General features: G+C 40.2%; 73 protein-coding genes, 2 tRNA genes and 3 riboswitches (1 of these 78 cut by a window edge). Of the genes, 41 read left to right on the top strand and 34 right to left on the bottom strand.

Annotated elements, in window-relative coordinates:
- Positions 1 to 255: 255 nt before the first annotated feature.
- Positions 256 to 329 (bottom strand) — tRNA-Pro (locus BM015_RS15185).
- 90 nt (positions 330 to 419) lie between these two features.
- Here BM015_RS15185 and BM015_RS15180 point away from each other — a divergent pair.
- From BM015_RS15180 to BM015_RS15160, 5 genes are all read left to right on the top strand, one after another.
- Entirely contained in the window at positions 420 to 1,679 is a 1,260-nt protein-coding gene (locus tag BM015_RS15180) for a dihydroorotase (RefSeq protein WP_090660280.1), read from the top strand.
- Between the two features lie 10 nt (positions 1,680 to 1,689).
- Complete coding sequence (locus tag BM015_RS15175) at positions 1,690 to 2,211, top strand: DUF4199 domain-containing protein (protein ID WP_090660277.1); 522 nt, start codon at positions 1,690 to 1,692, stop codon at positions 2,209 to 2,211.
- A 4-nt stretch (positions 2,212 to 2,215) separates the two neighbouring features.
- On the top strand, positions 2,216 to 3,160 hold the full coding sequence (locus tag BM015_RS15170; RefSeq protein WP_090660274.1) for a glycosyltransferase family 2 protein: 945 nt from the start codon (positions 2,216 to 2,218) through the stop codon (positions 3,158 to 3,160).
- Complete coding sequence (locus tag BM015_RS15165) at positions 3,160 to 4,293, top strand: glycosyltransferase family 4 protein (RefSeq protein WP_090660271.1); 1,134 nt, start codon at positions 3,160 to 3,162, stop codon at positions 4,291 to 4,293. The genes BM015_RS15170 and BM015_RS15165 overlap by 1 nt, the downstream gene beginning before the upstream one ends.
- Before the next feature lie 150 nt (positions 4,294 to 4,443).
- Positions 4,444 to 7,365: an FAD-binding and (Fe-S)-binding domain-containing protein gene (locus BM015_RS15160; protein WP_090660268.1), complete on the top strand. Its 2,922-nt coding sequence runs from the start codon at positions 4,444 to 4,446 to the stop codon at positions 7,363 to 7,365.
- 19 nt (positions 7,366 to 7,384) lie between these two features.
- Here BM015_RS15160 and BM015_RS15155 read toward each other — a convergent pair whose 3' ends face one another.
- From BM015_RS15155 to BM015_RS15135, 5 genes are all read right to left on the bottom strand, one after another.
- Entirely contained in the window at positions 7,385 to 7,966 is a 582-nt protein-coding gene (locus BM015_RS15155; RefSeq protein ID WP_177191923.1) for an exosortase/archaeosortase family protein, read from the bottom strand.
- 117 nt (positions 7,967 to 8,083) lie between these two features.
- Positions 8,084 to 10,165, bottom strand: coding sequence for a TonB-dependent receptor (locus BM015_RS15150; RefSeq protein WP_090660262.1), 2,082 nt, complete (start codon positions 10,163 to 10,165; stop codon positions 8,084 to 8,086).
- A 248-nt stretch (positions 10,166 to 10,413) separates the two neighbouring features.
- Positions 10,414 to 11,154 (bottom strand): ABC transporter ATP-binding protein, encoded by a 741-nt coding sequence (locus BM015_RS15145; protein WP_177191922.1) that lies wholly within the window; start codon positions 11,152 to 11,154, stop codon positions 10,414 to 10,416.
- Positions 11,144 to 11,971, bottom strand: a complete 828-nt coding sequence (locus BM015_RS15140) for an ABC transporter permease (RefSeq protein WP_090660315.1) — start codon at positions 11,969 to 11,971, stop codon at positions 11,144 to 11,146. Before BM015_RS15140 ends, BM015_RS15145 begins: the two co-directional genes overlap by 11 nt.
- A 158-nt stretch (positions 11,972 to 12,129) precedes the next feature.
- Complete coding sequence (locus tag BM015_RS15135) at positions 12,130 to 12,681, bottom strand: hypothetical protein (protein WP_090660255.1); 552 nt, start codon at positions 12,679 to 12,681, stop codon at positions 12,130 to 12,132.
- A gap of 377 nt (positions 12,682 to 13,058) precedes the next feature.
- Here BM015_RS15135 and BM015_RS15130 point away from each other — a divergent pair, with 377 nt between their 5' ends.
- The 3 genes from BM015_RS15130 to BM015_RS15120 all read left to right on the top strand — a co-directional run bounded on the left by BM015_RS15130 (position 13,059) and on the right by BM015_RS15120 (position 18,123).
- Positions 13,059 to 16,121: an efflux RND transporter permease subunit gene (locus BM015_RS15130; RefSeq protein ID WP_090660253.1), complete on the top strand. Its 3,063-nt coding sequence runs from the start codon at positions 13,059 to 13,061 to the stop codon at positions 16,119 to 16,121.
- Between the two features lie 53 nt (positions 16,122 to 16,174).
- A complete protein-coding gene (locus BM015_RS15125; RefSeq protein ID WP_090660250.1) occupies positions 16,175 to 17,005 on the top strand; it encodes an amidohydrolase family protein in 831 nt (276 codons plus the stop codon).
- A 77-nt stretch (positions 17,006 to 17,082) separates the two neighbouring features.
- Complete coding sequence (locus tag BM015_RS15120; protein WP_143075882.1) at positions 17,083 to 18,123, top strand: NAD(P)-dependent alcohol dehydrogenase; 1,041 nt, start codon at positions 17,083 to 17,085, stop codon at positions 18,121 to 18,123.
- A 148-nt stretch (positions 18,124 to 18,271) separates the two neighbouring features.
- Here the strand turns inward: BM015_RS15120 and cphA are convergent, their stop codons facing one another.
- Positions 18,272 to 20,893 carry a cyanophycin synthetase gene (gene cphA / locus BM015_RS15115; RefSeq protein ID WP_090660313.1) on the bottom strand — a complete coding sequence of 874 codons (2,622 nt, stop codon included), beginning with the start codon at positions 20,891 to 20,893 and terminating at the stop codon, positions 18,272 to 18,274.
- A 342-nt stretch (positions 20,894 to 21,235) separates the two neighbouring features.
- Positions 21,236 to 21,298, top strand: a riboswitch (Fluoride riboswitch).
- Positions 21,299 to 21,316: 18 nt separating this feature from the next.
- On the opposite strand from cphA, the gene crcB reads away from it, so the two are divergent.
- Both crcB and BM015_RS15105 read left to right on the top strand, forming a co-directional pair.
- Entirely contained in the window at positions 21,317 to 21,697 is a 381-nt protein-coding gene (gene crcB, locus BM015_RS15110; RefSeq protein ID WP_090660244.1) for a fluoride efflux transporter CrcB, read from the top strand.
- Between the two features lie 2 nt (positions 21,698 to 21,699).
- On the top strand, positions 21,700 to 22,065 hold the full coding sequence (locus tag BM015_RS15105) for a DUF190 domain-containing protein (protein ID WP_090660241.1): 366 nt from the start codon (positions 21,700 to 21,702) through the stop codon (positions 22,063 to 22,065).
- 1 nt (position 22,066) lies between these two features.
- Here BM015_RS15105 and BM015_RS15100 read toward each other — a convergent pair whose 3' ends face one another.
- From BM015_RS15100 to BM015_RS15070, 7 genes are all read right to left on the bottom strand, one after another.
- Complete coding sequence (locus BM015_RS15100) at positions 22,067 to 23,659, bottom strand: peptide chain release factor 3 (RefSeq protein ID WP_090660238.1); 1,593 nt, start codon at positions 23,657 to 23,659, stop codon at positions 22,067 to 22,069.
- A gap of 94 nt (positions 23,660 to 23,753) precedes the next feature.
- Positions 23,754 to 24,953, bottom strand: a complete 1,200-nt coding sequence (locus tag BM015_RS15095; protein ID WP_090660234.1) for an NAD(P)/FAD-dependent oxidoreductase — start codon at positions 24,951 to 24,953, stop codon at positions 23,754 to 23,756.
- Positions 24,954 to 25,283: 330 nt separating this feature from the next.
- Positions 25,284 to 26,363, bottom strand: a complete 1,080-nt coding sequence (tsaD, locus tag BM015_RS15090; RefSeq protein ID WP_245751447.1) for a tRNA (adenosine(37)-N6)-threonylcarbamoyltransferase complex transferase subunit TsaD — start codon at positions 26,361 to 26,363, stop codon at positions 25,284 to 25,286.
- A gap of 57 nt (positions 26,364 to 26,420) precedes the next feature.
- Positions 26,421 to 28,796, bottom strand: a complete 2,376-nt coding sequence (locus BM015_RS15085; RefSeq protein WP_090660231.1) for an LTA synthase family protein — start codon at positions 28,794 to 28,796, stop codon at positions 26,421 to 26,423.
- A gap of 195 nt (positions 28,797 to 28,991) precedes the next feature.
- A complete protein-coding gene (locus BM015_RS15080; protein WP_090660228.1) occupies positions 28,992 to 29,219 on the bottom strand; it encodes a helix-turn-helix domain-containing protein in 228 nt (75 codons plus the stop codon).
- Between the two features lie 97 nt (positions 29,220 to 29,316).
- Positions 29,317 to 29,556, bottom strand: coding sequence for a hypothetical protein (locus BM015_RS15075; protein WP_090660225.1), 240 nt, complete (start codon positions 29,554 to 29,556; stop codon positions 29,317 to 29,319).
- A gap of 210 nt (positions 29,557 to 29,766) precedes the next feature.
- Positions 29,767 to 30,636 (bottom strand): SDR family oxidoreductase, encoded by an 870-nt coding sequence (locus tag BM015_RS15070; protein ID WP_090660222.1) that lies wholly within the window; start codon positions 30,634 to 30,636, stop codon positions 29,767 to 29,769.
- A gap of 526 nt (positions 30,637 to 31,162) precedes the next feature.
- Between BM015_RS15070 and BM015_RS15065 the strand changes: the two genes are divergently transcribed.
- The 10 genes from BM015_RS15065 to BM015_RS15025 all read left to right on the top strand — a co-directional run bounded on the left by BM015_RS15065 (position 31,163) and on the right by BM015_RS15025 (position 44,164).
- The gene (locus BM015_RS15065) at positions 31,163 to 31,927 is read left to right on the top strand and encodes a helix-turn-helix domain-containing protein (protein ID WP_090660219.1); all 765 of its coding nucleotides are present in this window, start codon (positions 31,163 to 31,165) and stop codon (positions 31,925 to 31,927) included.
- Between the two features lie 76 nt (positions 31,928 to 32,003).
- On the top strand, positions 32,004 to 32,396 hold the full coding sequence (locus BM015_RS15060; protein WP_090660215.1) for a DUF1398 domain-containing protein: 393 nt from the start codon (positions 32,004 to 32,006) through the stop codon (positions 32,394 to 32,396).
- A 58-nt stretch (positions 32,397 to 32,454) separates the two neighbouring features.
- Positions 32,455 to 32,604, top strand: coding sequence for a hypothetical protein (locus BM015_RS21615; protein ID WP_177191921.1), 150 nt, complete (start codon positions 32,455 to 32,457; stop codon positions 32,602 to 32,604).
- 214 nt (positions 32,605 to 32,818) lie between these two features.
- On the top strand, positions 32,819 to 33,397 hold the full coding sequence (locus BM015_RS15055; RefSeq protein ID WP_090660212.1) for a Crp/Fnr family transcriptional regulator: 579 nt from the start codon (positions 32,819 to 32,821) through the stop codon (positions 33,395 to 33,397).
- A gap of 73 nt (positions 33,398 to 33,470) precedes the next feature.
- Positions 33,471 to 33,863, top strand: a complete 393-nt coding sequence (locus tag BM015_RS15050) for a DUF4267 domain-containing protein (protein ID WP_090660209.1) — start codon at positions 33,471 to 33,473, stop codon at positions 33,861 to 33,863.
- Positions 33,860 to 34,399, top strand: coding sequence for a cupin domain-containing protein (locus tag BM015_RS15045; RefSeq protein ID WP_090660206.1), 540 nt, complete (start codon positions 33,860 to 33,862; stop codon positions 34,397 to 34,399). The genes BM015_RS15050 and BM015_RS15045 overlap by 4 nt, the downstream gene beginning before the upstream one ends.
- A 593-nt stretch (positions 34,400 to 34,992) precedes the next feature.
- Positions 34,993 to 38,034, top strand: a complete 3,042-nt coding sequence (locus tag BM015_RS15040) for a SusC/RagA family TonB-linked outer membrane protein (protein ID WP_177191920.1) — start codon at positions 34,993 to 34,995, stop codon at positions 38,032 to 38,034.
- Positions 38,035 to 38,098: 64 nt separating this feature from the next.
- On the top strand, positions 38,099 to 39,832 hold the full coding sequence (locus BM015_RS15035) for a RagB/SusD family nutrient uptake outer membrane protein (RefSeq protein WP_090660200.1): 1,734 nt from the start codon (positions 38,099 to 38,101) through the stop codon (positions 39,830 to 39,832).
- A 23-nt stretch (positions 39,833 to 39,855) separates the two neighbouring features.
- A complete protein-coding gene (locus BM015_RS15030) occupies positions 39,856 to 41,817 on the top strand; it encodes a heparinase II/III domain-containing protein (protein WP_090660197.1) in 1,962 nt (653 codons plus the stop codon).
- Between the two features lie 46 nt (positions 41,818 to 41,863).
- Positions 41,864 to 44,164 carry a DUF2264 domain-containing protein gene (locus BM015_RS15025; RefSeq protein ID WP_090660194.1) on the top strand — a complete coding sequence of 767 codons (2,301 nt, stop codon included), beginning with the start codon at positions 41,864 to 41,866 and terminating at the stop codon, positions 44,162 to 44,164.
- A 284-nt stretch (positions 44,165 to 44,448) separates the two neighbouring features.
- Here the strand turns inward: BM015_RS15025 and tnpA are convergent, their stop codons facing one another.
- On the bottom strand, positions 44,449 to 44,910 hold the full coding sequence (gene tnpA / locus BM015_RS15020; protein WP_090660191.1) for an IS200/IS605 family transposase: 462 nt from the start codon (positions 44,908 to 44,910) through the stop codon (positions 44,449 to 44,451).
- 388 nt (positions 44,911 to 45,298) lie between these two features.
- Positions 45,299 to 46,174 carry an AraC family transcriptional regulator gene (locus BM015_RS15015; protein WP_090660188.1) on the bottom strand — a complete coding sequence of 292 codons (876 nt, stop codon included), beginning with the start codon at positions 46,172 to 46,174 and terminating at the stop codon, positions 45,299 to 45,301.
- A 446-nt stretch (positions 46,175 to 46,620) separates the two neighbouring features.
- On the opposite strand from BM015_RS15015, the gene BM015_RS15010 reads away from it, so the two are divergent.
- The 7 genes from BM015_RS15010 to BM015_RS14980 all read left to right on the top strand — a co-directional run bounded on the left by BM015_RS15010 (position 46,621) and on the right by BM015_RS14980 (position 55,149).
- Positions 46,621 to 47,391: an HpcH/HpaI aldolase family protein gene (locus BM015_RS15010; protein WP_090660186.1), complete on the top strand. Its 771-nt coding sequence runs from the start codon at positions 46,621 to 46,623 to the stop codon at positions 47,389 to 47,391.
- Positions 47,392 to 47,421: 30 nt separating this feature from the next.
- Positions 47,422 to 48,291, top strand: coding sequence for an NAD(P)-dependent oxidoreductase (locus BM015_RS15005; protein ID WP_245751446.1), 870 nt, complete (start codon positions 47,422 to 47,424; stop codon positions 48,289 to 48,291).
- Positions 48,292 to 48,306: 15 nt separating this feature from the next.
- Positions 48,307 to 49,305 carry a hydroxyacid dehydrogenase gene (locus BM015_RS15000; RefSeq protein ID WP_090660180.1) on the top strand — a complete coding sequence of 333 codons (999 nt, stop codon included), beginning with the start codon at positions 48,307 to 48,309 and terminating at the stop codon, positions 49,303 to 49,305.
- Entirely contained in the window at positions 49,283 to 50,617 is a 1,335-nt protein-coding gene (locus BM015_RS14995) for an FAD-dependent oxidoreductase (protein ID WP_090660177.1), read from the top strand. The genes BM015_RS15000 and BM015_RS14995 overlap by 23 nt, the downstream gene beginning before the upstream one ends.
- Positions 50,618 to 50,689: 72 nt before the next feature.
- The gene (ilvD, locus tag BM015_RS14990) at positions 50,690 to 52,366 is read left to right on the top strand and encodes a dihydroxy-acid dehydratase (protein WP_218148506.1); all 1,677 of its coding nucleotides are present in this window, start codon (positions 50,690 to 50,692) and stop codon (positions 52,364 to 52,366) included.
- Between the two features lie 216 nt (positions 52,367 to 52,582).
- Positions 52,583 to 53,701, top strand: a complete 1,119-nt coding sequence (locus BM015_RS14985) for a sulfatase-like hydrolase/transferase (RefSeq protein ID WP_090660173.1) — start codon at positions 52,583 to 52,585, stop codon at positions 53,699 to 53,701.
- Positions 53,702 to 53,835: 134 nt separating this feature from the next.
- Entirely contained in the window at positions 53,836 to 55,149 is a 1,314-nt protein-coding gene (locus tag BM015_RS14980; RefSeq protein ID WP_090660170.1) for an MFS transporter, read from the top strand.
- A 42-nt stretch (positions 55,150 to 55,191) separates the two neighbouring features.
- Here BM015_RS14980 and BM015_RS14975 read toward each other — a convergent pair whose 3' ends face one another.
- From BM015_RS14975 to BM015_RS14940, 8 genes are all read right to left on the bottom strand, one after another.
- Positions 55,192 to 55,920, bottom strand: coding sequence for a copper homeostasis protein CutC (locus BM015_RS14975; protein WP_090660167.1), 729 nt, complete (start codon positions 55,918 to 55,920; stop codon positions 55,192 to 55,194).
- Between the two features lie 5 nt (positions 55,921 to 55,925).
- Positions 55,926 to 56,951: a glycosylasparaginase gene (locus BM015_RS14970; protein WP_090660164.1), complete on the bottom strand. Its 1,026-nt coding sequence runs from the start codon at positions 56,949 to 56,951 to the stop codon at positions 55,926 to 55,928.
- Between the two features lie 35 nt (positions 56,952 to 56,986).
- On the bottom strand, positions 56,987 to 58,342 hold the full coding sequence (locus BM015_RS14965) for a sugar porter family MFS transporter (protein ID WP_090660161.1): 1,356 nt from the start codon (positions 58,340 to 58,342) through the stop codon (positions 56,987 to 56,989).
- A 17-nt stretch (positions 58,343 to 58,359) separates the two neighbouring features.
- Positions 58,360 to 58,755: a phosphomannose isomerase type II C-terminal cupin domain gene (locus BM015_RS14960; protein ID WP_090660158.1), complete on the bottom strand. Its 396-nt coding sequence runs from the start codon at positions 58,753 to 58,755 to the stop codon at positions 58,360 to 58,362.
- A 343-nt stretch (positions 58,756 to 59,098) separates the two neighbouring features.
- On the bottom strand, positions 59,099 to 60,862 hold the full coding sequence (locus BM015_RS14955; RefSeq protein ID WP_090660155.1) for a class I mannose-6-phosphate isomerase: 1,764 nt from the start codon (positions 60,860 to 60,862) through the stop codon (positions 59,099 to 59,101).
- A gap of 220 nt (positions 60,863 to 61,082) precedes the next feature.
- Positions 61,083 to 62,042 (bottom strand): ROK family protein, encoded by a 960-nt coding sequence (locus BM015_RS14950; RefSeq protein ID WP_090660152.1) that lies wholly within the window; start codon positions 62,040 to 62,042, stop codon positions 61,083 to 61,085.
- Positions 62,043 to 62,060: 18 nt separating this feature from the next.
- Positions 62,061 to 62,618 carry a glucose-6-phosphate isomerase family protein gene (locus BM015_RS14945; RefSeq protein ID WP_090660149.1) on the bottom strand — a complete coding sequence of 186 codons (558 nt, stop codon included), beginning with the start codon at positions 62,616 to 62,618 and terminating at the stop codon, positions 62,061 to 62,063.
- A 13-nt stretch (positions 62,619 to 62,631) separates the two neighbouring features.
- On the bottom strand, positions 62,632 to 63,648 hold the full coding sequence (locus BM015_RS14940; RefSeq protein ID WP_090660146.1) for a GntR family transcriptional regulator: 1,017 nt from the start codon (positions 63,646 to 63,648) through the stop codon (positions 62,632 to 62,634).
- 564 nt (positions 63,649 to 64,212) lie between these two features.
- On the opposite strand from BM015_RS14940, the gene BM015_RS14935 reads away from it, so the two are divergent.
- From BM015_RS14935 to BM015_RS14920, 4 genes are all read left to right on the top strand, one after another.
- Entirely contained in the window at positions 64,213 to 65,646 is a 1,434-nt protein-coding gene (locus BM015_RS14935; protein ID WP_090660143.1) for a Gfo/Idh/MocA family protein, read from the top strand.
- A 251-nt stretch (positions 65,647 to 65,897) separates the two neighbouring features.
- Positions 65,898 to 66,281 carry a hypothetical protein gene (locus BM015_RS14930; RefSeq protein ID WP_090660140.1) on the top strand — a complete coding sequence of 128 codons (384 nt, stop codon included), beginning with the start codon at positions 65,898 to 65,900 and terminating at the stop codon, positions 66,279 to 66,281.
- Between the two features lie 15 nt (positions 66,282 to 66,296).
- Complete coding sequence (locus tag BM015_RS14925) at positions 66,297 to 66,944, top strand: sigma-70 family RNA polymerase sigma factor (RefSeq protein WP_090660136.1); 648 nt, start codon at positions 66,297 to 66,299, stop codon at positions 66,942 to 66,944.
- 317 nt (positions 66,945 to 67,261) lie between these two features.
- Positions 67,262 to 69,694: a glycoside hydrolase family 95 protein gene (locus BM015_RS14920; RefSeq protein ID WP_090660133.1), complete on the top strand. Its 2,433-nt coding sequence runs from the start codon at positions 67,262 to 67,264 to the stop codon at positions 69,692 to 69,694.
- Between the two features lie 65 nt (positions 69,695 to 69,759).
- Here the strand turns inward: BM015_RS14920 and BM015_RS14915 are convergent, their stop codons facing one another.
- From BM015_RS14915 to ruvC, 3 genes are all read right to left on the bottom strand, one after another.
- Positions 69,760 to 71,481 carry a ribonucleoside-diphosphate reductase subunit alpha gene (locus tag BM015_RS14915; RefSeq protein WP_090660130.1) on the bottom strand — a complete coding sequence of 574 codons (1,722 nt, stop codon included), beginning with the start codon at positions 71,479 to 71,481 and terminating at the stop codon, positions 69,760 to 69,762.
- Between the two features lie 47 nt (positions 71,482 to 71,528).
- Positions 71,529 to 72,503: a ribonucleotide-diphosphate reductase subunit beta gene (locus BM015_RS14910; RefSeq protein ID WP_090660127.1), complete on the bottom strand. Its 975-nt coding sequence runs from the start codon at positions 72,501 to 72,503 to the stop codon at positions 71,529 to 71,531.
- A 278-nt stretch (positions 72,504 to 72,781) separates the two neighbouring features.
- A riboswitch (cobalamin riboswitch) is annotated at positions 72,782 to 72,978 on the bottom strand.
- A 280-nt stretch (positions 72,979 to 73,258) separates the two neighbouring features.
- Positions 73,259 to 73,828, bottom strand: a complete 570-nt coding sequence (gene ruvC, locus BM015_RS14905) for a crossover junction endodeoxyribonuclease RuvC (protein ID WP_090660124.1) — start codon at positions 73,826 to 73,828, stop codon at positions 73,259 to 73,261.
- Positions 73,829 to 73,866: 38 nt separating this feature from the next.
- On the opposite strand from ruvC, the gene BM015_RS14900 reads away from it, so the two are divergent.
- Together BM015_RS14900 and BM015_RS14895 are read left to right on the top strand one after the other, a co-directional pair.
- Entirely contained in the window at positions 73,867 to 74,895 is a 1,029-nt protein-coding gene (locus tag BM015_RS14900; RefSeq protein WP_143075881.1) for a lysylphosphatidylglycerol synthase transmembrane domain-containing protein, read from the top strand.
- Positions 74,892 to 75,689 carry a DUF3108 domain-containing protein gene (locus BM015_RS14895; RefSeq protein WP_245751445.1) on the top strand — a complete coding sequence of 266 codons (798 nt, stop codon included), beginning with the start codon at positions 74,892 to 74,894 and terminating at the stop codon, positions 75,687 to 75,689. The genes BM015_RS14900 and BM015_RS14895 overlap by 4 nt, the downstream gene beginning before the upstream one ends.
- A gap of 57 nt (positions 75,690 to 75,746) precedes the next feature.
- Here the strand turns inward: BM015_RS14895 and BM015_RS14890 are convergent, their stop codons facing one another.
- From BM015_RS14890 to BM015_RS14875, 3 genes are all read right to left on the bottom strand, one after another.
- Positions 75,747 to 76,739, bottom strand: coding sequence for an aspartate-semialdehyde dehydrogenase (locus tag BM015_RS14890; protein WP_090660118.1), 993 nt, complete (start codon positions 76,737 to 76,739; stop codon positions 75,747 to 75,749).
- Positions 76,740 to 77,245: 506 nt separating this feature from the next.
- Complete coding sequence (locus tag BM015_RS14880; RefSeq protein ID WP_218148505.1) at positions 77,246 to 79,273, bottom strand: M13 family metallopeptidase; 2,028 nt, start codon at positions 79,271 to 79,273, stop codon at positions 77,246 to 77,248.
- 75 nt (positions 79,274 to 79,348) lie between these two features.
- A complete protein-coding gene (locus BM015_RS14875; protein WP_090660109.1) occupies positions 79,349 to 80,050 on the bottom strand; it encodes a 16S rRNA (uracil(1498)-N(3))-methyltransferase in 702 nt (233 codons plus the stop codon).
- A gap of 235 nt (positions 80,051 to 80,285) precedes the next feature.
- On the opposite strand from BM015_RS14875, the gene BM015_RS14870 reads away from it, so the two are divergent.
- A complete protein-coding gene (locus tag BM015_RS14870; protein WP_090660106.1) occupies positions 80,286 to 83,342 on the top strand; it encodes a ligand-binding sensor domain-containing protein in 3,057 nt (1,018 codons plus the stop codon).
- Between the two features lie 11 nt (positions 83,343 to 83,353).
- Here the strand turns inward: BM015_RS14870 and BM015_RS14865 are convergent, their stop codons facing one another.
- Entirely contained in the window at positions 83,354 to 85,708 is a 2,355-nt protein-coding gene (locus BM015_RS14865) for a TonB-dependent receptor (RefSeq protein WP_090660103.1), read from the bottom strand.
- 60 nt (positions 85,709 to 85,768) lie between these two features.
- Positions 85,769 to 85,866, bottom strand: a riboswitch (TPP riboswitch).
- A gap of 109 nt (positions 85,867 to 85,975) precedes the next feature.
- On the opposite strand from BM015_RS14865, the gene BM015_RS14860 reads away from it, so the two are divergent.
- The 3 genes from BM015_RS14860 to BM015_RS14850 all read left to right on the top strand — a co-directional run bounded on the left by BM015_RS14860 (position 85,976) and on the right by BM015_RS14850 (position 87,295).
- Positions 85,976 to 86,806 (top strand): head GIN domain-containing protein, encoded by an 831-nt coding sequence (locus tag BM015_RS14860; protein WP_090660100.1) that lies wholly within the window; start codon positions 85,976 to 85,978, stop codon positions 86,804 to 86,806.
- An 89-nt stretch (positions 86,807 to 86,895) separates the two neighbouring features.
- Positions 86,896 to 86,967, top strand: a tRNA-Met gene (locus BM015_RS14855).
- 70 nt (positions 86,968 to 87,037) lie between these two features.
- A complete protein-coding gene (locus tag BM015_RS14850) occupies positions 87,038 to 87,295 on the top strand; it encodes a GIY-YIG nuclease family protein (RefSeq protein WP_090660097.1) in 258 nt (85 codons plus the stop codon).
- A 169-nt stretch (positions 87,296 to 87,464) separates the two neighbouring features.
- Here the strand turns inward: BM015_RS14850 and BM015_RS14845 are convergent, their stop codons facing one another.
- Entirely contained in the window at positions 87,465 to 88,217 is a 753-nt protein-coding gene (locus tag BM015_RS14845; protein ID WP_090660094.1) for an SDR family oxidoreductase, read from the bottom strand.
- Between the two features lie 1,517 nt (positions 88,218 to 89,734).
- Here BM015_RS14845 and BM015_RS14835 point away from each other — a divergent pair.
- Positions 89,735 to 91,969: a DUF7133 domain-containing protein gene (locus BM015_RS14835; RefSeq protein ID WP_090660089.1), complete on the top strand. Its 2,235-nt coding sequence runs from the start codon at positions 89,735 to 89,737 to the stop codon at positions 91,967 to 91,969.
- Positions 91,970 to 92,120: 151 nt separating this feature from the next.
- Here BM015_RS14835 and BM015_RS14830 read toward each other — a convergent pair whose 3' ends face one another.
- On the bottom strand, positions 92,121 to 92,558 hold the full coding sequence (locus tag BM015_RS14830) for a VOC family protein (RefSeq protein ID WP_090660086.1): 438 nt from the start codon (positions 92,556 to 92,558) through the stop codon (positions 92,121 to 92,123).
- Positions 92,559 to 92,796: 238 nt separating this feature from the next.
- Positions 92,797 to 93,498, bottom strand: coding sequence for a hypothetical protein (locus BM015_RS14825; protein WP_090660083.1), 702 nt, complete (start codon positions 93,496 to 93,498; stop codon positions 92,797 to 92,799).
- Positions 93,499 to 93,874: 376 nt separating this feature from the next.
- Between BM015_RS14825 and BM015_RS14820 the strand changes: the two genes are divergently transcribed.
- The 3 genes from BM015_RS14820 to BM015_RS14810 form a co-directional block, all read left to right on the top strand.
- Entirely contained in the window at positions 93,875 to 94,432 is a 558-nt protein-coding gene (locus BM015_RS14820; protein WP_143075880.1) for a hypothetical protein, read from the top strand.
- Positions 94,433 to 94,556: 124 nt separating this feature from the next.
- Complete coding sequence (locus BM015_RS14815; protein WP_177191919.1) at positions 94,557 to 95,510, top strand: hypothetical protein; 954 nt, start codon at positions 94,557 to 94,559, stop codon at positions 95,508 to 95,510.
- 20 nt (positions 95,511 to 95,530) lie between these two features.
- Positions 95,531 to 96,992 carry the 5' portion of a vanadium-dependent haloperoxidase gene (locus tag BM015_RS14810; protein ID WP_090660077.1) on the top strand. It continues 86 nt past the right edge of the window, so the window shows 1,462 of its 1,548 coding nt (coding positions 1-1,462); it begins with the start codon at positions 95,531 to 95,533; its stop codon lies off the right edge, out of view.

Raw genomic sequence — 96,992 nt, 5'->3', positions numbered from 1 at the left:
CTGTAACTTTCAAAGGGTTTTTAATAAAACTGGTAATGTTTATTCTTGGGTTTACTCTTGATAAGCTTACCTGATTAACTAGCAACTTGAATTAACTAACACCTGTACTTTACCTGCGATACTTCACTGCTTTCCAGGTCATTGCTTGTCTCAAAAATATCTTGATGTATTTTGAAATAACTTAACAGAATGAAAAATAAAAATGCCTGCAATTATTTATTACAGGCATTTTTGAAAGTTTTGCTATCCAAAAAGTCGGGTGGACTGGATTCGAACCAGCGACCCCTTGCACCCCATGCAAATACGCTACCGGACTGCGCCACCACCCGAAACCTTTTTTGTTTGCACTTAAAAGGGCTGCAAATGTAAAGGGCTTTTAATTAAAATCAGGTTATATTTGCCAAATTTTGCCGAATTACATGAATATTATACTGCAGCAGGTTTCGATTGCAGATTCAAACTCTCCTTATAACGGAAATAAGAAAGATATTTTAATTACAGATGGCATTATTACTAAAATTGATGATGCTATAACAGATGAATCTGCCCAGGTTTTTACATCAGGAAATACATTTGCTTCTCCCGGTTGGATAGATATTTTTTCGCATGCCTGCGATCCGGGTTATGAATACCGTGAAACAATAGATTCGCTTGCAATAGCGGCAGCAGCAGGCGGGTTTACGCAGGTGTTCACATTGCCCGATACAAGCCCTGTTGTTGATAACAAAGCGCAGGTGGAATATGTAAAGCAAAAGTCGGCCAATACTAAAATTAATGTGCACCCGCTGGGTGCGGTATCCAAAAAAAGGGAAGGCGCAGCGCTTGCCGAAATGTACGATATGAAGCAGAGCGGCGCAGTTGCATTTACAGATGGCCTTTACCCTGTTCAAAATGCCGGCCTGTTTTTAAAGGCGCTCCAATATGTAAAAACGTTCGATGGCGTCATCATACAACTGCCGCAGGATAAATCCATCAATGCTTCGGGTTTAATGAATGAGGGAATTGTATCGACCCGCATGGGTTTGCAGGGCATTCCTGCCATCGCGGAAGAACTATTGATTGCAAGGGATATTGAACTGCTTCGTTACACACAATCTACATTGCATATAACGGGAATTACTACAAAAAAATCAGTTGAATTAATTAAAGCAGCTAAGGCAGAAGGTTTAAATATAAGTTGCTCTGTTACACCTTATCACTTGTTTTTCTGTGATGAAGATTTGAAAAATTATGATACCAACCTTAAGGTGAACCCGCCGTTGCGCAGCAAAGGCGATATGATAGCCTTACGCGAAGCTGTATTGAATGGCGATATTGATTGCATTGCTTCGCATCACCTGCCGCAGGATTGGGATAACAAAGCCTGTGAATTTGAATATGCAAAACCCGGTATGATTGGTTTGCAAACAGCATATAGTGTTGTGCAAACAGCTTTGCCGGAGTTATCTGCAGAAAAAATTGCTGCTTTATTTTCTGCAAATGCGGGCAAGATATTTCAGTTGCCTGCAATTATAAAAGAAGGTGAAAAAGCATCGCTTACGCTGTTTAATAGAAACGAATTTGTGTTTACAAAAGAAAAAAATAAAAGCAAGTCGTTTAATTCACCATTTTTTAATGTTGCATTAAAGGGCACTGTGGTTGGTGTGGTCTCGAAAGGAATATTAACTTTAAACAATTAATAAAATTAATATGGAAAATAAAGTAACAACACCACAGGTAAAGGGCCTGATTATATCATTAATATTAATTGTGTATGGCCTCATCATATATTTTGTAGATGGTATGAAGCATCCTGAGCTTTCTTATGTGCAGTATGCGCTTTTTTTAGCCGGGATTATATGGGCCTGTGTCACTTATTCAAACCAGTTAAATGCCAATGTTACTTTTGGAAATTTATTCGCGCATGGGTTTAAAACCACGGCAGTTATTACCGTAATAGTATTGCTTTATACCATACTTGCTTTTAAGGTTTTATTCCCCGAGATGATTGATAAGAGTATTGAAATGACAAGGCAGAAAATGGAAGCGGATGGTAAGGCTTCGGATAGCCAGATAGACCAGGCAATTAGTATGATGAGGGAGCATTATGTGTTATTTGCAGTAGTTGGAGTTATTGTAGGTTTCGCAATCATAGGCGCCATCAGTTCATTAATTGGCGCGGCTATTGCTAAGAAAAAGCCGCAGGACCCCTTCGGTAATCAACCAATTTAATTAAATGGATCTTTCGATAGTTATTCCTTTATATAATGAAGATGAATCGCTGCCCGAATTGTGCGATTGGATTGTGCGTGTGGTAACCGCCAATAATTTTTCTTATGAAATTATTATGGTGGATGATGGCAGCACAGACGATAGCTGGTGCATCATTGAAAAGTTAAGTGCCGGCAATCCAAATATTAAAGGCATAAAATTTCAGCGCAACTATGGCAAATCTGCAGCATTGAATGAAGGCTTTAAAGCAGCGCAGGGCAGTGTGGTTATTACAATGGATGCTGATATGCAGGATTCTCCCGATGAAATCCCGGAGCTTTATCGCATGATAACAGAAGATAAGCTTGATATGGTAAGCGGCTGGAAAAAAGTACGGTATGATAATAAGCTTACCAAAAATTTTCCGTCAAAGATATTTAATGCTATGGCGAGAAGCATATCTGGCATTAAGCTGCACGACTTTAACTGTGGCCTTAAAGCCTATCGTAAAAAAGTGGTGAAGAGTATTGAAATTTATGGCGAAATGCACCGCAATATTCCTGTGCTTGCAAAATGGTCGGGCTTTAGAAAGATCGGTGAAAAAGTGGTGGAGCACAGGCCCAGGAAATATGGCGTTACCAAATTTGGATGGGACAGGTTTATCAACGGCTTTCTTGATCTTGCCACATTAACTTTTGTTGGCCGTTTTAGTAAAAGGCCCATGCATTTTTTTGGGCTATATGGCACCTTCTTTTTTATTATCGGTTTTTTCAGCAGCCTTTACCTCATCATTGCCAAAATTGTTGATGCGAATTATGGCATTACCAATAAACCGCTTTTCTATATTGCATTGGTTGTTATGATCATCGGTATGCAACTGTTTCTTACCGGCTTTATTGCAGAGCTTGTGGTGCGCAATGCTGCAGACAGGAACAATTACCTTATTGAAAAGAAAGCAGGGTTAAATTAATGCAATCTGTTGTTATCATAGGCCCGGCTTACCCGTTGCGCGGCGGCGGGCTTGCATCCTTCAACGAAAGGCTGGCAAGGGAATTTCAATACCAGCATGATAACGTAACCATTTATACGTTTTCTTTACAATATCCTTCTTTTCTTTTTCCCGGCACTTCGCAATATTCAAATGAGCCGGCGCCAGCAGATTTGAATATTAAAGTATGCATCAATTCAATCAACCCCTTTAACTGGATTAAGATTGGCAACGAACTAAAAAAATTAAAGCCCGATATAATTGTTGTGCGTTACTGGCTGCCATTTATGGGGCCATGCCTGGGAACTATTTTGCGCATTGCAAAAAAGAACCGTCATACCAAAATCATTTGTATTGCCGATAATATTTTACCGCATGAAAAAAGAGTGGGCGATAAGCAGTTCACATCTTATTTTATAAAACCGGTTGATGCATTTATTACAATGAGCGATAAAGTGATGAATGACTTACGGTTATTTACTGATAAGCCTGCATTAAAACTCGTGCATCCTTTGTATGATAATTTTGGTGATAAAGTTGACAAAGCTGAAGCGCGGAAGCATTTGAATTTAAATGCTGATGACCGGATTATTTTATTCTTTGGTTTTATCCGGGAATATAAAGGCCTTGATATTTTATTAAAAGCGATGGCATTGCTGAAGCAACAAATTCCCAATTCCCAATTCCACATTCCTAAACTCCTCGTTGCCGGTGAGTTTTACAAAGACCGGAAATTATACGATGATATTATTGAACAAAACAATCTTCAATCGCTGGTCATTTTAAGAACAAGTTTTATAGCCGACAGTGAAGTAAAATATTATTTAAGCGCTGCCGATTTTGTAATTCAGCCATACAGAAATGCTACGCAAAGCGGTGTTACGCCTTTAGCCTATCACTTTGAAAAACCAATGCTCGTTACCAATGTGGGCGGCCTGCCTGCGCTTGTGCCTGATGAAAAAGTTGGTTTAATAGCAGAGCCCAATCCTGAAAGCATTGCGCAAAAAATCAAACAGCTTTATGTGTTTGGTGAAGAACATTTTTTGCAGTATTTAAAAGAAGAAAAAAAGAAATACAGTTGGGCAAACCTGGTGGAAGCTATTAAACAGCTTTGAGTTTATTTGTTCTTTATAAGTTTACAGGTTCACAAGTTCCAGGCGTTCACGAATTCAGATGATTCAAATCTCAAGCGAGAATTATACAACCCGTAAACTCTTAAACTTTATAAACTAAATTTGCCTCCCTGTTAAAGGAGTACCAAGCAAATGAAAGAGCAATTGCAACAGTTAGCCCAAAGTCTGGATGGTGAATTTTATACAGATAAAACAATGCGCATTTTATACGCTACCGATGCATCGGCGTACCGTGAAATGCCACTGGCTGTTGCTATTCCCAAAACAAAAGAAGATATAAAAAAACTGATTGCCTTTGCCCGCGATAATAAAACTTCCTTAATTCCAAGAACAGCAGGCACATCGCTTGCCGGGCAGGTTGTGGGCAATGGGATTATTGTGGATGTATCAAGAAATTTTACAAAAATCCTTGAATTAAATACAGAAGAAAAATGGGTGCGCGTAGAGCCTGGCGTTATTCGGGATGAGCTTAACATGTTTTTAAAACCACATGGTTTTTTATTCGGGCCTGAAACTTCAACTGCCAACCGCGCCATGATGGGCGGCATGGTGGGCAATAATTCCTGCGGCTCTAATTCTGTTGTTTACAGGAGCACACGCGAACATTTGCTGGAAGTGAAAGCTTTTTTAAGCGATGGCAGCGAAGCTGAGTTTAAAGCATTAAATATTGATGCATTTCATGCGAAATGTGAAGGCGAAACGCTTGAAGCAAACATCTATAAAAACATCCGCAGTTTATTAAGCAATTATGAAAACCAGCAGGAGATAAGAAACGAATTTCCCAAGAAAAGTATTGAAAGAAGAAATACCGGTTATGCAGTTGATGTGTTATTGGACATGGCGCCTTTTACGGCGGGTGAGCCTGATTTTAATTTCTGCAAACTCATTGCAGGCTCTGAAGGAACGCTTGCATTCATCACCGAAATAAAACTGAATATCGTTCCACTGCCGCCAAAAGAAACAGGCCTTTTATGTGTGCATTTTAATAACATTGATGAATCGCTGCGGGCAAATCTTATCGCTTTACAATATCATCCCACTGCAAGCGAATTAATAGATCATTTTATTTTAGAATGCACGAAAGATAATATTGAGCAAAGAAAGAACCGTTTTTTTGTGCAGGGTGACCCGGGCGCTATTCTTGTAATTGAATTTAAAAAAGATACAAGAGCGGAAATTGAAGCCATTGCAAAACAGGTGGAAGCCGATATGCGTGCAGCCAACCTCGGTTATCATTTCCCTTTATTGTTTGGCGACGATACAAAAAAGATATGGACCCTGCGTAAGGCAGGGCTTGGTTTATTAAGCAATCTTCCCGGCGATGATAAAGCGGTGCCCGTTATTGAAGACACCGCGGTTGATGTGAATGACCTGCCTGCTTTTATTGAAGAGTTCAATATTATTCTAAAGAAATATGGCCTGTATTCTGTGCATTATGCGCATGCAGGCAGCGGCGAAATTCATTTACGTCCAATCATTAATTTAAAGACAGCAGAAGGCAACCAGTTGTTCAGGACGATTGCTGAAGAAATAGCAACGCTTGTAAAAAAATATCATGGGTCATTAAGTGGAGAACATGGTGATGGAAGATTGCGTGGTGAATTTATAAAACAAATGGTGGGCGAAAAAAATTACCAGTTATTGAGGCAGATAAAACAAGCCTGGGACCCACAAAATATTTTCAACCCGAACAAGATTGTTGATACGCCTTCCATGAATACGATGCTGCGTTATACGCCGGGCCAGCAAACGCCAACGTTTAAAACGCTGTTTCGTTTTTACAACCAGGATGTATTGCAGCATGCAGAACAATGCAATGGCAGCGGCGATTGCCGTAAAACACATTTATCTGGCGGCACCATGTGCCCTTCATTCATGGCAACGCGCAATGAAAAAGATACAACAAGGGCAAGGGCCAATATCCTTCGCGAATTTTTAACCCATTCAGATAAGATCAACCGCTTTGATCATAAAGAAATTTATGAAGTGATGGATTTGTGCCTGAGCTGTAAAGGCTGCAAATCTGAATGCCCTTCAAACGTTGATGTAGCGAAGCTGAAAGCTGAATTCATGCAGCATTATTATGATGCGAATGGCGTTCCTTTCAGGAGCAGGCTCATTGCCAACTTCACTAAATCTGCAAAGCTTGGTGCTTTAATGCCCGGCCTTTACAATTTTGCAGTAAAGAATAAAGCCATCAGCAGTGTTATAAAAAAAATATCCGGCTTTGCCTTGAAGCGTTCTTTGCCCACTGTTTATAAAACAACATTGCGGAACTGGTACAATAAGCGGTCAACGGGCAACAGTCAACAGTCAACAGTCAATGGTCAGGTGTATTTTTTCTGCGATGAATTCACTAATTATAACGACACTGAAATTGGTATAAAAGCTATTCTCCTGCTTGAAAAATTAGGTTATGAAGTAATCATGCCGGAGCATGATGAAAGCGGCAGGACCTGGCTTTCAAAAGGGTTGATACGCGATGCAAAAAAGATCATCAATAAAAATATTGCAACGCTTCATCCTTTAATAACAGAAGATAAACCGCTGGTTGGCGTTGAGCCTTCGGCCATACTTACTTTTCGTGATGAATATGTTGACCTTGCTGATGATGATTTGTTTGAAATAGCAAAAGAGCTATCAAAAAAAGTGTTTACAGTAGAAGAATTTATTGCAAGGGAAATTGATAAAGGCAACATCACCGCACAACAATTTAAAACCGAAAAAAGAAGTATAAAACTGCATGGCCATTGCCAACAGAAAGCATTGTCATCAGTGGCGCCAACTGTAAAGATTTTATCATTGCCGGAAAATTATTCGGTGACAACCATACCTTCCGGTTGCTGCGGCATGGCTGGTTCTTTTGGATATGAAAAAGAACATTATGATCTCTCAATGAAAATAGGCGAGTTGGTATTATTTCCCACGGTGCGCAACAAAACAGGAGATACCATTATTGCTGCGCCGGGCACAAGTTGCCGCCACCAGATTAAAGATGGCACAAAGGTTATAGCCAAACACCCGGTGGAAATATTGTACGAAGCGCTAGCATAAATCGCGAAGCATTCAGTTGTTATTGCTTGTAAGATTGCGCTTTATAATTCCGTATAAAAATATACATGAACGCTACTATAACGGCGTAGGTTAAAATATTAAAACTGGTATGCGCATCAAACTGCAAAGGATAGCGCCAGTGATTGTGCAGGCTTATTACAATTGTAATTACCCTCAATATATTTACTATGCAAATGAGGATGATGCCTGCCAGTATCCATCTCAATTTATACCGGGCAGAAGCCTTGTGCGCTGTTATAAACGCCGCCCATAAACTCATTGCCCCTACCCCAAGGCAACCCCAGGCAATATTTACGCCGCCGCCACCTTCCATAATAATATTAGCCGGATTTTTCTGATAAACCGCATAGCCTGCCAGCTTAAGTAGTAACATGGAAGTTTTGGCTATGAGAATAGTAAGCCATTCAGGAACATTGGCGTATTTGTCCAGGAAAGAAGAATAGAGCTTACCGCCCGGTGATGTTATGCCCACATATAGATAAAACCCCTGCAGCAATATCACATACAGCAGCACAAACAGCAGGATATTAAACCCGGTTTTTTTATTGGAAAACAATGCAGTTTTAGTGATGGTTTGCACTTGCAGTTATTGCTTTATGAAAACAAAAATAACTATTAAAGTGCGATAGTTTTATTTACACCGGGCAAACGCATTTGGTTAAAATGCGTTTGCCCGGTGGTAACAGTTTTTATTAACCTAAAAATTGTAAGTAAGGTGCATGATAAAATTCCTTCCCTGGCGGGGCAGCTTTATTACATCAAGGTGCTCATAATAATACTTATTGAAAATGTTATTGCATGTCAATCCTATAATGATTTGCTGTTCCTTAACAGCAATGGTTTTAGTTGCACCGGCATTCATAATAAAATAACCCGGGGTATGTGTTTCACCATAAAAATTGCTTGTATTATGCTGTGCAGCAGCGCCTGCCCCTGCTGCAAAAAACCGCCAGTTATGCGTGTTATAGGTTATTGTGTTTGTAGTTTTTAAAGGTGCTATAAGCGGCAGGTAATTTTCATTCTTATCTTTTCCTGTTTGCCAGGTAGTATTACTGTTGAATGAAAGTTGGGAAGCAATATTCCAGCCAAGCAGCAAAGAAGCGCCGGCAATATATGCCGATGAAATATTGCCATACTGCTTTACGCCATTGGCATTCATTGTTTGCGGCATAAGGCCAGGCTGAACAAAACCGGCAATATAATTATGGAAAAAATAGCCAAAGCCTTTCAGCGTTGCCTTAAAATTGTTGATGCTGTAAAAAACATTCAGTTCACTGTTAAATGATGCTTCTTTTTTAGTGGCGGGATTTCCCACATAGTCATATCCATCAACATTATTAAACAAATAAAGTGCATACGATTCTTTAAGTGTAGGGGCACGCATGCCCCTTGCCAGCTTTACATCAAAACCAAGCGGGGATGCAGGATGATAGCCCAACTGAAGAAAAGCATTATACAACCAGTTTGTTTTGTTTGGGTCATCCATGTAAACATCCATAAGCATCATTTTTCCTTCGGAAGAATAAATGGAAGAACGGTTGTATTCCAGCCGCATGCCTGCGGTAAATTGCCAGGAATTACCGAGGTTAATTTCATCTGAAATATCCAACCCGGCAACGGTCCGCTGTGCGTCGGGAATCGTTAGCATTGGCATGGCATTATCGCTGCCTGCACCCATCATCATCGTTGCATGCCAGCGGTTAATATAGGTTTCTGCCTTTGCACGTATTTTTTGCGAAGCGGAAGCCTTCCAGTACAACTGTGTAAATGCGCCACTGGTTTTTGAACGCCCCGGCATATCCATACGTGTCATCATCATTACTTCATCTTCAGAACGGTTAAAATTATTCATATCATGATGCACATCATTGTAATAAATTTTTGTTTGCCAGGAAGAGAGCCGTTTATCCGCGTTAGTGTATTCGTGTGTAATGCTGCCCACGTTAGCTCTGTCAAAATCCACATCCATCGGAAGTGCAGGGTAGCCGATGTTGCTGCCTTCATCACGCAGGTAATCCGCACGAAGCGATTGATGTGCGCTTAACTGGTACAAGGCATCTGCATGTAAGTTCCATTTCTGGTATTGGGAGAAATTAACCCTTCCTTTTTCATCCACAGAAAAACCATTTTCTTCCATCCATTCACCATACTTGCTGATGTTTTCATCTTTGTTGCCGCCAGGCGTGTAATTACCGGCTTTGCGATAAATGCCATCCACTAAAAATGCAAAGTGTTTGCCGCTGTATTGCAGGTTGCCGAGTAACTGGCGTGCTGCTGCATTGGTTTCAAAACCGGTACCGGCAGTGCCGCTCCATTTATGGGGCACATTTATTGTTGCCTGCCGCAAATTAAAATTCATGCCGCCGCCAATGGTAGTGCCGCCAGCTTCTAAACCGGGGCCGGAACTTACCTGCACACTTTGCATGTTATTCGGTTCTATATAACAGGTTGCTGGGTCCATGCGGTTAGTGCATGCGCCAAATATGCGCATGCAGTTAATGGTAACATTTATTTGCCCGTCGCTCATGCCGCGCAATACAGGCTCCTGTGCAAAATTGCCACGGCTTATAAGGCTGATGCCGGAAATATTATCAAGCAGCCGTTCCGTTCTTGCCTGGCCGTCGTAACGCTGCCCGTTAAAATTGATATTGCTTTTTGTACTGTTTACAATAACTGTTTGAAGAAAGCCTGTTTGAACGCTATCTTCTTTCTCTGTGTTCTGTGCGGTTAAACTTATTGGTAATAAAAATATAGCAGCAGTGATTATTTTTTTGTACATAAATAGTATTGATTTAAACAACAGCAAGTGCTTTACCTGTTAAACAAATACATGTTGTTTACTAAATAAAAGAATGATGGATTTCAATAGCCAATCCTGTTAGTCATGAAAGCTTTTTGCAATAACATCTGCGTGAATAAGATTGCATAGCAACTCTGTAAATGCCTGTGAATAACAGGCAAGCCGGTTTTATTAAGGTATATAATTGCGCTGCAATGAGGTTTACCTCACAGCCGCTATGAATATGTTTACACAACAATCTCCCTTAATATGCCCAGTTCTTCAAGAATTTCTTTCATTGCCTTAACCACTTCACCATCTGTTAAACCCCTTGGCTTTGACGCTGTAATTTCCAGCTCTTTCAATATAGTTGCAGGCCTTTTGGATAATACCAGCACGCGGTCGGCAAGTTGTGCAGCTTCTTCAATATCGTGGGTAACAAAAATTACAGTACGCGGCCTTTTTTCAAGCAGGCGCACCAGTTCATACCGCATGCGAAGCCTTGTTTGATAATCCAGCGCGGAAAAAGGTTCATCCATCAGCAAAATATCAGAGTTGCCGGCAAGCGCCCTTGCCAGTTCCACACGCTGGCGCATACCTCCTGATAATTCATGCGGATAGTGATTTTTAAAATCTTCCAGGTGAATGAGTTCAAAAAGCGATTGCAGTTCTTCTTCACGCTGCTGTGCATCGCTCACGGAACGCAACCCCATGCTTATATTTTGCGAAACGGTAAGCCAGGGAAAGAGGCCGTCTTTCTGATATACCGTTCGTATAACGCCTTCCCTGTGTATAGCCCCTGAACCTGGTTGTATGTGGCCGGAGAGTAAATTTAATATTGTTGTTTTGCCGCAGCCCGATGGCCCCACTATCACCGCAAACTCCCCGGAATTTACGGAGAGGCTAAGGTTTTGAAGCACGGGCATTGTTCCAAAGCTTAAAGAAACATCCTGCAGTGTAAGCCTGCTATTTTGTATTTTATCTTTCATATCCCCAGCGTACATTTGGTAATTTTGAAAATTGTAATAAAAAGCGGTCGATGCCCATTCCCAGCAGGCCAATAACCACCATGTAACATGCTGCCGAATCGAGCCTTAACCCGTTTCTCGCTTCCCATATTCCATAGCCTAAACCATCCTGGCAGCCCACCATTTCAGCGGCAACAATCACCACCCAGGCAATGCCATAACTCACCCGAAGCGCTGTGATAACCTGCGGCAGCACTGCCGGAAAAGTTACTTTGGTAAGCAATTCAACACCTTTATAATTATAGTCTTTCGCAACCCTGAAATAAATAGCGGGAATGGTAGCAACGGCCGACATAGTGGCAAGCGCCAGCGGGAAAAAAGTGGCCATGAAAATAAGGAACACAGCAGGCTTATCGCCTATATGAAACCAAAGTATGGCGAATGGTATCCATGCAAGCGGTGAAAGAAAACGGAAAAAATTAAGCATGGGCAAAAAAGCCTGCCTTCCTGTTAAATGCTGCCCCAGCCACAGGCCTGCGGGAATACCCAGCACGGCAGAAATAACAAAGCCAACTGCCACTCTCCACAATGAGGCAACAATATCGTTTAACAAACTGCCCGATTTAAAATCTTCTACAAAACTGCTTGCTACAGCGCCGGGCCCGGGCATGGCATAAGATGGAAAAACATTAAAGCGAACAAGAAAATACCAGGTAAACAAAGCGCCAAGAAAAACAGAAAAAGGCAATAAAAACATGCGCCAGCGGCTGGTCTTGTAAGCACCGGAAGGCCTGTTTTGTACGGGGGCAGGTAATTTCCGGGAATTGAATAATGTCATTGAAATTTATTTCTTCGTAACAAATGTTGAATAATATTAAGCCTGGAGCATCAAACGCTGCAAACTTTTCATTCAAATAATAATATGGGTGTTGAAATAGTTAACCGGCTAAATAATAGCATAATGATTTTACCGTGCATATAAACTGCATAGTATGGTTATATTATTTCAGGAGGTTTTTCAGGCGATGCAATATAAAAGGAACAGAGTATATCATCGCTTTTGGTTGCATATGGATGAGACAGGCCGGAAACACATGCAGACAAATCGTAACCGGTTTTATAATTGTATTCAAAAAAGAAAAGCTTTAACAGCGAGATCATGGCCTGCTGATGGGAAGAAGATGTTTGCGCATCGCCGGCAATTTTTGCATATACATTTTTGGCATCAGACAATTTGCTTTTTTCATTGTTGGCAATGCATTGCAAAATCAAAGTATCATTACACAGCTTGCGTTTTACATAATTATAAAAAACACCGTTGATCTTTATGGTGCCATCACACCGCTCAAACTCACTCTTGTCGTTAGTGTAAGGCATATTAAGCGGTATTTTAATCGTTACAAGGTCGGCATCGTTATATTGATTGCTGTCTAATTTTTGCACAAGGGTTTTGTCGGCCTTCTGTTCCAGGTAACTTAATACAAGCCGGTAACCTGCCAGCGTAAATAAGTGGATAGATAAAAGCAATATGGCAACAAAATTTCTCAATAACAGCTATTTATGGCATAAAGATAAGGGTATTGCCTGTTGCATTCAAATCAAGGGTAAGCATAAGCATTGTAAACCAGGAAAGATGAAGCGCCTGCAGCATAACTTCAGTTTACGATTTCGTCTCAACATTTTCAGCTTTCATATCAATTAATATTCTGTAAACATTCTTTTTTGAGAATATTAAAACTGCATAAATAGATTTGCTGTTTATAACGAAACCATTTGCACTTTTTCGTAGTTCTTGCTTAAACATTTTTCATTGATTTTGTAGTTTGCCGTTGAATAAACAACAGCGTTTTATCATCAATACTGCAAGCTCTGCAGAAAGTGCAAAAGTGTAAACGGCCTTTGGTTACACACAATTATTGTAATTAATGAATATCTCCGAACTTTCGCTTAAGCGCCCGGTGCTTGCCACGGTAATGAATATTATGATTATTGTGTTTGGCGTAACCGGTTTTACTTTTCTTGCTGTACGCGATTATCCTGCTATTGACCCGGCCGTTGTAAACGTAAGAACTTCTTACACCGGCGCCAATGCAGATATTATTGAAAGCCAGATCACAGAACCACTGGAGAAGCAGATCAATGGCATACCTGGCATCCGCACCCTTACTTCGTCCAGCACTTTGGGCAACAGTAATATTACGGTTGAATTTAACCTGGGTGTTGACCTGGAAGCTGCGGCAAGCGATGTGCGCGATAAGGTAAGCCAGGCTGCACGAAGCTTACCCCAGGATGTTGATGCGCCGCCGGTTGTTTCAAAAGCTGATGCCAATGCCGATTTTATTTTAATCCTGGCCATTCAAAGCCCCACCAAAAGTTTGCTGGAACTGAGCGATTATGGTGAAAACGTTTTGCAGCAACAGTTTCAAACCATAAACGGCGTAAGCTCTGTGGGCCTGTTCGGGCAAAAACGTTATGCCATGCGGCTTTGGCTTAACCCGGATAAAATGAGCACTTACAATGTTTCTTTCACCGACTTGCGCAATGCACTTAATTCGGAAAATATTGACCTGCCGCCGGGCAAAATTTATGGCAGTAGTACAGAGCTTACTATCCGTACCATGGGACGGCTTACTACGGAAGATGAGTTTAAGAACCTGATCATTCGCGAAGACAGCACCGGCATTGTTCGCGTGAGTGATTTTGCTGAAGTGGAATTAGGCGCCGAGGATTATGAACAAAGCTGGAAGTATAATGGCGTGAATGCAGTGGGCCTGTATGTAATTCCTCAGCCCGGCGCCAACAACATAGCCATTGCCGATGAATTTTATAAACGACTTGACGCCATTCAGAAATCAAATAAAAGCGATATACAAATAAAGGTGCTGATTGATAATACTGTAAACATTCGCAATTCATTGTCTGAAGTAAAGGAAACCCTTATCATTGCCTTTATACTGGTGGTGCTCGTAATATTCATCTTCTTCCGCAACTGGCTTATTGCCATCCGGCCACTAATAGATATTCCCATTTCGCTCATTTCTACCTTCTTTATCATGTACATTTCAGGGTTTACCATAAATGTGCTTACACTGTTGGGCATTGTGCTGGCCACAGGTTTGGTGGTGGATGATGGTATAGTGGTAACGGAAAATATTTTCAGGAAACTGGAAAGCGGCTTACCAATACGCAAAGCTGCATTGGAGGGCAGCAGGGAAATTTTCTTTGCGGTATTATCAACCTCAATAACATTGGCAATCGTGTTTTTGCCGGTAATTTTCCTGGAAGGGTTTATAGGAAGATTGTTCCGCGAATTTGGTGTTACGCTGGCCTGCGCTGTTTTAATATCAGCGTTTGTTTCGTTAACCATAACGCCTGTTTTGAATGTTTATCTCACAGGAAAGAAAGCAGGGCATGGCAGGTTTTATGAACGTACGGAACCTTTCTTCAAAGGCATGGAAAACGGTTATAAAAAGCTGCTTGAGCGCTTTATGAAAATACGCTGGGTTGCTTTTGTAATTGTGGCAGTTTGTTTTGGCCTTATATTGATATTTATGAACAGCCTGCAAAGCGAGATAGCCCCGCTTGAAGATAAAAGCTCGGTTCGCCTTAGCGTTTCGGCTCCCGAAGGCACCAGCTTTACTTACATGCAGAAAATTACAGATGAGATAGCTGATTATTTATATGATTCTGTTCCGGAACGGGAGTTTGTTTTTGCCAGAACGCCCACCGGCTCTACCAACGAGTCGCGGCCACGTATCGGCCTTATTCCACCGCAGGAAAGAACAAGATCGCAGAGTGAAATAGCCAACGACCTGCAGCGTAAATTATCAAAGTTTAATGATGCAAGGATTTTTACCACAGAAGAACAAACCATTGCCGTAGGTTCCGGTTCACGCGGCGGTTTGCCTGTGCAGTTTGTATTGCAGAATATGGATTTTGAAAAGCTGAAGGAAGTGATTCCCAAATTTTTGGATGAAGCAAGACGGGACCCCACATTTTCAAATGTTGATGTAAACCTCAAATTCAACCGTCCTGAAATACAGCTTTCTGTTGACAGGATGAAAGCAAAAGACCTTGGCCTTTCCACAGAAGATATTGTAGCAGCCATACAGGCGGCGTTTAGCGGAGGAAGGCTGGCTTATTTTATTATGGGCAGCGATCAGTACCAGGTAATTGCCCAGGTAGAACATGCCAACCGCACAGAACCTGCCGATATTTCGCGTTTATATGTGCGCAATGCAAGCGGGCAAAGCATTCCATTGAGTGCAGTGGTGCATCTTGTTGAAAGCAGCAGCCCTACCACATTGTATCACTTTAACCGTTATAAAGCAGCTACTATTTCAGCTTCGCTTGCAGAAGGAAAAACCATTGGCGATGGCATTAAAGCCATGCAGGCAATTGCCAATAGAACGCTGGATGAAAGCTTTCAAACGGCATTAAGCGGGCCGTCAAGGGATTATTCGGAAAGCTCTTCCAACATTGGGTTTGCTTTTACGCTTGCATTACTGCTTATCTATTTGGTGCTGGCTGCACAATTTGAAAGTTTTCTTGATCCGTTTACTATCATGTTTACAGTGCCGCTGGCTTTAGCCGGTGCTTTATTAAGCTTGTGGATATTCGGGCAAACATTAAATATATTTTCGGAGATTGGTATGATCATGCTGATAGGGTTGGTAACGAAAAACGGGATTTTAATTGTTGAATTCTCTAATCAGAAACGGGAGCAGGGCATGGGTAAGTATGAAGCTGTAATAGAAGCGTCCACACAGCGTTTGCGCCCCATATTAATGACGAGCCTTGCCACATCGCTTGGCGCTTTGCCTATTGCCATGAGCCTGGGCGCTGCGGCAACGAGCCGCATCCCGCTCGGTATTGTGGTGGTAGGCGGTATTTTATTTTCGCTGATATTAACGTTGTTTGTAATTCCGGCCATGTATTCATATATATCCGGCAAACATAAAGCGCATAAAACGGTTATAAGCGAGTAGCGAAGCTTTAGGAAAGCTATAAACTTTCCTAAAGTTTATTTAATAAAACAACCATGAAATTAATCGACGCCCATCAACATTTCTGGACATATAATACAAAGGATTTTGATTGGATAACGGATGATATGGCAGTTATACGGCAAAATTTTTTACCGGCTGATCTTGAAACTGTTTATAAAGAAAATAATGTTGAAGGCTGTGTAACGGTGCAGGTTAATCAATCTGAAAAAGAGAATGAAATTTTTTTAAAGTATGCAAACGAAAACAATTTTATAAAAGGTACAGTGGCATGGACTGACCTGATGGCTGGTGATATTGAAGAAAGGCTCGCTTACTGGCATCAGCATAAAAAACTTAAAGGCTTCAGGCATATTTTGCAGGGCGAAAAAGACAGGGCGCTTATGCTGAAACCCGCATTTAAAAACGGTATCAGCAAACTGCAGCAATTCAATTTTACTTACGACGTTCTGATCTTTCCGGATCAATTGCAATATGCCCTTGAGCTTGTGCAATCATTCCCTTCTCAAAAATTTGTAATAGACCATCTTGCCAAACCTTATATTAAAAAAGGAGAGATTGAACAATGGCAAAAAGATGTGGAAGCATTCAAGCAACATGAAAATGTTTATTGTAAAATATCCGGCATGGTAACGGAAGCTGACCGGACAAGCTTTTCAAATGAAACATTCAATCCCTATCTTGATGTGGCGACATCAACATTCGGAACTAAAAGATTAATGTATGGTTCCGACTGGCCCGTTTGCCTGGTTGCTGCTTCTTATAAAAAAGTCTTGCAAATTGCAACCGAATATTTTGCTTCATTTTCAGCAGATGAAAAAAATAATATCTTTTATAACAATGCAGTTGAATTTTATAACCTTTGAAGCTGCATAACAGCAAACCGGATGATATTTAAGCCGGTATTTAGTAAACTATTCATACTCGTAAACAAATATTAATTATGGCAACAAAAGCTTATGCAGCGCAAAGCGCAACAGCGCCACTGGCGCCCTGGAGTTTAGACAGGAGAGACACCACCCCGCACGATGTTCAGATAGATATTTTATACTGCGGCGTTTGCCACAGCGATTTACATACCGTTCGCAACGAATGGGGCGGCACTGTTTATCCTGCAGTGCCCGGCCATGAAATTGTTGGCCGCGTTACAAAAGTTGGCGATCATGTAAAAAAGTTTAAGGTAGGTGATCTTGCCGCTGTGGGTTGTTTGGTTGACAGCTGCCGCGAATGTGCCAATTGTAAAGAAGGCCTTGAACAATATTGTTTAAATGGTTCTACGGGCACCTACAATGCTAAAGACAAACACAGCGGCGGCGTTACTTATGGCGGTTACAGCAAACAGATTGTAGTGGATGAAGATTTTGTGCTTATCATTAAAGATAACCAGCCGCTGGAAGCCGTGGCGCCATTGCTTTGCGCAGGCATTACCACTTATTCTCCTTTGCGCCACTGGAAGGTAGGCGAGGGGCAGAAAGTTGGCATTCTCGGCCTTGGCGGGCTTGGGCACATGGGTGTAAAACTGGCCGCATCTTTTGGTGCAGAAGTAACCATGCTCAGCCATTCGCCATCAAAAGAAGCGGATGCAAAAAAGCTTGGCGCACATAATTTTGTACTTACCAAAGATGAAAGCCAGGTGAGAAAAATGGCCGGCTATTTTGATTTCATTCTCGATACAGTTTCCGCCGAACATGATTATAATATGTATCTCGGCATGTTAAAAACAAGCGGCACCATGGTTTGTGTGGGCGCACCTCCAACGCCTGCTAAAATTCCGGCATTCAATCTTATTATGGGCAGGAAAAGCATTGGCGGTTCATTGATTGGCGGTCTTCCCGAAACACAGGAAATGCTGGATTACTGCGCTTCGAAGAATATAGTGTCTGATGTGGAAGTGATCGATATAAAATATATCAACGAAGCGTATGAGCGTATGCTGAAGGGTGATGTGAAATACAGGTTTGTTATTGATATGGCAACATTATAGAGAACGCTGTATCAAAAAAGTAATTTCATAAAATTCATTAAGTATATAAGCCACAGATGCACAGATTTTACTTGTGTATCCATGGCTTTTTTTATAATAATTTAATCTGAAAAAACTTTCGAAACAAATAACTCAAATAATTTAAAAGTTATTCTGCATCTTCTTTCGCTTTTAAATTTTTAATAAAATCAAGCGCTTCAGATACCACATCGCACATGATGGTGATTAATGAACCAGGTTTTGCATTGTTATAAGCATGCAAAATGGCATCCTGTTCATTATAAATTATCTCGAAAGGAATTTCTTTTGTTTTCGCTTCATTGATGCCTTCAACCAATAAATTCACAATTTCTTCCGCCGTGCGGCCGCGTAAATTTTTATCGCAGCGGATAATGATCTCATCAAAATATTTTGCGGATAATCTTCCCAATTCGCGAATATCTTCATCCCTTCTGTCGCCTGTTCCGCTTATAATGCCAACCTTTGGCGAGCCATCCATCTTGCTCACAAAATTACCAAGCAACTCAAGCCCGGCAGGGTTATGTGCAAAATCAGCAAGAAACTTGCATTTCTTAAATTCAAACATATTCAGCCTGCCTGGCGTTAATGCAGGCGAAGGCACAAACGTGGTTAAGCCTGTGCGTATATCTTCAATAGAAATATCCCTGAACATATAAGCTGCCAGCACAGCAGGCAATGTGTTCATGATATTATGAATGGCTTTGCCATCAAAGGTTATGGGAATATCATTCACTTTCAATACGCGTATTTTCCAGGTGCCTTTTAAGATGGTGATATAACCATTTTCATATACGGCGCCAAAACCGCCTTCCCCACAATGCTTTTTTATACGCGGGTTATTTTCATCCATGCTGAAAAAAGCAATATTACAATCAAGGCTGTCTTTCATTTTATACACCAGGTCATCATCTGCATTCAATATGGCAAAGCCGCCTTTCCTTACAGTTTCGGGAACAACGCTTTTTACACGAGCCATTTGCTCGAGTGTGTTAATGCCCGCAAGCCCCATGTGATCTGCCGTAACATTGGTAACAATAGCAACATCGCATTTATCAAAGGCCAAACCCGATTTTAATAAACCGCCCCTGGCACTTTCCAGCACAGCAAAATCAACTGTAGGATCGCTTAATACAAACCTTGCACTTAGAGGGCCGGTACAATCGCCCTTCATCATTAACTGGTTTTGAATATAAACGCCATCGCTTGTTGTGTAACCAACTTTTTTGCCCGCAGCTTTGCAAATATGTGCGGTTAACCTTGTGGTAGTGGTTTTACCATTCGTTCCGGTGATGGCTATAATTGGAATGCGGCCTGTGGCTCCTTTGGGAAACAGCATATCAATAACAGGTTCTGCTGCATTTCTTGCAATACCTTCTGATGGCTCAACATGCATGCGGAAGCCCGGCGCTGCATTCACTTCAAGAATAGCGCCGCCATTTTCCGTAACAGGTCTTTTAAGATCGGGCGCCATTATATCAATGCCGCAAATATCAAGGCCGATAATGCGGGCAATACGTTCAGCCATAAAAATATTGACTGGATGCACTTCATCTGTAACATCGGTTGATGTGCCGCCTGTTGAAAGATTAGCTGTTGGTTTTAATAACACCAGCTCATTTTTTGACGGGATTGTTTCTAATGTATAACCTTTTTCATCCAGCATTTTTTGCGTGAACTGATCGATAGTTATTTGTGTTAAAACTTTTTCATGGCCATAACCGCGGCGTGGGTCTTTATTGGTTTCATCTATCAGCCATTGAATGTTATGCTCGCCATCGCCCACAACACTTGCAGGCGTTCTTAATGCAGCGCATATAAATTTATAATTGATGACCAGCACGCGAAAATCAAAGCCGGTAATAAACTTTTCAATAATAACGCTGCGGCTGTATTGTTTGGCTGCTTCAAATGCTTTCAGCGCTTGTTCATACGTTGTGATGTTAGTGGTATTGCCTTTGCCATGATTACCATCAATCGGCTTTATTACCAGCGGATAACCATACCGTTCAACCGCATCTTTTAAACCTTCTTCAGTACGTATCACCGTGCCTTTTGGTACGGGTATTTGTGCAGCATCAAGCAAGGCCTTAGTTTCTTCTTTATCGCCTGCAATATCAACTGCAATGGTTGATGTGGTGCTTGCAATGGTTGCCCTTATGCGTTTTTGATGTACGCCATAACCTAACTGCACAAGGCTTTGTTTATTCAACCGTATAAAAGGAATGCCGCGTTTTACAGCCTCATCAACAATACTGCCTGTTGAAGGGCCCAGCCTTGTATCTTCCCTTATTTCACGCAGCCGTTGAATGTCTTCTTCAAGGTTATACGGCTGTGCATCAATCAATGCTGCTGCAATGCGTACTGCAGCCCTGGCCGTATACACGCCTGCATCTTCTTCCATATAATCAAACACAACAAAGTATTCGCCTTCCTTGCCCGTGCCCCGGGTACGGCCAAAGCCGCAATCCATGCCCGCCAGCGTTTGCAGTTCCAGGGCAATATGTTCAATCACGTGGCCCATCCACGTACCATCTTTTACACGGCTGAAAAAACCGCCGGGTTTATTCTCACTGCAACGGTGTTCATACAGGCTTGGCATAAGTGTTTGCAACCGCTCCAGGAAGCCATCGATCGTATTGGTTGGGCGCTGCTCCATTTCTTCCAGGTCAAGCGTCATCTGAATGAGTTTTGGACGGCGTATGCTCCAGTAGTTCGGGCCTCTTAAAATTTTTATTTCACGTATTTTCATTCGTATAGGTTTGATTTTTTTAATTATTTTATGCAACCTCGCTATATACATTTTCTTTGGTGCGAAAAATTATTATGCCCGGTTTCATTCATATATTTTAAATGTTTTTCGATTACCAGATGCAAAGCCGTTTCATGTTTTGATGGTGTAATAAAAGGCATTTCATAAGCTTCGCTTATTTTTTATTTATGTGTAATCAGCAGTTGTATTTCTATAAAGCACGGTTGCGTCGCACACTGCAGCAGTTGATAATTTAATCAGCAGCCTTACGGTTTAACCTGTTTGCAATATAACTTATTATACAACTAAAAGTTTTAACGCGTTTCTTATATTCAGCCATATATTTGCACCGGCGATGGGGTTCGCCATTAACCGCCGTAAAAAGCTGATGACTCCTGTTCGTAGTTTAATAATTTTGTTACTATGTTCAGGAATTTATTATTTATAGGAATAGGCGGTTTTATAGGCGGCATCTGCAGGTATTTACTTCAGCAATATGTGCAGCATAATTATCCTTCTTCTATTCCGCTTGGCACATTAATCGTAAATATTATTGGTTGTTTTGTTATCGGCCTTGTGTATGCTTTATCCGATAAAGGCAACCTGCTTTCACCGGAAATGCGGCTCTTTCTTGCCACTGGTATTTGCGGCGGGTTTACAACATTTTCTTCCTTTGCTTACGAAAACGTAAGCATGGCACTTGATGGCGAATTCCTTTATGCTTTACTGTATGTTTCACTTAGTGTGATCATTGGGTTTGGCGCCGTTCATGCCGGTATTTTATTCATTAAATTAATATCCTGATTATGGAACCGGGGCACGATTCAAAACTGCTGCGCCTGTTTATTGGCGAAGCAGATAAGTTTGGCCATCAGCCATTGTATGAAGCCATTTTATTTGAAGCAAAAAAGCAGCAGGTTGCGGGCTGCACTGTTTTGCGTGGTATTATGTCGTTTGGCGCATCTTCATTTGTGCACACGGCCAAGCTTATTGATATATCGCAGAACCTTCCCATTGTTATAGAAATAATAGATGCTGAAGATAAAATAAATGTATTTGCAGAAACAGCAGGCCGCATGCTGGAGGAAACAGGTTGCGGCGGTTTAATGACAATTGAAAAAGCCAGTGTGCTTTATTATAAACCACGCTCACAAAAAGAGAAGGATAAATAATTTATGCTGATTTATGTATCTCGCTTGTAAAGTGAAATACAATATCAGGGTTGTTTGTAATTTCTGTGTTTAAAAACCATTCGCTTTGTGCGAGATAAACAGGGTTGCCATCTTTATCTTCCGCGCTGTTTTGCTGTTTAAAACGAAGGAACTCATCTAACTTTTTCTGGTTATTGCTGGTAAGCCAGCAGGCTTTATAAAACGGCAAAACCCTGAACTCGCAGGCAGCGCCGTATTCATTCAATAAGCGGTATTGAATAACCTCAAACTGAAGTTCACCCACACAACCAATAATTTTTTTATTGCCGCCAAACTGCGTAAACAATTGCGCCACGCCTTCATCCGTTAACTGCGTTATGCCTTTTTCAAGCTGCTTGGTTTTCATCGGGTCTTTATTCACCAGTTCTTTAAAAATCTCCGGTGAAAAAGAAGGAATGCCGGTGAAATAAAAATCTTCCCCTTCAGTAAGCGTATCGCCTATTTTGAAATTGCCGGTATCAAACAAACCAATTACATCGCCGGGATAAGCGTCTTCAATAATATCCTTGCTGCGTGCCATAAAAGAGTAGGGGTTGCTGAAACGGAAATCTTTATCCAGCCGCACATGGTGATAATATTTGTTGCGTTCAAACTTGCCGCTGCACACACGCAGGAAAGCAATCCTGTCCCTGTGCCTTGGGTCGAGGTTAGCATGAATTTTAAAAACAAAACCACTCAGCTTCGGTTCTTCCACTTTTACTACGCGCTTACTCGTTTCGCGGTCTAATGGTTCAGGCGCAATTTTTATAAAGGTGTCAAGCAATTCCTTTACGCCAAAATTATTGATGGCGCTGCCAAAGAAAACCGGCGCCACGCTGCCTGATAAATAATCTTCCGTATTCAGCTTGCCATATACGCCATCTATCAGTTCTACATCTTCACGCAGTATGTTAGCATCATTGTTGCCAACTTTATCGTTCAGAAAATCATCATTTAAATCTTCAATTACAATACTATCATCTTCGGTGGCTTTTGTATTGGCAGTAAACAGCACCAGGCTTTTTGCATCAAGATTATATACGCCTTTGAAATCTTTACCGCTGTTGATGGGCCAGGTCATTGGGTGCAACTGTATCTTCAGTTCCTTTTCAATCTCTTCCAGCAGGTCAAAACGGTTTTTGCCATCGCGGTCCATCTTATTAATAAAAACAATTACCGGCGTATTGCGCATGCGGCAAACTTCCATCAGTCTGCGGGTTTGTTCTTCCACGCCATTCACACTGTCAATCACCAGCACAACGCTGTCAACAGCGGTGAGGGTGCGATAGGTATCTTCTGCAAAATCTTTGTGGCCGGGCGTATCTAAAAGGTTGATGAGAAAGTTCCTGTATTCAAACGTCATTACACTGGTAGCCACCGAAATGCCGCGCTGTCTTTCAATCTCCATAAAATCACTCGTGGCGTGCTTTTTAATTTTATTGCTTTTAACTGCGCCCGCTGTTTGAATAGCGCCGCCAAACAACAAAAACTTTTCGGTCAATGTGGTTTTACCGGCATCGGGGTGCGATATAATAGCAAATGTTCTCCTGCGGCTTATTTCTTTCTCGTTGCTCATGTAATGTAATTACCGCTGATAGCTGATAGCTCAACGGGGCGCAAATGTAGTATTTTGTTGCAGAGCGAAAAAGATGGCTGTTTATGTTTAACAGTTAGCGGTTAAATGAAAATAGTTTTGCATCAGCGTTTGACTGGCCGCAAACCAGGTCACGGATAATTTCCGCAGCAACCACACTAAAAGTAATGCCATTGCCACCAAAACCAAGCGCATAATAAACATTTGGAGTTTTTTTATAAGCGCCGATGTAAGGCAGCGAATCTTTTGTTTTGCCAAAAGTGCCGCTCCAGCAAAACTCTTTTTTAAGCCGGATATGCGGAAAAACCTTGCTGAAATCTTTCTCCAGTTGTTTCGATTTCCTGTTTAATAAACTTTGTCTTGTAAAGGCGTTGCTGAAACGTTCGTCGCGGCCACCAACCAGTATGCGGTTGTCGCTTGTAAGCCGCATATATAAATACGGGTCATCTGTGTTCCACATAACGGTATCTTCTCTCCAGTATCTTTTTTCTTCAGGGTTTTGTTCCGATATAAGCGCGTATGTGCAATAAAAATCAACAATGCCTTTAGAAATAAAATTCACTACTTCATAACCTGTTGCATTTACAATATTGGCTGCTTTTATTATTCTTCCTTCAGCAGTTTGCAGCATGGTATTTTTTTTATACTGAATTCTTTTTATAAAAGTCCTGTCGTAAACCTGCAAACCTTTTTTCATGCTATGCTGAAGCAACGCATGCGTTAATGCATATGCATTTGTTGTACCGGCCTGCGCAGAAAGAATAGCATATTCGGCCTTTAACCCATATTCTTTTTCAAGTTGATCCTTGTTTAATAATTCAACATCAAAACCTGCATTTTTCCTGGCATTAAATTCATCCTGTACAAATTTTTTTTGAGAACGATGGGTTGAAAAGAACAGGCTCTTCTTTCTTTCATATTCCTTAAATTCAATCGCATCCATAATCTCAGACAGCGTATCAATAGATTGATGGCATAAAGCGTAAGCCCGTTCTGCCGTAGCCACACCAACTTTTTCCTTCAATAAATGAAGCGGCTCATCTAATTCGTATTGCAGCAAAGCCGTGCTGGCGCAGGTGCTGCCAAGCCCGATAGTTCGGCCATCAACCAACACACATTGTATGCCTGCTTCAGTGAGGTAATAAGCCGCCAGTGCACCCGATATGCCGCCGCCTATAATAACAGTATTGGTTTCAATATTCTCACAAAGTTTTGGATAACTGTAAGGTAAGCCATCATGTATAAGCCAGAAAGGATAACCACCGGTTAGTTGCATGCAAAAAATTTATAAATACGTTTCTATATTGTTTAGTTAAGAAATACTCAATATTCAGCAACACAATATTCAATTGTAAACCTTAACCTAAACCCTCTCCAAAGGAGAGGAGCTTTTACAAATACTGCTTAACTAAACGATATTGATCAGTTATTGAATATTTCAAGAATAAAGGCCTTAATTAAATGACATTAATGCGCTTTTATTATTGCAAATTTTTTACCAGATAAATGAGGAGAGGACGTTAGTGAAGTCTTTTAGCCACGATGCACAGATAGGGTGCTACAAAGCACATCAATTAATAATAATCTGTGCATCTGTGGCAGTTATCTACCATTCAGCCCTTGCTGTTGGGCTTATGCTCAGTTCGGCAAAATCGCCGGCGAGATATTTATAATAAGCTGTAATGGCAATCATGGCGGCATTATCGGTACAATATTCAAAGGCGGGAATAAAAGTTTGCCAGTTATATTTTACACCATATTCTTTCAAGGCGTTTCGCAAACCACTGTTCGCACTAACGCCGCCCGCAATGCAAACCTGCTTAATACCTGTTTGTTCTGTTGCTTTCTTCAGCTTCTTCATTAAAATATGAATAATGGTATATTGAATGGAAGCGCAGAGATCGTAAAGGTTTTCTTCAATAAAAGCGGGATTATTTTTTACTTCTTTTTGCAGTGAATAAAGTACTGAGGTTTTTAACCCGCTGAACGAAAAGTTTAAACCCGGTATTTGCGGCTCTGCAAATTTGAAGGCTTTGGCGTTTCCCTGTTTGGCATATTTATCAATCAATGGCCCGCCGGGATAAGGAAGGCCGAGCATTTTGGCTGATTTATCAAAAGCTTCACCGGCAGCATCATCAATGGTTTCGCCAATTATTTCAAGCTGCAAAGGTGAATGTGCCAGCACAATCTGCGTGTGGCCGCCGCTAACGGTTAAACATAAAAAAGGGAATGAAGGCCTGAGCTCCGCAATAAGATTAGCCAATACATGCGCCTGCATGTGGTGCACCGCTATTAAGGGCTTGTTTAAGGCCAGCGATAAAGATTTTGCAAACTGTGCACCCACCAGCAAACTGCCAATCAATCCCGGCGCCTGTGTAAACGCAATGGCATCTATTTCGTGAGTGGTGAGCGATGAATGGTGAGTGGCTGAAGCTGTTTTTAAAGCTGCATCAACAACCGGAACAATGTTTTGTATATGCGCCCTGCTGGCAAGCTCCGGCACAACACCGCCATATTGTTCATGCACAGCCTGGCTGGCAATAATGTTGGATAAAATCTTTCCGTCAACACAAACGGATGCCGATGTTTCATCGCAGGAAGATTCGATGGCGAGGATCACTGTTTTGTCTTCCCCGGATGAATCATTGCTGATAATTTTTTCTTCAGAAATATTGTTGTTGCTCACCGAGCAAAAATAAGCCAATGATGGTTTAAGGTGGAAGGTTTGATTGGCTTTTCAATTTTATTGAGCATACTGTTTTTGTACGTACTGTACCCAACCTGTTAATATTTCGCGTTCTTTTCTTACTACTTCAGGATAGCGGTCAGAAACATTAAACAATTCTTTCGGGTCGGTTGCCAGGTTGTATAATTCATTCGCTTTCGTATCGGCATTATAAATATATTTCCAATGCTCATTTCTTGTTCCTAAAATTAAATCTGTATAAGGGCTAATGAAAAATGTACGTCCGTCTTTAGCTGTATCAAACAAACTTTTGCCCTGCCACTCTTTTGGTTTTTGCAGCCCGAGCAAATGCGCTATGGTAACATCAATATCAATAAGGCCATGAATATCATCATCATACTGCCCTTTAAAAAGAACGGGGTTAAAAAGCACACAGGGAATATGTACATTTTCTTCATAAATACGGGACGCATGAAGCGTTTGGTTATGTGTATTAAAAGCTTCACCATGATCGGAAACAAAAATGACTAAGGTGCTCTTAAGCTGATTTCGTTCTTTTAATCCTGTCATCAGCTCACCAAACACTTTATCTGTATGATGCAGTGCATTCAGATAACGGTTCAGGTTGTCATGCTCTTTAGTATAAGAAGTGATGGTATCAGTATAATAAGGATAATGCGTTTGATTGGTCCATAACATGCTAAACTTTTTTTTCGGCTTTGTTGTATCAGCCCATTTAAAATAATTTTCTATTAAGCATTCGTCATCAACACCATCAATATCACTGTGCGTTATTGTAAATTTTTTATTGCAGGGCATCGTATTAACATCCCCCGTAAAAGAAAAGCCCTGGCTTTTTGCATACACTTCCATATCAGCATAATGCAGGTCGGAAGAAAAAAATAAAGAAGTTGCCCATCCATTATGCTCTAAAAGTTTTGGTAAGCCGACAGGAGGCAATTGGATTTTTTCTGAAACGGCAGATTTATAGCTAACCATAGGATAAATACCGGAGACAAGTGTAAGCATAGAATTGGGCGTGCTTGGTATTTGCGCATACATATTGGTATAAACCGCAGATATGCTGCTCCATTTTTTTAGGTTGGGCGTGCAGTGAAAAGCAGAATCATAAAGGCTGATGTATTGCTTGGGGGTAGATTCGGAAACAAATAAAATGATATTATCTATGAGGTTGCTGTCAGCGGGTGCTGATGTATAAAAATTATTATGATAGTTAATTATATACTGCGCTGTTTCATCAGAAACTTTTGTTTTTAAAATTTGTGCTTCTGCACTTGGTTCAAAAACAGATAAAACAAAAGCCGTTACAGGGTTTTGTATTGTTGCAGCTTTAAAATAATTGGTTTTGTATTGATAAAAACTAACTAAAAAGAAAATAAGCAGCATCACCATTAAAGAAAGCGCTGCTCTTTTACTTCGCACTATATTTTTTATAGCAATTGATGCAGCTATACCGGTAAGAAGATAGCCGGCCAATAATAAAAAAATATTGCTTAAGAAAGCGCCGGTAAGTGTTTCACTAACGCCTGTGCGGGCATCATTCCCTCTTAAAAAATCTGAATAGTAAAGCCACCTGTAATTAAACGGCGTGCCCAATTGCTTTACCACCTCAATATTGAGCAGTGAACTTAAAACTGTAATTATTGCCGTTAAAAAGAAGGCTATAAGCAAAACATTTTTTACTATAATTTTTTGCCTGAAGATATAAAGCAATGGAAAAAACAAAATTCCAATAACAAGTAACCAAAACACATCCTGGAAAACAGACCCTGCAATAACAGGCAAGCTTTTATGATACAGGCCCGCAATTTCTGCACGTGCAAAAAAAATATAAATAAAAGCACTGCTTAAAAATCCGGCAACAAGAAGCAACGCGTTCAGCTTGCGGTTTTTTTTAAATAAAAAAAATACAGCTAAAAATAAAAGAAGCGATATAATTAAAAATAATGTGCCTGATGAAAGAATAGTAAACTTTGGATACTCAATATATAATTTTGAATCGTTTAACTCAATTGTTTTGTTCTCTGTAAAATTGCTTGTATAATCACTTTTAAGATTGGTATCCCACCCGGTTATTTTTTTTCCTTTATTATCTTTTGGCGCCCAAAAAAAATAATCTATCCGGCTGTTATAAGGAAGGGTAATGGAAGCAGAAAAAGAATTTTCCTGCTTAATTAATTTGGTGTAGGCAAACTTATCCTGTAAATGCGTATTTTTTGGCCAGAACTTTTTTGCCGGCGTTCTCCAGTAATCAACAGCCCATACCATATATACTTCATTACACTGCGCTGTTTTATAAACAAACTTTTGGCTAATCAATCTTTTATCCCCGTTATTTTGGGCGGATGCATTGATTAAAAAAGTTGCGGTAAAAATCAGTAGCAAATAAAACCTGGCAGAAGAAAGAAACATAATGTTTTGATATACTTTCAGATGAGATAACAGCGCATGCCAAAGCTAAATTAATGTTTTATGTGAATAGGAAGCGGAAGGCGCAGGCTGTTTGCCGGTAGAATTTTGAGTGCCTGGCATCGTTTGTTATATAAAAGGGTGCATTGGCATGCCGGCAGTGGCCCAGCCATTTTTCTGCGGGTTATTATTGCAGTTTTAAACAGAAGATAAGCCGTCTTCTTTAAAAAGCTCTTCTATCGAAATTTCTAATGCATCACAAATCTTAAACAAAGTGAGAATGGTAGGATTGCCTTGCCCCGATTCAAGCCTTGACATATTTGCTTTTTCAATTTCGCACATCAATGCCAGTTCGTTTTGAGATATATTCTTTTTTGTACGGATTTCTTTAATTCTTGCACCCAATTTACTAAGTCTGTGTGGCATAGTTTAAAATCAATTATCTTAAAGATAGGCTTAAGGTTAGCCCTCATACATTGCAATACTCGTTTCACTGTATGATTCCTCTTATTCAAATGAAGAATTATTCGGTTAATTTACTGCCGCTTTCTATTGAACCTGCAGATAAATTATTGCTGTTGCCCATACCGTCTTTATTTAACAAAACCTGTAGCTGGTCTTTTAGCGTACGGATGGATAAACGTTTTTCCTTTAACTCATTAAATCCTGCACGATGTTTCATCGCATTGGTATAACTCTCTTCTTCCTGTGCAATTTGTGCTTGTATATCCCGTATTTGTTTTTGCGATAGCGCATCATCCATGAGCAGTAATTAACAGATACAACAGTGATTTTTTAGTTACAGCAACACTTACATTAAGCTGGTTGTAACAGGCATTTAGGCAAAAAAAAGATATTCTTTATAAATCCAGTTAGTATAAAAGCCAACGCGGAAAGTTTTTTGCACGCCTGCAAAGCAAACCTGTAACATATCGTTCCTTAACAGGAGAGGAGGCTGAATATAAATACCCTGTTAATGATGCAGGCTTTCATTGTTAAGTTCTTCAAAATAGGCTTTCAAAGTAAAGGTTCCATATTTAGGTGCAACCAGGTCCATTGATAAAACGGTCATAAAGAACTCAACCGGGCCATAAAACCTGCTGTTTGTAAAAGTTCTCAACAGGAATAAAATTGTTTTTCTAACCCAGTTTGGAATGTATGTGATCTTCACTTTTTTACCGGTTGCCAAAAATGCAGTTTCAGCAATTTGTTTATAGGTAAACACCTGTGGCCCGCCTGCACTAATTGCTGCATCGCCTGCATCTATTGCATTTATGCAAACTTCAGCAAGGTCGCTTCCGTGAATGGGATTCATTTTATTTTCACCATTACCAAATAACATCACCCTTCCTTTCTTTGCCATTTGATAAAGCTCATTCATATCCGAGAAATAGCCTGTAGGGCGAACAATACAATAATCCAATCCTGCATTTTTAAGCGCTGCCACAAACCGTTCTTTTGCCTGGCAAATTTTAAGGTGCGTTAATTTATCGCCGTTGAGAATAGAAACGTAAATAAACTTTTTAACGCAGTTTCGTTTGGCTTCTTCCAGTAAATTAAGGTTTGCCTGGTAATCCACATCCATATAGGTTAACCCGTCTTTTTGCCGCGTTATACCAACTGTTGAAATAACAACATCTATGTCTTTACAGCATTTTGCAATAGATGCCGGATTGGTGATTTCAGCTTTTACAATCTCCAATTTGTTGTTTGCAATAACGGGCTTAGGCAGTTTATTTTCATTTCTTACCACCACCCTTGTTTCAAAACCTTTCTCCAAAAGCTGGTTAAGAATGAAGCTTCCCAAATATCCTGTTGCGCCTGCTAATAGTATTTTATTCATGGCCTTTGTAATTAATATGTGCAGCAGGCGGGCTTAAGATTTTGAAGGAAGTATTGATATTGTGTGTAGGCTTCCTGTTTTCAGAAAGGGTTGAAGGTAGAACTTTTTAAACTTATGCTAAATGAATGATTGTTTGTGCTGCAGTTTCCAAAACCTCACAGGTTTTATACTTTGCTAAATATGTCGCCGGTTAGAATTATTGTTGCTGGAATTTATTATGTCAAGCCACGCTTTTAGCAACGTCTTTATTGGCGGTTCGTGCTTGCACAGAGCCTTTTTAATTGCGGAGTTGGCGGTGGGTTGTTTCGTTTGGGTATGCTGCGTTGAAATTGATGAGTCTCTATAAATTTCAGGATGTAAAATGTAATGTTTATTTTCAATTATATTCAATTTGTCAATAAAAAGTTTTGCCCTGCTTATGGCTTGGCGATGAACTGGTATTTTTACATCATGAGTATATTTGATGAAGCAAGGGTTTTTTTACCAGCCTCCGGCGGTGGTAATTTAGCGTAACACTAACATCAAAATGAGTTTTTATAAAATCACGCCAACAGAAGAGTTAAAGCCTTATGTAAATCACTTTGCCATCTCTGAAAGTCTTCAACAACACACATACAAAGTTTTCCCTTCAACAAAACTTGTCATCGGTTTTCAATACAAAGGATTTTTAAATTCTGTTGAAAACAATTTGCAAAATACTTTGGCAACAGCAGGCATTACCGGCATACAAAACAGTTTCAAAACTTTTGAAAACACTGTTGTTACAGGCACTGTTCTTGTGTACTTCACAGAAACCGGTTTTACTTATTTTTCCAGTTTACCAGCACATGAATTATTTAATCAGAGTGTTTCGCTTGACAACATCTTTGAAAAAAATAAAATTGAAGAAACGGAGTATAAATTATCATTGGCTGCATCGCATACAGGCAAAATAAAAATTATTGAACAATTTTTATTGTCGCAGCTAAAGGAGAGAAAAGAAGACAAACTAATAGTTGAAGCTGTTAAACTTATTTATCAATCAAATGGCTTAATTAAAATAAAAGAATTAACACAAAAGCTGTTTATCAGCCAAAGCCCATTCGAAAAAAGATTTCGCAGTCTTGTTGGAACCACTCCTAAAAAATTTGCTTCTATCGTTCGTTTCAATGCCGTTATAGGTGATCTGAAAAAAGCCAGGTCGCTTACCGATTTATGTTTTGAACATAACTTTTTTGACCAGGCACATTTCATAAAAGATTTTAAACAATACACCGGCGACACACCGGAGAATTTTAAACGGCTTTTGTAATAAACGATTTTTTACAATCACAGGCTTTACCATTGTTCGAGTTTTGCAGCATTAATTACAATTAAAAAATTAAATAATGTTTACAATTGAACAAATTAAAGCGGCACATTCTAAAGTTAGAACCGGTATAGATTTTCCATCGTATGTGAAGGAAATGAAATCTTTAGGCGTTTTATTTTACGAGCATTTTGTTTCAGACGGGCACATTCAATATCATGGTTCAAACAACTTTATCCTTTCGGCTGATGCAAAATGGGCGCCGGTAGAAGTTGCAGAAAGAGGTAATAAAGAAAACCTTAAACATAGCTTATTAATTCATCAGCAGGGACAGACTGATTATCTCACTTTTTGCAGGCAGTCTGCAGAAGCGGGTGTTGAAAAATGGATAGTTGACATGCAGCGTATGACCTGTACTTATTATGATAAGCCTGGTAATGAAATGTTAGTAGAAGATATTCCAACTGTTTAAACAAATTTTTACGCTGGCTTCTGCTTTAAATTGGGTTATTGCTTTAGTTTGAATATTTATGCGCAATAAACCATCGGTTGCAGTAGATATCCTTCTTGTGCCGGAAGCAGCGGTAGAAACGCCGGCCATTTCGCAGGATGTGTTTCTCACCAACCTGTATGAGCAAATGGATGAACACCTGGATGATTCTGCCTTTGGCGTATTGTAAATACGTGTTTCTTTTGTTTTGAAATTATGATAGTGAATGCGGTCGCCATCCGGTATCCATAAATTACCGGAAGTATCTTTAGTAAAGAAGGCGATATTTTTATCAACTTTGATGATAAATTTGAGCTTTGGTTCTTTGCTTCAGCGTTTGTGATAAAAATACGTCCGGGCGCCAGGCCTGGAACTGCTAATACGATTTTAGAGCGCCACGGCAGATGATAAACAGCTTACTTTACAGCATAAGAAATCTAATAACGCTAAGCCCGGCAGAAGCAAACATCGTTGCATCTTTATTTAAAGAAAAGACTTACAAAAAAGGAGACTTCTTTTTAACAGAAGGACAAATTTGTAAACAAGTTGGTTTCATTGCAAAGGGATTAATGCGCTACTATATTAATCACGATGGCGAAGAAAAAACATACGCCTTTTCACAGGAAAATAATTATGTATGTAATTATGAAAGTTTTCTTCCTCAAAGCCCATCTTCAAAAATCATTCAGGCTTTAGAAGACTGTGATGTTTTAGTTATTTCGCATGATGACCTGCAACTTTTTTATACTTCTGTTAGTGAAGGAGAAAGGTTTGGAAGGATTGTAATCGGGGCCGTATTTATACAATTGTTAGAAGACCTTAGTTCATTTTATACAGATACTCCTGAACTTCGCTATGAGAAATTTATAAAAAAACATCCCGACCTGCAGCAAAGAATTTCTCAATATCATATTGCATCGTATGTGGGCGTGAAACCTCAATCACTTAGCCGCATCCGCAAAAGAATTTCCAGTCAATTTTGATTTATTAACCCAGGTGCATCAATATTGAATATTACCAAAGGAATTTTGTGTCTGATTTTAAAAACATATTATTATGACAACAAAAATTTCTTATGCAGTAGCTTTTATAACGGGCGTGGGATTAATTTTTTTGGGGACACGCTTTCTTTTGTCGCCTGGTATAGCTGAAGCCGGATATGGCATACATTTTAATGAACAGGGCGACTATTCTTTTCACTATATGAAAGGTATCAGGGATACGCTCTCCGGGCTGCTAATGTGCCTTTTTGTTTTGATGAATGAGAGGCGGGCTTTGGGGGTAGTATTATTAACCGGAACAATTGTTCCCGTCACCGACATGCTTATTGTTTTAAGCAAAAGTTACAACAGTGTTCTGCAGGCTGTGCCACATATCATTGCTATCATCATTTGCTTTGTATTCGGGATAATTCTATTGACTACAAAACCTTCAAAAATTATTTTATGAAAACACAAGGATACGTTAAGCTGATTAATTCGGCAGGCACAAATAAAAACAGTGTTTTAGAGATGAATATTCTTCCGGGCGAAAAAACGCCATGGCATTATCACACGCTGTTTTCAGAAACATTTGAGATTTTAAAAGGTGCATTGGAAGTAGGGAAAGGTAAAAATATCTACCATTTAAAGCAGGGAGATATTGTAACCATACAGCCAAATGAAAAACATTATTACCATAATATTTCTAAAGAGGAATGTATTATAAAAGCAACACTGAATCCTGGCAATAAAAACTTTGAAAATTCAATTTTGATTTTAAAAGGAATTGCAATAGATGGCCTGGCAAATGCTGCAGGAACTCCCAAAAAACTTTCAGACTTAGCCTTGTTTATTTACTTGAACAACTCAAATATGGTTGGATTCCAAAAAATAGCTGAGCCAATATTTAATTGGGTTGCCAAATCAGCTATTAAAAACGGGCACTTAAACGAATTATTGCAGCGATATGCAACCATAAATGAAGCTGTACTAACAACGGCCTAACTAACGCTATGTCAAACATAAAACAGCAGATCTGCTAAACAGGGTGAAAGGCTAGTTGTTTTCATGATTGCCCGCTTCAATGGTTAAGTGATGATGATGCCTTTATAAACCCGCTGTTTTTACCGGTCACAGCACGTGCATTCAACGATAAGGCCCGGCCCCGCTAAATCATGCCCGGTAAATAAGATGTGCTATGAAGAAGATATTCAGGCAAATATTTTACTCTATTTAGCAAATTTTGGCGTTGACCCGATTTTTTACTCATAATACTTTTGGATTGTCAACTGATAGTCTTTGCGAAGAAATGTTATTGAATTGATAAAGGCCTGTGATTAAAATATTAGAGGCGTAATATGTTCTTCCAAGCCTGGGTTGTGCTTATATAAAAATAATAAAAAAGATTGCTATGCTTTGCTTGCATTAAACAAGATGATATAAAAGGATAAACGATTATACATTCCGTTTTTTCAGGGGCATTTAAAAATTTAATAAACGTAAACTATAAAAGGGCTATGATTCGAAACCAGCTTTCAAAAAAACTACTGCTTTTTGTATGCGGATTTTGCCTGTGTATTGTTTCTATCGCGCAAACTGTGAATGGAAAAGTAACAGACGAAAATAATGCACCGCTGGAAGGTGTTTCCGTACAGGTTGTAAATAAACCAGGTGGCGTTACTACCAATACCAATGGCGAATTTGCCATTAATGCTGAAAAAGGCGCCAGCCTGCAATTTTCTTATGTGGGGTATGCAACCATAACCAAAGCGGTAACAGGAAATTATATTACCGTGCAAATGGCGGCCAGTGCAGATAACGGCCTGTCTGATGTGATAGTAGTGGGTTATGGTACGCAAAAAAAGGTGAACCTCTCCGGCGCTGTTTCTGTTATCAGTAAAAAAGAACTGGAGAACAGGCCTGTAAACAATGCTGTACAGGCTTTGCAGGGGCTTTCCCCGGGCCTGATTGTAAGCCGCACCAGCGGGCAGCCCGGTGCTGAAGGATGGAACATTAATATACGCGGTTACTCTTCATTAAATGGTACCAACAACCCTTTATTGATTGTAGATGGCGTAGAGTATTCTAACCTTACATTAATTAATCCAAACGATATAGAATCTATATCTGTTTTAAAAGATGCCTCTGCGGCTGCCATCTACGGTGCAAAAGCCTCTAACGGTGTTTTACTGATTACTACAAAAGCCGGTAAATCCGGTAAGGTAACGGTGAATTATACCGGCATGTATCAAATTAAAAAAACATTGAGCCTGCCGCAAACAGTGCCTTACCATATCAGCGCGGCGCTGCAAAATATCGCCAACATTAATAACGGTGGTGCACCATCCTACACAGATGCACAGATAGCTATGTTTGCTGATCCTTCGGTAACATTGGTTCCTGATGACCCCACTAACGTTTTTTATTATAAAGAAATGGATTATGTGGGCATGACCATCAACAAAAGCTTTGGCTCTTCACAACATAATGTAAACGTTACCGGTGGTAATGAAAATACAAAGTATTACATAGGCCTTGGCTATAATGATAATAACGGTATGTTTAAAGTTGGCCCCGATGATAACAAACGTACCAATGCAAGAATTAATTTAACTACAAGGTTCAATAAAGTATTAAGCCTTGATGCCCGGCTATCTTATATCCAGAACAGGATAGAAGCAGCGGCAGGAACATTGGAAGGTGATTATGGATTGCTCTATAATATCTACAATTTAAGGCCGATATATCCGGTTTTTGTTCCCGGAAGCAACGATGAAAAATATGTGTCTATCTCCGGCAATAATACGTATGCCACTATGAAAGACGGTGGTTATAACAACACTACGCAAAACGTTTTGGATGGTGTGTTTACCTTAAAAGCTGAGCACCTGGTAAAGGGCCTTGTGTTAAGCACAAATTATAGCCCACACTTAGAGCAGGATAACCAGGACTTGTTTTATAAAACCGTGCCGCTTCACAATTTTGATAAAGCATCGGCTTCGTTTATACAGAATGCATGGTTAAACACTTCCAATTCTTTGCGTAAATACCGCACATCTCAAAACTGGTACACATTTAATGCACTGGCAGATTATACGCTTGCCGTGCAGGACCATCATTTTCATGTGCTGGGCGGCTTTCAATACCAGCAGTTTAATTACGATCTTACCAATGCTTATCAAAGCAATTTAACCAACAATAATCTTCCCACGCTTAATTATACCACCAATTCCAACTTGCCCGTAACGGCAGTAAGAGACGATTTGCAGTCGAATGCATGGCAATCTTTTTTTGGAAGGTTTAATTACGATTATAAAGGCAAATACTTTGTGGAAGCAACCCTTAGAAACGATGCCAGCTCACGTTTGGCGCCCGGCCATCGCAGCCAAACCTTTCCTGCCTTTTCTGCTGCATGGCGCATATCGCAGGAAAACTGGTTTAATAATTCAGGCTTCTTCAGCGAGCTTAAGTTAAGAGGTTCATGGGGCAAATTAGGCAATGCACAGTTAGGCAAATTGTATGAGAATAACTACTTGTCAATTGCCACTTTAAATACAGGAGTTTATCCTTTCAACAATACGGCGGCTACCTATATTTACCAGGGTGCATTGCCCTCAGAAGGCCTCGGCTGGGAAACCGTTACCACTTCAGATATTGGCCTTGATTTCGGTCTGTTTAAAGGCAAACTTTCCGGCAGCTTCGATTATTACAAACGTGTAAACGATAACATGCTCATCCCTGTAAACCTGCCAGCTGTGTTAGGCGTTACACCAAGTACAACCAATGCGGCTGCCATGGAAACAAAGGGCTGGGATTTTGATATAAGCTGGAAAGACAGGATAGGCAATGTGTCTTATTATGTTGGTTTTAACCTGAGTGATAATCAGAATAAGATCACCAAATACCTTGGCAACGTTGTGTATGCAGAAGGTATTAATACAGCTATTCCGGGTATGCCCATCAATTCTATTTATGGTTACAAATCACTCGGCTATTTTCAGAACGAAGAAGAAGTTGAAAAAGGCGCAAAACAATTCGGCACCACTAACCAGGGACCTGGCGATATTAAATATTTAGATGTAAATGGCGATGGTGTAATCAACGGTGGCACCGGCACTCCGGATGATCATGGTGATATGGTTTACCTTGGCAATACTTCACCGCGATACAATTACGGCATTAACCTTGGCGCACAATGGAAGGGTTTTGACCTCTCTGTTTTCCTGCAGGGCACAGGTAAAAGAAGCTACATCATTTATCCAACGCAGGCTATTCCTTATGTACAAAGCTGGCGCTATCCTTTGGATAATTACGTAAACAATTACTGGACGGAAGACAACCGCAACGCCAACTTTCCAAGGCCAATTGCAGGCGGTGGCACCAATACGCATATTAACAGCGCCTTTGTGCAAAACGGTTCTTATATAAGATTGAAAAATTTGCAGGTTGGCTATTCACTTCCATCAAGTGTAATAAGCAAAATAAAAGCACAGAATATAAGGGTATTCTTCAGCGGACAGGATATATTAACACATACCAAAGCATGGTATAAATACTTCGATCCTGAAAGCCCGAGTTATGCATCTTATGTATATCCTTATTTCGCTGTGTATGCGTTTGGCCTGAATGTTACTTTTTAAAGTAATCAACTTAAAAAGACATTTAAAGAATTATTAAACCGATTCATTTAAAAATATAAATCAAATGATACGAAAATATTGCTTCAGGGTTGTTTTGTGGATGTTGCCCGCTGGTGTGCTTACGCTTGCCGGTTGCATGAAAAACCTTGACTTGTCACCGGAATCTCAACTCGCTGATAACAATTTCTGGCAAACAACTTCCGACCTGAGCCAGGCATGTAATTATCTGTACACATTTTTAAACGGCTTAAGCAGTGATGATCCTTCAGGCCTGCCAACACCGTTGCAGGATAATTATTCTGACAAAACTTTTGGCGACCGGTCCGTTGGTTTTGGCGACGGCTCAAGTGTTGCACCTGCCACATCAAACGAATGGACAAATTATTATAAAGCTATCCGCGCTGCCAATAATATACTGGAGAAATCTGTAACTGTTACAGGCGATGCGGCAGTCATTAACCGCTATCTCGGCGAAGCACGTTTCTTCAGGGGTATGGCTTATTTTGAATTGGTTAAACGCTTTGGCGATGTGCCTTATATCAACCACACATTAACAGCAAGCGACAGCATGTTGTATGCGGCGCGTACTGCAAGGCAAACAGTTATTGACAGTATTTATGCTGATCTTGATTTTGCCGCTGCTAACTGCCCGCAGCCGGATGCAATGCCAGCCACACAATATGGCCGCATTACACGCTCTGCTGCATTGGCCTATAAATCAAGGGTTGCATTGTTTGAAGGCACATGGGATAAAACACGCGGCATAGGTACTGCGCAAAGCAATTTGCAAATTGCGGTTGATGCAAGCAATACAGTTATTACCGAAGGTAAACATGCTTTGTACACAGCCCAGGGTGCTGAAAGTTATTATTACGAATTTCAGTATGATGGCGGCGCAAATGGCAATCCTGTTCAAAACGTGCCGGCCTCGCAAACAAATTATACATATACAAGCAATAGAGAAAATATTATAGTAAGGGTGTATGGCCAAAACCAGGCAAATAATATTGCATCCCACAGCTTTGGAAGAAGCTATCTCGACCAGGCTCATATTGCCCCAACCCGTGTACTCATGGATATGTATTTATATAAAGACGGGTTGCCGCAGGGCGTGTCTGCTTACGATTCATCTGCGGATCAAACAAGCTCATTAACCGAATTCAGAAACCGCGACCCGAGAATGGAAATGTCTGTTTACAACAATACAATGATCACGCCTTCAATAGGTGGTTTAATTCCCTATACGGCAGGTATTAATTACCGTTATAGAAAATACTGGATTGTGAGCGACTGGAATGCCAACGTAAGTTTTGTAAACTTTAATGTATTGCGTTATGCTGAAGTATTATTGAATTATGCTGAAGCGAAATTTGAATTGAATGGCGCCATCAGCGATGCAGATTTGGATATTACCATTAATGTCCTGCGCAATCGTGCAACAGGCAACGATGTAAGTAAACTGCCTCTGCTAACCAATGCTTTTGTAAGTGCGCATAACTTGAATATGGAAACAGAAATAAGAAGGGAAAGAACCATTGAACTTGCGTTTGAAGGACAGGCGTATTGGGATATGCTTCGTTGGAAAACAGCAGAAACAGCATTGCCAAAAACAATACTCGGGAGAAAATATTTTGCTGATGAAAATCCTTCCGGCACCACGCCAAATCTTTTTAACGGTTATGTAGTATTGGAAGATGCATCATTCCGTACATTCAACCCTTCAAGAGATTATTTGTGGGGTTTGCCAACGAAAGAGTTAGCCTTAAGTTCAAACCTTACGCAAAATCCAAATTGGTAATATATAGAGGAAGAAATTAAATAATGCTACAAAAGAATTGTGTTGTTCGCTGGTTTTATATTTTGCTTTTCATGCTTGTGTTTTGCGGCAAAGTATTTACGCAGCAAACAAATGCAAGGGATTATCTTATAACTGCACTCAATGCTTCTGGCTGGCAACCCAACACAGAAGCATTGAGTGCATGGAAAGCAAAACAAAAAGAAAGTTGTCTTCAAAAAATTAAAGCATTACCAGATTCTGTAAAGCAATATTTAATTAAGCATGCTGATGAAGCATTGTCTTTCAACTGGCCGGCTTTGCCCGCCAGTTCTTTTCTTGAATACAGGGATAACGGCAACCGCATAAGATATGAAAAGAAACAAACGGAACGCCGCAATTATTTGAATGCACTGGCAATTGCTGAAATTATATCAGGCGATAAAAAATATATGCCGCAACTGTTAAACGGTTTGTGGGCAACGCTTGAAGAAAGCACCTGGGAAATCCCCGCTATTGTTGAACTGCAAAAAGCAGGCGCTGATTTGCCTGATCCATCAGAACAGGTTATTGGCCTTGTTAGTGCTGAATCCGCTGCGATGATTGCCAATATTCAGTTGATGCTTGCTGAGCAACTGGATGCTTATTCTCCCATCATCAATAAAAGAATAACATTCGAGCTGCACAGGCGCATGCTCGATCCTTATATGCAGCGTAATGATTTTTGGTGGATGGGCTTTTCGGGCAGGCCGGTAAATAACTGGAATGCATGGATAAATGCCAATGTGCTTCAGGTGGCTTTATTAACGGAAACAAATGGCAACGAACTATCGCAGCTTATTCATAAAATATTTAAAAGTGCAGATTATTTTATCAATCAATATCCGGCTGATGGCGGCTGCGATGAAGGGCCAACTTACTGGAGCCTCGCTGGTGGTAAACTGATAAAACTGTTATACCTGGCAAACAGTGCCTCAGACGGAAAGTTATCGTGGGCTGCAAATACTTTACTGCATAACATCGGCACTTATATTTATAAAACACATATTGCCGGCGATTACTTTGTAAATTTTGCTGATGCAAGCAGCAAGACTATTCCCAATGCTGAAAGTGTTTACAGGTTTGGCGAGATGTTTAATGATGATTCATTAAAACATTTTGCCGCCTATCTTTTTTCTTTAAAGAATAAAATGCCTGAAAACAACCTCGTTGATTTTCTTGCTGCAGCAGATATTTTTAACGAGTTGACTACACTTAAGCCTGATCCGATGTTAATATCATCCGCGGCGCTGGAAGATATACAAGTGTTTACAGCAAGGTCTGTTGCGGGTTCAACATCGGGATTGTTTATGGCAGTACAGGGCGGCCACAACGCTGAAAGCCATAACCATAATGATGTTGGGAATTTTATTGTATATGCCAATGGAGAACCCGTAATTGTTGATGCAGGCGTTGGCACTTATACCGCACAAACATTCAGCAATAAGCGTTACGAAATTTGGACCATGCAATCGCAGTGGCATAACTGCCCGTTGATAAATGGCGTGATGCAGAAAGATGGCAGGCAATACAAAGCTTCTGATGTTTCTTTTGAAACTACAAAAAACGGAGTGCATGTTGGAATGAATATAGAACAGGCTTATCCTTCAGAGGCGTTTGTGAAAAAATGGAACAGGCAATTCTTATTCGATCAAAAGAATAATAAGCTTACACTCTCAGAAAATTTTCAGCTTGAAAAAATAACAGGTAAAACCAGTATCAATTTTCTCAGCAGTTGTTTTATAAAAACTGATGTTAAAGGCGAAATAGGTTTTTATAACAGTAAAGGCAATCTTATGCTTACATTAAAATATATACCAGGTTTAATGACGGCAAGCATTGAAGAAAAGATATTGGATGATGAAAAATTAACGAATGCATGGGGCAATAAATTATATCGTTTATCATTCACTTTAAATGATAGGGCCTTAAAAAAAGGGGGTTGTGTATTTGAATTACTTGCTCCATAAACATACATGCCCGCTTAAGTTATTTAATAAGAATAAATATATCATTATGCGCAAAACCTGTTTTTATTTTCTTTTTATACTTTTTGTTTTTTGCATGCATACCTCTATGGCGCAGCAAAAACAGAAACCGGGTGCATTAAAGAATAAAACACAGGAAAATATTGATGTAAATGAAATTCCTGCTTTATTAAAAAAAGTTGCTGACTGGCAACTGGCTAATCCAACAGGCAAAGAGTTAAACTCCTGGGAGTATGGGCCTTTTTACATAGGGTTGATGGCATTGTATAATGTTACTTCAGATAATAAATATGTTGAGGCTGTAAGGCAAATGGGCGATAGTGTTAACTGGGAGCCGGTACCACGTCCTTATGATGCAAATGTATTGGCCATTTCGCAAGCCTTTCTTGAGTTGTATGAACTTACGGGACAAAAAAGCATGATTGATAAATCGCGTTTTGTAATGGATGCAACTATGCGCCGCGAACTTAAACCGGACATAACTTTTGATAAGAATAAATATTGGTGGGAATGGTGGAGTTGGTGCGATGCCTTATTTATGGCGCCGCCGGCTTATGCGAGAATGGCAACTATTTTCAATCAACCCAAATACATGGACCACATGGTTACGGAATGGAAGCGCACATCAAACTATCTCTATTCTCCTGTGGATAGTTTGTTCTTTCGTGACGACCGTTTTTTTACAATGAAATCAGCCAACGGTAAAAAAATATTCTGGTCGCGTGGCAATGGCTGGGTAGTTGCAGGGCTTGCAAGAGTAATGCAGTATATGCCGAAAGATCATCCTGACCGCGCTTTTTTTGAACAGCAGTTTAAAGAGATGTGTTACAAGCTTAAAGGCATTCAAATGAGTAACGGTTTCTGGAGCCAGAGCTTGCTTGATCCTGGAAACTATCCGCAAAAAGAATCAAGCGGCACCGGCTTTTATGTATATGCAATGGCTTGGGGTGTGAATAATGGTTTGCTGCCCCGTGATGAATTTATGCCGGCCATACAAAAAGGTTGGAATGCTTTAAAAGAATCTGTTCATGCTAACGGTAAACTGGGATATGTGCAGGAAGTTGGCGACGCTCCGACCGACGTTGATTTTGATGACAGTGAAACTTACGGAACGGGCGCTTTTTTGCTTGCGGGAAGTGAATTATATAAAGCCTTTCATGCATCAGCAAAAACATTGACCGGCTTTAATGATGATAGAAATTTTACGCTTAATCTTTTATTCAAAATAGCAGATCCTGTATTGATGCCTTTAAGCAAAAATCAGTTGCATAATGTATTTCCCAGGAAGGAATGGGAAACAAGAGAAAGCAATATTCAAACATCACCATTGCAGGCATTTGGCCGAACTTTATCAGGTATGGCGCCGTGGCTTTCACTTGGTGCTGACAGTACTGATGAAGGTAAGCTGCGCACACATTACATTGAGCTTGCAAGGCAATGTTTGATCAATGCTACCAATCCTGCTTCCCCTGATTATATGTTTGCAGATTCAACACAGGAAAGGATTGTGCATGCAGCTTACATAGCTTACCCATTGCTCATCGCACCCAAACAATTATGGGAGCCATTGTCAGCAACACAGCAAAGAAATATTATTGCAGCATTAGAAACGCACCGTGCCTTTAAACCAAATGAAAGCAACTGGTTACTTTTTCCTGCCATTATAGAAACAGCTATATGGAAATTTACAGGCGAATGCAATAAGCAAGCTATTGAATATGCAATAAAAAAACATGAAGAATGGTATGTTGGCGATGGGGTTTATGGCGATGGCCTGGAATTTCATTGGGATTATTACAATAGTTATGTAATACAGCCTTTGTTGATCGAAGTATTGAATAACTGCAAAGCTATGGGCATGCCGGTTGATGATATGTTGAAAGAAGCGCTAACACACGGCGAACGCTATGCGCAGGTACTGGAACATCTTATTTCGCCGGAAGGTACATTTCCTGTTATCGGGCGGTCATCCGTATATCGTATTGCCATGTTGCAGCAACTGGAATACATGGCTTTTCGTGAACATAAATTGCCTTCAACATTGGATGCGGGTGCAACGCGGGCTGCAATAACTGCAGTTATAAAACACATGATGCTGGCCCCGGGAACTTTTGATGAAAATGGCTTTTTGAATGCAGGCATCGTTGGTGAACAGACCGGCGCCATCGATTATTATAATTATACCGGTGCTTTATATATGTGCACCATGGGTTTATCTCATCTTGGCATTCCTGCCAGTGATGCTTTCTGGACAGCGCCTGCCGGTAAATGGACACAGCAGAAAATATGGAGCGGGGAGAAGATAGCTGATCAAACGGTGTTTAAATAATGTTGTTGTTAATTACCAAAATGCTGCCCTTACAGGGCTTATATAAAACTGCTAATATTCATATCAGCAACCAAAATGGTGCCCTTACACGGATGCGATGATTTTATTTGGGAATTGTTTGTTTATAATTAAAAACTTCTTATAAAAGCCTCGTAGAGGCGATATTCTGGTAGATGGTAATGGTAGTTTTGTGTTGTGAGCTAAGCTCCGTAGGAGCGACATTATTATGAATACATTAAAATGCCGCCCTTACAGGGCTTTCACCAAATTGCCAATATTTCTCTTTAATCATAAAATTCAAACAAATATTTTTCATCATGCACCACATTAAAATCGGATAACATTTTCAAATATTCTTCTTTGAATGTTTTAACCCTGTGATGTTCCTCCTGGTTGAGGATATAATTTATAACATTATTTCTCTGACTCCTGGAATATGAAAATGCGCCATAACCTGATTGCCATTCAAATTTTCCTTTTATAAATTTTTGTTCATTAATCCATTTGCTGCTGTTTGTTTTTACAATCCTCATCAAGTCAGCAATGCTGGTAGTAACCGGCATGCCAAAAAATATATGTACGTGATCCTTCCATCCTCCAACAGCTAATGATGTGGCGCCATTGCCTGTAATGATACCGGAAATATAACGGTGCAGTTCATCGCGCCAATCAGGATGGATTAGATTCTCTCTTTTTTTTACAGCGAACACTGTGTGAATTGAAATTTGTGAATAGGTATTTCCCATACAATACAGATTAATATTCTACCAAATTACTGTATTTCCGGTAACCAAAATGCCGCCCTTACAGGGCTTCATCAAATTGCTAATATTCATTAGCTACCAAAATGTTGCCCCTACAGGGCTGTGATGATTTTATTTTAAATTGTTTCTTGGTAATTAAAAAACGTTTCATAAAAGCCTCATAGAGGCGATATTATTATGATGATTAAATTAAATGCCGCCTTTACAGGGCTGTGATGATTTTATTTTGAATTGTCTCTTGGCAATTAAAAACGGTTTATAAAAGCCTCGCAGAGGCGATATTCTGGTAGATGATGATTATTATTTTATTCTGCTGCCAAAGCTCCGTAGGAGTGGCATTATCATATATGCTATAATGTAACCCGCCTGCTTATTTTTCCAGCTTTTTAATCTTCATCTTATACTCTCTCGGATTGGTGCCGGTTATTTTTTTAAATGTTTTTGCAAAATTGGAAAATGTATTAAAACCGCTCTGGTAACACACTTCCGTAATGTTTGCATCGTCTTTCAACAATTCTTTGCAGGCATAATTTATCCTTATTTCATTTACAACCTGCATGAGCGTTTTATTGTATCTCTTTTTAAAATACTTGCAAAAAGCAGCCTCATTCATGCATGCTATTTCTGCTACTTTTGAAAGACTTATCTCTTCAAGGTAATTGTTCATGATATACTCATACACCCTGTTCATGCGGTCGTTATCATAATCATTGCTTTTATTGGCAGGAATATGATTTTGATTTGATAAAACTTCAAGATTATCAGATACGGCAATCTCGTATAAAATTTTTAAGAGGAGCGAAATCCTGTCCGGCCCCTTTGCTGTAAGTAATGATTGCATCAGCGATACGAGCTTATTAAAAGTTTCTCCTACGATCCTTAAACCGCTGGAAGCTTTTTCCAGCACTTTTTGAATCTGGTAATTTTCGGGAAGATCAAACAATCGCACGCCATTAAAATCTGCATCAAATTTTAATATAATGGCTTTTACTTCTTCATTTGAATGCGAAGCCCCTTTGTCGTTATGCCAGTGATGCGGCAGGTTTTTGCCAATTAAAACCATGTCTGAATTATCGAAACTGCTGATATGGTTGCCAACAAATCTTGAACCGCGTCCTTTAAGAATTGCCGTTAACTCATACTCATTATGAAAATGATAAGGCACACTGAAATGCGGTTTTATACGCTCTTCGATAGTGAACGAAAGATTGGGCGACGATGTGTTTTTAATTAGTATTGGCTTCATGCTGAACAAACAATGTTATAGATGCTAATGTAATAATTCCGTATAATCAAAAACACTTTTTTATAAGGAATTTATCCTTCGAAAAAGTGTTCAGGCAAATTGAAAAAACCGTTTTTTATTTCTTAAATATTAAAGACAAAGCATCATTCATAAAAGCTGCAAATCCGTAGCGGAAAAGCGCACCTTTTTACTGCAGCAAAGGCAAATATTGTATTCATTTTTGCAAATAATGAAGCGGCTGTTTTTGCCAGACCTGAGTTTATTTGCTTATCGGTTGAAAACTTATTCGGTATTTATAAACCCTGCTTAATTAAATATTGAATATACAGTTTCTTGACGCTTGAATCGTACTGCATTTAAATTAAAGAAGTGCTTAGCTAAATGGCATACAAAAAAATAATATTTCTAAAATATAATAGAACTGTTTGCAAATTCAAACCATTTAAATGAAAGGAATAAAACAAAGATTGAATAATGGCGAAGTATTGCTGGGCACATTTCTTAGCCTTGGCAATGCACTTTCCGCTGAAATTATTGCCAACGCCGGTTTTGACTGGGTGATTGTGGATATTGAACATGGATTAGGTTCTGAAGCAGATGTGATCAATCAATTGCTTGGCTTAAAAAACACCAGTGTTTCAGCCATTATAAGAGTGGAAGGCTACCAGCGCCAGCGTATTAACCGCGTGCTTGATGCAGGCGCCGACGGTGTTATGTGCCCGCGCATTGAAAATGCTGAAGAAGCATTGCTTGTTGCCCGTGCGATGCAATATCCGCCGGAAGGAACAAGAGGCGTTGCCAAAATGATACGCGCCGCCAAATATGGAGATGATTTTGATGCTTACCGTAAAGCGGCATCTGAAGAATTATTGGGTGTTATACAAATAGAAACCAAAGAAGCTTTAAATCATCTTGATGCAATTGCAGCGATAGAAGGTGTTGATGTATTATTCATCGGGCCATCTGATCTTTCTATGGCGCTTGGTATTTTTGGACAAACAACACACCCGCTTTTCATTGAAACCGTTGATAAAATTATAGCTGCCGCAAAACGCGCAGGTAAACATGTTGGAATATTGCTTGCCAATCCTGCTGATCTGAAAAAATATCATGACCTGGGTATTCAATTCTTTGCGTGCGGTACAGATGCAAGCTTTCTTAATACAGGCGCCAAACAAACAATTGAAGCGTTAAAAAAGTCTAAGGCTTCTGTTTAGGACGAAAATCTTCTTTATAAACAATAAACCGTGAAAGAAAAGATAGGATTTATCGGGTTGGGTATTATGGGCAAACCGATGGCCAGGAACCTGGTACATGCAGGTTATACACTGTATGTTTTTAGTTCGGGCGCAGCATCTGTACGTGAGCTTGAAAAAGAGGGCGCCATTAGTGCATCATCACCCAAAAAAATTGCAGAACTGTCGGATATTATTATAACCATGCTGCCTGATTCACCGCAGGTAAAAGAAGTGGCTTTTGGCAACGATGGCTTGATAGAAGGTTTAAGTAAAGGCAAACTTTTTATAGATATGTCAACCATTGATGCAGCCACCGAAATAGAAATACATGAAAGGTTTGCAGCCATTGGTGTTGATACACTGGATGCGCCGGTTTCCGGCGGCGATGTTGGTGCAAAAGCCGGCAGCCTTTCCATTATGGCTGGCGGCAGTAAAAATGCTTTTAACCGTGCGTTGCCGCTGTTTCAAATATTGGGTAAAAGGATTAATCATATCGGCGCCACCGGCGCAGGACAGATTGCAAAATCATGCAACCAGATTGCTACGGCATTGGCTACGCAAGGTGTGATTGAAGCATTCTCACTTGCAGCCAGCGCAGGCATTGACCTTGCCAGGTTAAAAGAAGTTCTGTCGGGAGGTTTTGCAGACAGCAGAACGCTTGCTGTTTCTGGTGAGAGAATGATTAAACGGGATTTTTCTCCGGGCTTCAAATTAAAATTATATACCAAAGACCTGCGTATTGCCAAACAGGCTGCTGCTGAAAGATCGGTTAATCTGCCCGGTACACAACTGCTGCACAACGAAATGCAGCAGCTTGTATCTGAAGGAAAAGGTGAGCTTGATTTCAGTGCATTGATACATCTTTTTGAAAACAATTAAAAGTTTAAAACATATATGAGCAAACTCCCGAAAGTTTTTATTTCAGAACCTATAAACTCCAAAGGCACAGAAATATTGGAAGGGAAAGTAAACATGGTGCTGGCGCCTGATACAACAAAAGAAACGGCGATGGCTTTGATTGCAGATGCGGACGCTGCTATTCTCAGGGCTACAACAATCTTTGATAAAGATGTAATTGAAAAGGGAGCTAACTTAAAAATTATTGCAAGAACAGGTGTGGGGATGGATAATGTTGATATGAAGTTTGCAGGTGAGCATGGCATATATGTGTGCAATACACCAGGCACTAATGATACAACGGTTGCAGAACATGCGGTGGCAATGATACTGGCGCTTTCAAAGCAGGTTATATTTATGGATAAGGCGGTGCGCAAACAAAGATGGCATGAACGTTTTTCGCTTAACCAGATTGATATAAAAGAAAAGAAGATAGGTATAATAGGTTATGGTAAAACCGGCCGGGCTACTGCAAAATTTTGTAAATGCCTGGGCATGATTGTTACTGCCTACGATCCGTTTATTGCACATGAAGGTTTGGATGTGAATTTTTCAGATGATCTTGAGACCATATTTAAGGATTCTGATTTTGTAAGCGTTCATTGCCCGGCAACCCCGCTCACCCATAAATTTATCAGCGATCAATACTTGAATATCATGAAGCCGAAAGCTTATCTCATCAATACTTCCAGAGGTGATTTGGTTGATGAGCAGGCACTGGTAAATGCTTTATCTGAAAATAAAATTGCCGGCGCTGCATTGGATGTGTTTAAAGAGGAGCCGATGAACGCGGGTAATCCTCTGCTTAAATTTTCTAATGTTGTTTTATCGCCACATGTTGCAGGCTCTACTAAAGAATCTAATGAACGGATTGCCATTGCTGCGGCACAGGCGGTTATTGATGCTTTAAACGGCAGGCAGCCTTCCAATATCTGTAACCTTCAATACTTTCCTGCAACAGAAAATATGCTGAATGAAAAAAATGTTCACCATTGATAGTTATCATGTACCTGTAAAGTATGAACCTGATGTTTGTATAATTGGTGCAGGCCCGGCAGGTGTTGCTGCTGCTATTGCTGCGGCACGGTTAAAGTTGTCTGTTCTGCTGATTGAAAAATATGGTTTTTGCGGCGGCGCCACTGTTGCCGGCCTCAGTGGTACTATTTGTGGCTTGTTCAGCAGTGGTAACAATCCGGAACAAATTGTTTTTGGCTTTGCTGATGAATTTTATTCCGCACTGCAAAACAAACATGCGGTTGTTAAGCCTGTAAAATTTGGCAAGACCCTGCTGGTGCCGCATGATAGTTTAAAGTGGAAAGAAACTGCGGATGAATTGCTGGCCGCACACAATTGCAGCATACTTTATCATACTAATTTTTTGAATGCTTATACGGATGATGATGGCTGTATCAGTTACCTGCTGTTAAAAAGCCCTGAAGGTCAGTATGCCGTTAAACCCAAAATTGTTATTGATGCATCCGGGGACGCAGAAGTGGTTCATAGCATTAATCTTGAAACAACTTTCGGCAACAACGGCCAGGTGCAAACGCCAACCATGATATTTAAAATGGCTAACGTTGATATGAAGGCTTTTCTTCAGCTTGATCCTCATGATTTGAATGCCAAAATTGAAACAGCGCATTTAACCGGCAGGTATCATTTGCCCAGGCATCATGTATATGTATTCCCGCTCCCCAATTCCGGTGAAGTGTTGTGCAATATGACGAGAATAACTTATCCTGATGGGTCTGTTCCCACGGGTATCCATTCAACGGATCTCACTTTTGCTGAAACAGAAGGCCGCAGGCAGGCGCGTGAATACGCAAGTTTTCTTATTGAAAATATTGATGCTTTTAGGGATGCTTATATGTCTGATACAGGCGCACAGGTAGGCATCAGGCAAACACGTTCAATTGCAGGCGTGGCAAGGCTTATGAACAATGATGTAATACATGCCATAAAAAATAAAAATGCTATAACACATTCTGCGTGGCCGATAGAGTTGCATGCTGCCGGTGGGTTGAAAATACATTATCCCGAAGATGATTTTTATGATATACCGTTTGAAACATTAATTCCCAAAAATGCTGTGAACGTATTGGTGGCAGGCCGTTGTATGTCTGCAGAACATGAAGCACTGGCATCGGCGCGTGTTACCGCGCAGTGTTTTGGAATGGGCTATGCCGCTGGTGCTGCGGGCGGGCTGATGTTAAAAGAAAACATTACAGCAACAACGCTTAACGGTGTAATGGTAAAGGAATGGATGAAAGAAAATAATTTAAAGAATGCTAATGAAACGCCCATGTAAAATGTTTTTCACACACAGGGGAATGTACTTAAGGGCGTTCCATGAGACCATTGAAAAAACAAACTTGCACGAATGAAAAATAATCTCAGGAGCAATTTTGAAGAAGGCAGTACAAGATGGGCTGTAAGAAGGGCTCAGTGGATTGCTATGGGCATAAATGAAGCAGATTTTCATAAACCAAAAATAGCCATCATCAATTCCTCATCCGGCCTGTCGGTTTGTTACCAGCATCTCGATGCATTTTCAAAACTGGCGCAGGAAGCGGTGCGTGAAGCAGGCGGCCTGGCGTTTGAAGTAAATACAATTGCACCATCAGATTTTGTAACATCTGCGGGTAAGAAGGCGCGTTATCTTATGCCAACACGCGACCTGATGGTGAATGATATTGAAGTAATGATTGAAGGCGCTGTGCTGGATGGGATGATCTTATTATCATCCTGCGATAAAACAACACCGGCGCATCTTATGGCGGCTGCAAGGTTAAATATTCCTTCCATTGTTGTGCCTTGCGGTTACCAGCTTGGCGGCGCCTGTAATGGAAGAAATGTAGATATTGAAGAAGTGTATAAAGGCGTTGGCACTTTGCTTACAGGAAAGATGACGCTGGATGAAATGAAAGACTGGACGCGTTGCGCTATCAAAGGGCCCGGCGTATGTGCAGGCCTTGCCACAGCCAATTCAATGCATTGTATGGCGGAAGCACTGGGCATGGCCTTGCCCCAAACAACGCCGGTAAGGGCTGGCAGTGAACGCTTAAAAGAGATTGTAAGAAGCGCAGGTTTTAAAATACTGGAACTTGTTGAACAGAATGTTTGCCCGAGAGATATATTAACCAAAGAGGCTTTTGAAAATGCTGTGCGTGTTGCTGTCTCCATTGGTTGTTCTGTAAATACAGTTCGGCATCTTACTGCCATATCGGTAGAAGCAGGTTTAGATATTGACATGATAAAAATGTTTGAAGATGAATCCTTAAAGCTTTCACAGATCACACAAATACGGCCAAACGGCCCTGACCGTATTGAAGATTTTGATAAAGCCGGCGGCACGAATGCTGTATTGCATCAACTTAAAACATTACTCAATACGGCTGTATTAACGGTTGAAAATAAAACGCTGGCTGCTGTGCTGGAGCGGCCTGCTGAAATTGATGAAGCCATCATTCATACCATGCAAAATCCCTTTAGAAAAGAACCGGGCCTTGCCATTATAAGGGGCAGCATAGCGCCATCCGGTGCAATTGTTAAACTTTCAGGCATTGATGTGGCTAACCGTATTTTTAGTGGCCCTGCAAAAGTGTATGAAGATGAAGACCTGGCGATGCAGGAGCTTGCCAAAGGCAACATTATTAAAGGTGATATTGTGGTGTTGCGCATGATGGGGCCGGTTGGCGGGCCGGGTACCGTATTCGCCTGCAGTTTTATGGCTGCTTTAAGCGGTGCAGGCCTGGCAGATACAGTGGCGGTTGTTACAGATGGTGAATTGTCGGGATTGAATAAAGGCATTACAATAGGGCAGGTGATGCCGGAAGCTGCGTGTGGCGGGCCGCTGGCAATTATTGAAAATGGCGATACTGTTTTAATTGATCTTGATAAAAGAAAAATTGATCTTTTAATCAGCGAAGAGGAGTTTTCAAACCGCATGAATAACTGGAAACCAAAAGCAAGAAAGCTTGAAAACAACTGGTTGAAGTTTTATGCAGATAATGTAATGCCTATTGAAAGAGGCGCCGTGTTTGGAAGAAGAGATTGAGGAGTTAGTGGTGTGAGTGGTGAAATATTCAATAATCAATGTTCAATAATCAATAATCAATGTGAGCGCTTTTATATTGAACATTGTTGATTGTTTTTTGAATAAGAGGAGAGGTGGCAGTTGTGATTACTGAATTTGTTGAAACAAGCTGAAAGCCGATACCTCATAGCTGAGAGCTGATACCTCACAGCTTCAAAATAAAGTACTAATCGAATCATGAATAAACCGGAAAATGTAATCGTATTTTTTATTGACGGGCTTCACTGGAAAGCGCCTGCGAGGCTGAATATGCCCGTTTTCAACAGCCTGATAAAAGAAGGTACTTATATTGAACAGTCGCACATGATCATGCCGCATCATCCCACGGTTGGTGAATATGGCCGCATACACAGTTCATCATTTCCCAACCCTGTTTTGCAGGAAGGAACATTGTTTATTAAACGGGGAAATAAAATGTTGCAGGATATATTTCCTTCAAATCAAACAACTGCATTTATAGTAAATACAAAAGCCTATACATCTGTAAGCAACGGCTTTACCATTAATATTCATAATCCCGGTATAACAGATGAACAGGTGGTAAAGCAAAGTATTGAATTGCTGCATGAATATGACGTACGTTATTTCAGGATACATTTACAAACACCGGGTAATGAAGGCCGCTTCTTATCTTATACAACACCGGATAAATCTTATTACAGGAATATTTGGGGCGAAGGTTCGCCTTATGTTGAAGCTGTTGAAAACGCAGACATGTTATTAGGTGTATTGACCGATGATTTAAAACGAACCGGCAAGTGGGAATCCACGTTACTTATTGTTACTTCCGATCATGGGCAAAGTGAAAAGGGCTGGCATCCTATGGTTGATAAAGACAGTGTGATAACGCCGATGCTATTTGCTGGCCCGTCCATCGCTAAAGGCAGGCGGTTATCATATTTTGAACACACAGATCTTACGCCAACCATTGCCGGTTTAATGGGGCTGGAACAACCTAATAAAGATGGCGGCGCCGGCATGTTTATAAAAGAAGTGATGGAAACCATTGATACGCCTGCATTTCAGCATCCTGCTTATATTAAGACAATCAATCAGCAACTGAATGATTTTAATGCTTTGCGTGCAAGGGTTATGATTGCCGGTGAAACAGATTCTTATTATTCAAGTCTTATAAGTTATCTCGAAAACGAATTGCTTACGCCGGAGCCTTTTTATCACCAGGACAGGTTTTTGGAATGGTACAAAGCCGGCAATACAGCGCATCTTATTGAAGCAAATAATAAGATACTGGAGCAAATGCGCGGTGAGCTTTCAAAGCCTGGCAATAATGATTAGTGTATGTTTTGACAAAAGCCCCGGAGGGCGGCAGTTTGGAGGTAATAAAAAATAAAAATTGTTCACCACAAATGCGTAGGGTTATCTGCGCATCTGAGGTCTAAATAAAAACATGCAAAACCACAGCTTGCAAAATGAATTCTAAAACTGTGATCATTCCTTTTAATAAAAAAAACAGCAACATCCGCTGGATGGTTGTTGTATTATTATTCTTTGCAACCACTATCAATTATATTGACAGGCAGGTTATTGGTTTGCTGAAACCCGTACTGGAAAAGGAATTCAACTGGACAGAAACGGATTACAGCCGTATTGTGATGGCCTTTTCTTTTACCTATGCAATAGGCTTATTATTTTTTGGAAGGCTGATAGACGGTATAGGTACAAAGCTGGGTTATACCATTTCAATCATATTGTGGAGTATTGCCGCCATGCTGCATGCTTTCGTAAAAAGCACTGGTGGTTTTATTATGGTAAGAAGTTTTTTGGGAATAGGAGAGTCGGGGAATTTTCCTGCTGCCATAAAAGCTATTGCTGAATGGTTTCCTAAAAAAGAAAGGGCATTGGCAACCGGTTTGTTTAATTCGGGCGCAAGCATTGGCGCTGTTATTGCACCCATTATTGTTCCGCTTATATTAGCTGCTTATGGCTGGAAAGAAGCATTTATTATTACCGGTGCACTTGGTTTTATATGGCTGGTATGCTGGCTGTTTTTTTATGAAGTGCCCGAAAAGAAAAAACGTCTTTCACAAACGGAATACAACTATATAAACAGCGATGTTGATGAAACGGAAGAAACAGAAAAAATAAGCTGGTTTAAGTTACTTGGCCTTCGGCAAACATGGGCGTTTATCACAGGTAAGTTTCTTACCGATCCTATCTGGTGGTTCTTTTTATTCTGGCTGCCATCTTATTTTTCATCTACCTTTTCTTTAGATTTATCAAAGCCCAGTCTTCAGTTGGGCGCTGTTTATCTTGCCACAACCATTGGCAGCGTTGGCGGCGGTTATCTTTCTTCTTATTTAATAAAAAGTGGCTGGCCTGTTTTTAAAGCAAGAAAGGCTACATTGCTTATAGCAGCAATTTGTGTATTGCCGGTTATGTATGCAAAATATGCAGGTGATATATGGACAGTTGTTGTTTTAATCAGCCTTGCTGCAGCAGCACACAATGCATGGAGCGCCAACATTTTTACAATTGCATCCGATATGTTTCCCAAAAAAGCATTGAGCTCTGTGATTGGAATAGGAGGAATGGCCGGATCCTTAGGCGGTATTCTTTTCCCCATTCTCGTAGGCTATCTTTTGGATGCTTATAAATCAAAGGGAGACATTGTTGCCGGCTATAATATTCTTTTTATAATATGCGGCCTGGCTTATCTGCTTGCATGGGTTATTATTCATTTTCTTACACCAAAGATGAAAGTGGTTAAAACAAATAACTCCTGATTTTTAAAACAGGAGTTATTTGATGAATACATTTTTATACGCCTAACTGTTTAATGCTGAAATCATAGCTTTTACTTCAGCTTCATCGGCAATATAAACATTGCCATAATCACTTACTTCTTTGTTAATATAGGTAACAGGGTTCGGTGCAATTTTCCTGGCAGATGAATGAAATTCTTTTGCGCCACTTGCATCTCTCAGCTTTGCAATGTTGGATGATTTTACACCGGCGCCTGGCATAATGATAATTCTGTCACCGGCTTTATCAACCAGTTGTTTTAAAAGTTCAGCGGCATCCGGCGCCGCGCTTTTTTGCCCTGATGTAAGTATGCGTTCGCAGCCACAACTAATAATATCTTCCAATGCTTTAAAGGCATCCGGCGCGCAATCAAATATGCGATTACAGGTAACACCCATAGGGCCAGCCCATTCAACAATGCGTTTCAATCTTTCTGTATCTACTTCAGAATTAATCTTTGATATGCCAACAGAAATTCCATCACAACCTAATTGTTTGCACATTTCAATATCATCTTTCAGAATATCAAATTCCTCATCACTATAAAAATAATTGCCTGAACGCGGCCTTAAAATGGGATATAATTTGATCGAGATTTTTTCTCTTACTAATTTAATTGTGCCATAGCTTGGCGTGGTGCCGCCTTCTATCGGGTTGTCGCATAATTCAACACGCACAGCGCCGCATTTTTCTGCAATTAAACAAGACTCAATATGAAAAGCACAAACTTCCAATACTGCTTTATTACTCATAGATTTTATTTATAAAAACTTTTTGAAGGAAATATTTTATTGATTGTTTTACCGGTTACAGAGTAAACAAAACCCGGTTGCAAACTATAGGCGCCATATTCACCTTTTTTATTCAATGCTACAAAACCTACCTGAATATCTTTTGATTTTTCAGGATTTCTTTTTACAATTCTTTCAACAGCTTCCCTGCACGCATCTTCAGGGCTTTTGCCTTGCCGCATCAATTCAACCACTAAATGTGAACCAACAATGCGAATTACTTCTTCACCCACACCGGTTGATGTTGCCGCACCAATTTCATTATCAACATATAAGCCAGCGCCAATGATAGGAGAGTCGCCAACACGGCCATGAATTTTGTAAGCGAGCCCGCTCGTTGTGCATGCGCCGCTTAAATTACCGTTTGCATCCATTGCCATCATGCCAATAGTGTCATGGTTGGACGGCCCGCCCGGCATAGGGTCTTTGCTTTTATCATACAACCTGTTCTCCACATTTATCTCCGGATGATAGTTAGATGTCTTCAACCATTCTTTCCATGCCTTTTCGCTTTCTGGTGTTAAAAGATTTTCTTTTTTAAAACCATTGGCTAACGCGAATTGCAATGCGCCTTCACCAGCTAAAACAATATGCGGCGTTTTTTCCATCACCAATCTTGCAACAGAAATAGCATGAACAATATGTTCAAGGCACATTACAGAACCACAGTTATAATTTTCATCCATAATGCAGGCATCAAGTGTTACATGGCCGTCACGATCAGGCAATCCACCTAATCCAATAGTTTGATTGGTTGGATCGGCTTCAGGAATTTTTACACCGGCTTCAACAGCATCCAATGCTCTTCCGCCCTTACCTAAAATTTCCCAGGCGCCTGCATTTGCCGTTTGTCCGAAACCCCATGTAGATACAACAACCGGGTTATCTTTTATGTTATATATTTTTTTATCCCGGGCTATAAGTTTGGTGCTGCTTAAAGCAGCAGCAGAGCCCAATGCGGCGGTTTGTAAAAATTTTCTTCTTGAAGCCATTGTTATTGTTTTATTAATGAATAATAGTGTTTTTTTTAATGAGGCGCAACAAAAGCCGTATCCATTTCTTCGAGTGTTTTGCCTTTTGTTTCTTTTACAATTGTTAAACTGAATATGAGATTGATTAAACTGAAGACTGCGAATGCCCAAAAGGTAAATGCGGGCCCCACTTTTTCCAGCAGCCAGGGAAAGAACTGGCCAACCAGCCATACGGCTATCCACAAAGCCATAGTGCAAACCGTAACTGCTTTTACACGCACATGCGTTGGAAAAATTTCATTGATGATGATCCATGTTACCGGGCCTATAGAGAAGGCGAAACAAATAATATAGATCATCATTAATACCAATAATAAAATGCCTTGTGTATTGTTGGTATAAAAAAGAGCGCCGCATAATATCAGTGAAATGATGATGCCTGTTAACCCGGTTTTTAATAAAAATTTGCGGCCGTATTTATCAGCGTAAGCAATAGCAATAATGGTAGATAAAAAATTTACCGTGCCGATAATAACCTGGAACATTAATGCATTGCTACTGTCAAAACCTGCCGACTGAAATATGTTGGGGCCATAATAAATAATAGCATTGATGCCGGAAAATTGTTGCAGCACCGCCAATACAATTCCGATGATTAACGGAATGCGGACCGATGGGTGCAACAAAGAGACCGAGGCTGTTTTTGTTCTTGCCCTTGCATTTTCAATATCGCTGAGTTCCTTATCTGCTGCGGGTTTCGGGCGAACTGTGTATAAAATATTCTGTGCATCGGCCTGCCTGTTTACCTCAACCAGCCAGCGCGGGCTTTCGGGCACTTTTATCAATAAGAATAAAAAGAGGATAGAAGGAATACACATCACCATAAACATGCCACGCCAGGGTTCTGCCAGTAATTCACTGCCGCTGTTGCCTGATGCAGACAGTATAGCTGCATTTGAAAAGTAGGCGAGAAGAATGCCGAAAGTAATAGCGAGTTGATAATAAGCAACCATTCTTCCTCTTTTATCTGCCGGTGCAAATTCTGATATATACATGGGCGAGATAACAGAAGCCATGCCAACGCCAATGCCGCCGATCATTCTTGCAGCCACAAGTAAGGTAAAGGAAGAAGCAAAACCGCAACCAAACCCTGATAATAAAAACATAACTGCCGCGATGATGATGGTTTTCTTTCTGCCAATTCTATCGCTGATAATACCTGTTGTAAATACGCCGATGATAGAACCTAATAAGCCGCTGCTCACTAACCAGCCTTCAGCAACTGTATCTAATGAAAATTGTGTTTTTACAAAACTGATAGCGCCTGAAATAACGGCTGTATCAAACCCGAATAATAAACCGCCAAGCGCAACGGCAAAACAGATATAGTTTGTTCGTTTACTAAAATTCATAAGGCAATCGTTGTTGTTTATTCTCCTTCTCCAGGACGTTTGTAATCATCATCGTAGCGTTGAATATCGGCCTGCTGCCAGTTGCCAAATGCCACTTCCAGCACACGCACTGCTTTATCTCCTTTGCAGGAAAGGCGGTGCTTTTCATTGGCAGGAATCCATATTTCATCGCCTGCATTGCAATCTTTTATGTCATCGCCAACCTGCACGGTGGCGCCATCATCAATCACAATCCAAAGTTCTGCACGGCCTGTATGCGACTGAAGGCTTAAACGCTGGCCGGGCAGCACGCTCATTAAACTTACCGTGCAATCTTCATTGAATGCAAACTGTTTAAAAGTGCCCCACGGCCTTGATACAAAAGCCACATCAGGCTTTGTAACGGGAATGGGTTTGGTTACATATTCACTCATATATTTTTGTGATTTTTGTTTGAATTATATTAAACCTAACAGGTTTCAAAAACCTGTCAGGTTTGTTGCAACGTCATTTCGACGATAGGGGAAATCTCCCGATTATCAACAGGCATAATAATTAATCAACGATTTAAACTTGCTCAACCTTAATAGAAAAAATCATAATTATAAAACCCAACCTTATTATTTTATTAATAAGGTTGAAGAAGGTGTTGCTAAATTCTATTAAGGTCAAACAATTATTCACTCATCTTTATTTTCAAGAGATGTCTCGTTACCCCGACATGACATTCAAAGAACTTTATTAAATCAATCAACTTGCATGTGTTGATTAAAAACTTTATGCTTTAAATCTTACAAACGCTTTCAATGTTGCGCACTCTTTTCCTTCACTTTCACCATAAGGGCGAATCGTATATTCTTTCACTGATTCGGGAATGATGAACGTTTCTGCATAATGCACAATAAAAGGTTCGAATGCATTGGCCGGGCTTTCAACAATCGCTTCACGGCCTTCAATCAAATTCAGCACATTCACACTGCCATTTGTTTGATGCGGTACTGTGGCTGTAAACCAATGACGGCGTGTTTCTATAAACTCAGTTTCATGCAGGCCGGTATATTCTTCCCGCCAGCCATCACCGCGGTTTATTTCTTTTATTGTGTTAACTAAATTATTTTTTGTCCATTCGGTTGTACGCGACCAGTCAATAACTTTTTCGCCATGTTTTATATTAATGGGCCGTGGCTTTCCATCTAAACCCAATCTTCCCCAATCCCATAATTTAAATGTGAAGATGTAGGGGGTTGCACTTATTTCAAGCACCATGCTTCCCCTGCCGGAACAATGCACCGTGCCGGATGGTATTAAAACATGATCGTGTTTTTTGACAGGTATTTTATTTACGAATTTGTCAGCATCAAAAGGTTGTTCGCCTTTTTGCGCTTCCGTTAATTCGGCAATCATTTGTTGTGGTTCAATGTTATCTTTTAAGCCGAGATATACAAAAGCATCTTCATCGGCATCCAGCATATAATAGCTTTCATCCTGCGTATAAAACATGCCGAATTTTTCACGGATATATTCATTTGTTGGATGCACCTGCAGGCTTAGGTTGCCACCTTCAATCGTATCTAAAAAATCGAAACGGATGGGAAACTCTGCGCCAAACCTCGCTTCAACAACATTGCCTAATAAGGCTTTTGGCTGCGCAAAAACAACGTTGATGGAAGGCGTTTCAAAAACAACATCATTAAACTGCAACAATAAACTGTTTTCTTCCGGCACACCATCGAAGCACCAGGCAAAGTTTTTTTCGCTCTTATCAAGGCCGCAATATTTCTTCATCCATTGCCCGCCCCAGGGGCCGGGATCAAAAAACGGAACAACGCGGAAAGGCTGATGCGCCGTTTGTTTTAATGCTTCGTTGAAAGCTTTGCCATCAACAATTTTAGGGTTATTTTTTTTAACGGTGTCCACTACAAAATCCCATTTGTTCATCAATGTTTTTTTGTGGCGATTAACCACACGCCAGTCAACAAAATAGGCTTGTTTATATTGAAGTGAAGCTTTCAGGTTTTTATTATTTACACCAAGGTTACTTACTTCATTCCTGCGTTGGCGAAGCTGGCCTTCCCAGCGTGTCATATCTAAATAAAGCAGGAGGTCATATTGCTGGGGAAGCAGGGTTGCTCCAACGCCATATATAATTATTGTGCCTTGTTTCTGTTCTAATTCTTTTTTGAAATGCTCAATCTTTTCTGCATCAAAAAAATCGTTGATTGTAAGACGGGTGATATAACCAAATACTGCATCATCCGTAACATCTGGATATACCATTTTGCTGATTGCATCTTCAGGCAGCATGTAGTCTTTGGTAAGAATAAATTCACCTTTAACTGAAGATTGAAGATTGTTCAACACTTCTTCATCCAGTATTTCGGTATAACATTCAATGGCAATAATTTTTTTTGTATTGGGTACTGATTGAATGCTGTTGTTGATAATATTGCTAACCTGTTCCCAGCCCTCGCCACAAACAACATTTTTATTATTTGCCTGAACAATAGGAAACTTGTTATAATTAGGAATATACGTAGCCATTAGAAATTTATAATTTAATCTTTATGTATTTACTCTTATTGTATAGACCTGGCTAATACCCGGGAGATTTCTCCTGTCGCCGAAATGACGTTCAATGTGGCTGTGTTTGTTCACGGTCTTCAAACGTCATGCCGGGTAACGAGGCATCTCTATATTATTAACCAGTTTGATGATTGAAGCAGTGTTCAATCGTCTTTATAAAATCAATCAGCAATATCAATTATACTTTATGCTGCAAACAATACACAGCGCCATAAATGCCCGCATCGCTTAACAGTTGCGATGGTTCAATTTCAACCTTTCCCCATGGCGTCCAGGCATGTTTATGAACAAGTTCTTTTATACCTGGTATCAATTCTTCATGCCGGTGCATTACACCGCCGCCAATAACCACTACTTCCGGGTCGTAAGCATGAATGAGGTTTACAATAGCTGCGGACCAAAGCTGTATGCAATCGTTTTTAAATTCAACAGCCAGCGCATCGTTTTTATCTGCTTCGTTAAACAAGGCTTCAAAATCTATCACATCAACTTTTGATAATGAACTCTTGCCGAATGCTTCATGCGCCTGTATCCTTTCTTTTAAACTCCAGGTTGCGGCATAGGCTTCCACGCAGCCTTTATTGCCGCAGGTGCATTGCCTGCCATTATAAACAACCGAGATGTGCCCGCCGAGGCAACCGGCCTCAAAATGTTTGCCACGCATTACCTGCCCGTTCATAATAACGGACGTGCCGATGCCTGTGCCAATCGTCATCACTACAAGGTCATCTGTATCGCTGCCGGCGCCATATTTCCATTCACCCACAGCAGCAAGACGGGCATCGTTATCCATAAAAAAATCAACGTTCCAGTTGGCCTGCACCCATTCATCCAGCTTTATATGCAAGGCATCATCGTATTTAGCGTTAGTGCTTAATATTTGATTGGTGGTTGGATCTACCAGTCCCGGGAACCCAAAACCAATGCCTTTAAATGTATTGATATTAACATTGTTTGCATGAAGCAATGCATTCATGTGATCTTTTATTACGGGCAGGGTTGCAGCTAACCCTTTTGCTGATTGTGCGGGAATAATTTGTTTATCAACCAGCATGTTATTGCCTTGCTTATTGCAGCTCACCAACCCAAGTTTTATTCTTGTGCCGCCTAAATCAATGCCGATAAAAAAATCATTCATCACAATTATTTATAAAGGTTACCTGCTAATAAGTTCTGGTTTGCCTTGTCGCTGTACAAGGATTTTTGAAAAGCCCTGTTCGCTGATGGTGGCATAATCATGACCGGCATCAGAAGGCCAGAAGGCGCTAAAAGAAAGTATGGTATTGCCTGTGTTGGCAGTACGGTGTGCTGTATTGCCTTTGATATAATGAATGCTGCCCGGATACATTTTTTCAGCCCATGTATTGCGGTTTTCGTCCATTAAGATCAACATGCCTTCGCCCTGTAATGTGCAATAAAATTCACCGCGGTTTCTTATTTTATGAAAATGGCCTTTCGTCATAAAATATTCGTTGCCCACCGTGCCTGGATGTATATAGGTTATGCCGTAAAACAAACCGCCTTCTATGTCATGCTCAACCGGAAAATAAGATTCAACTTCATACACCACTGTTTCGGGGTCCATCTTCTCCAATGCAGTCTTATCAAAAAATATGTCTTTTAAATTTTTTAATCTTCTGTCTATACGATCAATATTTTTTCCTTTTAATTCTTTGTTTATAAATGTTATGCCGGGTTCGAGAATAGAACTCATAATGCTGTAATATTTAAAATGATTGCCTGTCTATCATGATAAAAGGATTTTCAATAACATGGTGGTCTCCGTTTATTACCATTTCAGCCATTGAACGGCCCATGGCTTCAAAATCGGTTGTAATGGTTGTAATGCCATTGCCAATTACGCTTTTTAAATTGGTTTCGTTATAGGAAATAATGCCAATGTCTTTACCCGGCTGCCAGCCTTTTGATTTTGCAAATTTTACAATCTGAACAAGATCGTTGTCGTCAATAACAATAAAGGCATCGAGTTTTTTAATGTTGACTTCATTAACGGTATTAATAACTGCGGTGGCAATGGTTTTTGTTTTAGCGAATTTGTTGAAGCCCGTTATAATATCTTTTGTGCGGACAGATTCGGGAAAAACAAGCAGTAACCTTTTATACTTTGTTATAAGATTTTTGTTGGAAAGAAGGATAGAGTAAATATCTTTTTCAAAGTTTTGATATACGCCCGGATATTCTTTTTTATATTCTTTAAAGCCAACGTCCAGCAGGAAAGTATTGCGCTGGTCGAGCCTGGAAAGTATGGAAGACGTTGTATCATTTACCTCGGGCATTATGATAAACGTGTTATAATAGCCGCCCTGTTCGCGAATGAGCGATTCAAACATTTTTATGCTGTGGTGGTGGAAATAAATATCAAGCGTGCAATCCTTTGGCAGGGCATTCAATAATGCATTAAACAAAGTTTCTTTATAGAGCGTAAAAGTGCTGAACAAAAGAAAGATGCGCTTTATTTGTTTGGTGTCTGTACTTTTTACAAAATAACCTTTTCCGGGAATGGAATCGATAATGCCGGATGCCCTTAAATCGTTGTAGGCGCTGAAAACAGAACCTCTTGCCAGCGAAAAAACCTCCGAGATTTTATTTACGGAGGGAAGGATGTCGTCTTTTACCAAAACACCGTTATCTATATTCCGGTGAATAGACTGCACAATCTGTTTGTAAACAGGCGTGGCAAGCGAAGGATCAATCTGAATGAGTTCCGTTATTTTTTTTTTCATGTGTTAAACAATGAAGACCGGCAAATATAAAACAAACAGGTATATACTGGTATATTATTTTGTCTTTTTTGCATTTTGAGCTGATATGTTTTAAGTGTACATATAATGGATGTGGCTTTGCACGGGGGGTTACTATCTTTTATAATATCTGTTGAAATTGGAAAGATTGTTAAACTCATATAAAAAACTGGAAGCCTGAACAATACACCTGGTTACAACCCGCAGCAAAAACAACATTCACAGCGAAATATATTCTTTCCAATCTTTCGGGTAATAAAAGCTATTCAATCTTAGTGAATAATAAGCCATTAAAAAAAATCATTAGCGATAAAAATGGCAGTATAACTTTTGAGTGTACTGCATCGGATAAACCTTGCGATATTATGGTAATGCCCGGATAGAATAAACTTCATCACTGTACTATTCATCCGGGCAGGTAATGAGTTCGTATTTTAATAACAAGATTTAAAACAGCGGCCTTAAAAATTTCTTGCACTGTCTTTCGCAAATGGTTAATAACTTGCTCACATAAAATATAAACCTCATAATTTAAAGGATTGCTTTATGAATGACAACAAACCGAAAGACAATTCAAGAAGAAGTTTCATCCGCAACGCTTCTATTGCTGCTGCAGGTATTACCATTGTTCCACGCCATGTATTGGGTAAAGGCTACGTAGCCCCAAGCGACAAACTAAACATTGGCTCGATAGGCGCCGGTGGTAAAGGCCAAAGCGATATTGCTATGTTCTTTAAATCGGGTAATGCCAACATTGTGGCATTATGTGATGTTGACGACAGGGCATCAGCCAAAACCAGGGCTAATTTCCCTAAAGCCACTTATTATAAAGACTTCAGGGAAATGCTTGAAAAAGAAAGGGGAAACATTGATGCTGTTTCTGTTTCCATCCCCGATCATTGCCATGCAGTTGCTGCATTAATGGCTATGCAAATGGGAAAGCATGTGTATGTTCAAAAACCAATGACGCATGACATTTATGAAGCGAGAATGTTAACGGAGGCTGCCAGGAAATATAAAGTTGTAACGCAAATGGGCAACCAGGGTTCATCCGGCGACGGTGTGCGGCAAATGCAGGATTGGTATAATGCCGGGCTGATAGGAGATGCACATACCATACGTTGCTGGACTAACAGGCCCGTATGGCCACAAGGTACCGGCTATCCCACAACCAAAGACCAGATACCTCCTGAACTGGATTGGAATTTATGGCTCGGCCCCACTGCGTTTCATGAATACCATGATGGCTTTGTTCCGTTTAGCTGGCGCGGCTATTGGGATTTTGGCACCGGTGCTTTAGGCGATATGGGATGTCATATTATTGATCCGCCATTTAAAGTGGTTGGACTTGGTTATCCTTCAGAAGTGGAATGCAGCGTAGCGGATATTTATGAAAAAATGTGGACACCGGCATATCACCCGGAAAGCTGTCCTGCTGCTTCTTCTATCAAAATAAAATTCCCCGGAAAGAATGGAAAGCCCGATGTGAAACTTACCTGGATGGATGGCAATATACGGCCTGAACGCCCCGATGAATTAGGCCCTGATGAACAAATGGGCAATGCTGATGGCGGCGCTATAATAGAAGGTACAAAAGGCAAAATGATGTGCGGATGCTACGGCGCTAATCCAACACTGTTACCAACTTCAAGAACAAAAGAAGTGGGTAATGTTCCCAAAACCGTTGATCGTGTGCCCGGCGGACAGGAAGGGCACTATGCACAATGGGTTAATGCCTGCATAGCCGGTTATGGAAAAGGATACACCAGTTCCAATTTTGATTATGCCGGCCCGCTTACGGAAACAGTTTTGTTTGCCAACCTTGCACTTCGCAGCTGGAATGTAAAAGACGATAAAGGCCGTTTCCCGGGCAGAAAAAAACTTTTATGGAATGCTGATGAAATGAAGATTACCAATTTTGACGAAGCCAACCAGTTTGTGAGAAGGCAATACCGCGATGGTTATTCTTTTAAAATATAATCTTTCAACGTTTAGATAAAAGAAACTGATAAGTAAAATGCTCATTGCTGCGTCTGCAGGTAATGAGCATTTTTTATTGATAGCACTTCTTTATTATGCCGGTAAATGAATAACCGGTTGCAAAGCTTTGTGCATAGCTGTGTAAATGTTGAAGTAATACTGCGGGCTATTTTTTATTACAGATAAAATTGTTGTAACCTTTTTAAAACCTGCCAACTCTAACAGAATAGGAACAATTTAAAAGTAAAAAAATGGAAACTCCAATTACACAACAACCGGTGATGCAAACATTCAGGCTGTTAAAGTTCACATTTGTAATAGTGCCCATTGTTGCCGGCGCTGATAAATTCACAAACCTGCTTACCAATTGGGAGCAATACCTGAATCCTTCAATAGCAGGCTTGCTGCCCTTTCCCGCGTCCACCTTTATGATGATAGTAGGAATTATTGAAATTATTGCAGGCATTATTGTGCTTAAAAAGGCGGAAATTGGCGGATATATTGTTGCAGCCTGGCTCACCTCAATTGCGTTAACGCTGCTTGCAGGTTTTAATTATGTAGATGTGGCAGTTCGCGACCTGGTGATGGCCATTTCGGCTTTTTCAATGGCAAGATTATCCAGGGTTGCAGCTTAAAATTATTGCAGGCTTATGGCTTCACCCGAACAACTTACCGAAGCGGAAATTATAGCAAGGGTCATACAGGGAGAAAAGGCGCTTTACGAAATCATTGTAAGGCGCTTTAATCCCTATTTATATAAGACCGGCAGGTCTTATAATTATAATCATGAAGATACGCAGGATTTAATGCAGGAAACCTTTATTGATGCTTATAAAAACCTGCAGCAGTTTGAAGGCCGTTCTGGTTTCAAAACCTGGATCATACGCATTATGATGAACAATTGTTACAGGAAAAAAGAAAAGGCAGGGTTTAAAAATGAGGTAATATATGATGCAAACGACAATTCAAAGCCAATGTTTACCAATCAGAATAATGATACAGGCAAAGTAGTTCAAACCCGTGAACTGGGGCACATTATTGAAGATGCACTTGCAGAAATTCCCTTTGATTACCGTATAGTATTTTCCCTGCGGGAGATAAATGGTTTGAGTGTATTGGAAACGTCGCAGTTGCTCCACATCAGTGAAGCCAATGTGAAGGTGCGCCTAAACAGGGCGAAAACAATGTTGAGAAATGAGATTGAAAAAACATATTCCAGCGCGGAACTGTTTGAATTTAATTTAGTCTATTGCGACGCCATAGTAGAAAATGTAATGAAGGAAATAAATAAACTATAGGCAGTCTAAAATCATACGGGCCCACACAACAATATCCTTAACTTTTATTATAACCCTAAGATTTTTTGCTGTAAACTAAACGGCAAATGTTACGCTTCCTCCATCAACTCCAAAATAAATTATCTGCAGTTGCAATGCTTAACAGTTAACTATCCAGTACTGAATTGATAATATAACCAGCGTTGAAGTATATTGGCGAATGAAATAAACGCAAAGGCAGCCGGTTTATTTCAATTAAGGCTATGTGCAGTATAAATTGAACATTAGTGTTTAAGCGTTGTGCACCTAATGAACTATATAAAACCTGACAGATTTTTATGTTTAAGATCAAGATTGCCATTACATTTTTTTTGTTGTTACTGCTTATAAACAGCAACCGTCTTTCCGGTCAAAATAATCATGCAAAACTCTGGTACGATCATCCCGCCAATGCCAGTGTAAAAGATACTTTAGATGGATGGATCAATGATCCTGAATGGCTGAAAGCTTTGCCGGTTGGTAATGGTTTTATAGGTGCAATGGTTTTTGGCGATGTAAATAGAGAGCGGTTGCAACTGAATGAAAAATCGCTGTGGAGCGGAAGCAATGATGATAATGATAATCCTGAAGCTTCAAAATACCTGGGGCAGATAAGGCAATTATTGTTTGAAGGAAAGTATAAAGAGGCTACAGCGCTTACCAATAAAACGCAGGTGTGCAAAGGTGTTGGTTCAGGAAGCGGCAATGGCGCTGCTGTGCCTTATGGCTGCTATCAAACATTGGGTGATCTGTGGCTTGATTTCAATACAAAATCTGCTTACAGCAATTATTACCGTGCGTTAGATTTAATAAATGGTATTGCCCTTACAAAATACCGGCAAAACAATATTGAATTCACGAGGGAAGTGTTTGCAAGCAATCCTGATAAAGCCCTCGTTATTCGTTTAACGGCAGATAAAGCCAATGCAATTTCATTTGCGCTGTCTGTTAACCGTCCTGAAAAATTTACAACCATTGCAGGTAATAACAGGCTTGTTATGAGTGGCACACTTACCAATGGTAAAGGTGGCGATGGTATGAAATATAAATTGTATGCGGTGCCTGTTATAAATGGCGGAAGCATAAAACAGGATGGCAATAAACTCATTGTTTCAAAAGCAAATGCTGTCACCATTATTGTTACTGCTGCCACTAACTACAGGCTTCATTATCCGGATTATGTAAATAATAATTTTGAAGGTGAATTAAATGCAATAACTAATAAAGCTGTTTCAACACCATACAATACTTTAAAAGAAAACCATGTAAAAGATTTTTCATCGTTCATGAAAAGGTCTTCATTGCAGTTAGCAGGCTCTTCAACTGAAAATTTACCTACCAATAAATTGCTTGAAGAAAATCTTCATACAAATAATGAATCGAGCCTTTATTCATTGTATTACCAGTTTGGCCGTTATGTGTTATTATCATCATCAAGGGAAGGCAGTTTGCCGGCTAACCTGCAAGGTATCTGGGCCAATAAAATTCAAACGCCCTGGAACGGAGATTATCATACGGATATTAATGTGCAGATGAATTACTGGCCTTCGGAAGTTACCAATCTTTCTGAATGTGATATGCAGTTGATTGATTTGATTGAATCGCTGGTAACGCCCGGAACAAAAACTGCATCAGTGCAATATAACATGCATGGATGGTGCATTCATCCTATTACAAATGTATGGGGTTATACAGCGCCCGGCGAAGACCCGTCCTGGGGTTTGCATGTTGGCGCAACCGCCTGGATGTGCCAGCATTTATGGGAACATTATGCATTTACATCCGACACTGCTTATTTGCGCCGCGTATATCCAATTTTGCAAAAAGCATGTTTGTTTTATTTTGACTGGCTTGTAAAAGATCCTTCAAGCGGCAAACTTGTTTCGGGGCCGGCATCGTCACCGGAAAATAGTTTTGTTGCGCCCGACGGAAGCATTGCCAGCATAAGCATGGGGCCGTCTCACGACCAGGAAGTAATCCGCGATTTATTCAACAATACCTTACAGGCTGCGCAAGTATTAAATATAAATAGCAGTGATGATTTTGTTCATCAGTTGCAACAAACCAATAATGAGCTTGCTATGCCCGGCATTGGAAAAGATGGAAGGTTGATGGAATGGGCGCAGGAATTTAAAGAAGTTGAACCGCATCATCGCCATACGTCGCATTTGTTTGCTTTATATCCCGGCGATGAAATTACATTAGATAAAACACCGGCATTGGCTGAAGCTGCAAAGAAATCGCTTGAGGCGCGGGGCGATGATGGCACGGGATGGTCTTTAGCCTGGAAGATAAATTTCTGGGCGCGTTTGCACGATGGCGATCATGCTTTAAAATTATTGAACCGCCTGTTAAAACCTGTACATGTAGCCGGTGTTGCTATGAATAACGCCGGTGGCACATACAATAATTTATTTTGCGCACATCCGCCATTTCAGTTGGATGGCAATTTTGGCGCTGCGGCTGGTATTGCAGAAATGTTATTGCAAAGCCATGAAAATTTTATAGAACTACTGCCGGCATTGCCTGCTTCCTGGAAAGATGGCTCAATTAACGGGCTTTGCGCAAGAGGTGGTTTTGTAATTGACATGCAATGGAAAAACGGCAAGCTTGTGCAGGCAACATTATTTTCAAAAAACGATAGTTTGTGTACCATTAAATACGGAGCAAAAAAAGCAACACTCAAAACAAAAGCAGGTGCACAGTATAACTTAATTGACCTTATTCAATAAAGAGGCATATAAAAAGCGGCCTTGCATAATTTACAAGGCCGCTTTTTTGTTTTGATAATACAATTTTATGCTTCACAACTTTTACAGCTTACCAGGCTTGTTACCATTTCTTTTGAAACGCTTTGGCTGCGCTGGTAGTAAAGTGTTTTTACTCCCAGTTTCCAGGCCTCAATCAGCAGCCTGTTTACATCCTTTACAGGAAGGTCTGCAGGTATATTTAAGTTAAGGCTTTGCGACTGGTCAACATATTGCTGGCGAATGGACGCCTGCTGGATGATTTCGAGCTGGCTTATTTCTTTGAATGTTTTAAACACTTCTTTTTCTTCAGCCGATAATTCTTTAATATGCTGAACACTGCCATGGTTCAGCATAATGCTGCGCCAGGTATCTTCATTGTCAATACCTTTTTTTACAAGCACTTCCTTAAGGTATTTATTCTTGCGGATAAAATTCCCTTTTGATAAACCGGCTTTATAATAGTTGCTGCTATACGGTTCAATGCCGGGAGAAGTTTGGCCAAGTATAGCGGAAGAAGAAGTGGTGGGCGCTATTGCCAGCAGAGTTGTATTTCTTAAACCATAACCTTTTAGCATTTCCGGTTCTCCATATATCCATGCCAAATCTTTACTGGCTTTTACAGCTTTGGTTTGAATATCTTTAAATATAAGGGAAGTTAATTGCTTAGCCCTTAGCCCTTCAAAAGGGATCATATTTTTTTGCAAATAAGAATGCCAGCCTAATACGCCTAAACCCAGTGCCCTGTGCCTTTTGGCAAACAGGTTGGCCGATTTAAGATAGTGATTGCCTTCTGTTTTGGTAATGAATTCCTGCAGCACGGCATCCAGGAAAAAGATAGCCAGCTTAACGGCGTTTGTATCTTTCCATTCATCATACAATTCAAGGTTCATAGATGAAAGGCAGCAGATGAAAGATTCATCTTCATTTGAAGGCAACATAATTTCTGAGCAGAGGTTGCTGGCATGAATGGTTAAATCCGCATCTTTATACACCTGGGGCTTATTCCTGTTTACGTTATCGGTGAAAAAGATATAAGGCAATCCTTTCTGCTGGCGGCTCTCCAACACTTTTGCCCAAATCTCTCTCTTCTTCTTATCCCCGTCAATCATATCCTGCATCCAGTAATCAGGTACACACACACCGTAAAAAAGATTTTGTATGGGATGGCCAATATCTTTTATAGAAAGAAACTCTTCTATGTCGCCGTGGTCAATATCAAGATAAGCTGCAAAAGCGCCACGGCGTACGCCACCCTGGGAAACCGTATCCATTGCCGTATCAAATAACCGCATAAAACTTACTGCACCGCTGCTTTTACCATTATCTGTAACAGCACTGCCTCTTTCGCGCAAAGCGCCAAAATAAGCAGATGTGCCGCCGCCCAGTTTGGTTTGCATAATTACTTCGCCCAGTTTATGGGTAATGCCTTCAATATAATCAGGCACATGCACATTAAAGCACGATATGGGAAGCCCGCGCTCGGTGCCCATATTGGCCCAAATGGGCGAACTGAGGCTCATCCATCCCCGTTCTATCATTTCGCGAAATGCATCTTTTAATTCAGGTTTATATAACCGCTGTGCGGCGGCGGCGCAAATTCTTTCTATAGCGCCATCAACTGTTTCCCCTTTTAAAAGATAACCGCGGTTTAATATTTGTTCACTTTCTTCATTTTTCCACCAGAGCTTTTCCTGCTCATATTTGCCGGCTATATCTGATAGCTGGGCGGCAGGCGCCGGCACATCTGCTGCGTCAAACAATGTTGTCATTAACGGAAAATTTAAAGGATGATTAGATTGTAAGAAATTATAAATAGTTAAAATAAATCGTCGGCAGAAATGCTCTTGTCAAACTTGGTATATTCTACCGGGCGTTTGGCAAAAAAATCGTCGAGGCTATTGGAGAAAACTTCTTCTTCAAACCAAACCATTGGAGCAATTTGTGCATTGCTTACATTGAATAAAGGTTTTAACCCTATTTGAACCAGGCTGTCATCTGCGCGTTTCTTCATAAAATTAGCGAGGTCGTATTTACGGATGATATCCAGTTCGCCTGCGCTGAATATCCAGTCGATTATCCGTATTTCGGTGTAAATAGATTGGTCCACAATATCGCGAATCCTGCTTACCATGCTTTCACTGAATATATCAGGATATTCTTCTTTCAGTTTGTTTACGAGGAAGATGCCCGCATTTGCATGTATCTGTTCATCCACCGATGTCCAGGCAATAATATTGCTTACGTTTTTCATAAGGCCTTTAAACCTGGTAAAGGCAAGAATGATGGCAAACTGGCTGAAGAGGCTCACATTTTCAATAAGCATACTGAAAAGAATGAGCGAAAAGACGTATTCTTTTTGGTCGGTTGATTTTGTATGCTGCAATGCAGTTGAAAGATAATCGATGCGTTCTTTTATTACAGGCACCTGCAAGAGGTGTTCAAATTCATTATTATAACCGAGCACTTCCAGCAGGCGGGAATACGCTTCGGAATGCCTGAATTCACATTCGGCAAAAGTGGCGCCCAGGCCATTAATTTCCGGTTTTGGAAAATGATGGTACAGGTTTCCCCAAAACGATTTCACCGCCACTTCCACCTGGGCAATGGCAAGCAGGCTGTTTTTTATGGCATTTTGCTCGGCAGGGCTTAAGTGGGCATGAAAATCCTGAACATCGGCAGTAAAGTCTATTTCCGAATGAACCCAAAAAGATTTATTGATGGCCGTGGTAAACTGAAGCACTTCAGGATACTCAAATGGCTTGTACTGAATTCTCTTATCAAATAACCCCATAATAATTTATTTTAAAGCGAAACTTCTATCTGTAACAGCTAATGCCGTTATAAACAGAAGAAAATGTATTTATAAATGCAGAAAATAAAAACCTTTTATATATTTTTATATATTGATGTATATAAAACCTAAGCTTTCAAATTTTCGCTGGTGCAAGCAATCTTTATAAATCTTATTTATAGTTTGCCACGGAGAGAAAAGAAGCTGGGCATACAATGCGCTGCGGCTGATGCGCCGTGTTTGTAAAACCAGATCCTGCCTTTCCTCCGAAGGCCTGATTGCTTATGGATGTTTTGGCAGGTCTTCTGACTTGCTCCATTGTTTATAACCTTCCCGTTATAATTTACAGTGGCATTTAATATAAACAATTTTCACAGAGCTTACAGCTACGGGATAGTTTTCGATTTACACGAAATTCCCTTTTAATAACGTGCCCGCGTTAATTGCGGTGTTAACCAAAACATGCATGTAAAGTAATAACCCAAAATAAAAATGCCGGGAATTGTTATGCACCTTTTGTTGAAAACAAAATATTGGTTTTCTTTTTAGGAAGGTAAAGAAGATGCCGGATATAAATATGCTTTGGCAAGCGCACCTTTGAATATTGATTCTTCAATATTGTTTACTTAAGGTTAATTTTTAAATTATAATAATCAATAATTAATACTCAATATTCAATACGCATTTTGTAAACGTTTGCAATTGAACATTGATTATTGCGTATTGAATATTGAGCATTTTTAAGTAAACATTGATCACTGATTATTGATAAGCCTGCCCGGGTTATTCGCAATAAATTCTTTCCAGCCTTTGAATGATTTTTGCTGAGCTGAAACAATAGTGCCTGATGCATAATGATGGCAAAGCGCTACAGCCAAAGCATCGGTTGCATCAAAAAAATGCGGCACCTCTTCCAGCTTAATTATTTGCTGCAGCATTTTATACACCTGTTCTTTGGTTGAATTACCATTGCCGGTAATGGACTGCTTTATTTTTTTAGGAGAGTATTCTGTTACAGGCAATGCGGCCTGCATGGCTGCTGCAATGGCCACGCCCTGTGCCCGCCCAAGTTTAAGCATGCTTTGAACGTTTTTGCCATAAAACGGCGCTTCTATGGCAAACATATTAGGGTTATAGTTTTTTATAAGTTCACTTACTTTTGAAAAAATAATTTCGAGTTTTTGATAAGTGTCTTTTTGTGCAGTAAGTTTTAAAACGTTCATGTGCAGCAATTTTATTTCATTGCCTTTTACAGATAAAACTGCGTAGCCCATGATAACGGTGCCGGGATCAATTCCGAGAATTATTTTTGAAGCGCTATTCATTGAAACGTGAAAGTACTATTTGTACATTATTAAACTTCATGCAAAAAAAACATCTTGCAAGGCAATTAAAGGTTTTATTGAATTATGTTTTAGGGCCGTTGCTTTTTATTGTGCTGGTTTATATCATTTACAAAAAAGTAGAAACGCAGCCTGATCTTCCGCAGAAATTGGAGGTGCTTAAAAGCTCTTTTTCTTCAAAAAATATATGGAAAATCGTAAGCCTGTTTTTATTGCTTTGTTTAAACTGGAGCATTGAAGCGCGTAAATGGCAGCTATTAATGCGCCCGGTGGAGAAGGTGAATTTTATAACCGCAATTAAAGCTATTTTATCAGGGCTGGCATTGTCATTGTTTTTACCAAATGGTTTTGGTGAATATCCTGCCCGTGCTTTGTATATGAAGGAAGGAAACCGTTTGCGTTCCGTTGCTTTGAATGTGGCGGGCAGCATGGCGCAGCTTATTGTTACGCTTGTTGTGGGCACCACATCTTTAATTTATTTGAAAACCTTTGCATGGCCAAAGTTTGAGCCGCTGGAAGGGTTGTCGGTTTTGTGGCTTAACGGCATTATTTCAATGATTATTTTAGGCACATTAATATTGTTGATTACTTATTTCAGGTTATCGTGGCTTACGCGGCTTGCCGAAAAAATACCTTTCATGCTGCGTTATAAATATTTAATTGAAAATGTAGAAGCATTTCATTGGAAAGAGTTAACAAGAATTTTAGGTTTGTCATTCATTCGTTTCATTGTTTTTGCTGTTCAGTACATGGTGGTGCTGCATTTATTTGAAGTAAAGATTGATGCTGTTGATGCTTTTTGTACAACCAGTGTTTTATTTTTATTCCTGGCAATTTTGCCAACCATTCCGTTCGCTGATGTTGGCATAAGAGGACAGGCCGGTACGCAGTTGTTTGGACTAATAACGCCTGATGCATTTGGCGTTATCGCAACTATAGCAGTAATTTGGTTTGTAAACCTTATAATACCATCGGCAGCCGGCAGTTTGTTTTTGCTGGGTATAAAGCTTTTTAAAAGAGGAGATAAACAAAACAACAAGAAATCGTGATAAGAAAACTCCTGGTATGTTTTTTTTGTTTGATAATATGCTTAAGGCTTTCAGCCGATAATGATGAATTTTGCGGCATACGCAATACGGCTTTTAAAGCAGGTGAAAGCATAACCTTTACTGTTTATTATTCTGTGATAGGCATATATATAAATGCAGGCACAGCTAATTTTACCACAACGCTTGAAAAATTAAATAATATACCTGTTTATCATGCGGTGGGCACCGGCACTTCCAACTCGCGGTATGACTGGATATTTAAAGTAAGGGACCGCTATGAAACTTTTTTTGATACAGCCTATTTGCTGCCTTTGAAATTTATCCGCAATGTGAATGAAGGCGGTTATAAAAAAACAGAGAATATAACTTTCAACAGGAAGGCTAATACAGCCACTTCAACAAAAGGAACTTATACGGTTCCCAATTGCATACAGGATGTTTTAAGCGCCGTTTATTATGCACGCAATATTAATTTCAGCCAGTATAAAATTGACGATAAAATCCCTTTCAGTATGTTTTTAGATAACCAGGTATATAATCTTTACATCCGCTATCTTGGTAAAGAGGTTGTAAAAACACGCTATGGAAAATTCAATGCCATTAAATTCAGCCCGCTGCTTGTAAAGGGAACCATATTTGAGGGTGGAGAGAAAATGACGGTGTGGGTAAGCGATGATGCCAACCATATTCCATTGCGCATTGAAAGCCCTATAACCGTTGGCAGCATTAAGGTGGATATGATGCAATACCGCAATCTCCGTTATCCTTTATCATCTAAGATAAGTGTGCGGTAAAACCGTCAACGGTCAACGGTTAACTGTCAACCGCCAACGGCCTTAAGCAAATGAAGCCTATAACAATCCTTTGCCCGACAGGTATTCTGCAATCTGCACTGCATTGGTAGCAGCACCTTTACGCAGGTTATCGCTCACAATCCAAAGGTTTAAAGTGTTTGGTTGCGTATCATCCCTTCTTATCCTTCCTACAAACACTTCGTCTTTTTCATGCGCCCATAAAGGCATAGGGTAAACCTGCGCAGACAGGTCATCCTGCACCACAACACCCGGCGCCTCACTCAATATTTTCTTTACTTCTTCAATATCGAAATCGCTATTAAATTCAACGTTAACACTTTCACTGTGGCCGCCAACAACGGGTATGCGCACGGTGGTAGCCGTAACCATAATATTATCATCACGCATAATCTTTCTTGTTTCGTTCACCATTTTCATTTCTTCTTTGGTGTAGCCGTTATCAAGAAATACATCTATCTGCGGAATAACATTTAAGTCAATAGGATATTTATATGCCATGGGGCCGTCAGCTACATTTTTACGTTCATTATACAACTGGTCAACGGCTTTCTTACCTGTACCTGTTACACTTTGATAAGTGCTTACAACAATTCTCTTAATGCCATATTTTTTATGCAGCGGGTTTAATGCCACTACCATCTGAATGGTAGAACAGTTAGGATTGGCAATAATTTTATCTTCAGCAGTTAATGCATCTGCATTCAGCTCGGGCACAACTAATTTTTTTGATGGGTCCATACGCCACGCACTGGAGTTATCAATTACAGTAATGCCGGCTGCTGCAAACTTAGGCGCCAGTTCAAGCGAGGTGCTGCCACCCGCAGAAAATATAGCCACGTTTGGTTTGGCGGCAATAGCATCTTCATAAGAAATAACCTTGTATTTCTTTCCCTTAAACTCAACTTCCTTACCGATAGAACGTTCACTTGCTACGGGAAATAACTCCGTTACAGGAAAATTTCTTTCCGCTAATACCTGTAACATTTTTGAGCCAACCAGGCCGGTTGCGCCAACTACTGCAACTTTCATTTTGTGATGGTTTTTTTATTTTTATGAATTAAGCTTTTGAATATCTATCCGGCTTCTGTTGCGTCGCACACTGAAGCTGTAATAATTCTGTTCAGCACTGAAAAACATTTCGCTCTGCAAAGTCTCCGCACTTCACAGGTTTATGCGCAAAGCCTCTGACTTTATTATGCAAGGCATTAAAAAAGCCTTCCGTTTTTTTGGAAGGCTTTCTGTTTTATCTTCATTAAGCATACAACATCATGCACCTTCCTTTTTAAAGAATGTCTTTATGCACTTTGTATGTTTCTTAATCATTTGCATTTTGCTGCGCGAAAGTAATGTGTTAAACAAATACGCCAAAATATTTTTTGAATAAATAATCAATGCTCAATTATTTCATCAGCTAAATGAACATGATTGTTTTGTATTGAACATTGAGTGGTTCAAATAATCAATAACCAACGCTCAATAATCAATATTCAAAAGAACCAGCCTTTATCCCAATTACTAATTCCCTATTCCCATCATTACCAGATCTTAATCCGCTTATCTTCCGGTATAAACATCTTATCACCAGGCTGCACATTAAATGCTTTATAAAAAGGGCCGAAGTTGGCCAGCGGCCCGTTTACCCTGAACATGGCAGGAGAGTGGGGATCAACATTTGCATAAAAACGCATGGTTTCAGGCTTTAATTTTTCACGCCATACCTGCCCTATAGAAATAAAGAATCTTTGATCTGGCGTAAAGCCATCAATCCTGGTTGTATCCTGGCCTTGTTTAGTCATTTTAAAAGCATCGTAAGCAATGGCAACACCGCCAATATCTGCCATGTTTTCGCCGGTGGTTAAAGCGCCGTTTACATGTATGCTGTCAATTATTACATAGCTGTTATATAAATCAATTACCTGTTTCGATTTTGCTACGAATTTTGCACTGTCTTCTTTGCTCCACCAGTTTTTAAGATTGCCGTCTTTATCATATTGTGCGCCTTCATCATCAAAGCCATGCGTCATTTCATGGCCTATTACCATGCCAATGCCGCCATAGTTAATGGCATCGTCAGCATTCGGATCAAAGAATGGGAATTGTAATATGCCTGCCGGGAAAACAATCTCGTTGAACGTTGGGTTATAATAGGCGTTAATGGTTGGCGGTGACATTTCCCATTCTGTTTTATCAACCGGTTTGCCAATTTTATCTACCTGGTATTGATATTCATTTTTAGCACATGATAGAAGATTTTCAAAATATTTATCGCTGGTTATGGTAACCTTACTGTAATCCCTCCACTTATCGGTATAACCTATTTTCTTTAAAAATGCATTCAGCTTATCTTTTGCAACAGCTTTGGTGCTGTCGCTCATCCAGTCGAGGTTATCAATTCTTTTGGCAAATGCTTTTTGAAGGTTGTTTACCATATCAAGCATTCTTTGTTTGGCATCTCCTGTAAAATATTTTTTTACATAAAGCTGGCCTAAAGCATCACCAAGAGTATTATCTGTATTTACCACCATACGCTGCCAGCGGGGCCTTAATTTTTGCTGGCCGCTTAAGGCTTTACCGGCGTATTCAAACTTTGCATTTACAAAATCGCTGCTGAGCGCACTGGCTGCATCATTTAAAACATGAAACTTAAAATAAGACTTCCATACATCAACCGGTATTGATTGTAATAGCTGGTTTAGTTTAATATAATATTCAGGCTGGCTAACATTTACGGAATCTGCATGCACGCCAATAGTGCTTAATGTATTTTTCCATGCAAAAACAGGCATTTGCTTATCTAAATCAGCCACCGCCATTTTATGATAATTAGTTTGCGGGTCTCTTAGCTGCACATTGGTTTTATGGCTTGATGCCAATTGTTTTTCCAGCTCATATACCTGCGCCACTTCTATAGCTGCTTTTGAAGAATCGCTGCCCGTTAGCATGAATAACTGCTTCATATAATTTTTATAAGCAGCCACCACTTTTGCAGTAGATGAATCTGTTTTAAAATAATAATCGCGGTCTGGCAAACCAATGCCTGCCTGTGTATAAATGGCAATATTTACAGCGCTGTTTTTTTCATCGGGGCTAACGCCCTGGCCGTATAAAGGATTGCTGTTTTCCATTTCCAGTTTGTTGACAAAAGCCATTATCCCGGTTGCATCTTTAATGGAATCAATTTGCTGCAGGTAAGGTTTTACAGGATCATAACCACGTTGCTCAATAGCTGCCGAATCCATTCCCGACGCATAAAAATCAGCAACCTTTTGTTCTATGCTGCCAGCTTTTTGTTCAGTCTTTGATACAGAATTGAGCAGTGCATGCAGCCTGTCGCGTGTACCATAATAAAGGTCATCAAAAGCGCCAATGCCGGATTCCGTTTCAGGAATGTGAACGGTATCGATCCATTTGCCATTTATAAATTGAAAGAAATTATCGCCGGGTTTTACGGCTGAATCCATATAGCCTGTTTCAATAAACTTGCCTGCTATATATTCTTTGTTCGTGTTGCAGGCAGAAAAGATTATCAAGAAAGAAGCCGCATAAAGCAGTTTATTCATCATAGGAAAAATTTTAAACGCGTAAAGTAAGGATTTACAAAATAGGCATTGCAGTTATTTGATGAGTGAAGTGTAAGATCAACCCATATTAACCAGTAACGCAGCAGCAACAACACCGGCAGTTTCTGTGCGTAATCTTGTATTGCCAAGCGTTACAGGAATGAAATTTTTTTCCAGTGCATTGCTGATTTCTGTGGCAGAAAAATCGCCTTCGGGGCCAATCAGTATTAATTTGTTTTTAGAAGCTGCAGTTATTTGAGTAACTGTTTTTTTTTCTTCTTCCACACAATGTGCAATCAGCTTTATGCCATCAAAACCTTCATTAATAAATGCATTGAATTTTTTAGGCTGATGTAAATGCGGCAGCCATGTTTGCCGGCTTTGCAGCATAGCTGAGATAAGAATATTATGCATCCTGTCAAAACGAAAATGTTCTTTTTCTGTATGCTCACAAATAAGCGGGATGATTTCACTAACGCCTATTTCCGTTGCTTTCTCTAAAAACCATTCAAAACGCGATGGGTTTTTCAGCAATGATATGGCTATTGAAACATTACCTGCAGCTTGCAGCTTGAGGCTTGCAGCTTCCATCTTTACTCCACAATGTTTCTTATCAGCATTAATAATTGTTGCTGTAAACAAACTCCCTTTTCCATCGGTGAGCTGTAATTCTTCGCCTGCTTTCATGCGCAGCACCTGCACGCAGTGTTTGCTGGTTTCTTCACTTAAAACATGCACAAGTTGCTGAATGTTTTCTTCGTAAAAATATGGAAGGTTCATGCGCCATAAATGTAGTCAGAATTATGGAGTTGCTGCATGCGATAAATAATTATAGCTTATCATTAAACCGCCAGCCCGGTAAGCATTTTTTATCAATTCAAATAATTCCTTAATCGTACAATTCATCCTTCATAAAAACAATTCATACATTAAATTATGCAGGTTATGTAATTGCCTGGAAAGTTATAGGCATAATCGTGCTATTGATTTTTATATTTGAGTACCAAATTTATTCATGCGCCGCTGTTTACTGTTGCTTTTATGGCTCTTCTTTTTATTGCCTGCGTTTTCGCAGCAGGCGAAGCAGTATGCTTTTACGCATTACAGTACAGCTAACGGCCTTGTGTCAAATACCGTTTACAGTATAGTGCAGGATAAACAGGGTTACATCTGGATGGCCACTATTGACGGCCTGCAGCGCTTTGATGGCAAGCGGTTTATTACATTCAGGCATTCGAGCACAAATCCACATTCAATACCTTCAGATTTTGTGCCGCAGCTAAACATAGATAAAGATGGGAACCTTTGGTTATATACCGGCAACAAGATTGGTTTCTTTAACCCGCATACTTTTTTATTTACTGCTGTGCCTGTAGAAGATGAAGACCCTTCAAATCCATATAATATTACTTTTTATGGAAATGCTTATAACGGCTATATGGTTCTGCATGCCAGGAATGTTGGCTTTTTCCTGTATGATCCTGCATTGAAAAAATTTAAACGAACCATATCTTTTAAAACACCTGAAAACAAACGGCTGTATGGAATAACTAACATAAATGAAACTGAATTCTGGATATCCATTGATGGCGGAATAATTGTTTATAATCTTAAAACCGGCAACCTCAATTACAGGGGCCATAACCCCGATAATAATATTTATATACATGCTGTAAAGAATGATACAGCGGGAGCCGGTTTTTTTGCCAATGTTAATGATACATTATGGTACAATAGCTGGCCATTGGTGTCATGGGCGCCATTTATACATAAACAGAGTTTAAAAACAGGTGCGAAAGAAACATACAGCATAAACCGGCAATTCAGTTTTGGTTATACTGAAATAGGAGGAAACCTGTTTCAGCAAAATGGCCGCAAATGGTTTTACGGGCGAAGTTTTATTGCAGAATATACAGGCAATAAACAGGCGCCTTTCCAGCTTATACAAAATGCATATACCGGCGATCAAAGTATAACCTTCGATCATGTTTATAAAATGATGGAAGACCGGCAGCATAATATATGGATTGCAACCGATAATGGCGTATTTATATTTAATCCTGATATGCAGGTTTTTGATGTTCATAAAGTGCAGCGCCCCACAGATGCACAACCGCATGAAGCTCCTGTATCAGAAGCCTGCGAGTTAAAAAATGGTAACATTCTTATAAGCACATGGGGTAACGGATTGTATTATTACGATAATAATTTCAATCCAATATCAATGCCGCAGGGTTTGCAGGAACTCACCCGCAATTATATGATGTGGTGCCTGCATGAACACAGCAAAACCGGTTTAATATGGATGGGTTTCCAGGGTGGCGGATTGGGTATATACGATGCTGAAAAGAAAAAGTTTGAAATGCTGAATGAAAAAGCTTTTAGTGGAAGCACGATAAGAAAAGTTGCTGAAGATAAATTTGGCAATCTTTGGTTCGGGCTGCAAAGCGGTAGTATTGTTAAATGGAATATGGGTGCAGCCAACGGGGATTTTCATAAAGGATATGAAATTATTGACGGCAGGAAAGGATATTATATCCAGAAAATGTACACAGGTAAAAATGGCGCCATTTGGGTGGGTTATTTAAATGGCGGGCTTAGTAAATATGATGCTACAACCAACAAGTTATTGTTTCATTATTCTAAAAATAATTTAAACAACGAGGGGTTGTGGTCTAATAATGTAAATGATATATATGCCTTTAATGACAGCCTGTTACTGATAGCTAATGACGCATTGGATATACTTAACCTGAACACCAATAAAATAACGCACATCAGCACAGAAACCGGCTTGCCCTCCAATACGGTTGTAAGCATAGAAGCTGATGATAAAGGCATCTTGTGGCTTGGAATGGCTAACCAGTTATGCAGGTTCAATCTTTCTAAAAAAATATTTTCCACTTTCGACAGAAAGGATGGTATTACGTATGATCTTTTTGTGCCGGCAGGAGATTATAAATTGAAAGATGGAAGGCTTCTTTTTTTAACCGATAAAAATTTTGTTGTTTTCAACCCGCTTTCCGTGGTTTCTGCGCACCTGCCGGATAAAGTATTGATAACAAATTTTAAGACCGGGAACCGGTATTTATCAATCGATTCTTTAAACAGCCTGCATGCAATCACGCTTCAATACAATAATACTTTTTTCTCCATTGAGTTCAGCGCCCTGAATTTTACGCCTCAAAACAAGCTGAATTATTATTATATGCTTGAAGGCATCGACAAAGCTTATCATCCTGCTTCTTCACTTAATGAAGCGGTTTATAATTATCTGCCTGCAGGCAATTATACTTTTAAAGTAAAAGCGGAAAACACTGAAGGCAGGGAAACTGCTACTACAGAACTTCACATAAAAGTAGTTCCTCCTTTTTGGCTTAGCTGGTGGTTTTTTGGGTTGATAATACTGCTGGTTTTTGCTGTGTTTTACTGGATTGATAAAGAGCGGATAAAAAAAATACAGGCTTTGCAAAAAGTGCGCACGCAAATAGCCAGGAACCTGCACAACGATGTAAATACAACATTGAACCATATAAGCCTGCTGAGTGAAATGGCCAGGATTAAAGCCGATAAAGACCTTGATATGTCGAAAGATTTTATTGAGCAGATAAATACCAAAAGCCGCAGCATGATTGATGGCATGAATGATATGATGTGGACTTTAAACCCGGAGAATGACAGCATGGAAAAAACAATCCTGCGCATGAAAGAATATGCGGAGGCTTTGCAAAATACTTATCCCGTACAGATACAAATGGGAGTGGATGAAACCGTTCGTTTATTAAAAACAGATATGAAGCTGCGACATGAAATTTTCCTGATATTTAAAAACATTTTGCGCTGTATAGCAGAAGCCGGGAACAGCACTGCTCCAACATTGATTAACATTGATTATCACAACAGGAAAATCCTGCTAAAAATTTATAACGCTACAACTTCATTTAAAAATACAGACGCAGAACAAACCATACAGCAAATACATGAACGCGCCGGTGTTTTAAATGCTGAACTTGATATTCAAACCGATAAAGGCGTATCGCTTATACTGCTGGCGCCGGTGCACCAGCAGTAAAGCAAAAAATATTACAGTTTAATGTTCAATCCAATCATAAAATTCGTGCCTGCCGCCGGGTAATAATAATTGTCGTTTATTAAGCCGCCATCATACATATAAGGATAGGTATAGCCATTTGGCTCATACAGTTTATTGAAAATGTTATTTACGGCAACTATAAAATCAATTTGATTAAATAACCTTTTATACAAAGTATAATTCAAACGAAAGTCTTCCGTAAAATAATCATTGAGCTTGCGGTTTTCATTTTGGGCATTATCCATGTATTGTTTGCCAACATATTTGCTCACAAAATTCAGTTGCATATTCTTTAAAGGAATAAATGTTACAGTTGCTGCCGCAATAGTGTTGGGAGAGAAGGATATGTTTGTATTGGAATGTTCAACTGCTTTTTGCCCGCCATTGTCCCAGTCATCAATATATTCCGTGAAGCGTTTTATTTTATTACTGCTGAAAGTAATATTGCCGCCTGCATTTAACCATGAATTAATGGCAACGCCGCCCTGCAATTCAACACCTGCACGATAGCTGTTGGGCACATTTATTCTTGTATAACTCCCCACATCATTTATCTGCCCGGTTTGCACAAGCTGGTTTTTATACAGCATATAATAAAACGTTGCAGAGAGATTGTATTTATTTTTTTTGCGTTCTATGGCTGCTTCAAAATCATGCAGTGTTTCAGCTGTTGGCTGCTGCTGCAGGCTTGCTTCAAAATCATCGCGGTTAGGTTCTTTATGTGCTAATGCATAGCTCAGGTAAGCATTCCATCCGTTATAGCTATAATTAATGCCTGCTTTGGGATTGATAAAGTTGAATTTTCTTTTTATGAATAAATTATGGTTGTCTTCAAATCCTTGCATGTTGTGCATTACGTAACGATATTGCACATCAGCAAACGTGTTCCATTTTGTGTTGATGCTGTGCATCCATTTCACATAAATATTCTCATCTGTTTTTCTAGCGGGTAAATTATAATATCTATAATCGTTTGGAACTTTTGCTTCACTCCAGGTTATTTTACCATAATGTTTTCCATCATATATATTCCAGCTTCCGCCAATGGTTAGTTCATCATTTTGGGTTTTATATTGAAGTGAGAGTATCTGCCCGTAAAAATAATTATCCAGCCAGCGCTGCCTTATAAGATCGGTAACAACTGTATCGCTTAATCCATAATCGCCAAGGTTTTCACCTGCTTTGTATTCTTCATAATAACCTTTGCCCCTTACAAGAAAAAACGCTGTATTGAATTTTAGTTTGCTGCTGAAAGAATGATCGTAAAACAACTGGTAATGTTTTTGCGTATAATTATCTGTTTCATTATTGTAAGGCGATCCCGGTTTTTCCGTGCCTGCAGAATTATACCGCCTGTTGGTTTTTAAACTATCCTGCGGTACGCCATTCCATGCCTGGTATGTTTTTTCTTTGCCCGAAAAAATATTAAGCCGTAAAGAATTTTTATTACCAATATATGCGGCAGATGTATAAAAAGAAGTAAGCTTGCTGCTTGCCCTGTTAATATAACCATCGCTTGTAATGCGGCTAAGCCTTGCATCCAGCGTAAAATGATTGCCCAGCAAACCGCTGCCCAGCCGTATGGTATTTTTCCAGGTGTTGAATGAACCAAAGCTGTTGTCCGATTCTGCATAAGCTTTTTTGTTCACCTCGTTTGTACTGATATTAATTGTTCCGCCAAAAGCGCCCGAACCATTGGTAGAAGTGCCAACGCCGCGTTGTATTTGTATGGAATTAGCAGATGAAACAAAATCAGGCAGGTCAACAAAGAAGGAACCAAGGCTTTCCGCATCATTAAAAGGAATGCCGTTTAGCGTTACGTTTATTCTTGTTGCATCTGTTCCGCGTATGCGGATGCCTGTGTAGCCAACGCCATTGCCTGCATCGGTTGTGGTGGTTACCGATGGCGTTTGATTGAGTATAAATGGCAAGTCCTGCCCGAGATTAATTTTAGCTATTTCATCTTTCGAAATATTGGTTTTGGTGAACGGCGCTTTGTCTGATGCACGCACAGCGCGTACTTCAAGCGGTTCAAGATAGGCGGCAGCTTCATCAAGTATAATATTCAACATTGTATTTTGCTGTGCCGTAGTAATTGTATCAAATGTTTGTTTGCCCACATATTCAATAACCAGTTTATATTTTAAAGAAGGATCCAGGTTTGAAAAATTGAATGAACCGCTTTCGTTCGTAAGCCTGGATTGCCTGAAATTTTTTGTACTGACGATAACTGTTGAGCCATTTAGCGGGCTGTTGTTTTTATCGGTCACTGTGCCGCTGATGTTTTGCGCCGATGTTGCAAAAAGGATGTTTAAGAATGCAACTGTTCCCAAAATTTTTTTCATTTTCTTCAAAATTTAATTTCACAAATGGGAACAAGGAATAATGCTATAGGACGTGCAGCTGTAAGTGAAGCTCACCTTCCCTTCGCAGGTATTACCCTGTTCAGGTTCAACGGGTGTAATCTCAGCCTTGCTTGTGCAAAGCACCCCGGGATTTATTAACCTTCAGGTTGTAAAAACCTTTTAGGTTCGAGCCGCGAAATTATAGCAGAAATTTTAATTGGCATGTAACCTTTTTGCGGGATATTCGTTTCATTCAAAAACCAAATCATGCAAAAGATATTTTTTTGCCTGCTCCTTGTTGCAACAGGCTTTACTTTAAATGCGCAAAATGTGGTTCGCGATGCAAATGCGCAGGTTAGGAATGTAGGCAATTTTACAAAGATTGATATTTCAAGCGCTATCAATTTATATCTCTCGCAAGGCAGCACACAGGGTGTTGCTGTAAGCTCAACCGACCCGGATGCGATAGGTAAAATAAAAACAGAAGTAAGAAATGGCGTGCTTAGAATTTTTGTGCAGAATGGCGCCTGGAATGGCTGGAACTGGAGCAATAAACATTTAAAAGCTTACATAACTTTTACCACGCTTGAATCGCTGAATGTGAGCGGCGCCTGCAATGTGGAAATAACCGATCCTGTTAAAGTAGATGATTTAAAACTGGAACTTTCCGGCGCCAGTAATTTATACGGAACAATAAAAGGTAACAATATAAAATTTGAACTGAGTGGTGCATCCAATGCAAAAGCGAATTTTACAGCAGCTTCGTTTGATCTTTCTCAAACCGGCGCCAGTAATTTTAAAGGTACAATAAACAGCGGCAAAACAAGTTTGGATATGAGCGGCGCTTCCGTTACTGATATTAATGGCACTGCAACTGATCTTATAGTGGATGCAAGCGGCGCCAGCAATTTTAAAGGAGGTGATTTAACGGCTGAAAATTGCAGGATTGAAGCAACGGGGGCATCATCTGCAAGTATCAATGTAAATAAAGCAATACAAGCCACAGCAAGCGGCGGCAGCAGTATCCGTTATTCCGGCGCGGCTAATATTACCAATCTTGACGTAAGCGGCGGATCAACTGTAAAAAAGAAAAGCTAATATCTTAAATAAAGTTTTGCCCGGTAGCAATACCGCCTTATATTTGCACCCCGATTTACAAGTTCTTAGATTTAATTAAACTTATATATCGCGAGGTAGAGCAGCGGTAGCTCGTCGGGCTCATAACCCGAAGGTCGGAAGTTCGATCCTTCCCCTCGCAACTTTAGAAGCCTTACAGCAATGTGAGGCTTTTTTGTTTGTTGATAGGTTACCTTTAAATAAACCCAATTCATGTACACGATATATATTTTATATTCTTTGCCGCACAATAAAATATATATAGGTTTTACAACAAATATTGCTGCAAGGTTTTTATCTCATAATCAGCTTGGCAACAAGGGGTGGGCAATAAAATACCGGCCCTGGCAGATAATTCACACTGAAGTTTTCAATACGAAACAGGAAGCGCTTTTACGTGAAAAAGAATTAAAGACAGGTAAAGGCAGGGAATGGATTTGGAATGAGCTTATTGCAAACTTGCAATTATAATAATTGAGTGAGGGCTCATATCCGCCGCGGCGGACGGAAGTTCGATCCTTCCCCTTGCAACTTTAGAAGCCTTACAGTAATGTGAGGCTTTTTTGTTTGTTGATAGGTTGCAACACTTCGCTGCGGTTAGCCTGCATGGTAAATTTTTTGTGCGGCTTTATACTACCTATCACCTGATAATTGAAAACCCCGCATCCACTGTTAATTCTGTTCCGTGTATGTATGAGGCTTCCTGCGAAGCAAGAAATAATACTGCATTGGCAATTTCGGAAGGCTCGCCAAACCTTTTGAATGGTATAGCTGGGATAATGCTTTGAACAACATCCTCAATTTGTGCAGGACTTAAACCTGTATTGTTAAACCCATTTGTTTTAATGTATCCCGGGCTGATGCCATTCACACGAATACCTTTTTCTGCAAACTCTGCCGCAAAGGTTTTAATAAATGACTGCACAGCTGATTTGGCGGCTGAATACACCGAGAAATTTGTTATCCCCATTTCAGTAACAACAGAAGTGTTTAACACGATAGTGCTTCCCCGGTGCATTAATGGCAATATTTGCTTTACGGTAAAAAATGTTCCTTTTACTAACATATTGAACAACTCGTCAAAATGCGTTTCATCAGCATGTTCAATGGGTGCAAACTTTCCGTAACCGGCATTGGCAAAGAGTAAATCAATATTGTCTGTATATTGTTTTACCTGTTCCTGCAAAAGCAATATATGTTTCATATTGGCGGCATTTGAAACAATACCAAAAGCATTTGCCCCTAATTTCTCTACGGCTTTGTTTACCGTGTCAGCGCTCCGCCCTGTGATGATTACTTTGCCGTTTTCGTTAATGAATTGCCGGGCGGTGGCAAATCCCATTCCGTTTGTTCCTCCTGTGATAAGTGCGAATTTGTCTTTAAATCTTTGCATTGTTTTTCATTTTTAAATTCTATGGCAAAGATTGGAATGCATACTGTGGCAGAAAATCCGAAACTTGCTGAATTTCCCTGTTGGTTAATATCCTTATCAGCCGAAGAGAAAAAACTTATACTGCCAGATAGGGAGATGCCCGGGAATAAAGCTCCGCCAGGAGCAAAAGTTTGGTAGAAAATGTAAAGATGATTTTTCACGAAAGCCCTGTAAGGGCGGTAGTTTAATGAAGTGCCGCCCTTACAGGGCTAATACAATTATTGCATTGGTTGGTTGCCAAATTATCGCCTCTATGAGGCTTTTTCTTTGCTGACTTTTACCACAAAGTAAGTGTCGGGAGTTATCTCTTACAGAGAATGATGCATTAGCATAAATTAAGAAGATTATGCCCGGGAATAAAGCTCCGCCAGGAGCGAAAGTTTGGCAGAAAATGTAATGAGGATTTTGCATTGAAGCCCTGTAAGGGCGGTATTTTAATGAAGTGCCGCCCTTACAGGGCTAATATAATTATAGCATTGGCTGGTTGCCAAATTATCGCCTCTATGAGGCTTTTTCTTTTCTGTCTTTTACCATAAATTAAGCAGAATACTATGCCCGGAAACAAAGCTCCGCCAGGAGCGAAAGTTGGGTAGAAAATGTAAAGATGATTTTTCACGAAAGCCCTGTAAGGGCGGTAGTTTAATGAAGTGCCGCCCTTACAGGGCTAATACAATTATTGCATTGGTTGGTTGCCAAATTATCGCCTCTATGAGGCTTTTTCTTTTCTGTCTTTTACCACAAAGTAAGTGTCTGAAACCGTCTCTTACAGAGAATGATGCATTAGCATAAATTAAGAAGATTATGCCCGGGAATAAAGCTCCGCCAGGAGCGAAAGTTTGGCAGAAAATGTAATGAGGATTTTGCATTGAAGCCCTGCAAGGACAGTATTTTAATAAAGTGCCGCCCTTACAGGGCTAATACAATTATTGCATTGGCTGGTTACCAGATTATCGCCTCTATGAGGCTTTTTTTTCTATCTTTTACCACAAATTAAGTGTCGGGAGTTATCTCTTTTAAAGAGAATGATGCATTACCATAAATTAAGCAGAATACTATGCCCGGAAACAAAGCTCCGCCAGGAGCGAAAGTTTGGTAGGAAATGTTAAGGTGATTTTGCATGGAAGCCCTGTAAGGGCGGCATTTTAATGAAGTGACGCCCTTACAGGGCTAATACAATTATTGCATTAGCTGGTTACCAGATTATCGCCTTTACGAGGCTGTTTCTTTTATCACAAATTTGATTCTATACTATTGTAATTATATCCTTATCAGCCACAGAGAAAAAAAGCATTACAATCACACTAAACCTTATCCAAAGAAATTTAGCTTTATTTTGTCGCAAGGTTGCTGCGCCTGTTGGTAAACCAGATGATTGCTAAGTAACCAGAATAAAACGATTTATACGCGATAGCGGCTTAAACACATAGCCCGCTGAAACCGGTTTTAATTATTCACCATCATTGAAATTTTATTAAAGAATGAAACATGCTTTGTTAGCACTATTTGCAGTAGCCATCATTGCCTTATTACCTTGTTGTAAATCCGGCGATCAAAATGAAAAGCCGGTTTTTAATCCCCATCCCACGGCAGCATACCTGTCGCCGGAGGAAAGCATGAAGAAAATGTATCTCCCTGAAGGATACAGTATAGAACTGGTGGCGAGTGAGCCCATGATACAGGAGCCCGTAGCCATTACCTGGGATGCCAATGGCAGAATGTATGTTGCGGAGATGCTTACCTATATGAGAGATGCAGATGCGTCAGATGAACAGTTGCCCCTTAGCCGCATAATGTTGCTGGAGGATACAGATAATGATGGAAAAATGGATAAGAGCTCTGTTTTTATTGACAGCCTGCTGTTGCCAAGAATGATGCAATCTGTAGGCAATGAATTGCTGGTGAATGAAACCAATACCATCACCATTACCAGTTATAAAGACACAGACGGAGATGGTAAAGCAGATGTGAAACGGGTGGTATATAAAAATGATGCCTATACTGCCAGTGATGCCAATATGGAACATCAGCGCAGCGGGTTAGACTGGAATATTGATAACTGGATGTATATGACGTACGAGGGGCTGCGGTTTCGTTATGTGAATGGTATGATTGAAGCGGATACTATTCACAGCGGTGGTAGCGGCCAATGGGGGGTAACGCATGATAATTATGGCAGGTTATTTTATTCAAGCGCCGGTGGCGAAACGCCTGTGCTTGGTTTCCAGATCAACCCGGTTTATGGAAAGCTTGGTTTTCCTGATGAGTTTACTCCTGAATTTCAGCAGGTATGGTCTATAATGGCTACACCTGATGTAGAAGGCGGTGTAAAAAGGCTTCGACCCAATAACACACTTAATCATTTTACAGCCTGTTGTGGCCAGTCTATTTACAGGGGAGATGCACTGCCGAAAGACTTTGTTGGCGATTACCTGGTGTGCGAACCTGTGGGGCGCATTATACGCAGGGCCAAAGTGGAAACAAAAGAGGGAAAAACAACATTGAAAAATGCTTATGACAGTGCGGAGTTTATTGCTTCGCAGGATATGAATTTCCGCCCGGTAAACACCGCAACCGGCCCCGATGGCAATTTGTATATTGTAGATATGTACCGCGGCATTATTCAGCAGGGTAACTGGACAAAGCCGGGTACTTTTCTGCGGAATAAAATTGACAGTTTAGGCCTTGCTGCCAATATCGATCATGGCCGCATTTACCGTGTGGTGTATAATGGCGGCAAGCGTGACCCGCAACCCAAAATGCTTGACGAACCGGTTGACAAATTGGTGCAATACCTCGGGCATGCCAATGGCTGGTGGCGCGACAATGCACAGAAACTGATCGTTATCAGCGGGGATAAAACCGTGGTGCCGGAATTGAAAAATATAGTAGCAGGCAAAGCAACTGATGCCGGCAATAAAGGCAATGCATTAGCCCGATTACATGCTTTATGGACGCTGGATGGTTTACATGCTGTAGATAATAATGTGCTTTTGCAGGCCTTTGCTGATGCTGATCCGCAGGTAAGGAGAGCTGCTGTCTGGATTAGCGAAAGCTGGTTGAAGAAAAATGATGCTGCAATGATTGAAGAAGTAACCAAATTGCAAAAAGACCCCAGTTATGATGTGCGGGTGCAGGTATTACTTTCTATGTCACAATCTGGCGCAACGGCAGCCCAAGCTGTTGTAAAAACGATTGTTGACAACAATGCCGGTAATGAAATGATAAAGGCAACCAAAGATGCTTTGGAGAAAGCTGCTATTGTAAAAGCGCTTGCTGCAAGGGTAAGCGGGTTACCGCAAAACGACAGGCGGGCTGTTTTGAACGGGGCTGTTATTTTCAGATCACTTTGCTCCAATTGCCACGGCAATGAAGGAAAGGGAATTGCCGGGGTTACAAGCGTAATGACTGCACCAGCCTTACAGGGATCAAAGTTTTTAAAGCTATCTCAAAAAGATAATGCTATCCGCATATTGCTGAATGGATTATCAGGCCCTGTAGATGGCAAAACCTACGCCAGCGAAATGCCTTCTATGGCTGCCAATAATAATGGGTGGATCGCTTCAGTATTAAGTTATGTTCGTTTTGAATTTGGTGATCATGGCGGGAAAAACAATGATCTTATAGGCGTGCGTTCTGATGAGGTGAAAAAAATGCGGGAAGAAAATGAAGGCAGGGATAAACCCTGGACGGAAGGAGAGTTGATGAAGAAATAATATGCACATTGATGAAACAGCGGCTAAGCGAAGTTGCAAACTTTGCTTAGCCGCTGTTGTAAAGGCGGATGACGAGCGAACAGTATAACCGGTATGTGTTCTTAGGCCAGCATTACAGAAAAATCAAATACCAGGTATTGTTTCCCGTCTTCTACATCTGGCCTTTATTATTGGGATCGTAGTTCACCATCCATTCAATCCCATATTTGTCCCTGAACATACCAAAATAGGAACCCCAGGCACTGGCGGTAATAGGCACTTCAATCTGACCTCCTTCAGAAAGCCCGCTGAATAGCTTATCTGCTTCTTCTTTAGTTTCTGTGCTGATTGATATTTTAGACCTGTTTTCATTTTCATTTGTTCTGCCCATGTGTTCAGGAACATCGTTTCCCATAAGAAGGTTTTTTCCTATAGAAAGGGCAATATGCATTATTTTATCAGCCTCCTTTTCTGCTATCGGAAATTCAGTGCCTTTAAGGTCTTTGAAACGCGTAATCTGCGTGAATTCTCCGCCAAATACGGATTTGTAAAAATTGAATGCTTCTTCGGCATTGCCGTTGAAATTAATGTGAGGATCGATACGTGCCATAGTTTTATTTTTTGTAATCCAAAATTATCACTTAGCCACAAAGAGAAGAGAGTATAAAAACGTCAAAAAAGGAGTTGTTTGCGACAAGTGGTGGGGTTGATATTTGAGTGGCCGTTAATTGCAATGAGACATAATGTTTAGGGTTTGGTAAAAGAACTGGCGTTTGAAATTTGCCTGGCATAGAGTTGTTGATGAATTTATGTGTTATTAAAAGTTTATTGCTATTTCTGTCCCTTTGTTAGCAGCTGTACTTTGCTTTATCTATAAGAATGATTTGCATTATTTGATTTTCCTTTTGTTGCTCGTCTGTTTCAGTTACTGTAACGGTGAAACCTTTTGATTCACCTAAATACTTTGATTTAATATTTTCAATATATGATGAATACTCCTCTTGTTTTGATTTAAAAAAGCCTTCCAATTGTTTCGGCAAATAATGAAACTTTCTAATTAAAAACTCAGCAACAATTTGTGTTGGTTCATCCATGTGAAGTTTGAAGGAAGAATACCTTGGGGTAAGGCATTCAAGTTGGTGCATTAATAACAATGCTTCCAAACGTTTAGGTGCAAACAATCTGTTATGCCTGTAATGTGATATCAGAATATCAAGCTTTTGATTATTCAAATATTTTTGATATTCCTGTTTTAAAAAGTCAACCTTTGGCTTATCGTGAAGGTTTACAGCTACGTCAATTGAACGTTTTTCTTTTAAAAATTCCGGGATTAATTTTTGTTCATGAAATTTTACTATTTCCATATAATAAGCAACGTATTTTTCTTGTTCTATATCATTGTCAATCAGATGCTGCTTATGCATTTCAATATTTTGCTTTTGCCAGGTAGCAAATTTTTTCAATTGCCTTTCGTCTAAAATTTTCTGGAAGTTATCAAGCATGAAGTCAAATTCCTCCCATTCAGAAAAAAAGTATTTTTCAGAAGGCAAATCGCTTATTTTTTCAAACTCATAAATTTTTTCGGCTTGTTCAAATGAAAGTTTGAACTGATGATATCTGTCTCTGACTAAATTGATTGTCCCCCGGGTGTCATGATAGTATGGCTGCTTGCCCGCTAATTTATGTTACATAATACACAATTGCTCAAAAATATTCAAGCCATTACCAGCAAAAGGGTTTCATACAATTGAATTCGTTGGGCACAAAACCTTACAAGGCATAGAAGGGGCGTGGTTTGATATGAGCCGGTAAAAATGATAGATAAACATACCACAAGCTTTGTGCTTATTTTTCAATGCCAATGCGTTCTTAAGATATTTTTTGCATTTCAGATTTTAATATTTTAATTTGCCCCGACTATTATTCGTGAAGAAGTTTGCAACCATATTACTACTCCTGCTTTTAGCATTCAATTTTGTTGGATACAGGCTATTGTTTTCTTTCCTGGAAGCAAAAGCAAACAATGCTATTGTTGCCCAAATTGATAGAGAAGAGTACAATGACGCAGACCTTATTACGCTAACCGTTCCCCTTTCCATGCCTTACATACAGGATTCAAAGGATTTTGAAAGAAAGGATGGTGAGATAACGCTTAACGGTAAAATATATCACTACGTAAAGCAAAAAATTTCACAGGGCAACCTTGTTTTAATGTGTCTTCCTGATAATGAAAAAACACATTTAAAATCGGCAAAAGACGATTTCTTCAAACTTGCCAACGAACTGCAAAGCAATAATACCGCTTCAAAAAAAGCCGGCGATCATAGCCAGGTTGTAAAATTCGCTGTAAGCGATTATGAAGAAATGCAAACCAGTATTTCCATATTTGCATTTGCATCAGAAACAAAATTATTCCCATCTTATTTTAATTACGCCTTACTAAAAGGCGCAGGCGCCGCGCCTGAACAGCCTCCCGAAGCTTAATTGCCTTCAATTTTTGTTGCAATAGCTTAAAGGCATTGCTTGTATTACAATACGGCAGGTAACTGCCGCATGCTTGTACATTTCATTTTCAATAAACGAACAACTAACTATTAATTGCAACCTCATGAAGCGTAACCTGCTTACATGTTTACTGTTATTGGCTATTCAGTTTATGGCCAATGCACAAACTGATATTGACGGCCTTATGATGGCTAAAAACAATTTTTGTGTCGGCCCTGTTTACAGCCATAGCAGTTGGAAAAATTACTGGGAAGGCACTTTAAAAAGAGATAACGACAACATTGGCACTTTCAACTCCAATATGTTTGCCCTTATGGGTAATTATGGAATTACCGACAGGCTGAATGTATTATTTGGCGTGCCTTATATAAAAAATAAGGTAACTGCCGGAACACTGCACAAAGACGCCGGCATACAGGATCTTTCTTTATGGCTTAAATGGATGCCGGTAGAAAAAAAACTTGGTTCCCGTTCCGTATTCTCTGTTTATACACTTGGCGGTTTTTCCACCCCTTTAACCAATTACCAGGCAGATTACCTGCCCATTGCCATTGGCCTGCACAGCACTAATTTTTCCGGCCGGTTAATGGTTGACTATCAAAACAAAGATTTCTTTGCAACGGCTTCCGGCACTTATCAATACAGGAACAATATTCATATTGACCGCACATCTTATTACACAGATGAAATGCATATTTCCAATGAAGTGGAAATGCCTGATATGGCAAGCTACAATGTAAGAACGGGCATAAGAACTTTCAGGATAGTTGCAGAGGCTTTCTTTCAGCAAAACTATACTTTGGGTGGTTTTGATATAAGAAGAAACGATATGCCTTTTCCCAGTAACCGCATGAATGCAAGCATTGCGGGCGCTCATTTTAAATATATATTAAAAAAGCTGCCTAATCTTTCACTGGAAGCCGGCGGCAGTTATGTATTGAAAGGAAGAAACGTAGGCCAGGCCAGGGAGTTTAACGTTTCGGCTTTTTATATTTTCCCGTTGGGTCATTCAAGGGTAAGCTCTTCTCATTCCTGCAAGCTTTGCGGCATACGTTAACCTTTAAATACACTAAGATTATGAAAAAGATATTCTATATAATAACAGGCATTGCACTCAGTTCCGTTATCTGTTTTTCCTGTTCTAAAAATGTTGAAGGCAGAACAGATAAAACGCCTGCGCTTAACCCGGTTTCGCAGGACCTTAATGCCGGTGAATGGAAGCTCGTTTTGCTTTCCAGGCCGGATACATTTGCCGTGGCAGCACCGGCAGTGCCAGGCACACCTGAATATACCGGCTACCTGAATGAAATAAAAGGTTATCAACAAAAATTATCAGGCGAACAAATGAATAACATGCGTTATTGGGCGGCGGGCGGTGTTTTGCGGTGGAATGAGATTATGCGGGAGCTTGTGGCCAAATATAATCTGCCACCTTACCAGAATGACGACGGTACTTATCCCGCACCTAATGCAGCAGATCCATTTAATTATCCGATGTTCCCGTTTGCAAACCCTCCTTATGCAGCGCGGGCTTATGCCTATATAAGTGCTGCGCAATACGATGCATTGGTTGCGTGCTGGTATTACAAAAAGTTATACAATCAAAAAAGGCCTTATGATGTTGATTCAAGTGTAAAAGCTATAAGCGGCAGGGTTGATCTGCCTTCTTATCCTTCAGAGGCAGCCGTTATAGCCGGCGCTACAGTTGAAATAATGAAGATGATGTTTCCAACCGAAGTGGCGTTTGTTCAGCAAAAGCTGGAAGACCAGGAAGAAGCGGCCATAATGAGTGGCGTAGCCACCCGTGCCGATATTAAAGCCGGGGAAGCATTGGGCAGGCAAATAGCGTCTGTGTTTACGGCAAGGGCAAGAACCGATAAAGCGGGCCAGGCAGGCGGTAATCCTGAATTATGGAATAACATGGCCAATAATACCGCAGCAAGGGGAGAAAAACCCTGGCAAAGCCTGGAGGTGCCCAAACGCCCGCCCATGCTGCCTTTATTTGGAGAAGTGAAAACATTTCTATTTGATTCGGCTACGCTTGTGCGTATAAGGCCTGCCGCGCCTTTCTCCACAGAAAGCAGCGAGTTTGCCCAGCAAAATGATGCGGCTTATAAACAGATAAAAAACCCAACGCGGGAACAGGAACGCATTGTGCAATACTGGGCAGATGGCGTAGGTACTTATACACCATCGGGGCACTGGAATGCGATAGCCGCCGAAGATTTCATTAAACAAAATTACAGCGAGGTGCGTTGGGCGCGTAACATGGCTTTGTTGAATATGGGTCAGATGGATGCGGCCACGCTTTGCTGGAATACAAAATATTTTTATTTCAATCCGCGGCCTACGCAGATGATGCCGGATATTAAAACGTTAACGGGTATTCCGAATTTCCCTTCCTATATATCAGGCCATTCCACCTTCAGTGAAGCGGCTGCAACTATATTAGGGCATATTCTTCCTGCCAATGCGGATAAGTATGAAGCTATGTCGAAAGAAGCCGCCATGTCAAGGTTTATTTCAGGCATACATACGC

This window comes from Parafilimonas terrae, assembly GCF_900115755.1.
In the GTDB taxonomy this organism is placed as follows: Bacteria; Bacteroidota; Bacteroidia; order Chitinophagales; family Chitinophagaceae; genus Parafilimonas; species Parafilimonas terrae.
The sequence above is the reverse complement of the archived record's forward strand: the minus strand, read 5'-3'. Positions and strand labels throughout refer to the sequence as shown.

Coding starts and splice junctions, on each gene's coding strand:
- BM015_RS15145 (WP_177191922.1), bottom strand. CDS start 11,154: ATGAAAGATAAAATACAAAATAGCAGGCTTACACTGCAGGATGTTTCT.
- BM015_RS15125 (WP_090660250.1), top strand. CDS start 16,175: ATGAAATTAATCGACGCCCATCAACATTTCTGGACATATAATACAAAG.
- BM015_RS15055 (WP_090660212.1), top strand. CDS start 32,819: ATGATAAACAGCTTACTTTACAGCATAAGAAATCTAATAACGCTAAGC.
- BM015_RS14930 (WP_090660140.1), top strand. CDS start 65,898: ATGGAAACTCCAATTACACAACAACCGGTGATGCAAACATTCAGGCTG.
- BM015_RS21615 (WP_177191921.1), top strand. CDS start 32,455: ATGCGCAATAAACCATCGGTTGCAGTAGATATCCTTCTTGTGCCGGAA.
- BM015_RS14865 (WP_090660103.1), bottom strand. CDS start 85,708: ATGAAAAAAATTTTGGGAACAGTTGCATTCTTAAACATCCTTTTTGCA.
- BM015_RS14955 (WP_090660155.1), bottom strand. CDS start 60,862: ATGGCTACGTATATTCCTAATTATAACAAGTTTCCTATTGTTCAGGCA.
- BM015_RS14880 (WP_218148505.1), bottom strand. CDS start 79,273: ATGATGAATAAACTGCTTTATGCGGCTTCTTTCTTGATAATCTTTTCT.
- BM015_RS15070 (WP_090660222.1), bottom strand. CDS start 30,636: ATGAATAAAATACTATTAGCAGGCGCAACAGGATATTTGGGAAGCTTC.
- BM015_RS14960 (WP_090660158.1), bottom strand. CDS start 58,755: ATGAGTGAATATGTAACCAAACCCATTCCCGTTACAAAGCCTGATGTG.
- BM015_RS15080 (WP_090660228.1), bottom strand. CDS start 29,219: ATGCCACACAGACTTAGTAAATTGGGTGCAAGAATTAAAGAAATCCGT.
- BM015_RS14935 (WP_090660143.1), top strand. CDS start 64,213: ATGAATGACAACAAACCGAAAGACAATTCAAGAAGAAGTTTCATCCGC.
- BM015_RS14995 (WP_090660177.1), top strand. CDS start 49,283: ATGAAAAAAATGTTCACCATTGATAGTTATCATGTACCTGTAAAGTAT.
- BM015_RS14940 (WP_090660146.1), bottom strand. CDS start 63,648: ATGAAAAAAAAAATAACGGAACTCATTCAGATTGATCCTTCGCTTGCC.
- BM015_RS14980 (WP_090660170.1), top strand. CDS start 53,836: ATGAATTCTAAAACTGTGATCATTCCTTTTAATAAAAAAAACAGCAAC.
- ruvC (WP_090660124.1), bottom strand. CDS start 73,828: ATGAATAGCGCTTCAAAAATAATTCTCGGAATTGATCCCGGCACCGTT.
- BM015_RS14875 (WP_090660109.1), bottom strand. CDS start 80,050: ATGAACCTTCCATATTTTTACGAAGAAAACATTCAGCAACTTGTGCAT.
- BM015_RS14950 (WP_090660152.1), bottom strand. CDS start 62,042: ATGAATGATTTTTTTATCGGCATTGATTTAGGCGGCACAAGAATAAAA.
- BM015_RS14910 (WP_090660127.1), bottom strand. CDS start 72,503: ATGGGGTTATTTGATAAGAGAATTCAGTACAAGCCATTTGAGTATCCT.
- crcB (WP_090660244.1), top strand. CDS start 21,317: ATGTTCAGGAATTTATTATTTATAGGAATAGGCGGTTTTATAGGCGGC.
- BM015_RS15035 (WP_090660200.1), top strand. CDS start 38,099: ATGATACGAAAATATTGCTTCAGGGTTGTTTTGTGGATGTTGCCCGCT.
- BM015_RS15095 (WP_090660234.1), bottom strand. CDS start 24,953: ATGCAACTAACCGGTGGTTATCCTTTCTGGCTTATACATGATGGCTTA.
- BM015_RS15150 (WP_090660262.1), bottom strand. CDS start 10,165: ATGTACAAAAAAATAATCACTGCTGCTATATTTTTATTACCAATAAGT.
- BM015_RS15130 (WP_090660253.1), top strand. CDS start 13,059: ATGAATATCTCCGAACTTTCGCTTAAGCGCCCGGTGCTTGCCACGGTA.
- BM015_RS14830 (WP_090660086.1), bottom strand. CDS start 92,558: ATGGCACGTATCGATCCTCACATTAATTTCAACGGCAATGCCGAAGAA.
- BM015_RS15165 (WP_090660271.1), top strand. CDS start 3,160: ATGCAATCTGTTGTTATCATAGGCCCGGCTTACCCGTTGCGCGGCGGC.
- BM015_RS14915 (WP_090660130.1), bottom strand. CDS start 71,481: ATGACAACATTGTTTGACGCAGCAGATGTGCCGGCGCCTGCCGCCCAG.
- BM015_RS15025 (WP_090660194.1), top strand. CDS start 41,864: ATGCGCAAAACCTGTTTTTATTTTCTTTTTATACTTTTTGTTTTTTGC.
- BM015_RS15085 (WP_090660231.1), bottom strand. CDS start 28,796: ATGTTTCTTTCTTCTGCCAGGTTTTATTTGCTACTGATTTTTACCGCA.
- BM015_RS14920 (WP_090660133.1), top strand. CDS start 67,262: ATGTTTAAGATCAAGATTGCCATTACATTTTTTTTGTTGTTACTGCTT.
- BM015_RS14835 (WP_090660089.1), top strand. CDS start 89,735: ATGAAACATGCTTTGTTAGCACTATTTGCAGTAGCCATCATTGCCTTA.
- BM015_RS14970 (WP_090660164.1), bottom strand. CDS start 56,951: ATGGCTTCAAGAAGAAAATTTTTACAAACCGCCGCATTGGGCTCTGCT.
- BM015_RS15160 (WP_090660268.1), top strand. CDS start 4,444: ATGAAAGAGCAATTGCAACAGTTAGCCCAAAGTCTGGATGGTGAATTT.
- BM015_RS14925 (WP_090660136.1), top strand. CDS start 66,297: ATGGCTTCACCCGAACAACTTACCGAAGCGGAAATTATAGCAAGGGTC.
- BM015_RS15100 (WP_090660238.1), bottom strand. CDS start 23,659: ATGAGCAACGAGAAAGAAATAAGCCGCAGGAGAACATTTGCTATTATA.
- BM015_RS14815 (WP_177191919.1), top strand. CDS start 94,557: ATGAAGCGTAACCTGCTTACATGTTTACTGTTATTGGCTATTCAGTTT.
- BM015_RS15030 (WP_090660197.1), top strand. CDS start 39,856: ATGCTACAAAAGAATTGTGTTGTTCGCTGGTTTTATATTTTGCTTTTC.
- ilvD (WP_218148506.1), top strand. CDS start 50,690: ATGAAAAATAATCTCAGGAGCAATTTTGAAGAAGGCAGTACAAGATGG.
- BM015_RS15060 (WP_090660215.1), top strand. CDS start 32,004: ATGTTTACAATTGAACAAATTAAAGCGGCACATTCTAAAGTTAGAACC.
- BM015_RS15050 (WP_090660209.1), top strand. CDS start 33,471: ATGACAACAAAAATTTCTTATGCAGTAGCTTTTATAACGGGCGTGGGA.
- BM015_RS14975 (WP_090660167.1), bottom strand. CDS start 55,920: ATGAGTAATAAAGCAGTATTGGAAGTTTGTGCTTTTCATATTGAGTCT.
- BM015_RS15065 (WP_090660219.1), top strand. CDS start 31,163: ATGAGTTTTTATAAAATCACGCCAACAGAAGAGTTAAAGCCTTATGTA.
- BM015_RS14900 (WP_143075881.1), top strand. CDS start 73,867: ATGCAAAAAAAACATCTTGCAAGGCAATTAAAGGTTTTATTGAATTAT.
- BM015_RS15180 (WP_090660280.1), top strand. CDS start 420: ATGAATATTATACTGCAGCAGGTTTCGATTGCAGATTCAAACTCTCCT.
- BM015_RS15175 (WP_090660277.1), top strand. CDS start 1,690: ATGGAAAATAAAGTAACAACACCACAGGTAAAGGGCCTGATTATATCA.
- BM015_RS15010 (WP_090660186.1), top strand. CDS start 46,621: ATGAAAGGAATAAAACAAAGATTGAATAATGGCGAAGTATTGCTGGGC.
- BM015_RS14945 (WP_090660149.1), bottom strand. CDS start 62,618: ATGAGTTCTATTCTCGAACCCGGCATAACATTTATAAACAAAGAATTA.
- BM015_RS15170 (WP_090660274.1), top strand. CDS start 2,216: ATGGATCTTTCGATAGTTATTCCTTTATATAATGAAGATGAATCGCTG.
- BM015_RS15000 (WP_090660180.1), top strand. CDS start 48,307: ATGAGCAAACTCCCGAAAGTTTTTATTTCAGAACCTATAAACTCCAAA.
- BM015_RS14870 (WP_090660106.1), top strand. CDS start 80,286: ATGCGCCGCTGTTTACTGTTGCTTTTATGGCTCTTCTTTTTATTGCCT.
- BM015_RS15105 (WP_090660241.1), top strand. CDS start 21,700: ATGGAACCGGGGCACGATTCAAAACTGCTGCGCCTGTTTATTGGCGAA.
- cphA (WP_090660313.1), bottom strand. CDS start 20,893: ATGAAAATACGTGAAATAAAAATTTTAAGAGGCCCGAACTACTGGAGC.
- BM015_RS14850 (WP_090660097.1), top strand. CDS start 87,038: ATGTACACGATATATATTTTATATTCTTTGCCGCACAATAAAATATAT.
- BM015_RS14965 (WP_090660161.1), bottom strand. CDS start 58,342: ATGAATTTTAGTAAACGAACAAACTATATCTGTTTTGCCGTTGCGCTT.
- BM015_RS14985 (WP_090660173.1), top strand. CDS start 52,583: ATGAATAAACCGGAAAATGTAATCGTATTTTTTATTGACGGGCTTCAC.
- BM015_RS14845 (WP_090660094.1), bottom strand. CDS start 88,217: ATGCAAAGATTTAAAGACAAATTCGCACTTATCACAGGAGGAACAAAC.
- BM015_RS15140 (WP_090660315.1), bottom strand. CDS start 11,971: ATGACATTATTCAATTCCCGGAAATTACCTGCCCCCGTACAAAACAGG.
- BM015_RS15120 (WP_143075882.1), top strand. CDS start 17,083: ATGGCAACAAAAGCTTATGCAGCGCAAAGCGCAACAGCGCCACTGGCG.
- BM015_RS15045 (WP_090660206.1), top strand. CDS start 33,860: ATGAAAACACAAGGATACGTTAAGCTGATTAATTCGGCAGGCACAAAT.
- BM015_RS14890 (WP_090660118.1), bottom strand. CDS start 76,739: ATGAAAGTTGCAGTAGTTGGCGCAACCGGCCTGGTTGGCTCAAAAATG.
- tnpA (WP_090660191.1), bottom strand. CDS start 44,910: ATGGGAAATACCTATTCACAAATTTCAATTCACACAGTGTTCGCTGTA.
- BM015_RS15075 (WP_090660225.1), bottom strand. CDS start 29,556: ATGGATGATGCGCTATCGCAAAAACAAATACGGGATATACAAGCACAA.
- BM015_RS15015 (WP_090660188.1), bottom strand. CDS start 46,174: ATGAAGCCAATACTAATTAAAAACACATCGTCGCCCAATCTTTCGTTC.
- BM015_RS14860 (WP_090660100.1), top strand. CDS start 85,976: ATGCAAAAGATATTTTTTTGCCTGCTCCTTGTTGCAACAGGCTTTACT.